This is a genomic window from Pseudomonas sp. CAM1A, from assembly GCF_047501685.1.
In the GTDB taxonomy this organism is placed as follows: Bacteria; Pseudomonadota; Gammaproteobacteria; order Pseudomonadales; family Pseudomonadaceae; genus Aquipseudomonas.
This window is the reverse complement of sequence record NZ_JBFNXP010000013.1, coordinates 1-112,603: the sequence shown is the minus strand read 5'-3', so window position 1 is coordinate 112,603 and position 112,603 is coordinate 1. Positions and strand designations below refer to the sequence as shown.

Annotated in this window: 103 protein-coding genes, 6 pseudogenes and 2 riboswitches (1 of these 111 cut by a window edge); of the genes and pseudogenes, 61 read left to right on the top strand and 48 right to left on the bottom strand. The window is 63.9% G+C overall.

Annotated elements, in window-relative coordinates; genetic code table 11:
• The 9 genes from ABZO33_RS23765 to ABZO33_RS23725 all read left to right on the top strand — a co-directional run.
• Positions 1-1,035, top strand: partial view of a phage tail protein gene (locus ABZO33_RS23765; protein WP_414538032.1) — the 3' portion only. It extends 501 nt beyond the left edge of the window; the window shows 1,035 of its 1,536 coding nt (coding positions 502-1,536); its start codon lies beyond the left edge, outside the window; the stop codon is at positions 1,033-1,035.
• Positions 1,036-1,056: 21 nt separating this feature from the next.
• On the top strand, positions 1,057-1,467 hold the full coding sequence (locus tag ABZO33_RS23760; protein WP_414538031.1) for a phage tail protein: 411 nt from the start codon (positions 1,057-1,059) through the stop codon (positions 1,465-1,467).
• Positions 1,468-1,508: 41 nt separating this feature from the next.
• Positions 1,509-1,931, top strand: a complete 423-nt coding sequence (locus tag ABZO33_RS23755) for a structural protein (protein WP_414538030.1) — start codon at positions 1,509-1,511, stop codon at positions 1,929-1,931.
• On the top strand, positions 1,928-2,434 hold the full coding sequence (locus ABZO33_RS23750) for a DUF2514 domain-containing protein (protein ID WP_414538029.1): 507 nt from the start codon (positions 1,928-1,930) through the stop codon (positions 2,432-2,434). The genes ABZO33_RS23755 and ABZO33_RS23750 overlap by 4 nt, the downstream gene beginning before the upstream one ends.
• A gap of 25 nt (positions 2,435-2,459) precedes the next feature.
• Positions 2,460-2,648: a hypothetical protein gene (locus ABZO33_RS23745; RefSeq protein ID WP_414538096.1), complete on the top strand. Its 189-nt coding sequence runs from the start codon at positions 2,460-2,462 to the stop codon at positions 2,646-2,648.
• Positions 2,649-2,722: 74 nt separating this feature from the next.
• Positions 2,723-3,016, top strand: coding sequence for a hypothetical protein (locus tag ABZO33_RS23740; RefSeq protein WP_414538028.1), 294 nt, complete (start codon positions 2,723-2,725; stop codon positions 3,014-3,016).
• Positions 3,009-3,320: a hypothetical protein gene (locus ABZO33_RS23735; protein ID WP_414538027.1), complete on the top strand. Its 312-nt coding sequence runs from the start codon at positions 3,009-3,011 to the stop codon at positions 3,318-3,320. Before ABZO33_RS23740 ends, ABZO33_RS23735 begins: the two co-directional genes overlap by 8 nt.
• A 286-nt stretch (positions 3,321-3,606) precedes the next feature.
• Positions 3,607-4,044: a hypothetical protein gene (locus ABZO33_RS23730; protein WP_414538026.1), complete on the top strand. Its 438-nt coding sequence runs from the start codon at positions 3,607-3,609 to the stop codon at positions 4,042-4,044.
• A gap of 59 nt (positions 4,045-4,103) precedes the next feature.
• On the top strand, positions 4,104-4,544 hold the full coding sequence (locus ABZO33_RS23725) for a GNAT family N-acetyltransferase (RefSeq protein ID WP_414538025.1): 441 nt from the start codon (positions 4,104-4,106) through the stop codon (positions 4,542-4,544).
• Here the strand turns inward: ABZO33_RS23725 and ABZO33_RS23720 are convergent.
• From ABZO33_RS23720 to ABZO33_RS23710, 3 genes are all read right to left on the bottom strand, one after another.
• The gene (locus tag ABZO33_RS23720) at positions 4,541-5,356 is read right to left on the bottom strand and encodes a protein phosphatase 2C domain-containing protein (protein ID WP_414538024.1); all 816 of its coding nucleotides are present in this window, start codon (positions 5,354-5,356) and stop codon (positions 4,541-4,543) included. The genes ABZO33_RS23725 and ABZO33_RS23720 overlap by 4 nt on opposite strands.
• Positions 5,357-5,417: 61 nt before the next feature.
• On the bottom strand, positions 5,418-6,026 hold the full coding sequence (locus ABZO33_RS23715) for a hypothetical protein (RefSeq protein ID WP_414538023.1): 609 nt from the start codon (positions 6,024-6,026) through the stop codon (positions 5,418-5,420).
• A gap of 81 nt (positions 6,027-6,107) precedes the next feature.
• Positions 6,108-6,599 (bottom strand): GNAT family N-acetyltransferase, encoded by a 492-nt coding sequence (locus ABZO33_RS23710; RefSeq protein WP_414538022.1) that lies wholly within the window; start codon positions 6,597-6,599, stop codon positions 6,108-6,110.
• 153 nt (positions 6,600-6,752) lie between these two features.
• On the opposite strand from ABZO33_RS23710, the gene ABZO33_RS23705 reads away from it, so the two are divergent.
• Both ABZO33_RS23705 and ABZO33_RS23700 read left to right on the top strand, forming a co-directional pair.
• Positions 6,753-7,124: a VOC family protein gene (locus ABZO33_RS23705; protein WP_414538021.1), complete on the top strand. Its 372-nt coding sequence runs from the start codon at positions 6,753-6,755 to the stop codon at positions 7,122-7,124.
• 101 nt (positions 7,125-7,225) lie between these two features.
• Positions 7,226-7,705, top strand: a complete 480-nt coding sequence (locus ABZO33_RS23700; RefSeq protein ID WP_414538020.1) for a VOC family protein — start codon at positions 7,226-7,228, stop codon at positions 7,703-7,705.
• Between the two features lie 5 nt (positions 7,706-7,710).
• Here the strand turns inward: ABZO33_RS23700 and ABZO33_RS23695 are convergent, their stop codons facing one another.
• Both ABZO33_RS23695 and argC read right to left on the bottom strand, forming a co-directional pair.
• On the bottom strand, positions 7,711-8,397 hold the full coding sequence (locus ABZO33_RS23695) for a GNAT family N-acetyltransferase (RefSeq protein ID WP_414538019.1): 687 nt from the start codon (positions 8,395-8,397) through the stop codon (positions 7,711-7,713).
• A 72-nt stretch (positions 8,398-8,469) separates the two neighbouring features.
• The gene (gene argC, locus ABZO33_RS23690; protein ID WP_414538018.1) at positions 8,470-9,399 is read right to left on the bottom strand and encodes an N-acetyl-gamma-glutamyl-phosphate reductase; all 930 of its coding nucleotides are present in this window, start codon (positions 9,397-9,399) and stop codon (positions 8,470-8,472) included.
• 128 nt (positions 9,400-9,527) lie between these two features.
• Here argC and ABZO33_RS23685 point away from each other — a divergent pair, with 128 nt between their 5' ends.
• Positions 9,528-10,409 (top strand): LysR family transcriptional regulator, encoded by an 882-nt coding sequence (locus ABZO33_RS23685; RefSeq protein WP_414538017.1) that lies wholly within the window; start codon positions 9,528-9,530, stop codon positions 10,407-10,409.
• Positions 10,410-10,414: 5 nt separating this feature from the next.
• Here ABZO33_RS23685 and ABZO33_RS23680 read toward each other — a convergent pair whose 3' ends face one another.
• Positions 10,415-11,212 carry a helix-turn-helix transcriptional regulator gene (locus tag ABZO33_RS23680; RefSeq protein WP_414538016.1) on the bottom strand — a complete coding sequence of 266 codons (798 nt, stop codon included), beginning with the start codon at positions 11,210-11,212 and terminating at the stop codon, positions 10,415-10,417.
• A gap of 313 nt (positions 11,213-11,525) precedes the next feature.
• Between ABZO33_RS23680 and ABZO33_RS23675 the strand changes: the two genes are divergently transcribed.
• Together ABZO33_RS23675 and ABZO33_RS23670 are read left to right on the top strand one after the other, a co-directional pair.
• Positions 11,526-12,890: an APC family permease gene (locus ABZO33_RS23675; RefSeq protein ID WP_414538015.1), complete on the top strand. Its 1,365-nt coding sequence runs from the start codon at positions 11,526-11,528 to the stop codon at positions 12,888-12,890.
• A 17-nt stretch (positions 12,891-12,907) separates the two neighbouring features.
• Positions 12,908-14,017: a P1 family peptidase gene (locus ABZO33_RS23670; protein ID WP_414538014.1), complete on the top strand. Its 1,110-nt coding sequence runs from the start codon at positions 12,908-12,910 to the stop codon at positions 14,015-14,017.
• 85 nt (positions 14,018-14,102) lie between these two features.
• On the opposite strand, the gene ABZO33_RS23665 is transcribed toward ABZO33_RS23670, so the two are convergent.
• The gene (locus ABZO33_RS23665; RefSeq protein WP_414538013.1) at positions 14,103-15,431 is read right to left on the bottom strand and encodes an MFS transporter; all 1,329 of its coding nucleotides are present in this window, start codon (positions 15,429-15,431) and stop codon (positions 14,103-14,105) included.
• 163 nt (positions 15,432-15,594) lie between these two features.
• On the opposite strand from ABZO33_RS23665, the gene ABZO33_RS23660 reads away from it, so the two are divergent.
• From ABZO33_RS23660 to ABZO33_RS23635, 6 genes are all read left to right on the top strand, one after another.
• On the top strand, positions 15,595-16,692 hold the full coding sequence (locus ABZO33_RS23660; protein ID WP_414538012.1) for a sugar diacid recognition domain-containing protein: 1,098 nt from the start codon (positions 15,595-15,597) through the stop codon (positions 16,690-16,692).
• A 111-nt stretch (positions 16,693-16,803) separates the two neighbouring features.
• Entirely contained in the window at positions 16,804-17,943 is a 1,140-nt protein-coding gene (locus ABZO33_RS23655) for a glycerate kinase (protein WP_414538011.1), read from the top strand.
• Positions 17,944-18,244: 301 nt separating this feature from the next.
• The gene (locus ABZO33_RS23650) at positions 18,245-18,718 is read left to right on the top strand and encodes a MarR family winged helix-turn-helix transcriptional regulator (protein ID WP_038706300.1); all 474 of its coding nucleotides are present in this window, start codon (positions 18,245-18,247) and stop codon (positions 18,716-18,718) included.
• Between the two features lie 30 nt (positions 18,719-18,748).
• Complete coding sequence (locus ABZO33_RS23645; RefSeq protein WP_414538010.1) at positions 18,749-19,942, top strand: HlyD family efflux transporter periplasmic adaptor subunit; 1,194 nt, start codon at positions 18,749-18,751, stop codon at positions 19,940-19,942.
• Positions 19,939-21,474 (top strand): DHA2 family efflux MFS transporter permease subunit, encoded by a 1,536-nt coding sequence (locus tag ABZO33_RS23640; RefSeq protein WP_414538009.1) that lies wholly within the window; start codon positions 19,939-19,941, stop codon positions 21,472-21,474. The genes ABZO33_RS23645 and ABZO33_RS23640 overlap by 4 nt, the downstream gene beginning before the upstream one ends.
• 95 nt (positions 21,475-21,569) lie before the next feature.
• Complete coding sequence (locus tag ABZO33_RS23635) at positions 21,570-22,316, top strand: SDR family oxidoreductase (RefSeq protein WP_414538008.1); 747 nt, start codon at positions 21,570-21,572, stop codon at positions 22,314-22,316.
• A 7-nt stretch (positions 22,317-22,323) separates the two neighbouring features.
• Here ABZO33_RS23635 and ABZO33_RS23630 read toward each other — a convergent pair.
• The 6 genes and pseudogenes from ABZO33_RS23630 to ABZO33_RS23605 form a co-directional block, all read right to left on the bottom strand.
• A pseudogene (locus ABZO33_RS23630) lies at positions 22,324-23,382 on the bottom strand (response regulator).
• Positions 23,351-25,447, bottom strand: a complete 2,097-nt coding sequence (locus ABZO33_RS23625; RefSeq protein WP_414538007.1) for a PAS domain-containing protein — start codon at positions 25,445-25,447, stop codon at positions 23,351-23,353. The pseudogene ABZO33_RS23630 and the gene ABZO33_RS23625 overlap by 32 nt, the downstream one beginning before the upstream one ends.
• A gap of 44 nt (positions 25,448-25,491) precedes the next feature.
• Positions 25,492-27,150: pseudogene (locus tag ABZO33_RS23620) on the bottom strand (ATP-binding protein).
• 62 nt (positions 27,151-27,212) lie between these two features.
• Complete coding sequence (gene mapR / locus ABZO33_RS23615; protein WP_110699617.1) at positions 27,213-28,622, bottom strand: GntR family transcriptional regulator MpaR; 1,410 nt, start codon at positions 28,620-28,622, stop codon at positions 27,213-27,215.
• A gap of 39 nt (positions 28,623-28,661) precedes the next feature.
• The gene (gene ccoG / locus ABZO33_RS23610) at positions 28,662-30,068 is read right to left on the bottom strand and encodes a cytochrome c oxidase accessory protein CcoG (RefSeq protein WP_414538006.1); all 1,407 of its coding nucleotides are present in this window, start codon (positions 30,066-30,068) and stop codon (positions 28,662-28,664) included.
• Positions 30,069-30,283: 215 nt separating this feature from the next.
• Positions 30,284-30,604, bottom strand: a complete 321-nt coding sequence (locus tag ABZO33_RS23605) for a response regulator (protein ID WP_414538095.1) — start codon at positions 30,602-30,604, stop codon at positions 30,284-30,286.
• A 196-nt stretch (positions 30,605-30,800) separates the two neighbouring features.
• On the opposite strand from ABZO33_RS23605, the gene ABZO33_RS23600 reads away from it, so the two are divergent.
• Both ABZO33_RS23600 and ABZO33_RS23595 read left to right on the top strand, forming a co-directional pair.
• Positions 30,801-31,949 carry a sensor histidine kinase gene (locus tag ABZO33_RS23600; RefSeq protein WP_414538005.1) on the top strand — a complete coding sequence of 383 codons (1,149 nt, stop codon included), beginning with the start codon at positions 30,801-30,803 and terminating at the stop codon, positions 31,947-31,949.
• Positions 31,950-32,074: 125 nt separating this feature from the next.
• Positions 32,075-32,617 (top strand): AAA family ATPase, encoded by a 543-nt coding sequence (locus tag ABZO33_RS23595; protein WP_414538004.1) that lies wholly within the window; start codon positions 32,075-32,077, stop codon positions 32,615-32,617.
• A 178-nt stretch (positions 32,618-32,795) separates the two neighbouring features.
• On the opposite strand, the gene ABZO33_RS23590 is transcribed toward ABZO33_RS23595, so the two are convergent.
• The gene (locus tag ABZO33_RS23590) at positions 32,796-33,713 is read right to left on the bottom strand and encodes a LysR substrate-binding domain-containing protein (RefSeq protein ID WP_414538003.1); all 918 of its coding nucleotides are present in this window, start codon (positions 33,711-33,713) and stop codon (positions 32,796-32,798) included.
• Positions 33,714-33,839: 126 nt separating this feature from the next.
• On the opposite strand from ABZO33_RS23590, the gene ABZO33_RS23585 reads away from it, so the two are divergent.
• The 5 genes from ABZO33_RS23585 (at position 33,840) to ABZO33_RS23565 (ending at position 40,311) form a co-directional block, all read left to right on the top strand.
• On the top strand, positions 33,840-34,991 hold the full coding sequence (locus tag ABZO33_RS23585; RefSeq protein ID WP_414538002.1) for an efflux RND transporter periplasmic adaptor subunit: 1,152 nt from the start codon (positions 33,840-33,842) through the stop codon (positions 34,989-34,991).
• A gap of 18 nt (positions 34,992-35,009) precedes the next feature.
• A complete protein-coding gene (locus ABZO33_RS23580; protein WP_414538001.1) occupies positions 35,010-38,192 on the top strand; it encodes an efflux RND transporter permease subunit in 3,183 nt (1,060 codons plus the stop codon).
• 273 nt (positions 38,193-38,465) lie between these two features.
• Entirely contained in the window at positions 38,466-38,993 is a 528-nt protein-coding gene (locus ABZO33_RS23575) for a DUF3455 domain-containing protein (RefSeq protein WP_414538000.1), read from the top strand.
• A gap of 74 nt (positions 38,994-39,067) precedes the next feature.
• Positions 39,068-39,616, top strand: coding sequence for a sigma-70 family RNA polymerase sigma factor (locus ABZO33_RS23570; RefSeq protein ID WP_414537999.1), 549 nt, complete (start codon positions 39,068-39,070; stop codon positions 39,614-39,616).
• A complete protein-coding gene (locus ABZO33_RS23565) occupies positions 39,613-40,311 on the top strand; it encodes an anti-sigma factor domain-containing protein (RefSeq protein ID WP_414537998.1) in 699 nt (232 codons plus the stop codon). Before ABZO33_RS23570 ends, ABZO33_RS23565 begins: the two co-directional genes overlap by 4 nt.
• Positions 40,312-40,321: 10 nt before the next feature.
• On the opposite strand, the gene ABZO33_RS23560 is transcribed toward ABZO33_RS23565, so the two are convergent.
• The 5 genes from ABZO33_RS23560 to ABZO33_RS23540 all read right to left on the bottom strand — a co-directional run bounded on the left by ABZO33_RS23560 (position 40,322) and on the right by ABZO33_RS23540 (position 45,678).
• On the bottom strand, positions 40,322-40,555 hold the full coding sequence (locus ABZO33_RS23560) for a hypothetical protein (RefSeq protein ID WP_414537997.1): 234 nt from the start codon (positions 40,553-40,555) through the stop codon (positions 40,322-40,324).
• Between the two features lie 13 nt (positions 40,556-40,568).
• On the bottom strand, positions 40,569-40,793 hold the full coding sequence (locus tag ABZO33_RS23555; RefSeq protein ID WP_414537996.1) for a hypothetical protein: 225 nt from the start codon (positions 40,791-40,793) through the stop codon (positions 40,569-40,571).
• Positions 40,794-41,034: 241 nt separating this feature from the next.
• Positions 41,035-43,452, bottom strand: a complete 2,418-nt coding sequence (locus ABZO33_RS23550) for an ATP-binding protein (RefSeq protein WP_414538094.1) — start codon at positions 43,450-43,452, stop codon at positions 41,035-41,037.
• Positions 43,453-43,454: 2 nt separating this feature from the next.
• Positions 43,455-44,144 carry a response regulator gene (locus ABZO33_RS23545; protein ID WP_414537995.1) on the bottom strand — a complete coding sequence of 230 codons (690 nt, stop codon included), beginning with the start codon at positions 44,142-44,144 and terminating at the stop codon, positions 43,455-43,457.
• A gap of 220 nt (positions 44,145-44,364) precedes the next feature.
• Complete coding sequence (locus ABZO33_RS23540) at positions 44,365-45,678, bottom strand: EAL domain-containing protein (protein ID WP_414537994.1); 1,314 nt, start codon at positions 45,676-45,678, stop codon at positions 44,365-44,367.
• 299 nt (positions 45,679-45,977) lie between these two features.
• Between ABZO33_RS23540 and ABZO33_RS23535 the strand changes: the two genes are divergently transcribed.
• Both ABZO33_RS23535 and ABZO33_RS23530 read left to right on the top strand, forming a co-directional pair.
• Positions 45,978-51,047: a YadA-like family protein gene (locus ABZO33_RS23535; protein ID WP_414537993.1), complete on the top strand. Its 5,070-nt coding sequence runs from the start codon at positions 45,978-45,980 to the stop codon at positions 51,045-51,047.
• A gap of 259 nt (positions 51,048-51,306) precedes the next feature.
• Positions 51,307-56,436 carry a YadA-like family protein gene (locus ABZO33_RS23530; protein WP_414537992.1) on the top strand — a complete coding sequence of 1,710 codons (5,130 nt, stop codon included), beginning with the start codon at positions 51,307-51,309 and terminating at the stop codon, positions 56,434-56,436.
• A 25-nt stretch (positions 56,437-56,461) separates the two neighbouring features.
• Here ABZO33_RS23530 and ABZO33_RS23525 read toward each other — a convergent pair.
• Positions 56,462-56,563 (bottom strand): annotated as a pseudogene (locus ABZO33_RS23525) (LysR family transcriptional regulator); the annotation flags it as partial.
• On the opposite strand from ABZO33_RS23525, the gene ABZO33_RS23520 reads away from it, so the two are divergent.
• The 3 genes from ABZO33_RS23520 to ABZO33_RS23510 all read left to right on the top strand — a co-directional run bounded on the left by ABZO33_RS23520 (position 56,537) and on the right by ABZO33_RS23510 (position 57,970).
• Positions 56,537-56,932 (top strand): RidA family protein, encoded by a 396-nt coding sequence (locus ABZO33_RS23520; RefSeq protein WP_414537991.1) that lies wholly within the window; start codon positions 56,537-56,539, stop codon positions 56,930-56,932. The pseudogene ABZO33_RS23525 and the gene ABZO33_RS23520 overlap by 27 nt on opposite strands.
• Before the next feature lie 282 nt (positions 56,933-57,214).
• Positions 57,215-57,715: a hypothetical protein gene (locus ABZO33_RS23515; protein WP_414537990.1), complete on the top strand. Its 501-nt coding sequence runs from the start codon at positions 57,215-57,217 to the stop codon at positions 57,713-57,715.
• Positions 57,716-57,727: 12 nt separating this feature from the next.
• Positions 57,728-57,970, top strand: coding sequence for a hypothetical protein (locus ABZO33_RS23510; protein WP_414537989.1), 243 nt, complete (start codon positions 57,728-57,730; stop codon positions 57,968-57,970).
• A 135-nt stretch (positions 57,971-58,105) separates the two neighbouring features.
• Here ABZO33_RS23510 and ABZO33_RS23505 read toward each other — a convergent pair whose 3' ends face one another.
• Positions 58,106-59,023 carry a LysR family transcriptional regulator gene (locus ABZO33_RS23505; protein WP_414537988.1) on the bottom strand — a complete coding sequence of 306 codons (918 nt, stop codon included), beginning with the start codon at positions 59,021-59,023 and terminating at the stop codon, positions 58,106-58,108.
• Positions 59,024-59,148: 125 nt separating this feature from the next.
• On the opposite strand from ABZO33_RS23505, the gene ABZO33_RS23500 reads away from it, so the two are divergent.
• From ABZO33_RS23500 to ABZO33_RS23480, 5 genes are all read left to right on the top strand, one after another.
• A complete protein-coding gene (locus tag ABZO33_RS23500; protein WP_414537987.1) occupies positions 59,149-59,907 on the top strand; it encodes a 5-oxoprolinase subunit PxpA in 759 nt (252 codons plus the stop codon).
• Between the two features lie 93 nt (positions 59,908-60,000).
• Positions 60,001-60,246, top strand: coding sequence for an acetyl-CoA carboxylase (locus ABZO33_RS23495; RefSeq protein ID WP_414537986.1), 246 nt, complete (start codon positions 60,001-60,003; stop codon positions 60,244-60,246).
• A 10-nt stretch (positions 60,247-60,256) separates the two neighbouring features.
• Positions 60,257-61,630 (top strand): acetyl-CoA carboxylase biotin carboxylase subunit, encoded by a 1,374-nt coding sequence (locus tag ABZO33_RS23490; protein ID WP_414537985.1) that lies wholly within the window; start codon positions 60,257-60,259, stop codon positions 61,628-61,630.
• Positions 61,627-62,499 (top strand): 5-oxoprolinase subunit B family protein, encoded by an 873-nt coding sequence (locus ABZO33_RS23485; RefSeq protein WP_414537984.1) that lies wholly within the window; start codon positions 61,627-61,629, stop codon positions 62,497-62,499. The genes ABZO33_RS23490 and ABZO33_RS23485 overlap by 4 nt, the downstream gene beginning before the upstream one ends.
• On the top strand, positions 62,496-63,470 hold the full coding sequence (locus tag ABZO33_RS23480) for a biotin-dependent carboxyltransferase family protein (RefSeq protein ID WP_414537983.1): 975 nt from the start codon (positions 62,496-62,498) through the stop codon (positions 63,468-63,470). The genes ABZO33_RS23485 and ABZO33_RS23480 overlap by 4 nt, the downstream gene beginning before the upstream one ends.
• A gap of 99 nt (positions 63,471-63,569) precedes the next feature.
• Here ABZO33_RS23480 and ABZO33_RS23475 read toward each other — a convergent pair whose 3' ends face one another.
• Entirely contained in the window at positions 63,570-64,127 is a 558-nt protein-coding gene (locus ABZO33_RS23475; RefSeq protein ID WP_414537982.1) for a GNAT family N-acetyltransferase, read from the bottom strand.
• 447 nt (positions 64,128-64,574) lie between these two features.
• Between ABZO33_RS23475 and ABZO33_RS23470 the strand changes: the two genes are divergently transcribed.
• The 4 genes from ABZO33_RS23470 to ABZO33_RS23455 all read left to right on the top strand — a co-directional run bounded on the left by ABZO33_RS23470 (position 64,575) and on the right by ABZO33_RS23455 (position 67,750).
• The gene (locus ABZO33_RS23470; protein WP_414537981.1) at positions 64,575-64,901 is read left to right on the top strand and encodes a low molecular weight protein tyrosine phosphatase family protein; all 327 of its coding nucleotides are present in this window, start codon (positions 64,575-64,577) and stop codon (positions 64,899-64,901) included.
• 72 nt (positions 64,902-64,973) lie between these two features.
• Entirely contained in the window at positions 64,974-65,366 is a 393-nt protein-coding gene (locus ABZO33_RS23465; protein ID WP_414537980.1) for a hypothetical protein, read from the top strand.
• A 375-nt stretch (positions 65,367-65,741) separates the two neighbouring features.
• Entirely contained in the window at positions 65,742-67,142 is a 1,401-nt protein-coding gene (locus ABZO33_RS23460) for an MATE family efflux transporter (RefSeq protein WP_414537979.1), read from the top strand.
• Between the two features lie 293 nt (positions 67,143-67,435).
• Positions 67,436-67,750: a hypothetical protein gene (locus ABZO33_RS23455; RefSeq protein WP_414537978.1), complete on the top strand. Its 315-nt coding sequence runs from the start codon at positions 67,436-67,438 to the stop codon at positions 67,748-67,750.
• A 242-nt stretch (positions 67,751-67,992) separates the two neighbouring features.
• On the opposite strand, the gene ABZO33_RS23450 is transcribed toward ABZO33_RS23455, so the two are convergent.
• Entirely contained in the window at positions 67,993-68,907 is a 915-nt protein-coding gene (locus ABZO33_RS23450; RefSeq protein ID WP_414537977.1) for a LysR substrate-binding domain-containing protein, read from the bottom strand.
• A 141-nt stretch (positions 68,908-69,048) separates the two neighbouring features.
• Between ABZO33_RS23450 and ABZO33_RS23445 the strand changes: the two genes are divergently transcribed.
• The 3 genes from ABZO33_RS23445 to ABZO33_RS23435 all read left to right on the top strand — a co-directional run bounded on the left by ABZO33_RS23445 (position 69,049) and on the right by ABZO33_RS23435 (position 70,547).
• Entirely contained in the window at positions 69,049-69,444 is a 396-nt protein-coding gene (locus ABZO33_RS23445; protein WP_414537976.1) for a RidA family protein, read from the top strand.
• A gap of 372 nt (positions 69,445-69,816) precedes the next feature.
• Positions 69,817-70,074: a hypothetical protein gene (locus tag ABZO33_RS23440; RefSeq protein WP_414537975.1), complete on the top strand. Its 258-nt coding sequence runs from the start codon at positions 69,817-69,819 to the stop codon at positions 70,072-70,074.
• Between the two features lie 185 nt (positions 70,075-70,259).
• Positions 70,260-70,547 (top strand): DUF3077 domain-containing protein, encoded by a 288-nt coding sequence (locus ABZO33_RS23435; protein ID WP_110702238.1) that lies wholly within the window; start codon positions 70,260-70,262, stop codon positions 70,545-70,547.
• A 36-nt stretch (positions 70,548-70,583) separates the two neighbouring features.
• Here the strand turns inward: ABZO33_RS23435 and ABZO33_RS23430 are convergent.
• From ABZO33_RS23430 to ABZO33_RS23420, 3 genes and pseudogenes are all read right to left on the bottom strand, one after another.
• Positions 70,584-70,715 (bottom strand): annotated as a pseudogene (locus ABZO33_RS23430) (RNA polymerase subunit sigma); the annotation flags it as partial.
• A gap of 31 nt (positions 70,716-70,746) precedes the next feature.
• The gene (locus ABZO33_RS23425; RefSeq protein WP_414537974.1) at positions 70,747-71,325 is read right to left on the bottom strand and encodes a hypothetical protein; all 579 of its coding nucleotides are present in this window, start codon (positions 71,323-71,325) and stop codon (positions 70,747-70,749) included.
• A 62-nt stretch (positions 71,326-71,387) separates the two neighbouring features.
• Positions 71,388-71,960 (bottom strand): LuxR C-terminal-related transcriptional regulator, encoded by a 573-nt coding sequence (locus ABZO33_RS23420; RefSeq protein ID WP_414537973.1) that lies wholly within the window; start codon positions 71,958-71,960, stop codon positions 71,388-71,390.
• Between the two features lie 140 nt (positions 71,961-72,100).
• On the opposite strand from ABZO33_RS23420, the gene ABZO33_RS23415 reads away from it, so the two are divergent.
• The 7 genes from ABZO33_RS23415 to ABZO33_RS23385 all read left to right on the top strand — a co-directional run bounded on the left by ABZO33_RS23415 (position 72,101) and on the right by ABZO33_RS23385 (position 79,206).
• Complete coding sequence (locus tag ABZO33_RS23415; protein ID WP_414537972.1) at positions 72,101-73,279, top strand: acetyl-CoA acetyltransferase; 1,179 nt, start codon at positions 72,101-72,103, stop codon at positions 73,277-73,279.
• A 3-nt stretch (positions 73,280-73,282) separates the two neighbouring features.
• On the top strand, positions 73,283-74,824 hold the full coding sequence (locus ABZO33_RS23410; RefSeq protein ID WP_414537971.1) for a class I adenylate-forming enzyme family protein: 1,542 nt from the start codon (positions 73,283-73,285) through the stop codon (positions 74,822-74,824).
• 43 nt (positions 74,825-74,867) lie between these two features.
• Positions 74,868-76,205: an MFS transporter gene (locus ABZO33_RS23405; RefSeq protein WP_414537970.1), complete on the top strand. Its 1,338-nt coding sequence runs from the start codon at positions 74,868-74,870 to the stop codon at positions 76,203-76,205.
• A gap of 97 nt (positions 76,206-76,302) precedes the next feature.
• Complete coding sequence (locus ABZO33_RS23400; protein ID WP_414537969.1) at positions 76,303-76,938, top strand: LysE family translocator; 636 nt, start codon at positions 76,303-76,305, stop codon at positions 76,936-76,938.
• Positions 76,939-76,967: 29 nt separating this feature from the next.
• The gene (locus tag ABZO33_RS23395; protein WP_102682437.1) at positions 76,968-77,264 is read left to right on the top strand and encodes a DUF3144 domain-containing protein; all 297 of its coding nucleotides are present in this window, start codon (positions 76,968-76,970) and stop codon (positions 77,262-77,264) included.
• 139 nt (positions 77,265-77,403) lie between these two features.
• Positions 77,404-78,225: a DNA-binding protein gene (locus ABZO33_RS23390; protein ID WP_414537968.1), complete on the top strand. Its 822-nt coding sequence runs from the start codon at positions 77,404-77,406 to the stop codon at positions 78,223-78,225.
• A gap of 90 nt (positions 78,226-78,315) precedes the next feature.
• Entirely contained in the window at positions 78,316-79,206 is an 891-nt protein-coding gene (locus ABZO33_RS23385; RefSeq protein ID WP_414537967.1) for a sterol desaturase family protein, read from the top strand.
• On the opposite strand, the gene ABZO33_RS23380 is transcribed toward ABZO33_RS23385, so the two are convergent.
• Entirely contained in the window at positions 79,192-79,875 is a 684-nt protein-coding gene (locus ABZO33_RS23380; RefSeq protein WP_414537966.1) for a helix-turn-helix domain-containing protein, read from the bottom strand. The two genes, ABZO33_RS23385 and ABZO33_RS23380, sit on opposite strands and share 15 nt — an antisense overlap.
• A gap of 205 nt (positions 79,876-80,080) precedes the next feature.
• Between ABZO33_RS23380 and ABZO33_RS23375 the strand changes: the two genes are divergently transcribed.
• Positions 80,081-81,760 carry an MFS transporter gene (locus tag ABZO33_RS23375; protein ID WP_414537965.1) on the top strand — a complete coding sequence of 560 codons (1,680 nt, stop codon included), beginning with the start codon at positions 80,081-80,083 and terminating at the stop codon, positions 81,758-81,760.
• A gap of 56 nt (positions 81,761-81,816) precedes the next feature.
• Here the strand turns inward: ABZO33_RS23375 and ABZO33_RS23370 are convergent, their stop codons facing one another.
• Both ABZO33_RS23370 and ABZO33_RS23365 read right to left on the bottom strand, forming a co-directional pair.
• Positions 81,817-82,386, bottom strand: coding sequence for a hypothetical protein (locus tag ABZO33_RS23370; RefSeq protein WP_414537964.1), 570 nt, complete (start codon positions 82,384-82,386; stop codon positions 81,817-81,819).
• Positions 82,387-82,470: 84 nt separating this feature from the next.
• Complete coding sequence (locus tag ABZO33_RS23365; protein ID WP_414537963.1) at positions 82,471-82,857, bottom strand: VOC family protein; 387 nt, start codon at positions 82,855-82,857, stop codon at positions 82,471-82,473.
• Positions 82,858-83,085: 228 nt separating this feature from the next.
• Here ABZO33_RS23365 and ABZO33_RS23360 point away from each other — a divergent pair.
• Both ABZO33_RS23360 and ABZO33_RS23355 read left to right on the top strand, forming a co-directional pair.
• Positions 83,086-83,868: pseudogene (locus tag ABZO33_RS23360) on the top strand (PAS domain-containing protein); the annotation flags it as partial.
• Positions 83,869-83,910: 42 nt separating this feature from the next.
• Complete coding sequence (locus ABZO33_RS23355) at positions 83,911-84,405, top strand: methyl-accepting chemotaxis protein (protein WP_231867507.1); 495 nt, start codon at positions 83,911-83,913, stop codon at positions 84,403-84,405.
• On the opposite strand, the gene ABZO33_RS23350 is transcribed toward ABZO33_RS23355, so the two are convergent.
• From ABZO33_RS23350 to ABZO33_RS23320, 7 genes are all read right to left on the bottom strand, one after another.
• Complete coding sequence (locus ABZO33_RS23350; protein ID WP_414538093.1) at positions 84,380-87,634, bottom strand: transporter substrate-binding domain-containing protein; 3,255 nt, start codon at positions 87,632-87,634, stop codon at positions 84,380-84,382. The two genes, ABZO33_RS23355 and ABZO33_RS23350, sit on opposite strands and share 26 nt — an antisense overlap.
• Positions 87,635-87,640: 6 nt before the next feature.
• Positions 87,641-88,255, bottom strand: a complete 615-nt coding sequence (locus ABZO33_RS23345; RefSeq protein WP_028690792.1) for a response regulator transcription factor — start codon at positions 88,253-88,255, stop codon at positions 87,641-87,643.
• A gap of 186 nt (positions 88,256-88,441) precedes the next feature.
• Positions 88,442-88,684 (bottom strand): DUF1272 domain-containing protein, encoded by a 243-nt coding sequence (locus ABZO33_RS23340; protein ID WP_414538092.1) that lies wholly within the window; start codon positions 88,682-88,684, stop codon positions 88,442-88,444.
• Positions 88,685-88,748: 64 nt separating this feature from the next.
• Positions 88,749-89,501 (bottom strand): precorrin-4 C(11)-methyltransferase, encoded by a 753-nt coding sequence (gene cobM / locus ABZO33_RS23335; protein ID WP_414537962.1) that lies wholly within the window; start codon positions 89,499-89,501, stop codon positions 88,749-88,751.
• A 29-nt stretch (positions 89,502-89,530) separates the two neighbouring features.
• On the bottom strand, positions 89,531-89,941 hold the full coding sequence (locus ABZO33_RS23330; RefSeq protein WP_414537961.1) for a cobalamin biosynthesis protein: 411 nt from the start codon (positions 89,939-89,941) through the stop codon (positions 89,531-89,533).
• A complete protein-coding gene (locus tag ABZO33_RS23325) occupies positions 89,941-90,630 on the bottom strand; it encodes a CbtA family protein (protein ID WP_414537960.1) in 690 nt (229 codons plus the stop codon). Before ABZO33_RS23325 ends, ABZO33_RS23330 begins: the two co-directional genes overlap by 1 nt.
• A gap of 10 nt (positions 90,631-90,640) precedes the next feature.
• Positions 90,641-90,826, bottom strand: coding sequence for a CbtB domain-containing protein (locus tag ABZO33_RS23320; RefSeq protein ID WP_046855330.1), 186 nt, complete (start codon positions 90,824-90,826; stop codon positions 90,641-90,643).
• Between the two features lie 99 nt (positions 90,827-90,925).
• Positions 90,926-91,151: riboswitch (cobalamin riboswitch) on the bottom strand.
• Positions 91,152-91,211: 60 nt separating this feature from the next.
• A riboswitch (cobalamin riboswitch) is annotated at positions 91,212-91,409 on the top strand.
• 100 nt (positions 91,410-91,509) lie between these two features.
• Here ABZO33_RS23320 and cobW point away from each other — a divergent pair.
• Genes cobW through ABZO33_RS23300 form a run of 4 tightly spaced genes read left to right on the top strand, consistent with a single transcriptional unit; the run spans position 91,510 to position 98,011 of the window.
• A complete protein-coding gene (gene cobW, locus ABZO33_RS23315) occupies positions 91,510-92,577 on the top strand; it encodes a cobalamin biosynthesis protein CobW (protein ID WP_414537959.1) in 1,068 nt (355 codons plus the stop codon).
• Between the two features lie 3 nt (positions 92,578-92,580).
• Positions 92,581-96,342, top strand: a complete 3,762-nt coding sequence (gene cobN / locus ABZO33_RS23310; RefSeq protein WP_414537958.1) for a cobaltochelatase subunit CobN — start codon at positions 92,581-92,583, stop codon at positions 96,340-96,342.
• Between the two features lie 2 nt (positions 96,343-96,344).
• Positions 96,345-97,343: an ATP-binding protein gene (locus ABZO33_RS23305; RefSeq protein ID WP_414537957.1), complete on the top strand. Its 999-nt coding sequence runs from the start codon at positions 96,345-96,347 to the stop codon at positions 97,341-97,343.
• Positions 97,344-97,396: 53 nt separating this feature from the next.
• Complete coding sequence (locus tag ABZO33_RS23300; RefSeq protein ID WP_414537956.1) at positions 97,397-98,011, top strand: vWA domain-containing protein; 615 nt, start codon at positions 97,397-97,399, stop codon at positions 98,009-98,011.
• Positions 98,012-98,115: 104 nt separating this feature from the next.
• Here ABZO33_RS23300 and ABZO33_RS23295 read toward each other — a convergent pair whose 3' ends face one another.
• Positions 98,116-98,382, bottom strand: coding sequence for a hypothetical protein (locus ABZO33_RS23295; RefSeq protein WP_028690802.1), 267 nt, complete (start codon positions 98,380-98,382; stop codon positions 98,116-98,118).
• A gap of 333 nt (positions 98,383-98,715) precedes the next feature.
• On the opposite strand from ABZO33_RS23295, the gene ABZO33_RS23290 reads away from it, so the two are divergent.
• Entirely contained in the window at positions 98,716-100,041 is a 1,326-nt protein-coding gene (locus ABZO33_RS23290; RefSeq protein WP_367858654.1) for a sigma-54 dependent transcriptional regulator, read from the top strand.
• Between the two features lie 26 nt (positions 100,042-100,067).
• Here the strand turns inward: ABZO33_RS23290 and ABZO33_RS23285 are convergent, their stop codons facing one another.
• From ABZO33_RS23285 to ABZO33_RS23235, 11 genes and pseudogenes are all read right to left on the bottom strand, one after another.
• Entirely contained in the window at positions 100,068-102,263 is a 2,196-nt protein-coding gene (locus ABZO33_RS23285) for an LTA synthase family protein (protein ID WP_414537955.1), read from the bottom strand.
• 126 nt (positions 102,264-102,389) lie between these two features.
• Complete coding sequence (locus ABZO33_RS23280) at positions 102,390-103,670, bottom strand: hypothetical protein (RefSeq protein WP_414537954.1); 1,281 nt, start codon at positions 103,668-103,670, stop codon at positions 102,390-102,392.
• Positions 103,671-103,716: 46 nt separating this feature from the next.
• Entirely contained in the window at positions 103,717-104,457 is a 741-nt protein-coding gene (locus tag ABZO33_RS23275) for a hypothetical protein (protein WP_023630127.1), read from the bottom strand.
• Between the two features lie 33 nt (positions 104,458-104,490).
• Positions 104,491-105,171: a C39 family peptidase gene (locus ABZO33_RS23270; RefSeq protein WP_414537953.1), complete on the bottom strand. Its 681-nt coding sequence runs from the start codon at positions 105,169-105,171 to the stop codon at positions 104,491-104,493.
• A gap of 62 nt (positions 105,172-105,233) precedes the next feature.
• Entirely contained in the window at positions 105,234-106,550 is a 1,317-nt protein-coding gene (locus ABZO33_RS23265; protein ID WP_414537952.1) for a heme utilization protein, read from the bottom strand.
• A 52-nt stretch (positions 106,551-106,602) separates the two neighbouring features.
• Positions 106,603-107,175 (bottom strand): adhesin, encoded by a 573-nt coding sequence (locus ABZO33_RS23260; protein WP_414537951.1) that lies wholly within the window; start codon positions 107,173-107,175, stop codon positions 106,603-106,605.
• A gap of 1 nt (position 107,176) precedes the next feature.
• Entirely contained in the window at positions 107,177-107,620 is a 444-nt protein-coding gene (locus ABZO33_RS23255) for a hypothetical protein (protein ID WP_414537950.1), read from the bottom strand.
• 298 nt (positions 107,621-107,918) lie between these two features.
• Entirely contained in the window at positions 107,919-108,470 is a 552-nt protein-coding gene (locus ABZO33_RS23250; protein ID WP_414537949.1) for an AAA family ATPase, read from the bottom strand.
• Positions 108,467-109,033, bottom strand: coding sequence for a nicotinamide riboside transporter PnuC (gene pnuC, locus ABZO33_RS23245; RefSeq protein WP_414537948.1), 567 nt, complete (start codon positions 109,031-109,033; stop codon positions 108,467-108,469). Before pnuC ends, ABZO33_RS23250 begins: the two co-directional genes overlap by 4 nt.
• A gap of 94 nt (positions 109,034-109,127) precedes the next feature.
• Positions 109,128-109,862 (bottom strand): methyl-accepting chemotaxis protein, encoded by a 735-nt coding sequence (locus tag ABZO33_RS23240; protein WP_414538091.1) that lies wholly within the window; start codon positions 109,860-109,862, stop codon positions 109,128-109,130.
• A 138-nt stretch (positions 109,863-110,000) separates the two neighbouring features.
• A pseudogene (locus tag ABZO33_RS23235) lies at positions 110,001-110,672 on the bottom strand (cache domain-containing protein); the annotation flags it as partial.
• Between the two features lie 391 nt (positions 110,673-111,063).
• Here ABZO33_RS23235 and ABZO33_RS23230 point away from each other — a divergent pair.
• Together ABZO33_RS23230 and ABZO33_RS23225 are read left to right on the top strand one after the other, a co-directional pair.
• Positions 111,064-111,894 (top strand): undecaprenyl-diphosphate phosphatase, encoded by an 831-nt coding sequence (locus ABZO33_RS23230; protein WP_046855342.1) that lies wholly within the window; start codon positions 111,064-111,066, stop codon positions 111,892-111,894.
• Positions 111,887-112,312 carry a DUF1294 domain-containing protein gene (locus ABZO33_RS23225; protein ID WP_414537947.1) on the top strand — a complete coding sequence of 142 codons (426 nt, stop codon included), beginning with the start codon at positions 111,887-111,889 and terminating at the stop codon, positions 112,310-112,312. Before ABZO33_RS23230 ends, ABZO33_RS23225 begins: the two co-directional genes overlap by 8 nt.
• Positions 112,313-112,603 lie beyond the last annotated feature (291 nt).

Genomic DNA, 112,603 nt, shown 5'->3' with positions numbered 1-112,603 from the left:
GGGACCACGCAGCTGACCTTCGGCATGCTGTTCGGCAAAACCGGCGTTGCGGCCGGTAGCTACCGGCAGGTGACAGTCGATACGATGGGCCGGGTAACCGGTGGTACGAACCCCACAACGCTGGGTGGCTATGGCATCAATGACGCCTACACCAAAACTTTCATTGATAACGCGCTCTCGGGTAAAGCCAACAATCAGGACGTTTATTCAAAGACGTACATCGATAGCGCGTTATCCGGCAAGGCCAACAAATCCACCACACTTGCCGGTTACGGCATTACTGATGCCATTCCAAATGTGAACCCGCTGCCCTACGGTAGCTACGATCTTCACGGAACCAACTATGCGTTTGTCAGTTCTCAGCTTGAGTCAAGCGTTTGTCAGAATGCTTATTGGGACGGGGTTGACTGGAAAAAGCACAATGCCTCTAAAGAGGCAGTGGCGCTTAGTGTTCAAGATGGTAAAGCATATGTACGGACCTGGGCTGTTGGAACCCCTGCTTACACAGCGTCGCGTATCATCGACTCCAGCATGGAGGCTACGGTTCCTGAACTTGATGCAGGCGTAACGCCCGCGAAGTGGGTAAGCGTCGCTGGCCTTGCTTACTATGTTGCTGCAAAGCTAAAGGCTGCAAGCGAAACGGTTGCTGGTTTTTGTCGCTTCGCCACGTTGAATGAGGTGGTGACCGGGGCTTCAGGCTATCTTGCTGTGGCCCCTGCGTACCTCGTCGCCGGATTCTCTTACACGTTTGGCTCGAATGGTTTTGTCAAGTTGCCGACCTGGCTTGGCGGTTTTATGTTTCAGTGGGCTTACAGTGATGAGTCCAATTCTGCCACTGACTATCGATACTTTCCCGTGCCTTTCCCGAACGTCGCGTTCGGTGGGTGGTTGCAACTTGAGGTTGGAACCATTAATGGCTTTGCCGGAAGCTACGGAACCATTGTTCAGGTGGTCGACAACACCCGTTACGTCTGGACGGCTGGCGGAACGTTCGGCGGTGGTGGCAAGGGCTGGATTTTAGCAGTTGGAAGGTAGGGTGATGCAATGAAGCAAAGTATGAAGTTTAGTATTTCTACAGGCTGTTTCTACAGTTCTCGTATTCACAAAGATATTCCGCCAGATGCTATTGAGGTGGCGGATGATGAATATCAGTTGCTTGTGGCTGGCCGTAACTCAGGTCAAGAAATCAAGCTGGAAGACGGCCAGTTGACGTTGGAGTATACGGAGGAATTCAAAGAGGCACGTGAGCGTGGTTGGCGAGTTAACACCCTTTTGGGTATCCAGTGGATCAGGGACCGGCATCGTGACCAGGTAGACCTGGGTGTTACCCCGACCCTCACTAGTGAACAGTTCAATGAGCTACTGGCGTACCTGCAGGCGCTGCGCGACTGGCCCCAATCGGAACACTTCCCCGAGGTAGAGCGCCGACCCGCCGCACCGCCCTGGATCGCCGAACAAACCCAATAAAGCCCCACACTGACGGGGCTTTTTCTTGCCTGGAGAAAACCATGACTCAATTGCTCCCTCGCGGCGTGCGCAATTGCAACCCGGGAAACATCGATTTCAACTCCACCAACAACTGGGTTGGCCAGATCGGTAAAGAGCCCGGCGGCCGATTCTGCATCTTTGATACGCCGGAAAATGGGATTCGTGCGCTCGGCAAGCTGTTGCAGACCTACTACAACAAGCACCGCCTGCGCACTGTTGCGGCGATCATCAAACGCTGGGCGCCGGAGGTGGAGAACGACACCGATGCCTACATCCGCACCGTGGCGCAGCGCTGTGGCCTTGCCCCGAGCGACCCGATCAAGGACATCAAGAACCAGCAGGTCCTTGGCGGCCTGGTGCACGCGATCATCAAGCACGAGAACGCGAACTACGAGTACCCAACGGCCGTATTCGCGGAAGGCCTTCGGAGGGCGTTAGCGTGAAGAGCTGGGGCGTGCGGGTGGCCGTACTACTAGCAGTGGTCGGGTCGTATTGGCTCGTCTACCAGCACGGTCGATCTGTGGAGCGGGCCGAGGCCACCGCAGTCTCAGCGCTGCGGGACAGCGGCGATCGCCTGGCCGAGGTGTTGGGCGAGCGCGGAGAGCGGACAAAGGAGCAACGGCGCGCCGACGCGCAGGAGGAGGTGAGGGCGCATGCTCAGGAACAACGAACGATTGCCGACAGCTCTGCTGCTGGGGCTGATGCTGCTGGCGAGCGGCTGCGCGATGAAGCCGGCAAGCTCGCTGCCACCGTCGGTTGTTCCGGCGAGGATCCCGCAATTGCCGCTCGAGGCAAGGCAGCCCGCCGCGCCGCCATGGTGCTCTCCGACCTGCTCGCACGGGCTGATGCGCGAGCGGGAGAGTTGGCGGCAGCGTATGACCGCGCCCGAGTAGCTGGCCTGGCTTGCGAAGCGTCGTATAATTCCTTGGTCAAGCCACCAGGATAGAGCAGTGAAGCGAACCATAGAGGGAATGGTAGAAGCGGGTGAGCCGCTGATTAGCGAGGCTACTGAAGCATTGCGCCTCTATCACAACGCCCAGGCCGCAGGTGTTTCGCCAGAAGAGGTTGAGCGCCTTCGTGTAATCGCCGAGTCCGCTTACCAGGCTGTGACCGACTACCAGCTCTACGCGCTCGGGCATCAGCCGTTGGTCCGCCACTGAAGCGCCGGGCGGTACTGGCCTGACCCTCCGTTTGGATGGTCAAATACTGTATCGATATACAGTATTGGTGCCGTATGTACTTCCTCCTTGTCCGCCGCCGAGAGCGCGGCGTCGCCATTCCTAACGATCAGCTCGCGAAGATCAAGCCGCTGCGCGCAGACGTGCACATCGAATACGGCCACAGCAAGGTGCTCGGCCGGCCATGCATAGAGGCCTGGGTGTTCAACCCAACGCCCAGCGGCGACATCATCCCGCGCCTGCACGACGCGTGCGTCAACGGGATGGCTCAGCAGGGCATGAACATCACCGGCTTCGAAGAGATCGAAGGCGTGCTGTACTCGCAGTCGTGGTGGTGCCGTGTTGAGTAGGCCAGCCGGCATTCCGCAGCCGTGGCTCGACGAGCTATACGACGGCCCCGCCCTGGTCACAGACCCGGACGGGCGCGCCGCAGTGCTTAACGAAATGGCCTATGCCGCCAGCCGCCGACGAGAGATAGATGCCGGCGTGCTTTCCGACATGTTGGAGCTGACCGAAGCAGCCAGGACCTGGGCGCTACTTGAGCATGAAGAGGCCTGGGCCATCAGCCTGCTCAGGTATGAATCTGCAGAGGAGTGGGAGAGGGACGAGCCAGGACGGATCGTGGTCCGCATGTCGCCGCGGGAGGGGATGTAACTCGTACCAATTTTTGTACCAATGATCGTGTTTTTGCGTGTGGCGCAGAGTTTTTCAGCGGGGCGAAACCCCTGATTTCATTGGGTTTCGCCACTTTCTGAAACTCACCAAAACGCGGAAAACATCTCTGGAGTATGGTCGAACGGCTGTCGAATGCCTTATATCCAAAGGGCGTAACGTGAAGGAAATTTAATCCTGTATCGCTCGGATAACTTCGCGTAGTGCGTTGAGGCCTGCAATTGCCTTAGAATGCCCGGCTTTCACCCCTCAAAGGAATGATTACGTGGTGAGCAACAACGCCATCTGCTGCCCGCACTGCCAAGGCCAAAATGTCCAGCTGCTCTCGGTGATTCACGCCGCGGGTACAACCCGCATTCAAGCAACCCACCAGACCACCTCCGGCTATGGCCCTGTCACGGTCGAAACGACTGGTCGGCAGCAGACCGATCTGGCTGCCAGCGTAGGTCCGCCCCCGGGCAAACGCCTATTGGGGCCTGTGATCATGACCGGAGTAGGTGTCATCATCCTCTACGATGGCCTCAAGCTGATTAATACCTACTGGGGCGTCGATTGGACGAGGTTCTTCATCGGGGCCACACTCGCCACTGTCGGCGTGATCGGATTTGTGCGTCACTGGAAGTTCAACGTCGCTCAGTACGACAAGCTGGAAGAATGGCGCCGCACCTGGCTATGCCACGCGTGCGGCACGCGCTTCCAGCCGTGAGGTAAGTAGACAGGCACCTTCGGGTGCCTTTTCTTTCGTGGTCAACCGGACGACCTGCCATGACGCTGACGATCGATTTCACCGACCAGGCCACCCACCTGCATCACGATGCGATTCTCAAACCCTTGCGCGCCTTCAACGATGCGGTGATCGGTTCCCCCGGCGCGGCTACCGTCGCCTGGACGCTGCGCGATCCCGACAGCGATGAAATCGTCGGTGGCCTCTACGCAAGGCTCGGCGGGGGCTGGTTGTTCGTCGAGCTACTGGTGGTGCCCGAGCGGATGCGCGGGCAGGGCACCGGGCGCGAACTGATGGCCCAGGCCGAGGCGCTGGCCAGGGAGAAGGGTTGTTGCGGAATCTGGCTGGATACCTTCAGCTTCCAGGCGCCGGACTTCTACCGCAAGTTGGGGTTCGAGGTGTTCGGCGAGCTGGCCGACTTCCCGCCCGGGCATAGTCGCTATTTTCTGCACAAACGCTTGGCCTGGCTCGCGGGGACTTAACCAACCCGCAACCAGATCGCCGAGGCGTCGTCCCCCATCTTGAACCGCGGGTAGCGCAGGCACGCGGCATCGTCCTGCTCGATACCGCGCAGTGTCCGTGCCAGGTCATCGAGACCGTGGCTTTGCAGGCGCTCGAAGAAGCCTGCCGGGTCATAGGCCCGGTAGGTGTCGAACAGCGCCGCGAAACCGTCGCTCAGCAGCAGGACATCGTCACCCAAGGCCACCGGTGCACGGCTGTAGAGGGTGCCCTCGCGGGACAGCTCGGCATCGACGCCGAGCACGGCCCGGGGGCGCTCGCGAGCGACACGGCGATCGGACAGCACGGCCGGGGTGCGCACGCCGTGGGCGCCGGTGCCGGGACCCAGCGCCGCGGCTTCTGCGCGTTCGGCCTCGCGGTCGGGCTCCGGGGTGAGGAAGTGAATGCCGCGCACGCTGCGGTGCAGCACCACGCAATCGGCCAGGTGCGCACAGACCAGCTCTTCGCCTTCCAGCGCCACGGCGGCAAAGGCGGCACGTGGCAACTCCCAGGCGGCCACGGGCTCGCGTTGACGGTCTTGCAGATAGGCTTGGCCGATCGAGTCGAAGACTGACTCGCAGACCTTGCGCAGCGGCCCCGACGCCATGGCGAAGGCGCGTTGGGCCGTGGCCGAAAGCCAGGCCGCGCCACCGCGCTCACCCAGCAGGCCGGGGGCGCCGAGGTCGGTGGCGCCGTCGATCACCCAGGCATGACGGTCGGCACTGCCGACGCGGTCGTCATTGGGCACATCGGTCTTGCCGGCCAGGCTCAGGGACTGGATCAGGTCGAAATGCATGTAGAACTCCGGATCGATGGGGAGCAACAACCTTGGACGCTGGGCCGCCCAGCGTCAAATATCACGGCGTGGGTGTGCGGTCCCAGCAGTCGCTGTCCTGGGCGCAGACACCGTACTGCCGGTCCATCAGCGCCATGCGCCGCAGGTGGGCGTCGATGATGTCGCGGGTCACTTCGCTATCGATGATGTAGCGGCTGTAGCGGTCGATCAGGCGGACCTTCCAGGCCTCGCGGCTGGCCGCGTCCAGGCTGTCGGGGGCATTGGCCAGGCGTTGCAGGGTGAGGTCGTCGGCGCGCTTGAGCTGGTCGGTGAAGGTGGCGATGTAGAGGGCGCGCTGCGTTTCCTTGTGGCGCGCGGTGTCGGCATCGAAGGTATCGAGGTTGTGCTGCCATTGGCTCCAGTAGGCGTCCGGCAGCTGAATATCGCGTTTCTGGCGCAGCTTGGCGACGATCTGCGCGTTGCTCTGGCGCGGTGGCGGTTGGCGGTCCTGGCTGGCTAGCGGGTCCAGGGCGAGGGCCTGGGTGATCCAGGTAGTGCGCGTTTCGCTGTCCGGCAGCACCGGGCCCAGTGGTGGGGCGTTGTCGGTGGTGGAGCGGGGCAGGCCATTGCAGCCGGCAAGCGACAGGAACATTGACAGTACCAGCAGCGCTGGCAGGTTGTGACGCGACATGAATCTTCCTTGAGTAACTGCACAATCATGCATCCGGGCGGATGCACGAGAGGTATCGGCGCTTGCGCGGATGACTTGAGCTCAGCCGAGGTGCTTGGCCATTTCCGCGGTCGGCGCCCAGCCCAGGCCGGCATAGACCGGGCGGCCCACCTCGGTGGCATGCAGGACGGCAAAATCCAGGCCGCGCCGGGTGAACTCGGCCTCGGCCAGACGCATCAGTTGCGAAGCCAGTCCCCGGCGGCGATGGGAAGGCTCCACGTAGACATTGAGCACATAGCCGCGCTGGTCGTGACAGGGATGCGCCGGGTGCGGCGGCCAGTCGATCGACATCAGGCCGATGGCCGCCACCGGCTGCTCGTCATCCAGCAGCACGAAACCGTAGTAGCGACCATCGGCCAGGCGCGGTTGCAGCCAGGGCCGGAAGTGTTCGGTCATGGTCTGCAGGCTCAGAGTGTCGCCACCGGCCTCCAGGAACATGGCCTCGCGATGGGCGCAGACCATGGCTAGGTCGCTTGGCAGCAAGCGGCGCAGGACCAGCCCGGGAAAGTCGCCGGTGGTTGGCAGTTCGTTCATGGTAGCTCCTTGGTTGCAGGCCTCGATCCTAGGCGTGGCGGACAATTGCCGTTAGACACAGATGGCGAGCAATCCGGGGATACAGCACCTTGCCGCTGCCGGTGTTTACGGCGATGATCCGCGGCAACGCGAACACCCGCCGAAGAGGCCCGTATGCCTGTTGCCCCGCTTTTGCGTTGCACCGACCTCGAAGCTACCCGCCGTCACTATCGTGACGTGCTGCAGTTCACGGTCACCGACACCGCGCAGTCGACCCTCACCGTGCAGTTGCATGACTGCAGCCTGCTCTTCACCGAGCAGGACCTGTGGCGGCAATCGCCAGGTTGCGCCGGCACCTTCTACCTGGTGATCGAGGACGTCGAGGGCTACTACGCCAAAGTCCGTGAGCAGGCCGACATCGCCTGGCCATTGCAGGACACGCCCTATGGCTCTCGCGAGTTCGGCCTTCGCGACTGCAACGGTTACTACCTGGCGTTCAGCCAGCGCCACGCTGAGGCCGTGCAAGCCGAACGTGTCGCCTCCTGAGCCAGCAGAGCTGACTGCCCAGCCGTTGATCGCGCTTGCCCGGGGCGGGTGGATCCGGGGGCTAGACTCGTGGGCAGTGAGACCCGCCCAGGAGAGTGCCCATGACCGCCAAGAACACTGTTTGCCTGTGGTACGACAACGACGCCGAGGACGCGGCGAACTTCTATGCCAGTACCTTTCCCGACAGCCGCGTGACCGCGGTGCACAAGGCTCCCGCCGATTACCCCTCGGGCAAGGCGAGCGATGTGCTCACGGTGGAGTTCACCGTGATGGGCGTGCCCTGCATTGGCTTGAACGGCGGCAAGGCGTTCAGTCACAGCGAGGCGTTCTCGTTCCAGGTGGCGACCGACAGCCAGGAAGAGACCGACCGCTACTGGAACGCCATCGTCGGCAATGGTGGCAGTGAAAGTGTCTGTGGCTGGTGCAAAGACAAATGGGGCCTGTCCTGGCAGATCAGTCCACGGATACTCACTGACGCCGTTGCCAGCGCCGATCGCGCCGTGGCGAAGCGGGCGTTCGAGGCGATGCTGCAGATGGGCAGGATCGATATCGCCGCCATCGAGAAAGCCATCAAGGGCTGAACCCTTCAGTGCACGCGCTTGCGTTCGCTGACGCATGCCCTAGCTTGTTCGGCCAGCGTATCCAGCCGTACGTCGCGCAGCCGTTCGGCCTCGACCATCGCTGCTTCGCCCTGCTGCTTGAGCAGGTAGGCATGGATCTGCCGCACCTCGACGGTCTGGTAGATCGGCGCGATGTCCAGCCGCCCGATCAGTGCGTCGCTGGCTTTGCCGGTGCTGCTCATCAATACCTGCGGCCCGGCGCTGGCGACTACCTGCAGGCCCATGTTCTCGAACCACGGCACTTGCTGGGCGAAGGCGCTCAGCTCGACACAGGCATAGCGGCCACGCACGGCATCCAGCAGGCCACGGGCGATGCCTTGGCGGCGGTGGCTGGCGTCCACGGCGAGGTAGGCCAGGGCGCAGGCTTGCGGGTTGTCCTGGGCCGGCAGTACCAGGGCAAAGCCGAGCAACTGGTCCGGCGCGTCGGCATCCAGGGCGAGGGTGAGTTCGACCCGCAGGCCGCGGGTGCCGTCCAGGGCCATCAGGTACTGGTGCACCTCCAGGCCGACACCGTACTGGTACAGCGGGTACAGCGGGTTGTCCGGGCTGATGGCGACGCTGCTGAGCTGACCGACATGGTCGATCACCAACTGGCGGATCTGGTTCTGGAAGGATTCGGGCGGCACGCCGTCGAGGCGGCGGAGGATGAACATCGCGGGTGGAACTCCGGCAAGGTGTGAAACACCCGCCCCGGACGAGGCGGGTGTCCATTCTACCCGCAGATGCTAGCGCAGCCCAGCCAGCATCAGGTCGAGGTTCTGCACGGCGGCGCCCGACGCGCCCTTGCCCAGGTTGTCGAACACTGCGGTCAGCAGCACCTGGCCGTGCTCGGGGTTGGCGTACAGGGCCAGGCGCAGGTCATTGCTGTCGTTCAGCGCCTGCGGGTCGAGCGCCGCGGCTGCGTCGTGCTGGTGCAGGGGCATGACCTGCACGTGCCGGGCACCCTGGTAGTGCTGTTCCAGGCAGGCCTGCAGCTGCTCGGCGCTGACCCCGGGCAGCAGGCGCAGCTGCAGAGGGATGCTCAGCACGATGCCCTGGCGATAGTCGCCATAGCCCGGGACGAACAGCGGCCTGGCGCTGAGCCCGGCGTGTCGCTGGATCTCCGGTACATGCTTGTGGGCCAGTTCCAGGCCGTACAACTGCAGCGTCGGCAGGTAATCATCGCTGCGTTGTTCATGGCGCTCGACCGCAGCACGGCCACCGCCGGAGTAGCCGGAAATGGCATGGATGCTCAGCGGGTAGTCGGCGGGCAGCAGCCCGGCCTTGACCAGCGGATGCAGCAGGGCGATGGCGCCGGTAGGGTAGCAACCGGGGTTGCTGACCCGGCTGGCCGTGGCGATGCGTTCGGCCTGCTCGGCGTTCAACTCTGGCAGGCCGTAGACCCAGCCCGGCGCGGTACGGTGCGCGGAGCTGGCGTCGATCACCCGCACCGCCGGGTTGCGCAGGGTGGCCACGGCCTCGCGGGCGGCTTCGTCGGGCAGGCAGAGCAGGGCAATGTCGGCGCTGTTGATCGCCTCGCTGCGGCGAGCCGGGTCTTTGCGCTCGGCCTCGGGCAGGGTCAGCAGGCGCAGGTCATCGCGGCCGTGCAGGCGGGCGTGGATCTGCAGGCCGGTGGTGCCTTGGTCGCCATCGATGAAGACGAGGGGGTGGTGCATGTCGAATGTCCGGTGAAGAGAGTGATGGCTAATCCTCGCCGCTCACTGGACGAAAGAAAATTTGAATATCATGATGGTCACGTTCAGTAATTCTGAATTGATAGCCGCTCCTGCCCTTGAGAAGCCTCATGCGAGAAATCAGCCTCGACCGCCTGCGCACCCTGGTGGTGATCGCCGACCGCGCGTCCTTTGCCGATGCCGCCCGCCAGCTCAACCTGGCGCCCCCGACCATCAGCCTGCATGTGGCCGAACTGGAGGCGCGCATCGGTGCCCCATTGCTCACCCGCACGCGCGGCCAGGTTCGCCCCACGACCATCGGCGCGACGCTGCTGGCCCGCGCCCGGCGTCTGCTGGCCGATGCCGACCAGGCGCTGGACGAGGTGCGCCGGCAGGTCGAGGGCCTGACCGGCCGGGTGCGCCTCGGCGCCTCGACCGGCGCCATCGCCCACCTGTTACCCCAGGCCCTGGAAACCCTGCGGGTGGATCATCCGGGGATCGACGTGCAGGTGCAGGTGCTCACCTCCCAGGCCTCCCTGGCGCGTCTGCGCGAAGGCACCCTGGACATCGGCCTGGTAGCGCTGCCGCAAGTGGCGGGCAAGGGCTTGAGGATCACGCCCTGGCGGCGCGACCCGATCATGGCCTATGTGCCCGCCGACTGGCAGCCTCCGGCGCGGGTCACCCCGGCCTGGCTGGCCGGCAGGGCGCTGATTCTCAACGACAGCACCACCCAGCTGTCGCGAGTCACCTCGGAGTGGTTCGCCACGGCGGGGCTGTACCCCGAACCGCGGATCGAGCTGAACTACAACGATGCGATCAAGAGCCTGGTGGCTGCCGGCTACGGCGCCACCTTGCTGCCGCAGGAAGGTGAGGTGCGCCAGCCGCAGGCGCGTATCGCCCAACGGCCGTTGCGACCTGGCTTGTGGCGCCAGCTGGGCATTGCCTGCCGTGAAGGTGAGGTGGAGCGGGCGACCGGGCATGTGCTGGAGGCCCTGGGGCGGTTGCGCCAGTGACAGGCTCAAGGGTCCTGCGGATCGTGCCCCAGCGACTGCAGGAACAATGAGAACAGCTCCGGTTGCGACGAGATGTCCAGCTTGGCGTACAGGTGCCGGCGGTGCACCTTGATGGTCTCCGGTGAAATGGCCAGCCGCTCGGCCATGGCTTTCGATGAATAACCGCGCAGGACAAGCCGGGCGATCTCCAGCTCGCGCTCCGACAGCACCTTGGCGCCGAACAGGCTCATGGCGTCGCGCACTTGATGGGCCATGCCGGCCACGGGGGCGGCGCGCAGGCTGTGCTGCTGCCAGTGCTGGGCCATCAGCGCGACCACCCACGGACAGACCAGCGCCAGCAGGCCGTGGCTGGCGCTGTCGAAGCGTTCGCGCCGGCCCAGCGACAGGGACAGGGCGCCGCTGTCGCCGAGCTGGACGATGAACTGCACCTCGTCCTCCAGGACATGGTCGTGGAAGTACTTGAGGTAGTACTCGCTCTGGCGGAACTGGTCCGGCGCCACTTCTTCCAGGCGATGCAGGCCATCGCCGATACGCTCCTGGCAGGCCTGGTAGAACGGGTCGAGCTGGTACAGGCCGCTCAGGTACAGGGCCATGGCCTCGGGGTTGCCTTCACCCCGCGCGTCGAAAATTTCCAGGGCCCGGGGCAGCCCGGTACGGGGGTAGAACATCGCCAGGGCGTTGTCGAATGCCAGCCATTGCTGCAGCAGCAGGATCAACTGGCGCCAGAAGCGCGGCTGGCCGATCTGCTCGACGGTGCGGGCAAGGCCGGCGTGGGCGCTGGCTTCGGTGAACAGGTTGTGCATGGGACCCCGTGGCTGACGACAGTTGCAGGTCAGGTATATCGCAGATTTCACGATCGCAATGGGAGCGTGGGAGCGGGCTTGCCCCGCGATGGCGTCGGATCAGGCAACCCTGAGCCATCGCGGGGCAAGCCCGCTCCCACAAGTTTTGACCTGCGATTGCGCAGTCTCGGGAGGTTTCCCGCTTCCCGTCAAGGGGCGTACCCCCTAAGGGTAATTGGCCAAAGCCTTACCCGGGCCTACAGTCCAACCCAGGTCCAGCGGCCGCGTGACCGGTTTTCCCCTCACAACCAATAACAATCAGAGGAAAAACGCCATGAGCTCCAGCGAAGAGCCCGCAAGCGCGCTCAAGCAGCGCCTGGGTGTGTTCGACGTGGTCGCCATCACCGTTTCCGCAGTGACCCCGGCCAGCTCCGTGTTCGTCATCGCCCCGTTCGCTATCCAGCAGGCCGGCAGTGGTGCGTTTCTGTCGTTCATCATGGCCGGTGCGCTGGCGTTGATGTTCGCCTGGTGCTACGCCGAACTGGGGCGCGCCCACAGCTCCGCCGGCGGCGAGTATGTGTACGCCAAGCGCGTGTTCGGCGGGCTGGCAGGCTATGCCACCTTCCTTACCGTGCTGGCCTCGATGCTGTTCATTCCGCCGGTGCTTGCAGGTGGCGCCGCCACCTACCTGAACAATGCCCTGGGCACGCGTTTCGATACCCAGACCGTGGCCTTGGTGATCGTGGTGTCGAGCTATGCCCTGGGTATCCTCAATATCCGCCTGAATGCCTGGATCACCGGGGTGTTCCTGTTCTGCGAGGTCGCCGCGCTGCTGGTGATCGTGATCCTGGGGTTCGGCAATGCCAGCCAGCCGGCGGCGAGCCTGTTGCAGCCGCAGATGCTCGAGCAAGGGGCGCTGACGGCGGCACCCTGGGCCCTGGTGCTGGGCGCGGTGGGCATGGCGCTGTTCGCCTTCAATGGCTATGGTGGCGCGGTATTGCTGGCCGAAGACATGAAGGACCGTGGCCGCACCGTGCACCGGGCGGTGCTGTGGTCGCTGGCGGTGGTGGTGGCCATCGAGGTGATCCCACTGGCCGCGCTGTTGATCGGCGCGCCGTCGTTGCAGGCAATGCTGGCCAGCGGCGATCCAATCGGCTACCTGCTGACTGCCCATGGCAACGAGACCCTGGCGCGGCTGGTCAGCGCGGGGATCTTCCTCTCGGTGTTCAACGCCATCGTAGCCATCGTCATCCAGGTCGGCCGGGTGGTGTACAGCAGCGGGCGCGACGCGATCTGGACGCCCACGCTCAACCGTGCCTTCACCCTGATCCATCCGCGCTGGGAGTCGCCCTGGCTGGCCACGCTGTTCCTCGCCGTGCCGTCGGCCTTGCTGAGCCTGTCCGGCAGCCTGGAGGAGCTGACCTCGTTCACCGTGCTGCTGTTGCTGCTGATCTACCTGGTGGTGGCCGCATGCGCGCTGTGCAGCCGGGTGCTGCGCCGTGACCGCGAGCATCCGTACCGCATGCCGCTGTGGCCAATGCCTGCGCTGCTGGCGGTCAGCGGTGCCGGCTGGCTGCTGGCGACCCTGCTGCGCGAGGCGTCCCTGCGCGACCTGTTGATCATCCTCGGGCTGCTGGCCGTGTCGGTGACGCTGTACAGCACCCACGGCCGGCTCAGCCCGACCTTCCAGAAATTGTGAGTTTCCAAGGAGTACACATGCGTGCGCGTCAACTGGGCATCACCCTCGGCCACGGCACCCCGGGCCCGTTCAATGCCATCACCGACGTCCCGGGAGTGCGAGTCGGCCACAGCACCCTGATCGACGAACAACGCCCGGCGCCGATCCGCACCGGGGTGACCTTGATCGAGCCCCGTGCGGGCGCGGCCCGCCAGCAACCGTGCTTCGCCGGCTGCCACGTGCTCAACGGCAACGGCGACGCCACGGGCCTGGAGTGGATCCGCGAGGCCGGCCTCTTGACCACGCCGATCGCCATCACCAACACCCACAGTGTCGGCGTGGTGCGCGATGCGTTGATCGCCGCCGAACGCGAGCGCCTGCCGGACGAGGCGGTGTACTGGTGCATGCCGGTGGTGATGGAAACCTACGATGGGTTGCTCAACGATATCTGGGGCCAGCACGTGACCCCGGCGCAGGTGCGTCAGGCACAGGAGGCGGCCATCTCGGGACCGGTGCAGGAAGGGCCGGTGGGCGGTGGCACGGGGATGATCTGCCACGAGTTCAAGGGCGGCATCGGCACTGCCTCGCGGCGCCTGGCGGACGAGCAGGGCGGCTGGACCGTCGGCGCGCTGGTCCAGGCCAACCACGGCCAGCGGCGCGAGTTGCGGGTGGACGGCTATCCGGTGGGGCGCCAGCTGGGGCATTTGCCGTCGCCTTTCGCCGAACCTGTGACCGGCACCCCGGGCATGGGCTCGATCGTGGTGGTGATCGCCACCGACGCGCCACTGCTGCCACACCAGTGCCAGCGCCTGGCCCAGCGCGCGTCGATCGGCATCGCCCGCACCGGTGGCGGCACCGAGGACTCCAGCGGCGATATCTTCCTGGCGTTCTCCACCGGTAACCAGAATCTGCCGCCGGCGGACTATGCCCGCAAGGGGCTGGAGCAATGCACCGAGTTGCGCATGCTCAACAACGACCATATCTCGGCGTTGTTCATGGCAGCGGCGGAAGCGGTGGAGGAGGCGATCGTCAATGCCTTGCTGGCGGGACGCACGATGCAGGGCAAGGGTGGGGTGGTGGTGCCGGCGCTGGATGGGGATACCTTGCTGACGGCACTGCATGAAGCCGGGTGGAAACCTCGCGACTAGCGTGGTGGCCATCGCGGGGCAAGCCCGCTCCCACAAAGTTGGACTGGCTCTGTGGGAGCGGGCTTGCCCCGCGATACGGTCAACTTTAGCGGGCGTCTGCCAACGCAGTGCTACCACCTCGCGAAACGCGCAAGGCCACCAGGCTACCGACCACGATCAACCCGGCCAGCGCATACAGCGCCGCATCGGTCGAGCCGGTCTGGTCCTTGATGAAGCCCACCAGGTAGGGGCTGAGGAAGCCCGCCATCTGCCCCACCGAGTTGATGATCGCCAGGCCCGCCACGGCGGTGCCGGCGGTGAGCAGCGCGGTTGGCATAGGCCAGAACATCGGCAGGCCGGTCAGCGCGCCCATGGTGGCGATGGACAGGCCAAGAATGGCGATGGGCGGGTTACCGGCGAAGTTCACCGCGATCAGCAGGCCCAGCGCCCCCATCAGCATCGGCACCACGAGGTGCCAGCGGCGCTCGTTGCGCAGGTCGGCCGAGCGCCCGACGACAATCATGAACACCCCGGCCAGCAGGTACGGGATGGCGCTCAGCCAACCGATCAGCAGGGGGCTGTCGAAGCCCATGTTCTTGATGATCGACGGCAGCCAGAAGTTGATGGCATAGACGCCGCTCTGGATGCAGAAGTAGACGAAGCCGAAGGTCCAGATCAGCGGGTTGGTCAGCACCGACAGCACGCTGTCGCCGCGGGTGGCCGGCTTGCCGGCGGCGTCGGCCGAAAGGTCCGCCTCGATCAGCTGGCGTTCGGCCGGGCTCAGCCAGCGGGCGCTCTGGTAGCCGTCGCTGAGCAGGACGATGGCCAGCGCGCCCAGCGCGACGGTGGGCAAGCCCTGGATCAGGAACATCCACTGCCAGCCGGCCAGGCCATGCTGGCCTGCGGCGAAGTGGTCGAGGATCCAGCCGGAGAACGGCCCGCCCAGCAGCCCGGACACCGGGATCGCCGACATGAACAAGGCCATGATGCGGCCGCGACGGTCCGCCGGGAACCAGCGCGAGAGGTACAGCACCACGCCGGGGAAGAAACCCGCCTCGGCGGCACCGGTCAACAGGCGCAGGGTGTAGAACTCGGTGGGGGTGGTGACGAACAGCAGACAGGTGGACAGGCTGCCCCAGGCGATCATCATCAGCGCGATCCAGCGCCGCGGCCCGAAGCGGTTGAGCGCCAGGTTGCTGGGCAGGCCGCAGAGCACGTAGCCGATGAAGAAGATGCCGGCGCCGAGGCCGTACACGGTTTCGCTGAATTTCAGTGCGTCGAGCATCTGCAGCTTGGCGAAGCCGACGTTGACGCGGTCGAGGTAGTTGAACAGGTAGCAGATGAAAATGAACGGGATCAGCCGCAGGGTGATGCGCCGGTAGAGCGCGTTGCGGGTGATCTCGTTGCCTTGGTCAGGGGCGGGGCTGTGTGCCATGATCGGGTTCTCTGTTGTTATGGTTGTCACCGCGTCGCCTGTGCCGGCGCTCGCCTGGAAAAGTCTCGGGCAGTGTAGCGCGGCTGTCTTTGTGCTTTTGCACAGCTTCAGGTGTGGGCTGCTGTGCCGCCGACCAAAGCCCCGAAGACCCAAGGACCCTTACATGTTCGAGCTGGACCACGACCTGGCCCAGGACATCGTCGACCGGGCGATGGCCATCCTGCCGTGCAACGTCAATGTGATGGACAGCCAGGGGCTGATCCTGGGCAGTGGCGAGGCCGAGCGTATCAACACCCGCCACGAAGGCGCGCAGCTGGTGCTGGCCAATGGGCGCATCGTCGAGCTGGACGTGGAAGCGGCCAAGTGCCTCAAGGGCGTGCAGCCCGGCGTCAATCTGCCATTGATGCTCGATGGCCGGCTGATCGGCGTGCTCGGCCTGACCGGCGATCCTCGGCAACTGCGCACCTACGGAGAGCTGGTGCGCATGACCGCCGAAATGCTCCTGGCCCAGCGCCACCTGCAGGTGGAGCAGCAGTGGCGCCGCCAGCGCTGCGACGACCTGCTGGCGCTGTTGCTGGGCGGCAGCGGCGACTCGCCGCGGCTGGTCGATGAAGCCCGGCAACTGGGGCTCAAACCGAACCTGCCACGCATTGCCTGCCTGTTCGAGTTGCGTGGCGGCCCGCCTGCCGAGGCGCTCTCGGCCTGGCTGATGAGCCGCTACCCGGATAGCTGGTGTGTCAGCCCTGCGCGCCAGTCGCTACTGTGGTGCCGGCCGGCCGGGGTGCCGCTGGACGAGCCGCGCTTGCTCGAACGCTTGCAGCGCCACGGCTGGGACGTCGAGCGCCTGGCCTTGGGCAGCCCGGCGCAGAGCCTGGAGCAACTGCGCCGCAGTTACCGGCGGGTGCGCGACCTGCTGGCCTACGGCCGTGAGGTGCTGCCCGACGAGCGCCTGCTGAGCCTGGCCCGCTACCGCCTGCCAGCGCTGCTCTGGCGGCATCGCAACGACGATGCGCTGGACGAGCTACTCGAACCTTTGCAGCGCATTCGCGCCAAGGACGCCAGTGGCCAGTTGCTGCTTACCCTGCGCGCCTGGTGCGCCCATGACGGGCAGAGCCAGGCCTGCGCCGAGGCGCTGGGTATCCACCGCAACAGTTTGCGCTACCGGCTGGAGCGCATTGCCGAGCTGGGGGAGGTGGATCCGTTGCGCATGGAGGGGATGCTGAGCTTGTACCTGGGGTTGCAGCTGTTGCCGGTGGAGTGACGGCTGGCAAAGGCATCCGCCCAAACAATCGCCCCTGGGTTTTGTGCATCCGACCGAGGCCGCCGCACCGTACACCTGTCAGCATGCGCGGAACAGGACAGGAGAATCCCCATGAAAATCGTCATCGCCCCCGATTCGTTCAAGGACAGCCTCGACGCCGCCGGTGTCGCCCGCGCCATCGCCAGTGGCCTTGCCGAAGTGTGGCCGGCTTGCGAGCGTATCGAATGCCCGATGGCCGATGGCGGTGAAGGCACCATGGAGGCGATCGTCGCCGCCAGTCAGGGCGAGCTGCGCCGCCAGGTGGTGCGCGGCCCGTTGGGCGAGCCTGTCGAGGCCGCCTGGGGCTGGCTGGCCGAGAGCCACACGGCGGTGATCGAAATGGCCCAGGCCAGTGGCATCCAGCTGGTGCCCAATGGGCGGCGCGACGCGTGCCGTAGCAGCACCTGGGGCACCGGCGAGCTGATCGCCGCGGCGCTGGCGGCCGGCGCCTCGCGCATTGTCCTGGCTATCGGCGGCAGCGCCACCAACGACGGCGGCAGCGGCATGCTGCGCGCGTTGGGCCTGCGCTTGCTGGATACTCGGGGCGAGCCGTTGGCAGAGGGCGGGCTGGCCCTGGCGCAACTGGCGCGCATCGACGCCAGCGGCCTGGACCCGCGCCTGGTGCAGGTGCGGGTGGACGTTGCCGCCGATGTCGATAATCCGCTGTGCGGCGCCAATGGCGCCTCGGCGATCTTCGGCCCGCAGAAGGGGGCCAACCCCGAGCAGGTGCAGGCCCTGGACCAGGCCCTGGCGCACTTCGCCGATCATTGTGCGGGTGTGCTGGGCAAGGATGTGCGTGACGAGCCTGGCAGTGGCGCGGCCGGGGGCATGGGCTTCGCAGCCAAGGCGTTCATGGGCGCGCAGTTCCGCCCAGGGGTCGAGGTGGTCGCCGAGCTGGCCGGGCTCGATGCCCTGGTGCAGGGCGCGGATCTGGTGATTACCGGCGAAGGGCGTTTTGATGCCCAGACCCTGCGCGGCAAGACGCCCCTCGGGGTGGCGCGGGTGGCCAAGCGCCACGGCGTGCCGGTGGTGGTGCTGGCAGGCACGCTCGGTGCAGGTTATGAGCAACTGTATGGGCACGGCATCGATGCGGCCTTCGCCCTGGCCAGCGGGCCAATGAGCCTGGAGCAGGCCTGTGCCGAGGCGGGGGCGTTGCTCAAGGCGCGGGCTGCGGATGTGGCGCGCTTGTGGCAGTTGGCACGCCAAGGCTGACGGCCTCGCAAGACCATCAGGATCCAGGGGCTGACCCGCCCCCTGTAGACGCAACAGTCTTGTGTTGTGCGCAAGGGCCTTATCGCTGGCAAGCCAGCTCCCACAGGGATGGTGCAATCCATCTCGATGCGCCGCCTCAGGTGGCGCTTCTTTCGTGACTGCGCAACAGCCCGTCCCCACCCAGCGAGGCGCTGGCGCCTTTACCCCTCTCGATGAATATTTATTTAGCCTCCTAATCAAGGCTTTGACATTCACTGCCTAAGCAGTAATATTTTCACACAATTACCCGAGCAGACCGCCGATGTCCCATTTCACCCCGGAAAACTTCCAGACCTGCGCCATCGGCATGCTGCTCGGCCGCGCCGCGCTGCTCAAGGACCGCATCCTCGACTGGCACCTCGAAGCCGACGGCGTCACGGCCGCCCAGTTCAAGGTGCTGATCATCGTCACCCAGTACCAGGTCGATACCCCGGCCGAACTGTGCCGCTACCTGGGCCTGGATAGCGGTTCGATGACCCGCATGCTCGACCGTCTTGAGCAGAAGGGCCTGATTTTGCGCAACCGCTGCCCCGACGACCGCCGCCAGGTGCGCTTGGCCCTGACCGCTGACGGCCAGCGCTTGGCCGACCGTCTGCCCCAGGTCGGCGCGGCGGCAATGAACGAACTGGTCGGCGTGCTGCAGCCCGAAGAACTCAAGACCCTCGAGCAACTGCTCGCCAAAGTCCTGCTCAGCGCCGGCGACCCCCTGACGATCCGCCGTTTCGGCGACCGTTGATCCCAGTCACGCATTTTCCAAGGTATTGTCATGGCCACTCCCGTTGACACCTCCACCCCGGCCCCTGAGCCTGACAACTCGGGCAAGCGCAAGGCCTGGCTGCTGGCCCTGTTGCTGATCCTGATCCTCGCAGGAGCCGGCACCTGGGCCTGGTACAGCCTGGTCGGGCGCTGGCACGAAAGCACCGATGACGCCTACGTCAATGGCAACGTCGTGGAAATCACCCCGCTGGTCAGTGGCACCGTCACCAGCATCGGCGCCGACGACGGCGACCTGGTGCATGCCGGCCAGGTGCTGCTGCGCTTCGACCCGGCCGACAGCGAGGTTGCCCTGCAGGCCGCCGAGGCCAAGCTGGCGCGCACCGTGCGCCAGGTGCGCGGGCTGTACAGCAATGTCGATTCGCTCAAGGCGCAATTGCAGACCCGTCAGGCCGAGCTGCAGAAGGCCCAGCAGGACTACAACCGGCGCAAGGTGCTGGCCGACAGCGGTGCCATCGCCGCCGAGGAAGTCGCCCACTCCCGCGATGACCTGACCGTGGCCCAGGCCGCCGTCAACAGTGCCCGCCAGCAACTCAACACCAGCACCGCGCTGGTCGACGACACGGTGGTCTCGTCGCACCCGGAAGTGATGGCCGCCGCCGCCGACCTGCGCCAGGCCTACCTGGACCATGCCCGCACCACACTGGTGGCGCCGGTCACCGGCTATGTCGCCAAGCGCACCGTGCAACTGGGCCAGCGCCTGCAACCTGGCACCGCGACCATGGCGGTGATCCCCCTGGACGAGGTGTGGGTCGATGCCAACTTCAAGGAAACCCAACTGCGCGACATGCGCATCGGCCAGCCGGTGGAAATCACCGCCGACCTGTATGGCAGCGAAGTGACCTATTCCGGCACCGTCGACAGCCTCGGCGCCGGCACCGGCAGCGCCTTTGCCCTGTTGCCGGCGCAGAACGCCACCGGCAACTGGATCAAGATCGTCCAGCGAGTACCGGTACGCATCCATCTGGCCCCTGAACAGTTGACGACCCACCCGCTGCGCATCGGCCTGTCCACCGTCGCCGAAGTCGACCTGCACGACCAGAGTGGTCCGGCCCTGGCCCAGCAACCACCGCAGCAGGCCAGCTATACCACCCAGGTGTACGACCGCCAACTGGTCGAGGCCGATGACCTGATCGCCCGGCTGATCCACGAGAACAGCGCCACCGGCAAGACGGCCCAGCGATGAGCCAGGCGGCCCCCGCGCAGTTCACCCCGCCGAGCCTGCTGCTGACCACGATCGGGCTGTCCCTGGCGACGTTCATGCAGGTGCTCGACACCACCATCGCCAACGTGGCGTTGCCGACCATTTCCGGCAACCTCGGGGTGAGCTCGGAGCAGGGCACCTGGGTGATCACCTCGTTCGCGGTGAGCAACGCCATCGCCCTGCCGCTGACCGGCTGGCTGAGCCGGCGCTTCGGCGAAGTGAAGCTGTTCATCTGGGCCACGCTGCTGTTCGTGCTGGCGTCGTTCCTGTGCGGTATCGCCCAGTCGATGCCCGAGCTGGTGTTCTTCCGGGTGCTGCAGGGCGTGGTGGCCGGCCCGCTGTACCCGATGACCCAGACCCTGCTGATTGCCGTGTACCCGCCGGCGAAACGGGGGATGGCCCTGGCGTTGCTGGCGATGGTCACGGTGGTCGCGCCGATTGCCGGGCCGATCCTTGGCGGCTGGATCACCGACAGCTACAGCTGGCCGTGGATCTTCTTCATCAACGTGCCGATCGGCCTGTTCGCCGCCGCCGTGGTGCGCCAGCAGATGCGCACGCGCCCGGTGGTCACCAGCCGCCAGCCCATGGACTACATCGGCCTGCTGACCCTGATCGTCGGCGTCGGCGCCTTGCAGGTGGTGCTGGACAAGGGCAACGACCTGGACTGGTTCGAGTCGTCGTTCATCGTCATCGGCACGCTGATCTCGGTGGTGTTCCTGGCGGTGTTCGTCATCTGGGAGCTGACCGACCGCCACCCGGTGGTCAACCTGCGCCTGTTCGTGCACCGCAACTTCCGCATCGGCACCCTGGTGCTGGTGGGCGGCTACGCGGGGTTCTTCGGGATCAACCTGATCCTGCCGCAATGGCTGCAGACCCAGATGGGCTACACCGCCACCTGGGCGGGCCTGGCGGTGGCGCCAATCGGCCTGTTGCCGGTGCTGATGTCGCCGTTCGTGGGCAAGTACGCGCACCGTTTCGACCTGCGCCTGCTGGCCGGTATCGCCTTCCTGGCAATCGGCACCAGCTGCTACATGCGCGCCGGTTTCACCAACGAGGTGGATTTCCTGCACATCGCCCTGGTGCAGCTGTTCATGGGCATCGGCGTGGCGCTGTTCTTCATGCCGACCTTGAGCATCCTGCTGTCGGACCTGCCGCCGCACCAGATCGCTGACGGTTCGGGGCTGGCGACGTTCCTGCGCACCCTGGGCGGCAGCTTCGCCGCGTCGCTGACCACCTGGATCTGGATCCGTCGGGCCGACCAGCACCATGCCTACCTCAGCGAGCACATCAGCGCCTTCGAGCCGGCCACCCGCCAGACCCTGGAGCAGCTGGGCGGGGCCAGCCCGCAGAACTACGCGAAGCTGGAGCAGATCCTCAACAGCCAGGCGTACATGATGTCGACGGTGGACTACTTCACCTTGCTGACCTGGGTGTTCGCCGGGTTGATCCTGCTGGTGTGGCTGGCCAAGCCACCGTTCACGGCCAAGGCCGCGCCGGCGTCGGCAGGGCATTGAGTCCAACCTGTGGAGAGATCCGATAAGCCTGCCGTTTTCAAATGATGGCATTTCCCCTAATCTTGTAGGTCTTTTCCGGACTACTTGGCAGGCTCATGGACAAGGTCATCGTCATCACCGGCGCCAGCCGGGGCATCGGCGCCGCCACCGCGTTGCTGGCGGCGCAACAGGGTTACCGCATCTGCATCAACTACCACGCCGATGACCAGGCCGCCGAGGCGATGCTGGCGCAGGTCCGCGCGCTGGGCGCAGAGGCCATCGCGGTGCGCGCCGACGCCAGCGTCGAGGACGAAGTGGTGCGCATGTTCCAGTGCGTCGACCAGGAGCTTGGGCCGGTCACTGCGCTGGTCAACAATGCCGGGACCATCGGCCAGCAGAGCCGGGTCGAGGACATGTCCGAGTTTCGCTTGCTCAAGGTGATGAAGACCAATGTGGTCGGCCCGATGCTATGCGCCAAGCATGCCTTGCTGCGCATGGCCCGGCGGCATGGCGGGCAGGGCGGGGCGATCGTCAATGTGTCGTCGGTGGCTGCGCGCCTGGGCTCGCCCAACGAGTATGTCGACTACGCCGCGTCCAAGGGCGCGCTGGATACCTTCACCCTCGGCCTGGCCAAGGAAGTGGCGGGTGAGGGGGTGCGGGTCAACGGCGTGCGCCCGGGGTATATCCACACGGGCTTCCATGCCCTGAGCGGCGACCCGGATCGGGTCGCCAAGCTTGAACCCGGCCTGCCGATGGGCCGTGGCGGCACGCCCGAGGAGGTGGCCGAGGCGATTCTGTGGTTGCTGTCGGACAAGGCCTCCTATTCGACCGGCAGCTTCATCGACCTGGGCGGCGGACGTTAGGCGGGCCTCACCGCAGCAGCAGGCGCTCGGCCCGCTCCGCCAGTTGCTGCAAGGAAAACGGCTTGGTCAGCACGCTCATGCCTTCCTCCAGAACGCCATCGCGCAGTGCGGCCGTTTCGTCATAGCCGGTGACGAACAGTACTTTCAAACCTGGGTAGCGCAGGCGCAATGCGCTGGCCACCTGCCAGCCGTTGAGGCCGGCAGGCAAGCCAACGTCGCTGATCAGCAGGTCTGGTGCGTTGCGCGTCGTTCTGGCAATGCAGTTCGATATGTGGCCCGACGCTGCGGGTAATCAGATCATGCATGCCGTCGACCAACGCGGCCACAGCCGTTGGCTCGGGCTGCAAGGTCTGCTGGCGGGAGAATGCCAGCAGCCGGTGAACCAGCGAGGCGGCCCGTGGTGCCGCGTCCCTGGCGTTGTCCAGCAGCGGGGCAAGGCATCGTGACGTTGCTGATCAAGGCGCTGGCCGGCCAGTTCCAGTGCACCCAGTATGCCGCCGAGCAGGTTGTTGAAATCATGGGCTACACCGCCAGTGAGCTGGCCAACAGCTCCATTTTCTGTGCTTGGCGCACCGCGTGTTCGGTGTGTGCCAGGCGCTGCTGCTCCTCGATCCGCTCGCTGATGGCGCTCGGCGGGCTCGACCCGAATTGCCGCCAGCCCCAGGCAGCGGTCGGTGGCATGCAGTTCGTGCTCGAAGTAGATCGGTTCGCCGGTGCGCGCCACCTGGCCGAAGCGTTCCAGCCAGATCTCGGCCTCATCAGGAATGACTTCGCGCAAGGTCCGTCCGACGACATTGGGCAGGCCGGCATGACGGCAATAGGCGGGATTGGCCATCAGGTGCAGGTAGTCGACCCACTGGCCATTGGTGCCAGCGATGAACTGGATGATGCAGAAACCTTCCTCCATGGTCTCGAACAGAAACCGGTAGCGTTCGGCCTCCTGCACGCGCACCTGCAGCTGCTCCAGTTCCTGGGCCATGCGTATGTTGCGCTGACGCTCTTCGCTGAGTGCCTGTCGCAGGCTGTGCAGCTCCTCAGGATTCTCGCTTCGCGGGAACACGGACATCGACTGGACTCCTTGTCATCGTCAGCAATTGTTCCACCTGTTCGACCAACGCTTCGAGCGTGAAGGGTTTGGTCAGCACAGAGGCCCCAGGTGGCAGGGGGCGGTCGTGCAACACGGCCTTTGCGTCGTAACCAGTGATGAATAGCACAGGCACTTCGGGCAGGCGCAGGCGAAACGCTTCGGCCACCTGCCGTCCATCAAGCCCGCCGGGTAGGCCGATATCGGTGATCAACAGCTCAGGTTGGCCTGGCGCCTCAAGGGCCGCAGGACCGCTAGCGTAGCTGTCGATGCAATGGCCGAGGTCTTCGAGTACTTCGGTGATTATCACGCGCAGCGGCGCATGGTCCTCAACCAAGGTGATGCGCCGTCCAGTGACGAGAGTACGGGCAGCAGGCTCGGTCGCCGCAAGGGCATGCTGTTCGTTCCCGGGTGTCCAGGGCAGGTAAAGGCGCATGCATGTCCCTTCACCCGGCGTCGAGCAGATCTGCAATTGGCCGCCGGATTGGCGGACGAAACCGTAGACCATGGACAACCCCAGCCCAGAGTTGCGCCCTGACGGTTTGGTCGTGAAAAACGGCTCGACCGCGCGTGCCGCCACCTCGGCGGACATGCCCTGACCATTGTCCCTCACGTCCAGGCATACATAATGGCCTGCTGGCAGGTTCAACGTTTCTTCAGAATCTTCCGCAACTTGCACCTGGCGGCAGTCGACATCGATGCGCCCCCCACTGGGCATGGCATCGCGGGCATTGATGCACAGGTTGAGCAGCGCGCTCTCCAACTGTGGTGGATCAACGAAGGCCATGCCGTTTTCATGCTCGAAATGGAATTTGACTTCAATCGCCGGTCCAACGCTGCGGCTGATCAGCTCCTGCATCCCTTCGACAAGGGTACGGAGCCGGATCATCTGGGGCTGCAGGGTCTGTTGTCGGGAAAAAGCCAGCAGGCGCTGAACCAGCGTTGCGGCCCGTTGGGCCGAACTGCAGGCGCTGTCGAGCAAGGCCGGGATATCACCATGGCGTGCTTGCTGCATGCGTTGGCGCATCAGCTCCTGGGCGCCGAGTATCCCCGCCAGCAGGTTGTTGAAGTCATGGGCGATGCCGCCGGTAAGCTGGCCGACTGCCTCCATCTTTTGCGCCTGGCGCAAGGCCTTTTCAGCCTCGAGCAGTTTTTGCTGTTCATTGACCCTACGTGTGATGTCGTAGACGAACAGGTAAGCGCCGACTATTGCTCCGGCGGCATTGCGCAGGGGGGTGAAATGCGACTCGAAGTGGCGAAGGCGGTCGTTTTTACCGTAGGCAATTACTTCGGTAAAGCTTTCACCGGACAATGTCCTGCGCCAGAGCGCCATGGAGCCTTCAAGCTCGGCGGGGAAATTCGCAAGGCACTCGATCAGGCTATCGCCTGGCTGGAGCCTGTGGTTGAACAGATACTCGAAATCCTTGACCGCGCGTTTGTTTACCGCAAGGAATGTCATCGAGGTGTCCACCACCTGAACCCGCGCGACGCTGTTCTCCACCAATTCGGCGAGCAAACCGCGCTCTGCCAGGGCAGCGGCCACCCGTTGTTCGAGTTGCTCGTTGAGTTGTTGCAGGGCAGCTTCGGCGCGGTATCGCTCGGTGACGTCCTTGAACAGTACCGCCACCTGCCGTCGCTCGACCGGCTCGATGCGGAAGGTGGTTACCGACAGCACACGCCCTGTCGCCACCAACTCCTGTTCGAACTGCAAGGGTTTCCCGGTGCGCAGTACCTCGCCATAGCGGGCGATCCAGTCATCGGCCTCATCCGGCACCATTTCCCGCAGTTTCTGCCCCGTCACGTCGGCGATGCCAGCGTGGCGGGCATAGGCCGCGTTCGCCAGCACATGCACGTAATCGCTGAGTGGGCCGTGGGGGCCATCGAAGAACTCGATGACACAGAAGCCTTCGTCCATCGTATCGAACAGAAAGCGGAACAGGCCCTGATCAGACTGTTGATGGTGGGCCCATTGCGCTTCCAGCTGGGCATTGCGCTGACGAAGGGCTTGAACCTGTTGGCGAAGGGACTGCAGTTCGCGCGACGACATGCGGGCGTCCATTGAAGAAGGGAGGGCACTGTAGCTGTTTTGCGCTAAGGCCTGCCAGACTCGTGTCTGGCGATATCGAGCAACTGGTCGATCCGTGCCATCAGCAAAGCCAGCTCAAAAGGTTTGTGCAGCAAAGCGGTCAGGTTCGAGTTCGTCAGCCTGTTGTTTTCCATGCCACCGTTGTAGCCGGTGATGAACAGCACAGGGACGCGCTCATAGCATCCCCGAAAAGCGTTGGCGACCTGGTAACCATCGATTATGCCTGGCAATCCGATATCGACAATCAGCAATGCCGGGCGGTGGCCTTGGTCGAGGGCCTGCAAGGCAGCAGTACCTTCACCGAAGACCAGAACCCGATGGCCGCGCTCTTCCAGTATCTCGCGAATGACCAGGCGCAGGGTCGGATCGTCTTCGACCAGCAGAACATCGAGACCGGTGGGGCGTGGATAGCGGGCTTCGGATGGGTAGCTGGAGAAGTCGAGCGGGTTGTCGTCGTTCAGGTCGCGTGGCAGGTGAAGATGGATGCGCGTGCCGCCTTGCGGTGTGCTGTCGATGCACAGATGCCCACCGGACTGGCGCATCAGTCCATAAGCCATGGACAAGCCAAGACCTGTGCCCTGGCCGAGGGGTTTGGTGGTGAAAAATGGCTCAAGGGCGCGGTTGGCGATGTCCTTGGGCATGCCGCAGCCGGTATCCTCCACTACGATCCTCAGGTAGTCGCCGGGGTCCAGTTGCAAGGCGCTGGCCTGGCGCGTATCGAGCGGGTGATCCTGGCAGCTGATACGCAGTGTGCCACCCCTGGGCATGGCATCCCGGGCATTGATGCACAGGTTCAGCAGAGCGCTTTCCAGTTGCGGTGGGTCGACCCGCACCATCCATTGTCCGGCCAGCGTCGCATCGACAAAATTGATGCTGCCATCGAGGGAACTGTGGATCAGGTCATGCATGCCGGCGACCAGATGATGCACGTCCACGGCCTGTGGAGTGAGTGCCTGCTGACGTGCAAATGCCAACAAACGCTGGACCAGCGCGCTGGCGCGAGAGGCGTTCTGCTGGACGATGCCCAGCATGTGTCGGCAGTCCAGGCTGCGCCCTTGGTCCAGCCGCTTTTCGGCAAGCTCCAGAGCACCGAGGATGCCGCCCAGGAGATTGTTGAAATCATGGGCGATGCCCCCGGTCAGCTGGCCTATCGCTTCCATTTTCTGCGATTGACGCAAGGCTTCTTCGGTCTGGCGCAGGCGTTCCTATTCGTGCATCCGCTCGGTGATGTCGTAGGCAAACAGGTAACCACCCTGGATTTTCCCGTGGGCATCGCGCAACGGGTTGTAGCGGATATCGTAATGACGCTGTGCCTCAGGGGAGCCAAGGCTAATGGTCTGGGTGAATGGCTCGCCCACCAGCACCCGTGGCCAAACCGGTTCGAGGCTGCGCATGAGGTCCGGCTTGCCGGCCAGGATTTTCGCAATGGAGTCGCCGACCTTGGGTGTATAGCCGTGCAGGCGTTCGAAGGTATCGCAGGCTGTTCGGTTGATGGCGATCAGGCGCAGGCTGCAATCGGCGGCGAACACATTGGCCAGGCTATGGTCGACCAGCTCACCCAGCAGTTTGCTATTGGTTGTCGCTTGCGCAATGGCAAGCTGCGTCTCGAGCTCGGCGATGCGTGCGTTCAAATGTTCGCGGGAGGGAACAGGATCGTTGGGCATGGGCAGGAACCGGGCGGCGCGTCGCGCAACTATAGCCGCGCCGGCCGGTCGCCGCCATGACCTCAGAACGAGCGCACGATCCTGCCAAGGGTCTCCATGGCCTGCTCCGCGCCATCGCCCCAGGGGCTGCCGTAGTTCAGGCGGATGCAGTTGCCGAAGCGTCGGGTCGGCGAGAAGATCGGCCCCGGCGCGATGCTGATGCCCTGGGCCAGCGCCATGTGGAACAACTTCAGCGCGTCCATCTGCTCGGGCAGTTCCAGCCACAGAAAATAGCCGCCGGAAGGCTGGCTGACGCGGGTCTGCGCGGGGAAGTGGCGAGCGATGGCGGCGAGCATGTTGGCCTGCTGGCCCTCCAGCGCGTAGCGCAGCTTGCGCAAGTGCCGATCGTAGCCGCCGTGTTGCAGGTAGTCGGCGATCGCCGCCTGGGCCGGCATCGAGGCGCACAGCGAGGTCATCAGCTTGAGCCGCTCGATCTTCTGCGCGAAGCGCCCGGCGGCGACCCAGCCGATGCGATAACCGGGGGCCAGGCTCTTGGCGAACGAGCCGCAATGCATCACCAGCCCTTCGGTGTCGAAGGCCTTGGCCGGTTTCGGCGCCTGCTGCGAGTAGTACAACTCGGCGTAGACGTCGTCCTCGATCAGCGGCACCTGGTGGCGGCGCAGCAGCTCGACCAGCTCCTGCTTCTTGGCCTCCGGCATGCTCGCGCCCACCGGGTTCTGGAAGTTGGTCATGCACCACACGGCCTTGACCGGGTGTTTGTCCAGGGTCTGGGCCAGCACGCCAAGGTCCATGCCCTCGCGCGGATGCACCGGGATTTCCACCGCCTTGAGCTTGAGGCGCTCGAGCACCTGCAGGCAGGCATAGAAGGCTGGTGCCTCGATGGCCACCAGGTCGCCGGGTTGGGTCACCGCCTGCAGGCACAGGTTGAGTGCTTCCAGCGCGCCGTTGGTGATCAACAGCTCTTCCATCGGCAGCATCAGCCCGCCGACCATGTAGCGCAGGGCGATCTGCCGGCGCAGTTGCGGGTTGCCCGGCGACAGGTCGGTAACCACCATGCGTGGGTCCATGGCCCGGCTGGCGCTGGCCAACGAACGGGACAGGCGCTGCAGCGGGAACAGGCTCGGGCTGGGGAAGGCCGAGCCGAACGGCACGGTGTGCGGGTCCTTGATCGAGTCGAGGATCGAGAACACCAGGCCGCTCACATCGACATCGGTGGACTCGCTGGCCGGCGCCTGGGGCTGCGGCTCGCAGAACGGCCGCGGCGCGTGGGCGTTGACGAAGTAGCCTGAGCGCGGCCGCGCGCGGATCAGGCCGCGGCGCTCCAGCAGGTAATAGGCCTGGAACACGGTGGACGGGCTGACCCCGTGGGTCTGGCTGGCGTAGCGCACCGAAGGCACCCGCTGGCCGGGGCCTAGTACCCCGGAGCGGATCAGTTCGGCAATGTCGTCGGCGAATCGTTCGTAGCGTTTCATTATGGTTTTGGCAGGCAAGGTGAGGGTCAGTGTAAGGGATCAGCGATTCATCGGCGCGACGAAACGGCTGTGCGCGGTGCTGCGGATTCCCGGCTGGTCGCTGTCCTGGATCTCGAAGGTCAGTTCCTGGGAGCTGCTGGTCGGGCGATCGGCAAGCATCGCCACCGACACCGGCAGCTCGCTCATCTCGCCGGAGGCCAGGGTGAACTCGGTGCGGCCATGCAGCTCGAAGCCGTCGGCGTCCACCAGGCGCAGGCGATAGTGCTGCGATTCCTGGGTCTTGTTGATGATCTTGAGCAGGTAGATGTTCTCGATCTGGCCCAAGGCGTTCTCGCGGAACAGGCCACGGTCCTTGATCACGTCCATCGACACCATCGGGCGCATCTGCAGGGCCAACACCAGGGCGCCGATCATCACCGTCAGCGCGGCGGCGTAGCCAAGCAGGCGAGGGCGCAGCCAGTGGGTCTTGCCGCCTTGCAGGTTGTGTTCGGACTTGTAGCCGATCAGGCCACGGGCATAGCCCATCTTGTCCATTACCCCGTCGCAAGCGTCGATGCAGGCGGCGCAGCCAATGCAGGCCATCTGCAGGCCTTCGCGGATATCGATACCGGTGGGGCACACCTGTACACACAGGGTGCAGTCGATGCAGTCGCCCAGGCCCTGGCTGCGCGCGTCGCTGCCTTTCTTGCGTGGGCCACGGGCTTCGCCGCGGCTGGGGTCGTAGGCCACCGCCAGGGTGTCCTTGTCGAACATCACGCTCTGGAACCGGGCATAGGGGCACATGTGCATGCACACCGCCTCGCGCAGCCAACCGGCGTTGAGGTAGGTGGCGGCGGTGAAGAACAGCACCCAGAACAAGGCCACGCCACCCAGCTCGAAGGTGAACAGTTCGGCGGCCAGCGGGCGGATCGGCGTGAAGTAGCCGACGAAGGTCAACCCGGTGAGCACGCCAATGGCCAGCCACAGGCCGTGCTTGAGGCTGCGGCGGGCGATCTTTTCCACCCCCCAGGGCGCGGCGGCCAGCTTGATTCGCTGGTTGCGATCACCCTCGGCGATCTTCTCGCACCACATGAACAGCCAGGTCCAGGTGCTTTGCGGGCAGCTGTAGCCGCACCACACGCGCCCGGCGAATACGGTGATGGCGAACAGGCCGAAGGCGCAGATGATCAGCAGCGCCGACAGCAGGATGAAGTCCTGCGGCCAGAAGGTCGCGCCGAAGATATGGAACTTGCTGTCAGCCAGGTCCCAGAGCACGGCCTGGCGGTCGCCCCATTGCAACCAGGCGGTGCCGAAGAACAGCACGAACAGCAATCCGGCGAAGGCGATCCGCAGGTTGCGGTAGAAGCCGGTGAAACTGCGTGTATGAATGCCACCGGCCACCTGGCTTTTGCTCTTGTGGGTGGTGGGGGCAATCTCGATGACTCGGAAGGGGATTCTGTCGCTCATGGTTCGTCGCTCATCAGGCCTCGATCAGGCCAGGGCACTATGGCCCTCGATCTGTTTTCAGCACAGGCCCAGATATTGAGATAAAAACCATATCAGATTAGGAGTTGGTTTGTTGAAGCCTTGTATTTAGGTGCTTGGAGTGCTGGATTGCAGATGCCTGCGGCTATCTACCGCACCTTTGTCCGGTGGATGCGCGGAGCTTCGCAAGGCTGCCTTTATCCAGATTGCTGGATGTGAAGCAGCTCATTTATTGTTCGGCCGAGTTTATCCAGCGTGCAGGGTTTTCTGATAAAGCGGGCGTTCTCTGGGAGGAAACCAGGCGCCGGCACCGTATGGCCGGAGACTACGATGACCGGGAGCTGTGGATAGCCTGCCCAGATGGCTTTGGCCAGGTCGATTCCATCCATGTGGCCGGGCATTCGCACATCGGTAATCACCAAGGCAAGCCGGTGGTGGCCTTGAAGTTCTTGCAAAGCGTCGTCCGCATTGGCGCACTCAATGACCTCATGCCCAAGGTGGGCCACCGCTTCTGTCATCAACCATCTGAGGATGTCGTCATCCTCAACCACCAATACCCTGCCTCGCATACCGATTACTCCGCATTTCCTCGTTAGTCAGTGCTTATAACAAAGCGTTTCCAAAGGCTGACCAAAGGTAGGGAACCCGTTGTTATCCAGTATTGGCTTGTTGGACTAGGCTGCATGAACGTCGGAAGCACAGTTGAGGAACGTAATGAGACTGTACGACTTCATCGAAAGCCGCATGGAGGAAATCCTCCAGGCGTGGGAGAACTTCGCGCGCTCTGTCCCGACGGAGCAGCCGAAACAGGACGTCGCGGGTTTGAGGAATCATGGTGAAAGGATTCTGCGCACCGCTGCCACGGATATGCGCACGGCTCAAACCGCACTTCAACAGTCCGAAAAAGCTCAGGGCCGAGGCCCGCAAATGTCGAGCGAGACTGCCGCCCAGACCCATGCAATGACCCGTCTGATCGCGGGCTTCTCGATGGATCAGATGGTTTCCGAGTACCGCGCACTGCGCTCCAGTGTGCTGTCGCTATGGCTTGCTCGGGAAGGTGCCACCGTGAAGGATCATGTCCAGGACATGATTCGTTTCAACGAGGCAATAGACCAGGCGCTGGTCGAGTCGATTGCCGCCTATGGTGCAGCGGTTGAGTCAACTCGCCAAATGGTTCTCGCGGTGCTTGGCCATGATCTACGTTCCCCCTTGGGGGCAATGCTGATGGCCGGCGATCTGTTGTTGCATCAGGACAGGGTGGATGAGAAAGGCAGAGTGTTGGCAACCCAGGTGTGTGCCAGCGCACGCCGCGCCACTGGCATCGTCAACGATCTGCTCGACCTGGCGCGTTGCAACCTTGGAACAGGTATTCCCGTGTACCCTGAACAGCTTGAGCTGAATCCCCTCTGTCGCGCGGTGATCGAAGAGTTGCAAACGGCGTACCCCGAGGCAACCATCGTCCTCAAGGAAAAAGGGCAGGTGGCGGGGCAATTCGACGCGGCCCGCATGGCTCAGGTTTTCTCCAATCTGATTGGCAACGCCATACGTCATGGAGATACAGCTTCTCCCATCACAGTCACCTTGGCGAACAAGGCTGCCGGGCCAAGTGTGGCCGTTCACAACGCGGGTGAGCCCATTCCAGTGGAAGCAATGCCTTATCTCTTTAACCCGCAGGGACGTTATTCAAGCTACGCCTCTGGTGAAAGGGGATCGGCTGCAGGACTCGGGCTTGGGCTGTTTATTGCCTCGGAGATCGTCGCCGGTCACGGTGGGCAAATTGAGGTCGAGTCAACGGTTGAAAAGGGGACGACGTTTGAAGTGATACTGCCTGTATCTTCTGTGAGCTCGCCTTGCAGGTCATAGGCCCTGTACGAAAAGCCTTGAGACTTGGTCATGCAGAGCACGATAGCGCTTGCAGTTGACCAACCCCGCCATTGCCGTACAATCGCGCCCCCAAAAATCAGCAGGCATGGCGAGAGGGAGCTTCAATGCAACGGGTGATGATCGTTGGCCAGCCTGGGTCTGGGAAGAGTACCCTGGCGCGCAAGCTTGGCGAGCGCACGGGCTTGCCGGTCGTGCATATCGATACGATTCACTGGCAGCCAGGGTGGGTCGAGCGCAGCCGTGACGAGAAGACGCGTCTTTGCCATGAGGTCGAGGCCCGTGAGCGTTGGATCTTCGAAGGCGGGCACTCGACCACATGGAACAACCGTATGGCCCGCGCGGATCTGTTGATATGGATCGATCGGTCGGCGGCGCTTCGATTCTGGCGCGTGTTCATGAGGACGATGTTGAACCGCGGTCGTTCACGGCCTGACTTGCCGGACGACTGCCCGGAACTGCTGGCCAACCTGCCCGAGTTTTTCAGGTTCATGTGGCGGACGAAAAACTCGTCTCGAGAGGTGACGAAGCGATTCGTGGCGACGGCCCCGTCCGGTTGTCGCGTGGTCTGCCTGCGGTCCAATCGAGATACCGAAGTTTTTCTCGCGAACCTGGGAACATTGCCTGGGCAGGTGGCGCAAGGTCATTAAAGGCCGTATGAAAAGCCTTGCTACTCGGTAATGCTGCGTTGAAAACAGCCCGGTGCGCCAGCCCGGTCGGAATGCTCATTTACAACCCGTAAAGTCGAGCGCGACTCCGACCGTTCCTCGGCTGTTTTCGCCTTGCCTGACCTTCGTCTCAAGACTTTTCATACAGAGCCTAGGCTTTCTAAGGCTGCGACCACAGGGGATCGCTTGCCATCAACGCCGTCACCCAGTCGGCGAACGCTCTTACTCTCGCCGACAAATGCCGCGTGTAGGGATAGACGATGGACAGGGGCATGCTCGCCATCTGCCAGTGCGGCAGGACCTCGACCAGGGCGCCACTTCTGAAGTGAGGCTCGGCCTCCGCTCTGGGCAGGAATGCGACGCCCAGGCCGGCGACCGCGGCGGCGGCCGTGGCGCTGCCGTTGTTGAAGTACATGCTTGGCGGATGATCCAGGGTGAAGTGCTCGGTTCCGTGGGTAAGGGTCGGCACATATCGCCTGTCCGTGGCGGGGAACTTGAAGCCCAGGTGCTTGTGTCGTGGCAAGTCCGCAGGCGTGTGGATCGGCTCTGCCGACGCCAGGTAGGTGGGGGAGGCGCAAAAGCACAAGCGCATCTGGCCTATCGTGCGGCAGACCAGGTCCTGGTCTGCGACCACGCCGCCACGAATCGCGCAGTCGACGCCTTCCTGGACAAGGTCGACGACGCGCTCGCTGCAGCCGATGTCGAGATGAATCTCCGGGAACCTGGCGGTGAAATCGGGCAGTGCCGGCACGATGAACAGAATCCCGACCGGTGACGGCATCTCGATGCGCACCCGCCCGCGCACGACGTTGCGGCTCTGCGATACCGAGGCCTCCAGTTCGTCCACATCGTCGATGACCGCACGTGCCCGAGCGTAGTACGCGGCGCCTTCTGTAGTGGGGGAGACCTTGCGGGTGGTGCGGTGCAGCAGCTTGATCCCCAGCAGCGCCTCCAGCGCCTGCAGCTGGCCCGAGATCGTCGTCTTGGCCAACCCCAGCGACTCTGCCGCGCCGCTGAAACTGCCCACCTCGACGATACGGCAGAACGCGCGCATGGCCTCCAAGCGGTCCAAAGCCATTGTCCGGATTTCCGTAAAAACAAAACGATTAGACCCAGTTTATCCGAGTATTTGCTTTTCCTACAGTACGAGCCATGCAACGACTGCAGATTCCTAGTCACTCATCGAAATAGATAGGACAGCCCCGTGCGTGCCCCTTCCGTCAGCGTTACCACAATCATCATCGCTGCCTTGCTTGCCAGCGGTTGCAGCAAAGAACCCGAGTCGATCGCCTCCAGCCCTGCCGCTGTCGATGTCGTGAGCGCGAAGCTCCAAAACGTCAGATATTGGGACAGCTTCAATGGCCGCGTGGCTGCCATGGAGTCGGTGGCAATCCTTCCCCGGGTGGGCGGATACATCACCAAGGTGGCCTATGGTGAAGGCCGCGAGGTCCGCAAGGGCGATCTGCTTTTTGTCATCGATCAGCGTCCCTACCGCGCCGCGTTGGACAGCTCGCGCGCCCAGCTGGAGCGCGCGCGTGTTTCGCTGGCGTTTGCCAGGCAGCAAGACCTGCGCGCGCAAAAACTCATCAGTGCCAATGCCGTTTCGAAGGAACTCGCCGAGCAGCGGCGCACGGCCTACGAGCAGGGTGTTGCCGAGGTGCACGCCGCCGAATCTGCGGTCGCCACCGCGGCATTGAACCTTGAGTTCACCGAGGTTCGATCGCCAATCGACGGTCGTACCAGCCGCGCTCGGCTGACCGTTGGCAACCTCGCGGTGGCGGATCAGTCTGTGCTGACATCGGTCGTGTCGCAGGATCCGGTCCATGTCTACTTCGACCCCGATGAACACAGTTACCTGAACTACCGTAAAACCCTCGCGACTTCGGCGAAGGCCGAGGTGCGCATTGGCCTGGCGACTGACGACGGCTTTGCGTACGAAGGTGAGCTGACGTTCGTGGACAACGAAGTGGACGCCGCGACCGGCACGATCCGCGCGCGCGCCACCCTGCGTAACCCGGACAGGCACTTGACCCCAGGCCTGTTCGCCAAGGTCCAGTTCTCACCCGGCGAGGTGGTGCAAGTTGTCGTGGTACCTGACCGGGCCATCCTGACCGATCAGGACAAGCAGTATGTCTATGTGCTCAGCGACGCGAAGACGGCCGAAAAGCGTTACGTCGAAACGGGCAGGCTGCTTGGCCAGCAACGTGTCATCTCGGCAGGCCTGGCCTCGGACGAGCAGGTCATCGTTTCCGGACTGCAGCAGATCTATGCCTCGGGGACCCCGGTCCTGGCCACTGTGCTCGCGCCTGAAAACGATGAACTGAAAGTTTCCAGCACCCGTCATGACGGACGATGATCCGCAAAGGCTCCCACCATGGATTTCTCTAGATTCTTCATCGACAGGCCGATCTTCGCCATCGTCCTGTCGGTCGTTATTTTCGTCGCGGGCCTGATCGCCATTCCACTGTTGCCGGTCGGTGAGTACCCGGAAGTGGTGCCACCCACCGTGGTGGTGAAAGCGACCTACCCCGGCGCCAACCCCAAGGAAATTGCCGAGTCGGTCGCCGTTACGCTGGAGGAGGCGATCACCGGCGTCGAGGACATGGTGTACATGAAGTCCGTGGCCAGCTCCGATGGCACACTGCAGGTGGTCGCCACCTTCAATTCGAAGGTCGACCCCGACACCGCTGCCGTACGCGTACAGAACCGTGTCAGCCAAGCCCTTTCGCGTTTGCCGGAGTCGGTGCGCCAATATGGCATCACCACCCAGAAGCAGTCGCCGACGCCGCTGATGTATGTGGACATGTATTCCGACAACGATGAGTTCGATGCGCTCTACCTGCGCAACTATCTGCGCTTGCACGTGAAGGATGAGCTGGCGCGCATCCAAGGCATCGGCGACGTCGTGCTCTATGGCTCGGGTGATTACGCCATGCGTATCTGGCTCGATCCGGACAAGTTGGCCGCGCGTGGCATCACCGCTCAGGATGCGATCGGCGCGATCCGCCAGCAGAACGTGCAGGTTTCTGCAGGCCAACTGGGGGCCGAGCCTGCCCCGCGGGATACGGAGTTCCTGGTCTCGATCAACGTCCAGGGCCGCCTGAAAACCGAACAGGAGTTCGCCGATGTCATCCTCAAGAGCGGGAGCGACGGACAAGTCACCCGCCTTGCCGATGTGGCCCGTGTGCAACTGGACTCGGGTGACTATACGATGCGCGTGTTTCGCGGCAAGAACCAGGAAGTCGCCATCGGGATCTTCCTGACGCCCGGGGCCAACGCCATCGATGTCGCCAACACGGTGTATGCCAAGCTCGACGCGTTGGCCAAGGATTTCCCCGAGGGGGTGCGCTACACCCCGGTCTGGGACCCGACAGTATTCGTTCGTGAGTCAATCAGCGCTGTCCAGCACACCCTGTTCGAAGCGATGCTGCTGATCGTGCTGGTGGTCGTGCTGTTCCTGCAGACCTGGCGCGCCTCGATCATCCCGTTGATCGCCGTGCCGGTCTCGATCGTCGGCACGTTCGCGTTTCTCTACCTGCTTGGCTATTCGATCAATACCCTCACCTTGTTCGGCATGGTATTGGCCATCGGTATCGTGGTGGACGATGCGATTGTCGTGGTGGAAAACGTCGAGCGCAACATCGCGCTTGGTCTGGTGCCGCACCAGGCGGCGCACCAGGCCATGCGCGAAGTGTCAGGCCCCATTCTCGCGATCGGCCTGGTGCTGTGCGCCGTGTTCATCCCAATGGCATTCATGAGCGGTGTCACGGGGCAGTTCTACAAGCAGTTCGCGGTCACGATCGCCATTGCCACGGTGATTTCGACGATCAACTCGCTGACCCTGTCGCCCGCCCTCGCGGCCAAGCTGCTGCGTCATCACGACAGCCCCAGGGATCGGCTGACCCGTGGCATGGATTACACCCTGGGCTGGCTGTTGCGCCCGTTCAATCGATTCTTCAATCGCAGCTCGGCACGTTACGAAGGCAGCGTTGCGCGGTTGCTGCCGCGCAAAGGGTTGGTGTTCGTGGTCTATGCAGCATTACTGGGAGTTACCGGAGTGCTGTTCAAGACCATCCCGGGTGGCTTCATCCCCAATCAGGACAAGCTGTATCTGTTTGCCGGGGCCACACTGCCGCCCGGTGCGTCGCTGTCCCGCTCCGAGGCCGTCGCCCGGCAGATGTCGGTCATCGCCTCAAGCGTGGAGGGCGTCGATTACGCCAACGCCTATGTCGGCATGAATGCGCTGCAGAGTACCACCACGCCGAACCTGGTGACCGCGTATGTCCTGCTCAAGCCCTTTGGCGAACGCACGCGCAGCGCAGCGGACATCAACACCGAGCTGAACGCCAGGTTCGCGGCGATCAAGGACGGTGCCGCCTACGCGCTGCTGCCGCCGCCGATCCAGGGGTTGGGCAACGGCTCCGGCTACTCGCTGTTTCTCACCGACCGGGACGGGCTGGGCTATGCCGCGTTACAGCAGGCGCTCACCCGGTTCCAGGGCGAGGTTGCCAGCACTGCAGGCATGACTTTCCCGGTCAGTTCCTACCAGTCCAACATTCCGCAACTTGACGTCAAGGTCGACCGTACCAAGGCGCAAGCTCAAGGCGTGGAGCTGACGGCCATCTTCGAGACCCTGCAGACGTACCTCGGGTCGGTCTACGTGAACGACTTCAACCTGTTTGGCCGGGTGTATCGAGTGGTCGCCCAGGCCGATTCGAGCTTCCGCCAGACGGCGCAGGATATCGGTAGCCTGCGTGTGCGAAACAGCCGGGGCGACATGGTCCCCATCGCTGCGCTCGTCGATATCGTGCCGACCTTCGGCCCGGATCCGGTGATGCGCTACAACGGCTATCCCGCCGCAGACCTGATCGGCGACGCCGATCCGACGGTGATGTCGTCGGGTGAGGTCATCGCCAAGCTGCAAGCGATCGCGGCCCGCACGCTGCCACGGGGCATCGAGCTGGAGTGGACGGACCTGAGCTATCAGCAGGTCACCCAGGCCAATACCGCAGCGATCGTGTTTCCACTTGCAGTGATGCTCGCCTTCCTGGTGCTGGCGGCACTGTACGAAAGCTGGACCTTGCCGCTGGCGGTCATCCTGATCGTGCCCATCTGCATGTTCGCGGCGCTGAGCGGCGTCTGGCTGGTCGGTGGGGACAACAACGTGTTCGTCCAGGTCGGTCTGGTGGTGCTCATGGGGCTGGCCTGCAAGAACGCGATCCTGATCGTCGAGTTTGCCCGGGAGCTGGAACTACAGGGGCGAGGCACGGTGGATGCCGCTTTGCAGGCCTGTCGGTTGCGGCTGCGGCCGATCGTGATGACCTCGGTGGCATTCATTGCCGGCGCCGTACCGCTTCTGCTCGGCAGCGGTGCGGGTAGCGAGGTGCGCCATGTCACGGGCGTCACGGTGTTCTGCGGAATGCTTGGCGTGACGTTGTTCGGCTTGTTCCTGACGCCGGTGTTCTATGTCGCGCTGAGAAAATTCGGCGCAGGCATTCCTGTACATCCTTCCGGCATGGTGCAGGACAACCGGCTGAACCAACTGCCGCAGAACTGAGTGTCGAGCCCGGAGCCATTGATTCCACTCGTGCAAATGCCCTTGGTTTTGCGGCCGTTAATACTGGGTCGAAACCGACAGCCCCGGTTCAGTACGGAGCGTGCGAACGTCAGAAGTTGTATTTGACACCCGTCATGATGTTTCTTGGAGCACCGTACGGGTGATCAAGGCGCCGATTTTTTTGATCCAGTGCATCCATTACGCCCCTTGGCGGGTATTGCTATTGGGCGGCCTGTGTCTGCCCAGCCCAAATACCTGTCAGGAGCACTGCCCATGAACCTCAAATCCACCGCCTGCCTGCTCGCCTGTAGCCTCGCCCTGGCGCTGCAGCCAGCCCACGCCCAGTCCGCGCTGCCAGATGCAGTCAAGGTCCCCGACGGCCATCGCGTCATGCTCGAAACCGTCGGCGTCGGCGAGATCACCTACGAGTGCCGCGACAAGGCCAACACCCCCGGCCAGACCGAATGGACCTTCGTTGGCCCCAAGGCAGTGCTCAATGACCGCGCCGGCAAACAGGTGGGTGACTACTTCGGCCCACCCGCCACCTGGCAGGCCAAGGATGGCTCGAAAGTCACCGGCACCCAGTTGGCGGTAGCCCAGGCGGACAAAGGCGCCATACCCTATCAGCTGGTCAAGGCCAACCCGGCTGAAGGCAAAGGCGCCATGGAAGGGGTCAGCTATATCCAGCGCTTGGCCACCCGCGGCGGTGTGGCGCCGGCGAGCGCCTGCACAGCACAGAACAAAGGCACCAGGCAGGTCGTCCAGTACCAGGCCGACTATGTGTTCTGGACAGCCAAGTGACGCGCACTTGACCGACACCCTGCATTTGATGATCTACGCTCGATGACAAGCCTCACACAAGGGAGCCGCACACGTTGAACTCGCCTGTGACTCCCTTCGACTTCCACCGCTGCCTGGAGGCCTGTGCGCAGGGCGACCGGCGAGCCCTGCAGGCGCTCTACGATCAGGAAGGTGCGCGCCTGCTGGGCGTTGCCCGGCGCATCGTGCGTGACGACGCCACCGCTGAAGACATCGTCCATGATGCGATCATTCGTATCTGGTCCCGCGCTGCCAGCTTCGACCCGGCGCGAGGCTCGGCTCGGGGCTGGATCTACAGCATCACTCGCCACCTGGCGCTGAATGCAATCCGCGATACTCGCCGTGAAACCGTGCTGGACGACGCCGACATCGACACTTCAGCAGGATTGCACGGGTGGACCGAAGACATTGACCTCTGGTCAGGCTCGGGGAAAATCTACCGCTGCCTCGAACAATTGCAGCCCGCACCACAGCGTTGCATCCTGCACGCCTATGTGGACGGCTGCAGCCACGCCGAAATCGCCGGGCTGTTGGGTGCACCATTGGGCACCGTCAAGGCCTGGATCAAGCGCAGCCTGAAGGCGCTGCGGGAGTGCCTGGAATGAGGCCGGATACTGCCGAAGCACTGGATACCCTCGCCGGCGAGTTCGTGCTGGGGACATTGTCGGCGGAGCAACATGCCGCAATGACCGAGCGCCTGGGCTCCGATCCGTCCCTGCGCGCCGCGGTGGATGCCTGGGAAGTACGCCTGCTGGAACTGACCGCGCTGGCGCCGCCGCAGCCCCCGAGCGCCCGTCTATGGGGCCGTATCCAGCGCAGCCTGAATGAACTGGCCATCCCCCCCACACAACAACGCGCCAAGTGGTGGCAACGCCTCGGCCTGTGGCAGGCACTGAGTGCTGCGGGGCTGGCTGCAAGCGTGTTGCTGGCGTTTACCATGCTTGCGACGCCCCCGCCCACCACACAATTCGTGGTGGTGCTCGTGGCACCGAGCAGTCAGGCCCCCGGCTGGGTGGTGCAGACCAGCGACAGCCGCATGATCGAGCTGATACCGCTTGGCAAGGATGTGGTCCCTGACGGCATGGCCCTGCAGTTCTGGACCAAGGGCGCGGCGTGGCGCGCACCGGTCTCGCTGGGCCTGGTCAAACCTGGTGAACCCTATCGTGTTCCGCTACAGAGCCTGCCACCGCTGGAGGCCAACCAGTTGTTCGAGCTGACATTGGAGAGATCCGGCGGTTCGCCTACCGGGTTGCCGACGGGGCCGGTGAAGTTCATTGGCCGCGCAGTAAAAGTGATATGAGCCGATACGCTCAGTACTCAAAGAACAGGCACCTACTGCGCACCAGCACTTTAGAAAGTTCGTTGAGCCGCTGCGCTTCCTCGCGCAACAAGTCGACCACATAACGGATGGTCTCGGCGTATTCCTCGGGCAGTCCGGCCAGGTACTCATCGAGGTCGACGACACAGCTTTCGTTGATAAAGGCTGCCCGCGATATCCGCTCGTGCAGCAGGTGGGCCAGGTGAAGACTGTCAATGGAGTTCATTGGCGGTTCACTGTCAGCAGTTCAGCACTGATGCGTAGCGCTGGGTGATGTCCCTCGACAGGCACCTCAGGGCGTCGGCCTCGCTGTGCAGTAGCATGATGATGGCGATGACACTGTTGGCCTCGGCACTTGTGAGTTTGCGCAGGATCAACAGCAGATCGGTGGCGCAGCTTTCGTTTACCGACGCCGACTCGATCAGGCGCAGTTGCAGGTGCTGGATGCTGTGAATGGAGTCCATGAGTAGCCTTTCGTTGCGCATGACAGAGGGGGCAGCCAGATTGCTCGAGGCTGTTTGAGGGTCTGTACGAAATGTGTCTACGCGAAGGCCAGACACGGCGAAACGGGGGGGAGCAAGGGCAGTGTACTGGCGTACATGAGCATGCCGAGCCCCGTTTCAACGCAGTATGGGCGGGTGCAGATACATGTCGTGCAGAGCCTAGCCTTGGGCGGCAGGCGACCCAATAGGACTGGTCCGAATTTCAGCTGGCAGGATGACCTTGGGCAGCAGCGGGTGACTGCGTTGGGCTGGTGGTGCTGCGCAGCGCCAGTATCAGGGCGCGCAATATCGAGCGGTAAGCGGGGTCGTGCCAGGGCCTGGACGCCTTGAGCAGGGCTTCAAGTTCAGCGGCCTCGCGCGCCACGGCGGGCCACTCCATGCTCAGCGCGGCGCCATGCAGCCGATGAGCGGCATGTCTGGCGGGCTCCAGTTGGCAAAGCGTAATGGCTTCAAGCAGGGCGAGCAGGTCCTGCTCGAGGGCTTCGCGGATGCGCACGTCGCTCATCCTGTCGGCATCCGAGAAGGGATGAGGGATCAACATCAGTTCGACGCCACACCACAATTCGATGGCGTCCTGCAGTTTGCCCAGGCTGATCGGCTTGCCCAGGATGCCATCCATGCCGGCGTCAAAGCAGCGGCTGACATGTTCGTTGTCGGTGGACGCGGAAATGGCGATGATCGGGCAGCGTGCCTGGGCGGCGTCGTGCTCGATCATGCGGAACATCTGGGTCAGCGAATAGCCATCCTGATCGGGCAGGTCGCAGTCCATCAGGATCAAGTCGTAGGTACCTTGTTCGAAGCAATCCATGGCCTGTGCGCCATCCTTGGCAATCACCGCGGTACAGCCGAATCCCTCGATCTGGGCCTGTAGCACTGCCTGGTTGGCCACGGTGTCCTCCACCACCAGGATGCGCAGATTGTGTGTGGCGGGTAGCGGGCCACGGACAGGCACGGTCTCCAGATGGTTTTCCAATGCGCTTGCAGGGGCCAGCTCGGCTGCCAGTGACAACTCCATTCGTGTGCCTTGGCCCGGCGTACTGTCGAGGGTGATGCCGCCTCCCATCAAGTGCAGCAAATCGCGACAGATGGCGAGCCCCAGGCCGGTGCCACCCGAGCGCCGGTGCGCACGCGCCGCCTGACTGTATGGCTGAAATAGCCGCTGCTGGGCTTCGGCGCTGATACCAATGCCGGTATCCGTCACGGTCAAGCGGATGTGCTTGAGTGAAGGGGTATCTGTATCGGCGATCTGGTAGGCCACCTCGATACCACCCTGTTCGGTGAACTTGATCGCGTTGGACAGCAAATTGTGCAGCACCTGCGCCAGGCGGGTGTCATCGAGCATCAGCAGGGGCGGATCAACGACCCCTACAACGCTGATCGACAGATGCCGTTCACGGGCACGCAAACTGTGCAGGTCGACCACGTTCCTGACTAGGTTGTTGAGGTTCACCGGTACTGGCTCCAGTTTCACCTGGCCGGCCTCAAGTCGTGAGATGTCGAGCACATCGTCGAGTAACGTCAGCAGTGACTGCGCGCCGGTACTGGCCAGTTGCACGAAGTGCTGCTGCGTGCGGTCCAGCGGCGTGTTGTGCAACAGTTCTACAGACGCTAGGACCGCGTTCATCGGTGAGCGAATTTCGTGGCTCATTACGGCCAGGAACATGGCCTTTTCCCGTTCGTTGTTCACGGCCCGCTGGCGCTGGCGATGGGTCTGATAGGCCAGTCCCACCAATAACAGCACCACCAGTGCAGTCAGGGCGACTTCATGAGGGTAGTGATCGGTCAGCTCGCGCAGCCCCATGTGTGGCGTAGCATGTCCTTCGATCCAGCTTGCATGCAGCTCGCGGACTTCCTCGCGGCTCAACGAGTCCAGTACCTGCTGGATGATCCCGAACAGCATTGTGTCATCGGCACGCGTGCTCATGCCGAGCTTCGAGCCCATATCGCTCACGACGCCACCAATCTGTAGCTGACCCTGAAACTGCCGGTACAGGAAGGGTACGAGGTAGGCCTCTGTGGCTATCGCGGCGTCTGCGGTGCCATCGGCCACTTGTTGCAGCATGTTCAGCGCGCTGCCTCCAATGATGGTGCGGGCTTTCGGTGCCTTGATATCGAGTACCTCGCGGTAGCGATCGGAGAAGGGCAGGGTCACGGTCAGTCCATTGAGTTGGTCGAGACCGATAATGGGCGGATGAGTGGCGCGAATGACCACTACTGCGGTGGTGTTCAGGTAGAAACTGGTATGACGCAAGCGCGGATCGTGGCCACTGGGGCCATTCAGGCGCACGGCTGAGATCAGGTCGGCCTTGCCGCTCGCCAGCAGTTCGGCACGGTCCTGTAGCGAATGGGCCGGGATGTATTCCAGGCGCATGCCCGTCTTGCTTGCGATCAATTGCAAGTATTCTGCGGAAAGACCTCGCAGGTGGCCGTTTTCCATGTATTCGATGGGCATCAAGTCTTCGACCACGGCAACGCGCAATACCGGATGCTCTGCGATCCACGCGCTTTGCTCAGTGGTGAGCGCGAACGGCACCGGTGGATCGTTCTCCAGTGCCCAGGCATTGGGGGTGCATAACAGGGCAAGCAGAAGCGAGGTGCGCAGGTGGCAATGGAAGCGCATCGTCACTCCAGGGTCTTCATGATCTTGAACAGGCCATTGTTGGAGGTCACCCCCAGCTTGCGGAAGGCTGTCGCTTTCTGGGCGCTGATGGTCTTGATGCTGCGGTTGAACTTGTCAGCTATCTCGGTCACCGTCATGCCTTCCAGGTAACAGCGGATCACTTCCTGCTCGCGTGCCGACAATCCGGCGCGGCCGAGCGCATTGTCGCTCGTCGGTTGCTGGGCCGGGTCAACCGGGCGGATGGCGTCGGCAACCTGGTAGGACATGTCGGCGCTGAGGTAGATCGCACCAGAGGCGACGGTGCGAATGGCCTTGACCAAGCCCGAGAGGTCTTCGTCTTTTCCGACGAAGCCACGGGCACCGACTCGCAATGCCAGTGAAACGGTGGCCGATTCGTGGTGGGTCGACAGCATCAGGATCCGGCAGTCAGGGAAGCGCGCACGTAGGGCGCGTATCAGCGAAACACCATCGAGTTCGTCGCGTCCCAAGGCAAAATCCAGCAACAGTACCTGCGCCGGGGCGCCAGCCATGCCTCGTAGCAGTTCGCGGCTGTTTTCATAGACTCCGACGATTTCAATGCCGGGCTCCTCGCCAAGGTGACTGACAAGGCCGTGCCGAACGATGGCATGATCGTCAAGCAGTGCTACACGTAGAGGTTTCATAGATGCCAATGAACACTCGATGAAGGTCAAGCGACTGTAAGATTAAAGACCATGAACACGGCCGATACCAGTGCCTGACCAAGCAGATAAATGAACACAGGCTCCCAAATAACGACCATAACTCGCGGCGCTTTTTGCGCTCATGCGGCGTTGTCGCTCCTCGCCGTAGCTGGGCTACGACTCGTCGCGACGCCTTGCCTGAGCGCAAAAATCGCTCGCGATTTATTGGTCGTATTTGCAAAACACCACACTAGGGCAGAAGCATATCGAAGAACGCGTCTCGCTCCAGCGGGCATGCCAGGGCGAACCCTTGTCCGGTTCGGCACCCCAGGCGGCTGAGTAATTCGATGCTGGCGGCGTCTTCTATGCCCTCGGTGACCAGGTTCAGATTGAACAATCGCGCCAGGCCGACGATGCCGGAAATGATCTCGCTTGATTGCGACGACTGCCCCACGGCCCGGACCAGCGATCCGTCGATCTTCATTTCATCAAAAGGTATGCGTGCCAACAGGGCGAGGGTCGCGGCGCCGGCCCCAAAATCATCCAGCGAGACCTTGAAGCCCTTCGCACGCAAGGCTGTGATCGAGGCTGACAGTGCCAGTTCGTTGTCCGCTGCCATCTCTTCGGTCAGTTCGATTTTCAGGCGCCGGGTGGGCAGTCCTGCCTTGAGCATCTTGTCCGCTAGCCGCGTGGCCAGCCCCGCAGCGCAGAGTGTGCGGGCCGATGCATTGATGGCGATGGGGATATCCAGCCCAAGACGATCAAGGGTGCCCAGGATTTCGATCACCGACTTTTCGATGTAGCTGAACAGTAACAGGTCGAGTCCCAACTGATTGACCAGTGGAATCAGAATGGATGGCGGCACCTCACCGTATCGCGGATGCTGCCAACGGACCAATGCTTCGGCGCCTACCACTCGCCGGCTGGTCAGGTCGTATTGGGGCTGCAAAACCACCCGCAGTCCCTCGCCTGTGGCCAGTACAGTGACAACATCATCTTCGCCGATCAGGTTTTCCAGCTTTTCCGGCTTGGCGCTTTGCGGCCGGGGATGTTCAGTGCCTACGAGCTTCTCGAGTACCTGCGGCAGTTGCATGGGATCACTCTCGCCGACGATCTCGACGTGAATGCCTGCGGCTTTGGCCAGGCGGGCATGGGAGGCCAGCGCGATGGTGGATATGCCATTGAGCGACTCTTGCCAGTCGTGCTCGTTACTTGTGTCTGGCTCGGTCGTACGGGGGTGCGGGACGCTCTGTGCGGTCCAGACGATATGCGGAATGCTGCACAGGCGACCGGACGAATTCATCTCACTGACCCAGCACGGGAGCATGAGGCTGTCGACTTGGTTGGCATGGATCTCGGCCATGATGATGTCCACCGACTGCTTGCGCAGTCGGGTCATCAGGCTGTTCAGCGAGTCGAGATGCTCGATGTGGAACAGCTCGCTGTCACCCAGGCGGGCAATCATGCGCAGTGCGTAGTGTTCATCGTTGCTGAGTATGACCAGACGGGGCCGGCAAGCGGGCGCGGTGGCGATGACGGACTTTGCCATCTTAAAGGTGCTCATTGGTTGACCTGCCGGCATTTGAGCAATTGGCCATTAGCCGCTCCATAAGACTGGGCCTAAAACGCCTGTGCCGGGTGAAGTCGCTGCAGAGTTGCCGGCAGGCGACACGGATCATTTTTAGGAGCAGTCCGATGGTTGCCGGGGCACGTGCTGCGCAGAATCCGCCGCCAACAGGGTCCGCCGCGATTGATCGCCAGCGTGGCGCACCTGGCCTGCATGGCGTGTGAGCGTCATATGAACGAGCTACAGGGTGAGCCATCGTGAAAGTCCCATCGTGTCGTCGCGTACCGAGCGTTGCCATGCGCGACGCGCTGTTGAGTCCCATCTGCCTGCTGGTGCGCATGCGCTACACCGCCCCGCGCGAGCGCCGACTTGCAGCTTTAGGCCTGATGACCGTGACCGGCATCAGCGCCTGGCTCGGGCTGGCCGACGCCCATGCCGGAAATGGCGTGCACATCAATTCTGCCAGCTCGGGCGAGTGCGCCAGCTTCAACGACCCGCAGAACAATGACGGTACGGCTGCCTCTTACCTGGCGGAAAACGTCAAGTTCAAGGACGCAGCGTCCGGCAAGTGCGACCCGGCCAGGAAAGCCACGCAAACCGATTCGGTACTGTTCTATCGCCCCGGCAGCGGAGAGGGGGCGACATCCCTCAGCCTGGGCGGCGAGTTGTACGTCAATGGCGGGCGTTTGCTGCTGGGCCAATCGGCGAGTGCTGCCCGGATGGTGATTGGTAATGACGCGACCCAGGCCATTGTCAATGGCTTTGCCATCGGGCACGGTGCCCAAGGCAACGGCGGTTGGGGCATGGCTGTCGGCTTCGAGGCCAAGAGTCTCAACCAATACGCCCACGCCTTTGGTTACCAGGCCGAGGCGGGTCACCAGTACGCCACGGCCGTCGGCCCGCAGACCAAGGCCAGCGGCGAACGCGCCACCGCGATCGGGGCAAGTGCCGAGGCCAGTGGTGCTGGTTCCCTGGCTGCGGCCCACGGCGCCAAAGCCCAGGCCTTGCACTCGGTGGCCGCCGGTGCCAATGCCTCGGTCAGTGCAGACAGCAGCGAAGGGGTCGCCCTGGGTGCCGGTGCCACGGTTACGCACGCCAAGAGTGTGGCCCTGGGCAGCGCCTCGACCACCGAGGCGCGGCGAACCGTTGCCCCGGTGACGCTCAATGGCACCACCTACACCGTCGACAGCAGCAAGACCGAGGGCGTGGTCAGTATCGGCAATGCCAATCAGAGCCGGCAGCTGATCAACCTGGCGCCGGGTGCGGTCAATGCCACGAGCACCGACGGGGTCAATGGCGCGCAATTGCATGCAGCCTATGACGCGATCCAGAAGCTGGGCGAGCGCGAACTGGCCGCCAGTCAATCGGTCGCCAGCGCCCTGGGCGAAGGCACGCAGTTCAAGGACGGCAAGCTGGTGCTGGCGCCGTTGACGCTTTCCAGCCTGGGGCAGGGCATTGCGCAACCGACCACCGTGGTGGGCGCGATCAAGGCTCTGGACCGGGTTCAGCAGAGCACCCAGGGTGCGCTGGATACCGTCGACGCGTTGGCCAAGTCGACTGCCGAGAAGGTGCGACTGGCTGCGTTGCAGAAATACCTGGGCTGGAGTGATGAACAACAGGTCTTTACCGCGAGCCAGGGCGATCGCCCACAAAACCGCATCAGCCATGTCGAGGCCGGCGTGGCTGCCACCGATGCGGTGAACAAGAGCCAGCTCGATACCGTGCAGGGTGTCGCCAGCAGCGCGCGCGACCTGGCCACAACCGCCAAGGCCGACGCTGCGGTGGCCCAGGGCAGTGCGGATAACGCCAGGAGTCTCGCCAATGCCGCCCAAAGCAGTGCCGAACAGGCGCTGCAAGCTGCTGCCGGTGCACGCTCGGTCGCTGAACAGGCGCAAGGCAGTGCCAACGATGCGCTAACCGTCGCTGGCAACGCCCAGCGCAGTGCCGACGCCGCGCAACAAAGCGCGACCCGCGCACAAGGTGCGGCCAGCGATGTTCAGCAGCTGGCCGGGCGTGTGCAGGAGGCGGCTGGCCAGGCCCTGGGCACCGCCAATACGGCGCAGGCCACGGCGGCTGGCGCCCAGGCCGGTGCCGATGGCGCATTGGCCGTGGCCCAGGAGGCGCGCCAAGGTGCCCAGGCCGCACAGGACACCGCGAGCAAGGCGCAGGACAGCGCGGCCGGCGCACAACGTATCGCCAGCGCCGCCCAGGGTTCTGCCGACACCGCTACGGCGTCAGCCAGCGCCGCGCAGCAGAGCGCGGCGGCGGCACAGGGCAGCGCCAGTGAAGCGCTTCAAGCTGCCCGTGATGCCGGGCAAACCGCAGCCTCTGCCCAAGATACCGCCACTGCCGCATTGGGTTCGGCGGCCAGCGCAGAGCGCGCCGCACAAACGGCGCAAGGCACCGCCGACGGCGCGCAAGGCGCAGCAACCGCCGCCCGACAAGCCGCCACCACCGCCCAGGCCAGTGCCGACAACGCGCTGGGGGTGGCGAACACGGCGCAAGCGAGCGCCGTGCAGGCCGGCCAGCGTGCGGACACCGCCCTTACGGCCGCCAGCGCTGCCGGCAAGGCCGCCGAAGGCGCGCAAGGCACCGCCGATGCAGCACAGGCCTCGGCCAACCGCGCGCAACAGACCGCCGATACGGCCCAGGCCACTGCGCAAGGTGCCCGCGCAACGGCTGACAGTGCGCAACAGGGTGCCGGCCAGTCCCAAGCGACGGCCGACAATGCGCTGGCGATCGCCAATGCCGCGCGCCAGGGGGCCGAGCGCGCCCAGGCCGATGCATCGGACGCGCGTAACCTCAATGAAAGCGTCCGTCAGGTCGCCCAGCAGGCGGCGGCCACCGCTGATTCGGCGCAGGCTTCTGCCACCGGCGCGGCACAAGCCGCCGGAGCGGCGCAGCGTAGCGCCGACTCTGCCTTGAGCGAAGCCGGCCAGGCGCGTGCGGCAGCCGATGGCGCGCAAACCACTGCCAACACCGCGCTGACCACGGCGACCAGCGCCCGTGACGGTGCCAGCGCTGCGCAACAGGCTGCCAACACGGCATTGGGCAGCGCCAGTTCGGCCCAGGCCAGCGCCGACAAGGCCCAGGTCAGTGCCGACAGCGCCTTCGCTACGGCGGATGATGCCGGCAAGGCGGCCGCGCGTGCCCAAGGCGTAGCCGATTCGGCCTTGGGCGCTGCGGCCCAGGCCCAGCAGACCGCCGACAGTGCCAGGGGCATTGCCACCAGCGCCCATGACCTGGCCAGCACGGCAGGGCAGGCGGCGACAGCTGCCCAGGGCACTGCCGATAGCGCCCTGGGGGCGGCGGCCAACGCACAGCGTACCGCCGACCTGGCACAGACCACCGCGGGCACTGCCCAGGGCGTGGCCAGCCAGGCACTGCAAGCTGCGGCGGGCGCCCAAGGCAGCGCCGACCAGGCCCTGGGTGTCGCCAGTACTGCCAGGACCACCGCTGAAAGCGCACGCGAAACCGCCGAGGGTGCCAAGGCCCGTGCGGATGTTGCAACGGGCCAGTTGCAGGGGCTGGAGGCAGGCGAAACGGTGGTCGCCCGTATCGACAAGGCGGTGCGAGATGCTGCGGATACAGCCAGTGGCTTCCTCGCCCAGGTATTGGGTGGCGGCGCCAGCGTCGACAGCGATGGCCAGCCAACGGCTCCGGCCTATGCCATTGGCCAGATAGCGGCAGATGGCAGCGTGACGCCGTCATCGCACGCCAATGTGGGCGACGCGTTGGCCACGCTCAACGGCAACCTGGGTACCCTCAATGGCGCCGTGCAAGCGCAGGGCCAGGCCATCGGCGGGCTCGGCGAACGGGTTCGGCAACTGCGTGATGACAGCTTGCTCTGGGACCCGGCACAGGGTCAGTACAGTGCCGGCCGCGGCGAGCAGCGCAACACACCGGCGCGTATCGGCAACCTGGCCGAGGGGGTGGCCCCGACCGATGCCATCAACATGAGCCAGCTCGACAGCGTCCGGGGTGTTGCGACCGCTGCCCGGGAGGCTGCAAGCCAGGCCGGGCAGGCCGCCGACCAGGCCCAGGCTACGGCTGCCGATGCCACCCTCAGCGCCGAGGCGGCGCAGCAGGCGGCAGGCAAGGCACAAATCACCGCCGACAGCGCGTTGCAGACAGCCGACGGTGCGCAGCGCGCGGTGGCGTTGGCGCAAGGTGCGGCTGACAGTGCGAAGGTCCGTGCCGACAGCGCCGCTGCGTTCTTGCACGGCTTTGGCGAGGGGGAAACGGTTGCGGGCCGTCTGCAACAGGCCGTTCGTTCGGGTAGTCAGGCCCTGGCCGATGCCTTGGGCGGTGGCGCCGTGGTCCGGGCGGATGGCAGCCTGCAGGGGCCGACCTATCACCTGGCCGACCCGCGCGATCCTGCCGCTACGGTTCAGGCAGGCTCGGTGGGCGATGCGCTCAAGACGCTCGACGACACACTGGCTGCAACCCGCACCCAGGCCGCCCAGGCGGGCGAGCGCGTCGACAAGCTGCGCGGCCAGATCGACAAGGGCGAAGTCGGGCTGGTACGGCAGGCGCCCGACAGCCGCGACATTCAGGTCGCACGGGACACCGACGGCACCCGGGTTGACCTGGCCGGCAACCAGGGGCCGCGGACCTTGAGCGGCATTCGTGATGGCGCGGTGAACCCCGACAGCGGTGATGCCGTCACCGGCCGCCAGTTGAATGCGGTGAGCGAACAAGTGCAGCGCCTCGATCGCCAGGGCAATGGCATCTCGGTCGATGCCGAGGCTGATGGCAGTGATCGGGCCCAGGCCATGCCGGATGGACGAGGGGTGGCCGTGGGCAGCAATGCCCGAGCCACCGGCGAGCGTGCGGTTGCGCTGGGCGCCGGGGCCAGTGCCCAGGGTTCACGCAGCACGGCGCTGGGCACTGATGCGCGGGCCGATGCGCCCAACAGCGTGGCGCTTGGCGCCGGTTCTCGCGCCGATCGCGCCGATACGGTATCAGTGGGCAGCGCAGGCCGCGAGCGGCAGATCACCCATGTGGCAGAGGCCACCGAGGCCACCGATGCGGTGAATCTCAACCAGGCCACGCGTTTGTTCAGCGAGGCTGTCGAGCAGTCGCGTGAGCAGGCCAACGCCTACACCGACCGGCAGGTTGGCGCGTTGCGCCAGGAAGCGTTCGCCGGCATCGCGTCGGCCATGGCCATGGCTGCGCTGCCTTCCACCTCATCGGAGGGCAAGGCAATGGTGGCCATGGGCACGTCCTACTATGAGGGGCAGTCCGCCGTGGCCGTCGGGCTGTCCGGGCGCAGCGAAAATGGCACCTGGGCCTACAAGGCCAACGGTTCAGGCAACGCCCGCGGCAGTGTCGGGCTGGCGGTCGGGGTGGGCTACGAGTGGTAGCGCGATCCTAGGCGGCCACCAGGGACTGCGTCGCAGTCCTATGGGGCCCGATGCCAGGCAGCATCGGGCCTCGGCCGATTTTTAGGAGCAGTCCGATGTTCCACAGGCCGCCTGCCTACGCACAATCAGCACGTCACAAAGCAATGCCCGCCGCACGGCGGGCCCGTCGGTTCCCCCTCGCTTGACCGCGGCGCCCTGAATGCAGGCGCGGTATTGAAGTGGTCAGTGCCTGGCGGCCATCGTTACAGGGTCAGTCATCGTGAAAGTCACCTCGCGTACCGCTTCGCAGGCCGTGGGCCTGTGCACCTTGCCGCTCAATCCGCTGCGCATGTTGCTGCGTGCGCTCTACCAGAGTGCGCCGCGGGACTGGCAAGGGCTGGGCCTGCTCACGCTCGCCAGCATTCCGTCGTTGCTGTACAGCGCCACGGCCGAAGGCGGCAACGGTGTGCATATCAATGCCAACAACGACCTCGAGTGCGTGAGCCTGAACGATCCGCCATCGACGTTCAGTTCCGGTGACGCCGCTACCGTCAACCGGTTGTTGATGGCGGAAACCATCAAGTACAAGGACACTGAAGCGGGCAAATGCAACCCTGCGAACAAGTCCTCGCAAAGCAATGCGGTGCTGTTCTACCGGCCTGTGGAAGTGGCGGGCATTGGCGCTACGTCCTTGTCGCTGGGCGACGAGCTGTATATCAACAGTGGCCGGCTGATGCTCGGTGGCCAGGACGGCAGTATGGCAATCGGGCAGCTTGGGGACGCGAAGGAGACGGCGCGCTGGGAGCTGATCGCGACCAATGGCGGCATCGCCGTCAGCCGTTCGGCCCAGGCAACGGGGCTCCACAGCATGGCCTGGGGTGTGCAATCCATTACGCGCAATCCATATGCGATTGCCCTTGGTAACATGACGTCAGCCAATGGGCCAAACACGGTGGCATTGGGTTCGGCCTCTACAGCGGCTGGTGAGTCAGCCGTGACCTTGGGTGCCTCGGCCCAGGCCGGTGGTGCGTCGTCCTTTGCCGCCGGGCGTTTTGCCCAGACGTCTGGCGCTCAAGGGCTGGCGCTGGGGCGTGATGCATCCGCCGCACTAAGCAACAGTGTTGCACTGGGCTATACGGCCAAATCGCGCGAAGTGGCAGGCATTACCTTAGGCAGCAACAGCGAGACCAGCGCGCTGCATGAAGTTTCGCCAGTCAATCTGAACGGACAAACCTACGAATTCGACAGTTCCAGCGCCATAGCGCCAATCAGTTTTGGCAAAAACCTGTCCACCTACCGCCAGTTGCTCAACCTGGGCCCAGGATCGATCAGCTCAAGCAGCTTCGACGCCGTCAACGGCGCGCAGTTGCAGGTGGGTTATACGGCGATCCAGCAACTGGGCGATCGTGAATCGCTGGGCAGCCAGTCCCTGGCCGAAGCCCTGGGCCTGCCCAAGCCGGGCGCAGACGGCCAGATGGTGCTGCCGTCGTTGTCACTGGCAAGCCTGGGGCCGAACATTGCGCAGCCCACCACGCTGCTGGGGGCGGTCAAGGCGCTGGACCAGCGTTCTGCGCAGACCGACGAGCGCATGGGCGCGGTGTTCGATGATGCCGTCACCACGGCGCTGGCGTTCGATGCGCTGAACAACGTTGGGCGCCTGCGTTGGGATGCCGAGGCCGGCACCTACGATGCGAGCCACGGCGAACGTGCGGTCAATCGGATTACCGATCTCGCGGCGGGCGTGGCCGGCACCGACGCGGTCAACAAAGGCCAGCTGGATGTGGTCGAGGGCAGTGCCCGTGAAGCCCTGGACAGCGCCAACGAAGCAGCCGTGCAAGCTCGTCAGGTCCGTGAAGCAGCGGCCTCGGTCGAGGCCGCCGCGCAACGCGCGCAAACAACTGCGGCCCAGGCTGGGCGTGACGCGGCCGAATCGCGCACGTTGGCAGAGGCGGCGCAGGCAACGGCCCATGCGGCCCAGACCGCCGCGGCAGGTGCGCAAGTCACCGCCGCTACCGCGCAACGTGATGCCGACAGTGCCGGCGACACCGTGGCCAAGGCCCGGAGCACCACTGAACTGGCCCAACGTGACGCTGACCAGGCCGGGCAACGCGCCGCACAGGCCAGTCAGTCTGCGCTCGCCGCACAGCAGGACGTCGCCCGTGCGAGCAGCGCCGCCGACGCAGCGCGCAACGACGTGCAGTCTGCCCAACGTGAAGCCGAAACAGCGCGTGATACCGCCAGTCAGGCGCTGGCCGGGGCCGAGCAGGCCCAACGCAGCGCCGGCGCCGCCGAACAGGTGACAGCCGCCGCCCGCAGCGCCGCCGATGCCGCCCGCGTTAGCGCCGCCGATGCTGCACAGCTCGCCCATGAGCAGCAAGCCGCAGCCCAGGCGGCTCAAGCTCGTGCGGACGCTGCCCGGGATGCGGGGCTGGCGGCGCAGGCCTCCGCGCAGGCGGCCCAGGACACTGCCCGAGGTGCCCATGCCATGGCGACGGATGCCCAGGCGGTCGCAGGCACGGCTCAGCGTACTGCCGATACCGCGGCAGCCAATGCCACCCAGGCCGGGCAAGCGGCGCAGGCGGCGCAAGACACGAGCGACGCAGCGCACAGCCAGGCGACCACGGCGCAGGCCAATGCACACGGCGCGCAGGCCAGCGGTGAGCACGCAGCCGCGTCCGCCGCAGCGGCCCAAAGCAGTGCCGAGACGGCACAGACGTCAGCGGACGCGGCGCAGGTTCTCGCTGCCGACGCCCTCGGTGTGGTCCAGGCTTCGGCTCGTCATGCCGATGATGCCTTGGGCGTGGCCCAGGCCGCGCGGCAGGCGGTGGGCCAGGCCCAGGACGCTGCCACCCAGGCGCTGGACCAGGCGCAAACGACTCGACAAGTGACTCAAGAGGCCCAGGTGCGCGCTGACCAGTCAGCGGCGTCTGCTACCGCCGCCGGCAGGGCTGCAGACGCCGCCCAAACTGCCGCCACCGCTGCCAGCACTGCCGCCCTCGAAGCGGCGCAAGTCGCGTCCAGCGCCCAACGCAGTTCCGCGCAAGCGAGTGAAACGGCGCAGGCTGCACAAGGCATTGTGGATCAGGCCCGAGAAACCAGCGCCAGGGCGTCCGACATCGGGCGTAGCGCCCAACAGACTGCCGAGCGTGCCGAGCTGCGTGCCGGCGCTGCGGTCGACGCGGCGATAACCGCGCAACAGGCCGCAGATGCCGCCCTGGCCACAGGTGAAACCGCGCAAACCCAGGCGACCCAGGCCGGGCAGGCAGCCGAGGCCGGTCATGCGTTGGCGAGCGCTGCACTGGGCGATGCCCAGCAGGCGTCGCAGGCAGCCGTGCTTGCCCAGGCACGGGCAGCCGAGGCCGCCAGCGCTTCAGCGGCTGCACAGCGTACCGGCGATGCGGCGCAAGGCCATGCCGATACAGCCATGGCCACGGCCACTGCCGCAGGCGATCGTGCACAGGTAGCCCGGCAGACGGCCAGCCAGGCGACAGCGGCGGCCGACACGGCCCAGCACACGGCGGCCCAGGCCCAGTCGTCCGCGCAGGTTGCCAAGGCCAGCGCCGATGGCGTTGCTGATCGTCTACAGGGCGTGGCCAGTGATGAAACCGTGGTCCAGCGTATCGACAAGGCGATCCGCCAAACGACCGCTAAAGCGGCTGACTATCTTGTCCAAGTGCTCGGCGGCGATGCCAGGGTCGCTGCAGGCGTTCAGCCTGTGGCGCCGTCCTACGGCATCGACCGCCTGTCTGCCGATGGCAGCACTGCACCCACAGTGCATGGCAACGTCGGTTCGGCGCTGAACGCGGTGGATGGCAGCGCGATGAGCCTCAACAGTACGGTACAGGGGCTAGGCGCCGCGCTCGACGGGCTCGGTGGTCAGGTCCGTCAGTTGCACGACGATAGCGTGTTGTGGGTGCCTTCGCAGGGGCACTACAACGCCGGCCGCGGCGAGCAGGATAACCCGGCCCGTATCGGCGACCTGGCGGACGGCGCGCAATCGAACGACGCAGTGAACAAACGCCAGCTCGACACCGTGGAGCAAGGCGCCCACGCTACCCGCGAAGTTGCCGTGACCAGCCACCAGCGCGCTGAGCACGCCCGGCTGGCTGGCCTGGCGGCAGTCACGGCTGCGGCCACGGCTCAACAGGACGCCGAGCGCGCCAGCCGCGGCGCTGAGCAGGCTGTCGGGCGGGCTGATGATGTGCAGCGCAGCGCCCAAAGCATCCAGCGCGACGCGCAGCAAGCCGGTCGCGATGCCGATCAGGCGCTTGCGAAGCTGCAAGGCCTGAATGAGGGCGAAACCGTTATCGAGCAGATTCACAACGTCGAGAATTCCGCCCGCCGAATGATGACCGCCGCGTTGGCGGAGCAGGCGAGTGCGGGCGCAGAGGGACCCGTGCAAGCGCCGCGCTTCTCCCTGAACACGCAGGGGGGCACCGCCGGCTCTGTCGGCCAGGCGCTGGATATGCTCGACGACGCGGCTGCTCAAGCCAATAGTCAAGTGGAGCAGGCCGCCACTGCCCAGCGTGAACTGGGCCGGCAACTGGCCAAAGGTGAAGTGGGGATGGCGCGCCAGGACCCGGTCAGCCGTGACATCCAGCTCGCCCAGGACAACGATGGAAACCGCATCGACGTTGAGGGGCGCGAAGGTGCTCGAACCGTCGGGGGGCTGCAAGATGGAGCAGTACACGCCACCAGTCATGATGCGGTGACGGGCCGTCAGTTGCATTCAGTCAACGAGCAGGTCAATCAACTCGGCCAACAGCGTTCCTCCATCGCTGTGGACAGCCGCGACGATGGTAGCGACCGGGCTGTAGCTGCAGCCGCGAGTCATGCAGTGGCGGTTGGGTCCAAGGCGAAGGCCGAGGGGCAGGGTAGTGTTGCCGTGGGTGCCCATGCGCAAGTGCGCGCTGAGCGAAGCGTTGCCGTGGGAGCCGACGCCGAAGCCGACGGGGTCAACAGCATTGCGCTTGGCTCCGGCTCACAAGCCCGCCGCGCTGACAGCGTGGCAGTGGGAACTGTGGGGCGCGAGCGGCAGATTTCGCAAGTGGCTGCTGCGACCCAGGGCACAGATGCCGTCAACTTGCGCCAGACAAGCCAGCTCTCCAGCCACGCTGGCCAGCAGTCGTTGCGTCAGGCCAATGCCTATACCGAACAACAGGTTGGCCAACTGAGACAGGATATCAATGCGGGTATCGCTGCGGCGATGGCCACGGCGAGCCTCCCAACGGCCTCTTCTTCAGGGAAGTCGATGTTTGCGGTGGCTACCGCGGTTTATGAGAACCAGCCGGCAGTGTCGCTCGGATTGAGCGCAAGGTCGCGCAACGGGCGTTGGACGTATAGCGCGACCGGTACGGGCACGGCAAGGGGGGACTATGGTGTGAATTTGGGTTTGGGTTACCACTGGTAAAGTGGGACACGGGGCTACACCTGCCTCATCCAACCACCGGCGCGTGCTCGGCCATCAATTGGATTATCCAGTCGATAAACACCCGCACCTTGGCGCTGACATGGCGATTCGGCGGGAAGGCCAGATACCGCCAGATCGCCATGCTTTGTACGAGTTACGCCGCTACTCGCCGGCGATTCGCTCAAACGGTTTTCTGTTCGTATCCGGTCAGGTCGGCAGCCGCAAGGATGGTTCGGCCGAGCCGGACCTCGCGGCGCAGGTTCGCTTGGCCTTCGCCAATCTCAACGCAATCCTGGCCGAGGCCGGCGGTAGTTTCGAGGATGTGGTTGATACCACCATCTCCATGGTCGACCCCGACTCGACATTCGAAACTATCTGTGAGGTGGCGGCCGAGTATTGGGGCGAAGCGCCTTATCCCACGGTGACCGCTATCGGCGTGACCTGGTTGTCCGGCTTCGACTTCGAGATCAAGGTGATTGCGAAACTACCGCGATAGAGGCGGTGTAACTGCTGCTTCTGGATCATATTGAATAACTTCTGTACTGCGTGGTTCTCTCGAATTGGGGTAGATGCAGACTGTCTTCCGGATAGCTGGGTAGTGGGGCAGGGGAGCACGTTCATAGCGCGTCCTACAGGCATGAATAAGATTTTCCCTATTTCGAGTAGTCCGATTCCGAAGCATGCTTTACCCGCTTTTACGCCATCCAACCGAGGTCTAGCCTTGCCTTGCTGGGTCGCTACAAAAAAGTAGCGACCGGTATTTTTTAAGGATGCGTTAATGAACTTTGAAGGGACACACCAGTACATGGGCAACCACGGGATCGTATTCAAAATTTCGCAGATCACCCTCACCGACAGTGACCGCGGTCGCTTGCGCGAGCTGCATTTTGGCGAAGCAAAGCACGCCCATTACCAAGTCACTAGCAAAGTCGTAGAGGTATACGACAAGATGCAGGCCAAAAACCTGCCCTGCGTGATGATGGTAGGTATTTCCAAACCGCTGACCCGTCAACAAGCAGACACCCTCAATACCCAGCGCACCAGCATTGCTAACCTGGCGCTCTCCGCCTTCGGTGGGGCTGCCCGTGCTGTGGGCAATCTGGCCGGGCCAGCAGCAGGGCTTGCCGCCGGTACTGCTGTAGGTATGGGCGTGCGCTCTTACGTTAATGGCGTCTTACCCACCTACCATGCTGGTGACGTAATCGTGAGCATTCAGGCTCAGGTGAGTGGTGGGATTGGCCCGCAGCGTACTGCCGAATCACTTATCATCAGGGCTTGAGCGGAGGTGCACATGTCCGAACTTACCCAGGCAGTCATCTTCGTTGCGCTGGCTTTTCTGTTTGAACGGTTGATGAAACCGTACCTGCTACGTAAGTGGCTAGGCGTTGCGTTGGTCATTGCTGGGCTGATTGGCTGCATTGCGCTGAGCCAGGCCCGTTTGCACGGCTTTGACTTGGGGTTGATGTCTGCCCTTGCAGTGCCAGTCGGTATAGGGTTGTTCCTGAGCAGACGACGATTTGAGAGGCGAGAGTAGGGCGCTTGTCGGGGCGCCCTAGGTTCGTTCAGCTACACCCCTTCCTGCGACACGATCATTGCCATTTCACAACCACCGAAAGTGGTCGTTTGCAACGTCACGTCTGCCCATCACTCGGGTAGGCTTTGGTTGCTTTCAACGCCGTGCGGAGAGTTGCTGCGGCGCCAGGAATGCGTCGTGGAAGTAATTGTGGAACGCGTGCATCGCCGGGCTGAATTCCCGCTCGCGATGCCAGGCCAGGCCGACGCTCATGGGGGTGACCTTGTCGGTGATGGTCACCGTTTCGATGCGTTTACCCTCCAGCGACCAGGGGCGATGTACCAGGTCGGAGAGGATCGCCACGCCGCTGCCGTTGGCCACCATGCTGCGCACCGCTTCCACAGAGCTGGTGCGGATTCGCACGTTGGGCTGTTGGTGGGCATGTTCCCAGTAGCGCATGGCGCTTTGTTCGGCTTCGTCGACGGTAAGCAGGATGAAGGGCTCTTGTGTGACGTCGGCAAGGCTCACGGCCGAGCGTTCGCACAGCGGGTGATGGCTGGGTAGCCACAGCCGGCGCTCGGAATTGAACAGGGTTTTCGAGACGATGTCCGGGTGGGTCAGGTTCGAGGTCAGCACCACCGCCATGTCGAATTCGCCTTTCAGCAGGCCTTGCTCGATGGCCTGGCGCTCCCGTTCGTGCACTTCGATGGCCACGTCCGGGTGCCAGTGTTCCAGGCGTTGCAGGTGATGCGGCAGGAAGTAGCCGATCACCGTGTAACTGGCCGCTACCCGCAACAGGCCGGTGGCGCGAACGTCCGGCAATGGGCTGTTAAGGGCGTCGTCGACGCTACGCAGGATCACGTAGGCCCGATTGAGAAAGTGCCGTCCGGCATCGGTCAGGCTCATGCCCTGGGCCGAGCGCTGGAACAGTAGCGTGCCGAGCATGCCCTCCAGCTCCTTGATCGCTGTGGTCACCGCCGACTGGGAAATATTCAAATGAAGCGCAGCTTGGGAGATTTGCCCGATCTCGGCCGTGGCGACGAAATAGCGAACCTGGCGCAGGGTCAGTGACATGTACACTCCGCTTGATGAGGTATCTGATTTTCAGAAGATGCCCCCTCTGATAATAGATCTTCCCAAGGGGGTGGCTGGAATTTAACGTGCTCTGCATGAAGTCACAAGCGTCAGGAGCAAGTGTCATGCAGGCAGTAGATTTCAATTCGGACATGGGCGAAGGCTTCGGGCCGTGGACCATCGGCGACGGCGTCGACAACGAACTGATGGGCTTCATCAGCTCGGCCAATATCGCCACCGGTTTCCACGCCGGCGACCCAGGCACCATGCGTCGCACGGTCGAGCAGGCCAAGCGCCTGGGCGTAGCCGTCGGTGCCCATCCGGGCTTTCGCGACCTGGTCGGTTTCGGCCGTCGCCACATCAATGCACCGGCCCAGGAGCTGGTGGACGACATGCTCTATCAGCTGGGCGCCCTGCGTGAACTCGCCAAGGTTCAAGGCGTAGCCCTGCAACACATCAAACCCCACGGCGCGCTCTACATGCACCTGGCCCGGGACGAGGAAGCGGCGCGTTTGCTGGTGGAAAACCTGCAGCGCCTGGCGCCCGAGCTGCTGCTGTATTGCATGCCCGACTCGGCGATCTGGCGCATCGCCACGGAACTGGGCCAACCGGTGATCCGCGAGTTCTACGCCGACCGCGAATACGACCTCAGCGGCTCCATCGTCTTCACCCGCAACGTGCGTGCCTACGACCCGGCGCAAGTAGCGGCGCGGGTACTGCGTGCCTGTCAGGAGGGTGTGGTGCGCACGGTGGAGGGCGAAGACCTGGCGATCGAATTCGACTCCATTTGCTTGCACAGCGATACACCCGGTGCCCTGGCACTGGTCGAGGCCACCCGCAAAGCGCTCGACGGCGCGGGGATCAAGGTGCGCGCACCGCGATAGCCAACAAGAGCCACCTGGCACGCAGATGCCAGGAATTGCTTATCACATAGATTTTTTGCCTGCCTTTCTACAACTATTCCAAGAGGAACAGACATGGCGCAGCACACAGTCATCACCCCGTTGCCGGGTACCTTCTACCGCAAAGCCACCCCGGACTCGCCGAACTACGTCGAGGCCGGTGCCCAGGTCAGCGCCGACACGGTGATCGGCCTGATCGAGGTCATGAAGCAGTTTTCCGAACTGACCGCCGGTACGGCAGGGCGCCTGGGCGCGTTTCTGGTCGAAGACGGTGATCCGGTGGAACCGGGTCAGGTCATCGCCACACTCGAAGACGCGTGAGGGCACGATCATGACTCAAGGCATACGTAAATTGCTGATCGCCAACCGCGGCGAGATTGCCGTGCGGATCATCCGCGCAGCGAAAGCGCTGGGGATTCCCACTGTGGCGGCGTGCAGCGAAGCAGACGTCGATTCCCAGGCCGCGCGCATGGCCGACGAGGTGCACATCCTCGGCCCGGCCCGCGCCGACAAGAGCTACCTCAATGTCGAGGCGTTGCTCGGCGCCCTGAAGGCTACCGGCGCCAATGCGGTGCACCCCGGCTACGGCTTTCTTTCGGAGAACGCCGAATTCGCCGAAGCGGTGCAAGCCGCCGGGGCGATTTTCGTCGGCCCAAGCCCGGAGACCATCCGCCGCATGGGCGACAAGGCCGAAGCCCGGCGCACTGCGCAAGCGGCGGGCGTGCCGGTGGTGCCGGGTTCCCCGGATGAACTGTTCGATGTGGAATCGGCGCTCAAGGCCGCAGAATCCGTTGGCTTCCCGCTGCTGATCAAGGCATCGGCCGGAGGTGGCGGACGCGGCATTCGACTGGCGGAAAACCTGCAACAGTTGAGCGAGGAATTCCCCCGTTCCCAGCGCGAAGCCCAGGCCGCCTTTGGCAATGGCGCGGTGTATCTGGAGCGCTTCATCGGCAAGGCCCGGCATATCGAAGTGCAGGTACTGGGCGACGGCAAGCATGCGGTGCACCTGTTCGAGCGCGAGTGTTCGCTGCAACGCCGTCGGCAGAAGATCTTCGAAGAAGCGCCGTCGCCGGTCCTCGACGCGCAGCAGCGCGAGACCCTTTGCGCGAGTGCCGTGCGCCTGACCGAGGCCCTGGGTTATCAGGGCGCCGGCACCCTTGAATATCTGTACGACGACGCCACCGGCGAGTTTTTCTTCATCGAGATGAACACAAGGATCCAGGTGGAGCATCCGGTCAGCGAGCTGATCACCGGCATCGATCTGGTCCAGGCCATGTTGTGCATCGCCGGTGGCGAACCGCTGGGCCTCAAGCAAAGCGATATCCGACTCAATGGCGCGGCTCTGCAGATGCGCCTGAACGCCGAAGACCCGGCGCGGGATTTCTTCCCCAGCCCGGGTCTTGTGCAAGCGCTGAGCTGGCCACAAGGCGAGGGCGTGCGCGTCGACAGCCATCTGTATGAAGGCTATCGGGTGCCGCCATACTATGACTCGCTGCTGGCCAAGCTGATTGTCCACGGCAGCGATCGCGCCGAGGCCCTGGCCCGCGCGCGACTGGCCGTGGAGCAGACCACGCTCACCGGCATGGCCAGTACCTTGGCTCTGCACGGCGAGCTGCTGGAGCAGCCCTGGCTGCACACCGCCGACTTCCACACCGGCACTTTGGAAACCTGGCTGGCCGAGCGCCGCAGCGGAGGTGCAGCATGAGCAGTCCGATTCGCTACAGCTTTGGCGCCGATGAACATCTGTTTGCCGAAGTCAGCGACAGCATGTCCCTTGAAGCCTTCTTCAAGGGCATGGCGGTAACCCGTGCGGTGGAGCGTCTGGCCCTCGATGGCGTGCTCGACGTGTGCCTGGCCAACGCCTCGTTCCAGATCCGTTTCGACCCGGACCGCATCGCCCCGGCCGATCTGCTCGAAGCGGTGAAGGGCGCCGAAGCCGAGGCCGTGGCTGAGCGCACCCTGCACACCCGGATCATCGAAATCCCGGTGCTCTACAACGATCCGTGGACCCACGAAACCCTGATGCGCTTTCGCGACCGCCACCAGGACCCGAACGCCACGGACCTGGAGTACGCCGCGCGCATCAACGGCTTGGCCGACGTCGAGGCGTTCATCGCCGCCCACAGTGGCGCGCCGTGGTTCGTTTCGATGGTGGGCTTCGTGGCGGGCCTGCCGTTCATGTTCCAGATGGTCGAGCGCGAACGCCAGTTGCAGGTGCCCAAGTACCTGCGACCCCGTACCGACACGCCGAAACTGACCCTGGGCCATGGCGGCTGCTTCGGTTGCATCTACTCGGTACGCGGCGCCGGTGGCTACCAGATGTTTGGCGTCACTCCGGCACCGATCTACGACCCGCAGCAGAACCTGGCGTACCTGAAGGAACACATGGTGTTCTTCCGTCCCGGCGACATCGTGCAGTTCAAGCCGATGGACCGCGATGCCTATGACCACGCCGTGGCCGAGGTCGAAGCCGGATGCTTCGATCTGCGCATCCGCCCCGTGGAGTTCTCGCTCGATGCGTTCCTCGCCGACCCGATCGGCTATCCCAAGTCGCTGCAGGAGGTGCTGGCATGATCAAGGTACTCAAACCCGGTCTGGCCACCTCGGTGCAGGACCTCGGCCGCGAAGGCTACTACCACCTGGGGATACCACCTTCCGGGGCGCTGGACCAGTACGCCCTGAGCGCGGCCAACCAGTTGGTGGGTAACCCGGCCAATTCGGCGGCGCTGGAGTGCACGTTGCTGGGGCCGGAGCTGGAGTTTCAACAGGACGCCCTGGTGGCGGTCTGTGGTGCGCAGATGACGCCGAAAGTCGATGGCGTGGACATGCACCTGGACACCGCCTTCGAAGTGAAGGCCGGACAAGTGCTGCGTTTCGATTTTCCCAAGGCTGGCGCGCGGGCTTATCTGGCGGTGGCCGGCGGTATCGATGTACCGGTGGTGCTCGGCAGTCGTTCCACCTACGCGCTGGGGGCGCTGGGTGGTTTTCAGGGGCGCAGGCTGGTGATTGGCGATGAACTGCCGGTAGGCATAGCCAGCGGCAAGGGGCGTGTCGGGGCGAGCCTGCCCATGGCGTTGCGACAGTCGCTGGGAGGGGAGATCACCCTGCGGGTGGTGCCGGGGCTGTACTACGATCGCTTGACCCCGGCGGCGGCGGACAGCTTTTTCGCCGAAGCCTGGACCGTCGGCTCGGAGGCAGATCGCATCGGCTATCGCTTCAAGGGTGGCAGCCCGCTGAGCTTCCAGCCTCGCGAGCAGCCGTTCGGCGCCGGCTCCGATCCATCGAATATCGTCGACAGCTGCTACCCGATCGGCTCTATCCAGGTGCCGGCAGGGCTCGAGCCGATCATTCTGCACCGCGATGCAGTGTCCGGTGGCGGCTACGCGATGATCGGCACGGTGATCAGCGCCGACCTCGATCTGGTCGGCCAGATGCAACCCAACCAGAAGGCCCGCTTCGTCGCGGTGACACTGGAAGAGGCGCTGCAAGCCCGACGTTCCTACAAGAAAAAACTCAGCTGTCTGAGCAAGCTGTTCCCTTCCTGATCTGCCCGCCGCACTGCGCGGGTAAAGCCAAAAAGGCAAGCCAACGCCGCACTTCGGTGCGGGGGCGGCTGCCTGCGCTTCAACCGCTGACGTAAAGAACTAGCGACTGGCAGTCGACCTTTCTAACCAGTCAGCGCGAGTCATCTCCCATATTTCGACCTCCATCCGTCCAGATACAAAATCGCCTGCCCGCACGTCTACCAAGCGCATACCCTCATGTTCCGAGACCCTGCGAGATGCGTCGTTGGCAACAGCTTTGGGAACCTGCATGACCGGGCGCGACAGTGTTTCGAACCAATAGGCATTGATAATCCGGCATGCCTCGCGCATGTAGCCCTTTCCCCACCACTGTGGGGCGAGCCAGAAGCCTCTGTTGTTTCCAGGCTGATCATACAAACTGATGCTACCCAGGGTGCAGCCAGCATCGTCGCGCATGCGGATCATCCAGTGCCATTCACGACCTGCTGCAATGGCAGGCAGGGCGATATCTCGGACATAGACCAGCGCCCCGTCTTCTGGATACGGCCATGGGACACGACGATCCAGGTAGCGAACCACCTCCCAGCAGGGGAACAGCTCCTGGATGATGGGCGAATCCTCTAACTGGAGGGGGGTGAGAACCAGCCGATCAGTGATAAGCGTCGGAAGACAGTCCATGACATTCGTTCCCGGGCATCCCTGTGAGACGTTGATTATCTGTACCGGGCTGGTTTGTGTCGACCGCTTCTGGCTGTTATCTGTTCTCCGGCAAGGGCAGCTATGGGGCGTAAGCGGCCGGTCGCGAAGGGCCGCTCTGGGTCGAAATTATGCCGATCAACTCTGATAGGGCTCGTAACATCGCCCAAACCCTTCTATCCTGTGCCCGACTCGTATTACCGCGGCTGCTGAACCCGGTACTCACGAGGACGCCAATATGCAAAGAACCCGAGCCTGGAGACGCCAGCAGGGCCGTAAACACGGCAAGATCAACACAGTACAACCACCTGTGTTCAAGCCGGAAAAGAACTGGAAGTTGCTGTACGGGCGCGCCGAGAAGCTGAAGAGGGCGTGCCAGCTCGGCATGAGTTACCCCGTTCGCTCCACCCGCCAATTGCTGGATCAAGGATGACCAACCTTCTGTTCATTTGCAGCCGCAACCAATGGCGCAGCCCCACTGCGGAAAATCTGTGGCGCCGCCGCGCAGGCTTTGAAGCCCGCTCGGCAGGCACCAGCCCGAATGCACGCAGGCCCATCGGCCCGGCGGATATCCGCTGGGCCGATGTCATTTTCGTCATGGAGATCAAACACCGGCAGCGGCTGCAGGCGGAGTATTCACGTTTGCTTGAACACAAGCGGTTGCACGTCCTGGATATTCCCGATGACTACCGCTACATGGACCCTGAGTTGATCTCCATCTTGGAAGACAGCGTGGCGGCCTGCCTTGAGAGTTAGCCCTCAGATTGGGTTCCGCGTGTAACGCGTGGGCGCCTCGCCAGCAATCAACCGCCCAGTGCCAGGATGCCAATGATCAAAGCGCTCCCCGACACCAAGATCGAGACCCTGCTGAGCACGGCGCAACGGGCCGAGCTGAAACTGACCGATTTATTGTCTTACTCCAGGCAATTGGGCCTGCGCCCTGCGGAGCTGCTGAATACTCTGTCGATTGAAGCTGCTCGACGATTCATCTTGGGTGAAATGTCGTTCGAGATGGGCGATGACATCATGAACGGTCTGTTCACGGTCATTCTTGACCTGGGTATGGATGAGCAGATGCCGCAGCCAGCGTTCAACATCTATCTGGCTTTCGACGAGGGGGAATATCAACACTCGGGGGACTCGGAACACATCAAGCCGTCTGAGTGCTACACCCGGCTACAGCTTTTGGAGTTACTACGAGAATTGCCCGACAGCGATTGACCGCTTTGGGTCGTAAGCAGCCGTTCGCGAGTGGCTGCTTCGACCCATTACAGCCGGTGGGCACTCGCTAAGCACCAACCGACTAAGGAGCCAGTTATTGTTAGTTGTGAAATGATTGCGCCAGAAATTCGATGATCATTGGGGCAATCTTCGCCTGGATCAGGCACCAGCACTCGGTTGATCTGAAGCAATGGCAGATTCGAACTCGATAACACCGATCGTGTCCCAAGAAGTGATATAACTAGCGATGGGCGCCAAGGAAGCGGATGCGCTTGTTGCTCTTGCCGTAGTTTTTAAGTCCCGACAGACTGCTGGCTCTTTTACGCGATGTATTGAACGATCACCGCGGCGGCTGTGAAACAAAGGAATGTGAATATGCGGCACCGGTTTGACGCAGGGGTGGCGAAAAGAATCGTAATTGTCTCGTTTCCGTTGATGGGGACGATGGTCGGCAATTTACTGATGATGCTTGTCGACAGGCTATGCCTCGCACACTACTCACAAGATACACTGGCCGCCTCTGGACCCGCTGTATTCACGAGCATGGCAATTATCGCTTTCTTCTGTAGCACCGTGGGGGTGTCCCGTTCATTTATTGCACAGGCGAATGGCCGATCGGGGCTCAGCGAAGCGTCGAATGAAGCCGCACTGGGGTTGTTCCTTGGTATCGTCTGCGCTGCCCTGTTGTTGATCACCGCCCCACTGATCGCGATGATCCCACATCTCAGCTCGCGTCTACCGCAGATTGTCAGCCTCGAATCGCAGTACATGTTCTGGGCGGCGATCTTCGGTGGCGTCATGACGATCGATACCGCATTGTCCTCGTTTTTCAACGGTGTGGGTCGAACCCGCGAAACGCTCATGGTCGGGATCATGGGTCAAGTAGTCGACTCAATCTTCACCGTCGGCCTGGTCTTTGGAAAGTTCGGGTTGCCCGAAATGGGAATGGCCGGAGCCGCCATCGGTACTTTGATCGGCACGCTCTCAATGCTGACATGCTACGCCGTCATGCTGCCGCGAGAAATCTGGCTTGAGTTGATGAACATCTTCATTGCCCGTAGCAATCGCCTGTTGTCCAGACTGTTATTCCGGCTACGTCGAGGTTTGCCCTGTGGTTTATCCGCAGGGGTGGATCAGCTCGGCAACACTGCCTTCATCTGGATAGTCGCAGTGTTGGGCGCTAGTGCGCTAGCGGCAAACAACGTCAATCTGACGATCAATTACCTGGGCATCATCCCGATCATCGGTTTGGGTATGGGTTGCAGTATTCTGTGCGCCACTGCCGTGGGCAAGGGGCAATACATGGAGTTGGTAATGATCCTGCGGGTGACCGTAATCATTGAGTTGCTCTACGTGCTGCTGGTTTCCACCGTTCAAATCACGTTGCCACAGGTCTTGCTCAGGGCTTTCGGCGACCTGGGACACAACCCGGAGACCGTCGCTGTGGCCATCGATACACAACGTGTACTGTGGACATTCTCTGCCGCCTTTGTCTTCTCTATGACGGGGGCAGCCGTCTTGGAAAGTCTTGGCATGGCCAGATTTTCGCTGCTCGTGCGCCTGGTTCTGATGTGGTTTATAAGCATTCCGTTGATCTACTACGTCGCAATGAGCAATCGCGACACCCCGTCGTCGCTGGTGACATGCTGGGTTGTCGGATCGGTGTTCGAACTTTTGATTGGCGCAATTTATTTCTGGCGAATCGCCAAAGCCATCCGGGGGGCCGAAAACCGTCTTCACATCGACCCTCATCCAACCAACGAGAACGCCACGTGAAGCGGAATATAGTCAATCGTTTCGCACCTTTAACGATCAATTGAATCACCCAGGTTTCAAAGTCGCTTACGGTCAACGTCCTCGAGCCGATCCTTGCCGTTGCTCACCGTCCGACATGGGTCGAAAGCAGCCAGTCGCGAGTGACCGCTATCGACCCATAGCTGACGTTGGTGGAGGGCAGCTTTCGGCCAGAATCAGCCGCTTCAACCCAAGTACCAAGAAACAATTACAATCCCGAGCTGTCAACTTCCTTGCCAGAGTGCTGCGTTATGAAACTTGAGAGAGTTAGGTACTTGCTCGATCCCTACCGTGGCGACCCTTCTCCGATGGAGTTGCTGGCGTTGATTCTGGAGGCGTCTATCGAGCTGGTGTCGATTCCAGGTAACGACTTTTGCTGGTCGTATTGGGCAGACGAAAGCGAAGCAATACAAGAGCTTCAAAGCTTGCTTGACTTGCTGAAGGCCGGCACCTTACCCGAACGATTGAAACTCACCGTAATCTTTGCACCCACTGGGCCGCTGCAAGAAACGAGTATGAGTAGCGGTTGGGCAGAAACCTATTTGAAGATTGCAGACCGATTTGATCAAGTTGAAGCATTGTTGTGGTGATGTCAGAAGATGTCCAAACACTCGCGCGCCCCCCACACAGAGACAGGCATCTTGACCTTGCCAGATAGCACTAGATTGACCGCTATGGGTCGTTAGCAGTCCTCCACGAAGGGCAGCTATGGGTCAAGCGGCCAGTCACGAAATGCCGCTAACGACCCATAGTCGGCCTCCACCGCACTGTCAGAAAACGGGCAAAAGCGGAAATTCGGAGTGCCTGGTCCTGGAGCGGCCTTGCACTTGTATCAGCCAACCACGGGCGCATGCTCGGCCATCAATTCGGTTATCCAGTCGATAAACACCCGCACCTTGGCGCTGACATGGCGATTCGGCGGGAAGGCCAGGTACATCGGCATTGGCGCCATGTGCCAGTCTTCAAACAGCGGCAGCAGCTCGCCGCTGATCAGGTGCGGTATGGCCATGTACTGCGGCAGCCAGAGCATCCCGAGGCCAGCCAGGCCGGCGGCAAGGTACGCATTGCCGTCATCGACTGTCAGTTGCGGGCGCGCCTGGACCTCCAAGCGTTCATCACCTCGGTGCATTGCATAGGGCAAGGTTTTGCCTGTACGAAACCAGAGAAAGCCGACGGTTTTGTGCGGGCCTTCCTCCAACTCAAGGGGGTGAACCGGCGTCCCGAAGCGCTGCAGATAACCGGGCGTGGCGTAGATGCCGAGTTTCAGATCGCCCACATGCCTTGCCACCAGGGACTGGTCGGTGATCTCGCCACCACGCACCACGCAGTCGATGTTTCCACCAATGATGTCGACGATGCGATCGCTCACGCCCACGGTCAGCTGGATTTCTGGATAACGTGCAAAAAACTCTGGCAAGGCGGGTATGAGCAGCATTCGCGCCAGCGGGCTGGGTACATCCACCCGCAGCCGACCGCGCGGTGCCATCGAGGCGCTGGACAAGCTGGTCTCGGCGTCGTCCATGTCTGCCAGTAACCGGACCACGCGTTCGTAGTAGGCCGCGCCGTCAGCGGTGACATGGACCTTGCGTGTGGTGCGGTTGAGCAGGCGCACGCGCAGCCTCGCTTCCAGCTGCTGGATGAGCTGCGTCACGGTGGTCTTGCTCATGTGCAGGGTGGCGGCGGCCTTGGTGAAACTGCCGGTTTCCACCACCCGGGCAAACGCCTGCATTGCATCGAATCGGTCCATTCCACGCCTCGTTCGCACCTGGATTGTTTGGAGTATACAAACAGTCCTGGCCAGAACTGCCCGTTTATCCAGGGTAGAGGGCCTTCTTATAGTGGCCTCACCGTAGACACCGGGCTTTGATGGCCCAGAACGAGGTAGGTAATGTCCAGCAAACGTGATGTCGTTTTCCCGCCAGATCGCCATGCTTTGTACGAGTTGCACCGCTACTCGCCGGCGATTCGCTCCAATGGTTTTCTGTTCGTATCCGGTCAGGTCGGCAGCCGCAAGGATGGTTCGGCCGAGCCGGACCTCGCGGCTCAGGTTCGCCTGGCCTTTGCCAACCTCAACGCGATCCTGGCCGAGGCCGGCGGTAGTTTCGAGGATGTAGTTGATACCACCATCTTCATGGTCGACCCCGACTCGACATTCGAAACCATCTGGGAGGTGGCGGCCGAGTATTGGGGCGAGGCGCCTTATCCCACGGTGACCGCTCTCGGCGTGACCTGGTTGTCCGGTTTCGATTTCGAGATCAAGGTGATTGCGAAGCTACCGCGATAGTAATGGGGTAGGGGAGCACGTTCATAGCGCGTCCTACAGGCATGAATAAGATTTTCCCTATTTCGGGTAGTCCGTTTCCGAAGCATGCTTTACCCGCTTTTACGCCATCCAACCGAGGTCTAGTCTCGCTGGGTCGCTACAAAAAAGTAGCGGCCGGGTCTGCAAGCCTGAGCGGGACAACTAGATCAGCACCACTCATTGCCATTGGTCTCAAGCCATTGGCCGTGCGTCATGGTGGCTGCGTACGGGTGGCCTTCGGGTCAGCCGGGCTTACTCTAGTTGCCCCGGTCTTGCAGGCCCGTACGTAGCCGCCACCCCTTCGCCTGCAAGCGATGGGGTGCGGTCCGATCAGCGCAACTAGAGAGTTTCATCATGCTCAAGATCGTCCCCGATCCACCACCGTTCACTGAATCCCCCCATCTACTTGAAGACACTCTGGTCCAGGCCACCGAGTACGTCATGTGCGCGCTGGCCGTCGCCCATCAATCGTTCAATCACCTGCCCAAATCACCAGCCACCCTGGTGATGTTGACGATGATGCACGAGCTTGACGCCACCCGCACATTGCTGGAGTCGGCGCTTGCCCAGCTCCACATGAGTACACGACCGCCGTCATACACGCTGCACTGACAGAGCCGCCACGGACTGGTGAGAGTGGGCGCCCGGATCAGTGAAACTGCCGATGCCATTCCCGTCATTACCAGGGCTTGCCTCATCGCGGGGCAAGCCCGCTCCCACGCATTTGATGCATAACCGGTCGGCGCGCAACCCAGTCTTCGAACCCGCTACATCAAAAACACCCGAGGATTTCGCAAATGGACAACGAAACCCCTGCAGACCATGGCCAACTTGGCTGGACCGTGGGCACCTGCACTTGCCTGGAAGGTGCCACCAAAGGTACGCGGCTGTTCCGCGTAGAGCCCGGCAACTGCGCGAACCACGCCATGGAGCAGGCTTCCGTATTGCTCGACAGCGCCCGCCGGGCTTCCTTCATTGGTGTGATGGACAACGAACCGGTACTGGTCTGGGCCTCGCACTACCTGAGCGATATGGCCAAGGCATTGATGGACGATGCGCATATGGGGATGGTGAAGAAGGTGTGAAACAGACAGGGGCGGCGCACGCAGGGCTGCCCCGTCTTGCAGGAAGGTGTCGTGGGCCAAGTCGGACGCATCGGCGGCATTGCCCAGGCGTGCGCGCAGCCAGCTTTTCAGCCAGCTGTCGTTTGCGCAGTACAGCTGGTGAAGCGCCGAGCGGTCGAGCGTCGAAATTAGGTGCAGTTCACCCGGGATGTGCTGGCGACTAACTTATAGGCTGGTGAAGGAATGCATACTCCGAAACAGTCAGTAAGTTTTGAATGATCACCCAGGCCATGAAGAAAAACGCTAAATAGGTAAAGCCAACAGCCATTTTTCTGGATTTTGGTGTCTGCCACTCGCCGAGGTTGTGGAAGGCCCAGAACTGGTCTTGCAGTAACCCGCCAGGACTGCGAGTGGGCTCCACTTGCCAAGCTTCATCTTTTGCCTGTGCCGAAACGTCTAGGTTGTCAACATAATTTGAAAGGTGCTCCATGCCCTTTCCGTGCTCGGCAAAGCTTCTCCAAGAGCTGTGGTCTTTCACCAGTTGAGGGCACCTAAAGTTGAAAATCAGGTTTGATAGTACAAAAAAGAAGGCGCTTAGATAAAAGCAGAAAAATGAAAAGGGAAGCTCCATTTTAATCGGAATCGCTTGTCCTGCGATGTGAAAATTTAGGTCTGAAGGGACTTCGCTAAGTGCCTTTACCAGTATAGGGACGATGAACAGCCATATATAAATTGACTTGACTATTTGCGTGTTGTGGATGTGGCTTATTTGACTCCACTTTTTGTCTAGCAGTTTCAAGGTGACTCCGGTCCTATCTGGTTTGTATGGTTTGGTTGGCGTTTTTGCTACTGGTGTAGCGATCAGCTAATGAAAATTATTCTCGATACGAGCTCCGCGCTGTTCTTCGCTTGCAACTTCTTCATCAACCGCGCCCGATGCACTTCCACCGTCCGATGCGATATCCCCAGCTGCCGCGCCACTTCCTTGCATGTCAGCCCGTTGACGATATGCGACGAAATCTGCCGTTCACGCGGCGTCAGTTGCACTGCCGGCGCCGGCTGCCGGTCGAGCCGTTCGAAATGCCAGATCATCAACTTGAAGGGGTCTTGCGCCGTCAGCGTAAAGCCCTGGGCTCGGGCCCAGAACACCTCGCCGTTGCGGTGCTGCATGAAGCGCTCGTCCGAATAGAAGGCGCCCAGACCGTTGCGCAGCCAGTGCTCGCTGCGCTCGCCAATGCTCTGGTAGTCGGCTTGGGAAGGGTAGAGCAGCAGGGTCAGGTGCCCGCGCAGTTCCTCGCGGGTGTAGCCGAACAGCCGGGCGAAGGCCTCGTTGCAGTCGAGCATGCGCCGATGCCCGGTGATCAATTGCGGCGCGGGTGACACCTGGAACGCCAGGCGCTCGAGGTCCGGGGAGGCGTGGGTGGGTACGGTCATCAGGCTTCCTGCCTCGGTGCTTGGGGTCATGCCCGGTAAAGATCACTACTTACTCGTGTACGTAGTTGCCCCAACTAGCGTGGGATTCGGGTGCTGCCACATTGTATGCAATACCCGCTTCAAGGACAGAAGAAAACACCATGTTCCACGATTCCATCGCCATCGTCGCCGCCGCGCACAGCCCTTTCGGTCGCCTGGATGGCCTGAACCTCGAAGACCTGATCGTCCAGGTCACCCGTGATGCCTTGCAGGATGCAGGCATCGACGCCGCCGAGATCGACGCGCTGTTCCTAGGCCACTTCAACTCGGGCCTGGTGGCCGACGGCTTCCCCGCCTCGCTGATGCTGCAGGCCGACCCGCAACTGCGCTTCAAGCCCGCCACCCGTTGCGAGAACGCCTGCGCCTCGGGCTCGGCGGCAATCCAGGCCGGTATCAATGCCATCCGCAGCGGCGCGGCCGAGCTGGTGCTGGTGGTCGGCGCGGAGAAGATGACCGGCAACAGCACCGTCGAGGTCACCCGGGCGTTGGCCGGCGCCGGTTACCAGAACGCCTTGCAGGAGGCCGGCCTGAGCTTCGCCCAGCTGTTCGGCCAGGTGGCGCAGCAGTACACCGAGCGCTACCACAGCCCGCTGGCGTCGATGGCGGCGATCGCGGTGAAGAACCATGCCAATGCCATGGCCAACCCGCTGGCGCAGATGCACCGGGTGATGGACTTCGAGCACTGCAACCAGGTGTCGCCGAGCAACCCGCTGATCGCGGCGCCCCTGCGCCTGACCGACTGCTCGCTGATCAGCGACGGCGCGGCGGCGATCATCCTGGCTTCGCCCGCGCGCGCCCGCTCGATGCGGCGCCAGGTGGCGATCCGCTCGATGGTCCAGGTCAATGACTTCCTGCCGCTGTCGCGCCGCGACATGCTGGCCTTCGAGGGGCCGCAGCGGGCCATCCACGGGGCGCTGCGCGAGGCGGGGGTAACCTTGAACGACCTGAGTTTCGCCGAGGTGCACGACTGCTTCACCATCGCCGAACTGCTGATCTACGAAGCCATGGGCCTGGCGCCGCGGGGCGAGGGGCACCGTGCCCTGGACGACGGCATCGTGCGCCAGGGTGGGCGCTTGCCGGTGAACCTGTCCGGCGGGCTCAAGGCCAAGGGGCATCCGGTGGGGGCCACCGGGGTGTCGATGCATGCCCTGGGCTTCGCCCAGTTGACCGGCAAACCCATCGGCCTGGGCGTGCCCAATGCCGAGTTCGGCCTGCTGTTCAACATGGGCGGCATGGCGGTGGCCAACTACGCCAGCGTGCTGCAAGCCGTCAGGGTCTGAGGCATGAACATCGGCCATTGGTTGCAGGATGCGGCCCAGCGTTGGCCTGAGCGGCCGGCGTTGTTCGAGGGCCCGCGGCAGATCGCCGACTACCGGATATTTGCCACCCAGGTGCGGGCACGGGCGCTGGAGCTGCGTCACGTGCACGGCATCGAGCCGGGCGCGCGGGTAGCGCTGCTGATGAAGAACAGCTGCGACTACCTGCAACTGCTCTACGCGATCTGGTGGTGCGGGGCGGTGGCGGTACCGATCAATCACAAGCTGCACGCCCTGGAGGCCGCGTGGATCGCCGGCAATGCCGGGGCGCGGCTGATTTTCACCGACGAGGGCCAGCTGTTCGCTGACCTGGCATTGCCGAACGGTTGCCGCGAGCTGGCCGCGCCTGTCCAGCGCATGCCGGGAGTACCGGCCAGCGATGAGCTGCAGGCGCCGCACCCATGCCTGGACAGCGACCTGGCCTGGCTGTTCTACACCTCCGGCACCACCGGGCGTTCCAAGGGCGTGATGCTGTCCCATGGCAACCTGATCGCCATGTCGCTGTGCTATCCGCTGGACGTCGACCCGGTAGCCGCCGATGACGCCGTGGTGTATGCCGCGCCGATGTCCCACGGCGCGGGGCTATACAACTTCATCCACGTACGTTGCGGCGCCCGGCACGTGGTGCCCCTGTCCCGTGGCTTCCAGGCAGCGGAGCTGTTCACCCTGGCGCGATCGCTGGGGCAGGTCAGCCTGTTCGCCGCGCCGACCATGGTCAAACGCATGGTCGAGCAGGCGCGGCAACTGGGCTATGCTGGCGAAGGCATCAAGACTATCGTCTATGGCGGCGGCCCGATGTACCTGGCGGACCTGGTCGATGCCCTGGATACCTTCGGCCCGCGCCTGGTGCAGATCTACGGCCAGGGCGAATGCCCGATGACCATCAGCGCGTTGTCCCGCGAGGCCATCGCCGACCGTGACAACCCGGGCTGGCCGGGCATCGCCGCTTCCGTTGGCCGGGCCCAGGCCTGCGTGGAGGTGCGCGTGGTCGATGGCGCGGGCCGCGTGACGGCGGCTGGCGAGGTAGGGGAGATCGTCGTGCGTGGCCCGGTGGTGATGCAGGGTTACTGGGACAATCCCCAGGCCACTGCGGCGGCCCTGGTGGACGGCTGGCTGCACACCGGCGATATCGGTTTTCTCGACGGCCAAGGCTACCTGTCGCTGACCGACCGCAGCAAGGACGTGATCATTTCCGGGGGCAGCAACATCTACCCCCGCGAGGTCGAGGAAGTGCTGATCCAGCACCCCGAAGTGTTCGAAGCCTGCGTGGTGGGCGAAACCGACGCCGAGTGGGGCGAGTCGGTGGTGGCTTTCGTCGTGCCGCGCACGGCAGGCGGCCTCGATGCGCGGACGCTCAATGAGTGGTTCCTGGCGCGCATGGCCTCGTTCAAGAAACCAAAAAAGTACCTGTTCTGCGCCGAGCTGCCGAAAAACAGCTATGGCAAGATTCTCAAGACCCAGTTGCGCCAATGGCTGCAGGACCCGGACGGGTCGCTCGGCAGTGCTTGAGCCGCGACATTTCATGGAAAGCGACACGACAGGAGTTACCCGCATGGGCATGTCACCCGCCAACACCCAGCGCCAGCGGCGCCGGGCTTTCATCGGCGCCACCACCGGCCACCTGATCGAGTGGTACGACTACGGCGTCTACGGCTTCCTGGCCTTGTATATCGGCAAGGCCTTCTTCGTTTCCGACGACCCTACCAGCAGCCTGCTGGCGAGCTTCGCGGCCTTCGCCCTGAGCTTCTTCATCCGCCCTCTGGGCGGGCTGTTCTTCGGCCCGCTGGCGGACAAGATCGGCCGCCGCCGCACGCTGATCACGGTGCTGGTGATGATGGCCGGCTCCACCTTCCTGCTCGGCCTGCTGCCGACCTACGCCAGCATCGGCATCGCCGCGCCGGTGCTGCTGGTGCTGATCCGCTGTGTGCAGGGCTTCTCCGCCGGGGGTGAGATCGGCACCATCACCAGCTTCATCTCCGAATACGCCGGCCCCGGCCGTCGGGGCTTCGCCACCTGCTGGCTGATGGTCACGGCGGTGCTCGGGKTGCTGTTGGGCGGCGCGGTGGCCAATGGCATGACCTGGGCCCTGGGCGCCGAGCTGATGCAGGACTGGGGCTGGCGGATCCCGTTCCTGATCGCCGGGCCCCTGGGCTTCATCTCGCTGTATATCCGCCTGAAGCTCGAGGACAGCCCGGAGTTCCTCGCCCTGGTGGAGGCCGGGCAGACCTCCAAGGCGCCGCTGCGCGAAGTGTGGCAGTGGAAGCGCGCGATTGCCCTGGTGTTCTTCATCATCACCCTGCACAGCTCGATCTTCTACCTGGTGCTGACCTTCGCCTCGACCTACATGTCCAACACGCTGAAGTTCGACAGCGGCACCACCTTGCTCTATGTGTTCGTTGCCAGCCTGTCGGCGGCGCTGGTGATGCCGTTTGGCGGCGCCTTCACTGATCGCTACGGGCGCAAACCGTTCCTGATGGTGATCGGTACATTGGCGACCCTGGCCATGTACTGGTTCTTCAAGACCGCGCCGGGCGCCACACCAGCGACCCTGTTCTGGCCGCTGATGGCGGTGGCGATCCTGTTCGGGCTGTATGCCTCGTCGACCTACGCGTTGATGAGCGAGCTGCTGCCCACGCGCATCCGCTCCACCGGCATCGCCATGGCCTACAACATCCCGGTGGCGGTGTTCGGCGGCAGCGCGCCGCTGATCTCGACCTGGCTGATCAAGGTGACCGGGGATATCACCGCGCCGTGGTACTTCTACGTGGGCACCGGGGTGGCTTCGCTGCTGGCGCTGGTGGTGCTGCGCCAGGACGATTTCGTGGCCTGCAACCGTGCGCCGCAGCAAGCGCGGCCGGTGGCGACGGGACTGGCGGATTCTCAGGCTTGATGTAGCAGAGGGCTATCAGGCGCAGCGCCAATTCCGGAGCGGGGCGGCATTCTGTTACAGTCGCCGCCTCATGTAATCGGCCCGAGGATGTACAAGGATGTCGCTGCACGATTGGTTCGGATTTGTCGTTGTCTCGATGGTGGTGACCTTGTCGCCAGGCCCGGGTGTCATCATGGCGTTGTCCAACTCGCTGTCGCACGGGCCGAGGCGGGCGATGCTCGGTTCGCTGGGCAACGCCCTCGGGCTGCTGGTGGTGTCCACCGCCACCAGTGCGGGCCTCGGGGTATTGCTGCAGACCTCGGCCAGCGCCTTCCTGCTGCTCAAGGTGGTGGGCGCGAGCTACCTGATCTACCTCGGCGTCAAGCAGTGGAAAAGCCGCAGCAGCGCCTTTGACCAGCTGGAGCAACCGGTCAAGGCCCTGGTCAGCAACCGCCGGCTGATGCTCAACGGCGTGACGGTGGCGTTGACCAACCCGAAAGCCATCCTGTTCTTCGCCGCCTTCCTGCCGCAGTTCATGGCCACGGGCAACGGCGCCGATAGTCAGCTCGGATTGCTGGTGGGCACCTTCGCCCTGTGCTCGATCCTGGCCCATGCTTTCTATGTCCTCCTGGCCCAAGCCTTGAAGCGCAAACTGGCGGCACCGAACCGCGCTCGCCTGATGAACCGCCTGTTCGGCGTGTCGTTCATGACGCTCGGCGCCAGCCTGTTCACCGTTCAGGCCAAGACCGCCTGAGTCCAACGTTTTCCGATAGGTAGATTCCCATGGCACAAGCCACCGACCAGGCCTTCTACGACCGCGCCGATGCGCATGTGGAGCTGGCCAACCAGCAGATCGAGAAGCTCGAGGACCTCGGCAAGGTCAGCGCTTCGATGACCTTCGCCGCCAGCCGCTTCAATGCCTGGATGGCGGCGCGCAGTTTCAAGTCCGCGGCGGAAATGGCCGCGGCGCGCGAGGAGTTGCTGAAGTACTTCAGCGAGCAGTACCGGATGATGCTCGAGGACAACCTCGACGAACATATCCAGCACTTCGACCGCTACGTGCTGGGCAAGGACAGCTGAGTTCGCACGAACAGGCCCGGCGCCTGGCAACGTCGATAAAAAAACATTTCACCCGCACGCTTGAACCGAGGGTCAGGGCCGTGCAGTATTGCGCCGAATTACATGGTACATGCCATGGTACGAATAGGTGGATTGAGCAATGGCCCGCAATGGTATCGACAAGGCCTCCGTGCAGCAGGCGCGGCAGGCGCTGATGGCCCGGGGTGAAAACCCCAGTATCGATGCGGTACGTATCGAGTTGGGCAATACCGGCTCGAAAACCACCATCCATCGCTACCTCAAGGAGCTCGACCGGCAACCGCTGGAGATGCTGGGTAACCAGGGGGCCTTGAGCGAACCGTTGGCGCGATTGGTCGAGCAACTGGCGGCCCAGTTGCAGGAGGAAGGGCAGGCCCGGATCGCGGCCGCCGAGCAGGCGGCGCAGGCGCGTTGTGCGGCGATGCAGGCCGAGTTGCAACTGGCCCAGCGCGACCTGGCCGGCGCACTGCGCCAGGTCGAGGCCCTGACCGCTGCGCTGCACGCTGAAACCCAGCGGCTCACGACAGCCCAGGCCAGCCTGCAGGCCGAGCAGTTGCGCAGCGCCAGCCTCAGCCAGTCACAGGGTGAGTTGCAGGCGCGCCTGGCTGACAAGGACGGGCAACTGCGCACCAGCCTCGAGCAGCGCCAGCAGGATCAACGCCGCAACGAGACCCAGGTGCGCCAGTTGCAAGGCCAGTTGCAGACCTTGCAGCAGGGCGCCCTGGCGCGTCAGGACGAGCTGACGCGTCTGCACCGCGACAATGAGCGCCTGCTCGCCGAACATCGCCAGGCCACGGCCCAGGGCACGTTGCTGGATGAGCAACTGCAGCAGCGGGACGCGCAGGTGCAGGGGCTGCGCGCCATCCTGGCCCAGGCCCAGGGTGCCAACGACGAGATGCGTAGACAGCTGGCCGCCCGAGCGGCGGACACACCGGCCCTGTAGTACATCGCTGCGACAGATGCGCCGTTCGTTCAATCGCTCCAGGCAAGCACCAGGCAACACTGCTGGCTCCAACCATGACTGGAGCCATCCATGCGTATCCTCTATGCCCCGTGTTTCTTCTTCGGTTTCATTGCCACCGCGGTGTGGCTGATCGATCTTGGCGCCGATATCCTCTGGCTGCTGCCCCTGCTTGGCGTGGCGATCCTGCTGTCGTTCACCTGCGAAGCGCTGTGCCCCTACAAATCTGCCTGGAGCGAGGCAACAGGCGAGGGCGGGCGCGATGCACTGCACGCAATGGTCAACGAAACACTCAATATCGCCAGCATCGCCGCCATCCCGCTGTTCGCCGGCTGGCTGCCGGCCTCAAGCCTGTGGCCCAGCCACTGGCCCGTGCTCGGGCAACTGTTGCTGGCGCTGCCCCTGGCCGACCTGGGCATCACCCTGGTGCATTACGCCAGCCATCGCAGCGCGTTGCTCTGGCGCCTGCACGCGGTGCATCACAGCGTGACCCGGCTGTACGGTTTCAATGGCTTGATGAAGCACCCGCTGCACCAGATGGCCGAGGGGCTGGGTGGCGTGCTGCCTTTGCTGCTGCTGGGGTTGCCGCAGGATGTGGCGGCGCTGCTGGCGTTCTGCATCGCAGTCCAGCTGCTGTTGCAACACAGCAATGTCGACATGCGTATCGGCGTGCTGCGCCACTTTTTCGCCTGGGCCCCTGTGCACCGGCTGCACCATCTGAAGTACGGCACCCTGGGCGACGTCAACTTCGCACTGTTCTTTCCCGTCTGGGATCGCCTGCTCGGCACTGCCCTTCACCTGCCGGGCTACGGGTTGGCCGATGACGACATGGGTATCGGCGACCGTCCGGACTATCCCAAAACGTACCTTGCGCAACTGCGAGAGCCGTTCCGCCCAGTGGCCACGGCGCAGCCGCCGGCACCCTTGCCGAACAGCTTGCGTCAGGCGCTAGAGCACGTCTGAGCGCAGGTGGCGCAGGGCTTCGCTGGCGCGGATGCCGAATTGCTGGCGCAGGCTGCGGCTCAGGTGCGCCGAATCGGCGAAGCCGGCAGCCATCGCCGCTTCGGTCAGGCTGGCGCCAGACAGCGCCTCGCCCAAGGCCACGCGCAGGCGTTGCCACAGCACCATGCGCCGTACCGACAGGCCCAGACGGCCGCTGAACAGGCGCTCGAGCTGGCTGACCGATAGCGCCGCTGCCTGTGCCAGCTCGGTGGCCGGCAGGCGCTGCTCGTCCACCGCGCGAATCCGTGCCAGGGCCCGCGCCAGGCGCGGATCCAACGGGCGGCGCGGTGCCTGGCGCAACGCCTGGGCCAGGCTGGGGATATCGCGGGGGGCTTGCTGGCAGACGTCGAGCAAGGTCTCCAGGGAAAACGCCAGGGGCTCGGCGAACAGGGTGATGCAGGCGGTGCTGGGCGCGAGAATGGCGTGGGGCTGCAACGAGGCGATGGCCAGCATGGCGCCACGGTGCTGTGCGCCGTTGACCTGCAGGCAGGCTTGGCCCTCAAGGGCGAGCACTACCTGGTGGGCATAGTGGGCATGGACACCGGTGTGGCCCGCCGTGCCGAGCAGCAGGCCGTGGTCATCGGCCAGCCAGAGCCGACCTCGCCAGGCGCTGTGCCGTGGTTCGCTCATTGCGGGTTCCCTATCCGTTTCGGCGCTCGATCACTCAGGCGAGTGGCTATCGTGCAAAGGCCGATTATGCTTGAAGTGACTTGCCGCGATTCGAGGCCGATGCCTCGTCGTGCTTCGCGCAGCCTGCAATGCCTTTGGGCCTGGGTGCGTGCTTTGGCTACCTGATGGAGCACTCCGGTCTACCACAACCAGACGGAGGCGACCCATGGCGGTCCTTGACAGCGAATCCACGGGCAGTAGCGCGCCCCAACGTGGCATCACCCGGGAGGAGCGCAAGGTCATCTTCGCCTCTTCGCTGGGCACCGTGTTCGAATGGTACGACTTCTACCTGTACGGCTCGCTGGCGGCAATCATCGCCAAGCATTTTTTTGCCGGGGTCAACGAAACCACTTCGTTCATCTTTGCCTTGCTGGCGTTCGCCGCCGGCTTTGCCGTGCGGCCGTTCGGCGCCATCGTGTTCGGCCGCCTGGGCGACATGATCGGGCGCAAACACACCTTCCTCATCACCATCGTGATCATGGGCGTATCCACCGCGGTGGTCGGATTGCTGCCCAGCTATGCGACGATCGGCGTGGCCGCGCCGGTGATCCTCATCACCCTGCGGCTGTTGCAGGGGCTGGCATTGGGCGGGGAGTACGGCGGGGCCGCCACCTATGTGGCCGAGCATGCGCCCAAGGGCAAGCGCGGGTTCTTCACCGCGTGGATCCAGACCACCGCCACCCTCGGGCTGTTCCTGTCGTTGCTGGTGATCCTGGCCTGCCGTACGGCCATGGGCACCGAGGCGTTCGAGGATTGGGGCTGGCGGATACCGTTCCTGCTGTCGATCCTGCTGCTGGCGATTTCGGTGTACATCCGCCTGCAGCTCAACGAGTCGCCGGTGTTCATGAAGATGAAGGCCGAGGGCAAGGCGTCGAAGGCGCCGCTGACCGAATCGTTCGCCCGTTGGGACAACCTCAAGGTGGTGATCATGGCGCTGCTCGGCGGCACCGCCGGCCAGGCGGTGGTGTGGTACACCGGGCAGTTCTACGCGTTGTTCTTCCTGCTGCAGACACTGAAGATCGACCCGCAGACCGCCAACCTGCTGATCGCCGGCTCGTTGCTGATCGGCACGCCGTTCTTCATCGTCTTCGGCAGCCTGTCCGACCGCATCGGGCGCAAGAAGATCATCATGGCCGGTTGCATCATTGCCGCGTTGACCTACTTCCCGATCTTCAAGGCGCTGACCGAGTACGGCAATCCGGATGTATTTGTCGCCCAGGAGCAGAACCCGGTCGTGGTGGTGGCTGACCCCGGGCAGTGCGCTTTCCAGTTCGACCCGGTGGGCAAGGCCCGCTTCACCAGTTCCTGCGACATCGCCAAGAGCCTGCTGGCCAAGCGGGCGATCCCGTACGAGAACGAAAAGGCCGAGCCTGGCAGCGTGGCGCAGATCCGTATCGGCGAGCGGGTGATCCCGAGTTTCGAGGGGACCGGCCTGGCCGCGGCTGAACTGAAGACTCAGTCCGACGCCTTCACCGCCACCCTGACCGGTGCCCTGAAAGAGGCCGGTTATCCCGAGAAGGCCGACCCTGCGAAGATCCATTACCCGATAGTGTTGTTGCTGCTGACCATCCTGGTGATCTACGTGACCATGGTCTACGGGCCAATCGCCGCCTGGCTGGTGGAGCTGTTCCCGGCGCGGATCCGCTACACCTCGATGTCGCTGCCGTACCACATCGGCAACGGCTGGTTCGGTGGCTTCCTGCCAACGGTGGCCTTTGCCATGGTGGCGGCGACCGGGGACATCTACTACGGGCTGTGGTATCCGATCGTCATTGCGGTGATGACCGCGGTGCTGGGCATCTTCTTCATGCCGGAAACCAAGGATCGGGATATCAATCACAGCTGAGGGATGAGGGGTCGCTCCTGCCTAGGTTCACGCCGTCACTGCAGGAGCGACCCTGTTCAGTCGAAATAACCGCGCAAGGTGTACCGGTAGCCGACATCCACCTCCAAGGCCTGTGGGCGCGCATAGGCCTTTTTCATGACGAATTCGAACGCCGGCTCGTACAGACCGTCGCGCACCACGGCGCCCGCCAGCACTTCCACCGAATACCAGCCGTTGTCCAGCTCGATCATCGGCCGCCCCGGCTCCTGGTAGCGCGCCAGTAGATCACCCAGGGTCTTGTTGGTGAAGTGCTGCAGGATGCGCCAGGTGAAGAGCATCACGGCGCCGTGCTCGACCCGCAGCACATGGCCCGCACGACGGTGCTTGAGGCGGCTGCCGGGCTCAAGCAGTGCCGGGGTGCGTTCGTCGAGGGTGAACAGGATGCGGTAGGGCAGGTTGTCGACACCGGCCAGCGGCAGGATCACCCCTTGCTGCACCGCCAGGTCGCCGCTGTCGCCGCGGGTGAAGGCGCGCGCCAGGTCGTCGGGCAGGTCTTGGTCTTCCTTGAACTGTTCCAGCAGCTGGATATCACCCAGCAGGAAATAGTCGACCAGGTCGTTGAGCACTTCGCTGAATTCGTAGCGCATGGGGTGTCCTTGTTCTGGCTGCGCTGGAGGAAGTCAGCAATGTAGCAGCCCGCGAGGAAAACCTCGCGGGCTGCACGAAGGCGGCTAATGGCGCTGGGCGATCTGGATCAGATTGCCGCAGGTATCATCGAACACGGCCACGGTAACCGGGCCCATGGCGGTGGGTGGCTGGGTGAAGTGCACGCCCGCCTTGCACAGTCGTTCATACTCGGCCTGGATATCGCGCACGCCGAACGAGGTGGCGGGAATGCCGTCCTGCTTGAGCGCGGCCTTGTAGGTCTTCGCCGCGGGATGGGCGTCGGGCTCGAGTAGCAACTCGACACCGTTTGGATCGTTGGGGGAGGTGAGGGTGAGCCAGCGGTACTTGCCCAGGGGAATGTCGTCCTTGGGCTCGAAGCCCAGGACCTGGTGGTAGAACGCGTGGGCCTTGGCCTGATTGTCGACGAGAATGCTGGTGACTACGATTTTCATGTGTATCCCTCTTGTGGGGCATCGTGCACCGGGTAGCTGTGGAGTATAGGAGAGGCGCTTAGGGTTACGGCAATTTCGCGCAAGGCTGCGCGGCCTGCTCAACGCACCTTCGCAGCGTGACCGGACAGACGGCACAAATGCCTAATGCGAAAGTGATATCAGAACGCTTGCACGGTGGTAACGCCGATCTATGCTCAGGACATTCCGTGAGCACAGGAGGCCCGGTCCATGTTCGAGTACCATCGCAAGTCCGACTTGATCGAGATACAGCGCAGCCGGCAGGCCTTGGCGGGCATGGAGGCGAAGCTGGCAGCGATCAGCCGTTCCATGGCGATGATCGAGTTCGCGCCCGATGGCACGATCCTCGAGGCGAACGAGAGTTTCTGCAAGACCATGGGCTACAGCGCCGACGAGATCCGCGGCAAGCACCACCGGCTGTTCTGCGACCCGGCCTACGCCAAGAGCGCCGAGTACCAGCAGCTCTGGCGCGAACTCGGTGAGGGCAAGGCCATAAGCGGTACGTTCGAGCGCCTGGACAAGGCGGGCCGTGAGGTGTGGCTGGAGGCCAGCTACATGCCGGTGATCGACGAGCGCCAGCAGGTGACCAGCGTGATCAAGGTGGCCTCCGACATCACCCGCCATGTCATCGAGGAGCACGAGAGCGAAAGCCTGCTCAAGGCAATCGGCCGTTCGATGGCGGTAATCGAGTTCACCCCGGCCGGGCGCGTGATCAAGGCCAACCAGAACTTCCTCGACACCATGGGCTATCGCCTTGACGAGGTGGTGGGGCGCCATCATGGGCTGTTCTGCCTGCCGCACGAGCGCGAGTCGGCCCAATACCGCGATTTCTGGGCCTCGCTCAACCGCGGCGAGTACCACTCCCATCGCTTCGAACGGGTCAACAAGCAAGGCCAGACCGTGTACCTCGAGGCGTCCTACAACCCGATCTTCGACAACAAGGGCCGCCTGTACAAGGTGGTCAAGTTCGCCAGCGATATCACCCGCCAGGTCAGCACCCAGCAGACTGCCGCCGACGCTGCCCATGCCAGCTCGATGCAGACTGACGCCTGCGCGCGCAAGGGCACCCAGGTGGTGCAGCAGGCGGTGGAGGTGATCGAGCAGATCTCATGCGAGCTCAACGACGCCGCCCGCACCATCGACGCGGTGAGCAAGCAGTCCGAGGTGATCGGCCAGATCGTCCTGACCATCCGCGGCATTGCCGACCAGACCAACCTGCTGGCCCTCAATGCCGCCATCGAGGCGGCCCGGGCCGGCGAGCATGGCCGTGGCTTTGCGGTGGTCGCCGACGAGGTGCGCAACCTGGCGGCGCGGACCAGCAAGGCGACCCTGGAGATCGTCGAAGTGGTGCGGCAGAACCATGACCTGTCGTTGACCGCGGTGGCCAGCATGCAGTCGAGCCTGACCCGTACCGGCCTGGGCGTGGAACTGGCCAATGAGGCCGGTACGGTGATCATGGAGATCCAGCAGGGTTCGCGGCACGTGGTGGACGCCATCAGCCAGATCAATTCGACCCTTCAATTGCACTGAGGCTCTGGCGCAGTTCGAGCTCCAGGGTGTGCAGGCTCGAGCGTAGTTGGGCGAGCCGTTGTTCAACCGGCTGCCCCAGGGCTATGGCCTGCTCCAGCGCTTCGCAATCCTGCCTCACGCCCCTGACCTTGAGCATCCGCGCGCCGCCCTTGACCCGATGGACCACTGGGGCGAGGGCTTCGGCTGCCGGGTTGGCGCCCAGTGCGTGTAGTGCCTGCAGGTCTTCGGCGCTGCTTTGCGCCAGTTGCTCCAGCAGGCGCTTGACCAGCCGATCGTCGTCCTGGGTGAGGTGGCGCAGTTGCGCCAGGTCGAAGCCGCTGGGACGTGGCGCTTCAGCGGCCAGCGGCAGGCAGGCCTTGAGTGCCTGCAGGCCGATGGGCTTGAACAGGCATTCGTCCATGCCGTTGTCCAGGCAGCGCTGGCGTTCCTCGGCCTGGGCGTTGGCAGTGACGCCGATGATTCGAACGGCGGGCAGGTTTTCTTCGCGCTCCCGTGCACGAATCTGGCGGGCCAACTCATGGCCGTCCATTACCGGCATGCTGCAGTCGGTGATGACCACATCGAAATGGCCGTCCAGCCAGAGCGACAACGCGGCCATGCCCTGGTCGGCGAGGGTCACCTGGTGGCCCAGCGAACGCAGTTGCTTGTCGAGCAGCAACAGGTTGGCGGGGTAGTCATCGACGACCAGGACTTGCAGCGGGCCTGCATCGGCTTCGATCAAGACATTGCCGGCAGGCTGGGTGGCAGGAGGCTCGGCGCCCGGCAGGCGCAGATGCACTTCGACCTGGGTGCCCAGGCCCTCGATGCTGTTCAGATGCAGCTCGCCCCCCATCAGCTCGCACAGCTCGCGGCTGATCACCAGACCCAGGCCCGCCCCCTGGCGTGCCTGTCGTCCATCGACCTGGGAAAAACTGGTGAACAGACGTGCCTGGTCGCTACTGCTGATACCCACGCCGCTGTCCTTGATGTGCAACCTGACCTCAAGCAGGCCGGCATTGATCGGGGCGACAGCCAGCGACACGTCGATCCGGCCCTGATCGGTGAATTTGATCGCGTTGCTCAGCAGGTTCGACAGCACCTGCTTGAAACGTAGCGGATCGACCAGCAGCCACGCGGGCGAGGCGGGCAGCAGAGCACCCAGCGCAAGCCCTTTGAGACGTGCGCTGCCTTCGAAAACCCGCAGGGTCGAGCGGACCAGCTCGACCAGGTCGCAAGCCACTGGTTGCAGCGTCATGTGGCCGGACTCGATGCGCGAGATGTCCAGCACATCGCCAATCAGGTCGAGCAGGCCGATCGCCGAGCCGTGGGCCGCCTCCAGCGCCTGGGTATCGCTATGGCCGTGCTGGCTGTCCTCCAGGGCCATCTCGAGCAGACCGATGACGGCGTTCATCGGTGTGCGGATCTCGTGGCTCATGACTGCCAGGAAGGTGCTTTTCGCCCGACTGGCCTGTTCGGCATCGTCCTTGGCCTGGCGCAGCTGTTCGAGCAGTCCGCGGCTGAGCGCCAGCTGTTCCTGCAGCGCGCGCTGGGCTTCGCTGCGCTGGTGGATCAGTTTGCGCAGGTAGGTGTTCCAGAACGCCACGCCGGCCAGCAGCAGGGCGGCCAGCACCAGCACCTGCAGCGCCAGCGTGCGGTAGTTGCGCCAGGGGCTGTCGCTGACCGCGGTGTTGGTCCGCCACTGGTTGACCAGCTGTTCCAGCTCGTCGGGTGGAATGCTCAGCAGGGCCTTGTTGAGGATCGCCTGCAACTGCGGCTGCGCGGGGCCTACGGCAAAGGTCGCCAGGGCCGGCTCGTCACCGTGCAGGCCGGCAATGCGCAGACGGTCCTTGAATACCTGGTTGATGAAGTAGCTGGCATTGATGTGCGAGCCGAGGGCGACATCGGCATTACCGTTGGCCACGGCCTCCATCAGTTGCAGAGGGTTCTCCACGTCCACGATGCGCAGTTTGCCATACTGCCGTTCGAGGCCTTCACGCAGCGGCGAACCTCGCAGCAGCGCCACCCGCAGTCCTTTCAAGGGTTGCTGCGGGTCGAGGGGCGCCGCATCCCGTCGTGTGACCAGTACCCGTGGGCTGATCATGTAGGGGCGGGTGTAGCGCAGGCGTTGGGCGCGGTGCTCGCCGTAACCGATGGCGCCGATCATGTCCGCCTTGCCCTGGGCGACCTGCTCGACCATGCTTTCGAACGAATCCGACTCGACCAGCTTGAAGCGCAAACCGGTACGCAGGCCGATACGCTCCAGTAGATTCAGGGCAATGCCCCGGGGCTGCTGCTGGGCGTCGGTGAAGCTCAGGGGCGCCAGCGTGGTGTTGATCATCACGCTGACCTGCCGGTGTTGCGCTATCCAGTCGCGCTCCTCCTGGGTCAGGGCATCGAGGCGGCGGTCCAGCAGCAGGCTGGTGCCGCCGCCGGTCCAGCGGCGCAGGATATTCAGCCGTTCGCTGTCGGCGATGCGGCCCAGGGCCAGGTCGACCAGTTGCAGCAGGCGCTGGTTGTCCTGGGGCAGGGCAAAGGCAAAGCTGCTGGCCGGAGCCTTGACGAAGTGATCGACCTTGACCGTTTCCTGGAAACCCTTGGCGATCGCATAGTCCGTACTGATGGCGTCACCCAGATAGGCGTCGGCCTGCCCCAGGGCAACTGCGGCGACCCCGGCGAGGGTCGAACGATAGAGGTCCAGTTGTGCGTGGGGATAGAGGCGTCGCACTGCCTGCATGGGCAGGTAATGATCCACCATCGCAAGGCGCAGGCCAGCGAGGTCGTCACCGTCGCGCAAGGCCTGGTCCTTGCGCGATACGATGACCGGCAGGTCGTCGGCGTAGGGCAGGCTGAGGGCCAGTTGCGCGTCATTGGCCTCGAAGGCGTTGGAGCTGCCCAGCAGATCGACCTCGCCAGCGCGCAGCGCTTCCAGGGCCAGCTCGCGGCTCGGATAGCGGCGCACCTCGACCGGCACGCCCAGCTGCTCGCCGATCAGGCCGGCGTAGTCCGCGCTCAGGCCTTCGTAGTCGGACTGGCTGTTGTTGATGTCGAAAGGGGGATAGTCGGGACGCGAACTGCCCAGCACCAGGCGGCCGCGACTGGTTAGCCACTGACGGTCGGGTGCGGCCAGTGCCAGGGGAGGCGCCGCGCTCAGGGCGCGGGCCAGGAGATGGCGGGATTCGCTGTGCGCTTCGCTGTGAGCGGGCAATACCGGCAGCATGGCCAGCAGCAGGCACAGCAGGGTGCCCTTGATCATGATTCAGGCCACGTTGTTGCGTTTGGCCAGGTCGACCATTTCCACCAGTGACTCGACCTTGAGTTTTTCCATGATCCGGCCGCGGTAGGTGCTGATGGTCTTGGCGCTGAGGTTCATCTGCTCGCCGATCAGTTTGTTGCTCTGACCGGCACTGAGCCGGCGCAGCACTTCCATTTCGCGGTTGGACAGCAGTGCCAGGCGTTCGGTCTCGCTTTCCAGGGTGTTGCTGTTGACCGCCATCTGCGGAAAGGTCGAGTAGCCCTTGACCAGGGCCTTGAGGGCGAAGACCAGGGCATCGAGGTCCTCGTCCTTGTTGACGAAGGCCGAGATGCCGGCGTCCATGCAGCGGCGCACATAGAGGTCGGCGGGCTGGCCGGTCAGGGCCATGATCCGTGGGGGCGGGTCGATCAGCTTGAGGCGCTTGATCACTTCCATGCCGTCGAGGTCCGGCAGGCCGATGTCGAGGATGACCACGTCGGCCTTGGTCTGCTCGGCCAGGCGGGCAGCCTCTTTGCCTTTGCCGGTTTCACCCACGACGGTGAAGCGTTCGCGTTCAAGCAGCATGCGTACGGCGAGTCGCACAATGTGGTGGTCATCGACCAACAGCACGGATGTCATTCAGGTCACTCCTGTCAAAGTGCAGCCCGCTTCCTGCGTTGAATTTCAGGCGCGGGCCGCGGACTTGCTGGGCAGCGCGCACCTTACGGACATTCAGGACCCTTGGTAATAGGCGAGTATAGGTGTGTTGAAAATCCCGCACCAAGCTGTAGAAAATTCCTACAAACAAGGTTCAGGCGCAAGCGCTCAGGCGCAGGGAACCTTGGGCTTGAGTACACGCTGGGTGGAGGCGGGATTGTTAGCCAGCACCTTGCCGACGCGCGTGGGGCGCGTCACCAGTTGGCCGCCGCAGTTCGGGCAGCGGTCGTGGAAGTGCTGCTCGTTGCAGGCGCGGCAGAAGGTGCACTCGAATGAGCAGATCAGCGCATCCGGGCTTTCGGCTGGCAGGTCGGTGTCGCAGCATTCGCAGTTGGGGCGCAGGTCGAGCATGGTCAGGGCTTCCATCCAGTTGGAAAGCCCAGTGTGCGCCGCCGTCGCCCGCTCGGCAATCGCTTCACGAGCCGGGGCGATAGAGGTGGGCATGGCCGGCGCGGTATAGCGCCGAGTCGGCGAAGGGGGCATCGCCCAGAACATGCCCGACCAGGATCAGCGCGGTACGCCGGAAACCCTTGGCGGCGACACGCTCGGCGATATCCGCCAGGGTGCCCTTGACCCAGTCCTGGTCGGGCCAGGTGGCGCGATGGACCACGGCGATGGGGCAGTCGGCGCCATAGTGTGGCAGCAACTGCTCGACGATACGCTCCAGGTGGCGCACACCCAGGTGGATGGCCAGGGTGCTGCCATGGCGGGCCAGGTCGGCCAACTGTTCACCGGCCGGCATTGGCGAGCTGTCGCCGTAGCGGGTGAGGATCACCGTCTGCGCCACGTCGGGCAGTGTCAGCTCGCAGCCCAGCAGCGCGGCGCTGGCGGCGGTGGCGGTGACGCCGGGGACGATCTGGTAGTCGATGCCCAGCTCACGCAGGTGGCGGATCTGTTCGCCGATGGCGCCATACAGGCTGGGGTCGCCGCTGTGCACGCGGGCTACATCCTGACCGTTGGCATGAGCCTGACTCATTGCCTGGATGATCTGCTCCAGATGCAGTTCGGCGCTGTTGAGCACCGTGTGCGCCTGATGCCCCTCGAGCACCGCAGCCGGTACCAGGGAGCCTGCGTAGATGATCACGGGGCATTGGCGGATCAGGCGCTGACCCTTGACCGTGATCAGCTCGGGATCGCCGGGGCCGGCGCCGATGAAATAGACCGTCATGGGAGTTCCTTGCAGGTAAAAGGGGCGGATTATCCGCCGATGGCCAGGGCCAGGGTAGCGCCGCCGAGCCCTTGCCTTGGCACATGCAGGCGCGGCGCGGCACCTGTGCGCCCGGCCAGGGCCAGGGCTGCGCTTTCGGCGACACCCCAGCAGCCGGTCTGGGCGTACACCGTTGTCGAGCGCTGACTGAGCAGCGCTTCGAAGGTCGACAAGTGGCTGCTGTCGAAGCAGATGAACGGCAACCCGAGCCGCTCGGCCAGTGCCAGCAGCCCGGGCTCGCGCGCCTTGGGTTCGATGCTGGCGATTGCCTTCAGCGCCGACAGGGGCAGGGCGTGGCTGGTCAGGGTCTGGCGCAGCAGCACCGCGAGCGTTTCGACCGGGCAGCCACGGCGGCAACCAAAGCCGGCATACAGCGCCGGCTGGGGCACAAGGTCGCGCATCAGTGCTGGCTGGAGCGGCGGAACAACCAGGCGCTGAGCAGGCCCAGGGCCACCCAGAACGCGGCGTTGGTCAGCCACGAAGCGATTTTGAACTGGGTCTCCAGCGCCTCGGGCGCCAGGCTTTCATGAACCGCTGGCTGTGGCGCGCCGATCAGGTGCGGGATCACCAGCAGGGCGACTCCGAGCACCTTGAACAGCCAGTGCTGGGCGAACACCAGCAACGCCAGGCCGGCGGCAGTGGCGGCGGCGGTGCCGATCCACCAGGTCTGGCGCTGGCCAAGGTCGGCGGCGGCGGTGCCTGGCAGTTCCGGTGGCAGGCCCAGGGTCGGCGCCAGGCAGAACACGGCGAAGCCCGCCAGGCCCCACAGCGCGCCGGTGGCCACACGGCCCGGGGCACGCAGGCTGTACAGGGCGGCGAGGATCAGGGCGAAGCCGACGGCGACCACCAGGTTGCCGCCTGTGGTAGACAGGATCCGTTGCCAGCCATCTTCGGGTGCCCAGGCCTCGGCACTGTGCTCATGAGGCGCGGCGGCTTCGCCATGCTCATGCTGTTCGACGGCGGGGGCGGCGGTTTCATAGGTTTCCGCCTGGAGAATCAGCGGGGCGACCCAGAAGCTTTGCAACAGGGTCAGCAGCAGGGCGGCGAGCAGGCCGCTGAAGCCCGCGGTACGGGCGATGCGCGTGATCATGCGGGCGTACTCAGTGGCAAGGGAAGGCGGCGCTGTGGCGGGTGTCGTGGGCGGCGTTGTGCACCGCCTCGATGTGCGAGAAACCGGCGAAGTACACCAGGCACAGGCCCAGCAGGCTGGCGCCGACCGCGACGATCAGGCGCTGGCTGAGGCTCACGGGGGTGGCGATACTGGGTTTGGCGTGGGTGATGGGCATGACGCGTTCCTCTGCTGCTTTTGTTGTGGCAACGGGCAGGCGCGACGCCCCCGGGCACGGTTGGCCCAGGTGATACGACAGCGCCCGCCCACCGCGGGGTGTTCTGCAAGCATGTCAGGCCGGTCTCCGGGCTGGCGAGGTGGAGCTGGGCTCCATTGATCAAACGCCACCTTCCCATGCCGCACGATGGGCACAGTGGTCTGGACGCTTCTCTCGCTTACCGTTGCGGGGGCAGCACCGGCCTTGTCGGCCCTCTGCAAGGAGGCGCGACGCACCGGTTTCCCGTTTCACCCCCGTTGGGGGCACCTGAACGCAATGCGCTAGCAAATCACGGGGCCGGGCCTGCGTCAATCGCCGCGGCGGTTGACCGCCAGGCAGGCACTGCGTAGCCTTGCCGGTTCGAGGTTCCCGGGCGTTGTCCCGGGCTAAGACGGGAACGCGGTACAAGCCGCGGCTGCCCCCGCAACTGTAGGCACTGAAGGGTTCGGCACAGCCACTGCGCACGCGCGGGAAGGCGCCATCCCACCGGCTTTGATGGCCGGCGGTGCAAGCCAGGAGACCTGCCTCGCAACGTTTTCGACTTTCAACCGGGCGGGGTGATCCGGTGGCGAAACAGCCAGGCCGACACGGGCCGTGGCTGTCGTCCTGCATGCCCGCGCCATTGCTGCCAAGGGCATCGCGACATGAAAACACTGGCCAAGCTTCCCGTCACCATCGTTACCGGCTTCCTCGGCTCGGGCAAGACCACCTTGCTGCGCCACATGCTCGACAACGCCCAGGGCCGCCGCATCGCGGTGATCGTCAACGAGTTCGGCGAGCTGGGCATCGATGGCGAGATCCTCAAGCAGTGCAGCATCGGCTGCTCCGAGGAAGAGGCCAACGGCCGCGTCTACGAGTTGGCCAACGGCTGCCTGTGCTGCACCGTGCAGGAGGAGTTCTTCCCGGTAATGCGCGAGCTGGTGGCGCGCCGCGGCGATCTTGACCATATCCTTATTGAAACCAGCGGCCTGGCCCTGCCCAAACCGCTGGTGCAGGCCTTCCAGTGGCCGGAGATCCGCAACGCCTGCACGGTCGATGCGGTGATCACCGTGGTCGACAGCCCGGCCGTGGCCGCCGGCACCTTTGCCGCCTACCCGGACCAGGTCGATGCCCAGCGCAAGCTTGATCCCAACCTCGATCATGAGTCGCCGCTGCACGAACTGTTCGCCGACCAGCTGGCCAGCGCCGACCTGGTGGTACTGAACAAGGCCGACCTGATCGATGCCGAGGGCCTGACCAAGGTCCGTGCCGAAGTCGCCGAGGAGCTGCCGCCGGCGGTCAAGGTGATCGAGGCCAGCAGTGGTCGCCTGCCGCTGGAGGTGCTGCTGGGTGTGGGCGCCGAGTCCGAGGCGCACATCGACGGCCGCCGCACCCATCACGACTCGCATCACGACGGCGATGACCATGACGACCATGACCACGACGCCTTCGATTCGATCTCCATCGACCTGCCCGAGGCCGACGAAAGCCTGCTGCTCGATGCCTTGACGCAACTGGTCACCGAGTTCGGCATCCTGCGCGCCAAGGGCTTCGCCGCCATTCCCGGCAAGCCGATGCGCCTGCTGATCCAGGGTGTGGGTACCCGCTTCGACAAGCATTTCGACCGTGCATGGCGCAGCGAGGAGCCACGGATCACGCGCCTGGTGCTGATCGGCCAGGACCTGGACGCGGCCCAGCTGGAAGCGCGCCTGCGCCAGGCCCTGGGCGCCTGACCCATGCACCTGCTGCGGACCCAGCCCGGCGGCTTTGTGCCGGACGACAGCATCGCCGACCTCGGCCAGACCCCCGCCGAACTGGTGATCCTCTGCAGCGGTGACTCACACCTGGCGCTGCTTGCCGAAACCGCCGAGCAGTTGCCGGCGGATTTCCCCAGCGTGCGCCTGGCCAACCCGATGCAGGTGCAGAACCACGCCTCGGTCGACCTGTATGTCGACCAGGTGCTGCGCCATGCCAAGGTGATCCTGGTGTCGCTGCATGGCGGCGTCGGTTACTGGCGCTACGGTGTCGAACAACTGGTCGAGTTGGCGGCCCGGGGCGTGCAGCTGATCCTGGTGCCCGGCGACGACCGCCCCGACCCGGAGCTGACCGGCCTGGGCACGGTACGTGGCGAACAGGCCGAGCGCCTCTGGCATTACCTGCGCCAGGGCGGCAAGGCCAATGCACTGAACCTGTTCAACTGCCTGGCCAGCCACTGGCTGGGGCGCGCCTACCCCTGGGACGAGCCGCAGCCATTGCCGCGCACGGTGGTCTATCATCCGGCCAAGGCCAGCGCACGGCTCGAGGACTGGTACGCCGAATGGCACCCGGAGCACCCGGTGGCGCCGCTGCTGTTCTACCGCTCCCACCTGCAGGCAGCCAACACCGCGTTCATCGATGTGTTCTGCCAGCGCCTGCAGGCTTGCGGCTTGAATCCGCTACCGATCGCCGTGGCCAGCCTCAAGGAGCGCGCTTGCCTGGATCAGGTCGAGGCCTGGCTCGACGAAGTGCAGGCCGAGGTGGTCATCAACACCACCGGCTTTGCTCTGTCCAGCCCCGAACAGCCCAATCTGCGCCCGCTGCGTCGCGACGTGCCGGTGTTGCAGGCGATCTGCGCCCAGGACAACCAGCCTGGCTGGGAGCAGAGCGAGCAGGGCCTCGGCGCCCGCGACCTGGCGATGCACATCGCCTTGCCCGAGCTGGACGGGCGCATCATCACCCGGCCGGTGAGCTTCAAGGACCTGGCCTGGCGCAGCGAGCGCAGCCAGTCCGACGTGGTCTGCTACCGCGCCCACCCCGAACGCATGGATTTCGTCGCCGAACTGGCGCGGCGCTGGGTGACACTGGCGCGCCTGGACAACCAGGAAAAGCGCGTGGCGCTGGTGCTGGCCAACTACCCGACCCGCGACGGGCGCATCGGCAACGGTGTCGGCCTCGACACCCCAGGTGCGGCGTTGAATATCCTCCAGGCCCTGCAGGCGCAGGGCTATCCGGTAGCCGGCCTGCCCGACAGCGGCACCGAGTTGATCCACCAGTTGCTCGGCGGTGTCACCAACGATCTCGATCACCTTGACCAGCGCCCTTGCGCCCAGAGCCTGGCCCTGGCCGACTACCACAGGGCCTTCGCCGCGTTGCCCGAGGCCAACCAGCGCGCCGTGCTGGAGCGCTGGGGGCCGCCCGAGCAGGACCCGATGTTCCGCAGCGGGCGCATGATGGTCGCTGGCCTGCGCTACGGCCTGACCTTCGTCGGCATCCAGCCGGCGCGGGGCTACCAGGTGGACCACAGCGCCGTGTACCACGACCCGGACCTGGTGCCGCCGCACGGCTACCTGGCGTTTCACTTCTGGTTGCGCAACGGCTACGCCGCCGATGCGCTGATCCATGTCGGTAAGCACGGCAACCTGGAATGGCTGCCGGGCAAGGGCGTGGGGCTGTCCGCCGAATGCTGGCCGGATGCGTTGCTCGGGCCGTTGCCCAACATCTATCCATTTATCGTCAACGATCCGGGCGAGGGCGCCCAGGCCAAGCGCCGTACCCAGGCGGTGATTATCGATCACCTGATGCCGCCACTGACCCGTGCCGAGACCTACGGCCCGCTGCGCCATCTGGAACAGCTGGCCGACGAGTACTACGAAGCGCAGCTGCTCGATCCACGTCGCGCCAACGAGTTGCAGCGCGACATCCTGGCACTGGTCAAGGCCAACCACATCGACCGCGAACTGCAGCTTGAAGGGCAGATGGAAGATGCTGCGGTGTGGTTGCCGCGCCTGGATACCTACCTGTGCGACCTCAAGGAGTCGCAGATTCGCGATGGCTTGCATGTGTTCGGCCAGTCACCCCAGGGGCGCCTGCGCAGCGACACGCTGCTGGCCCTGGTGCGGGTGGCGCGGGGAGATGGCAAGGGCGGCAATGCCAGCCTGATTCGCGTGTTGGCCAAGGCCTTGGGGTTGGGCTTCGATCCGTTGGACTGCGACCTGGGGCAGGCCTGGGATGGGCCGCGCCCAGTCCTGCTGCTGCAACTCGACAACAGCGCATGGCGCACCTGTGGTGATACCCGTGAGCGTCTGGAGTGCCTCGCGCTGACCTTGATCGAGCAGGCATTGCAAGGGGCTGCGGCGTTGCCGGATGAAGACGGCTGGGCACCGGTGCGCGAGGTCTTGCAGGCGCTGGTCGAACGGATCGCGCCGGATCTGGACGCTTGTGGCGCCGCCGAGCTCGACGGCCTGCTGGCCGCGCTGGCCGGGCGTTTCGTCCCGGCCGGGCCCAGTGGCGCGCCCAGCCGTGGCCGCCTGGACGTGCTGCCCACCGGGCGCAACTTCTACACCGTCGATGTGCGCAACCTGCCGACCACCACGGCGTGGCGCCTGGGGTTTGCCTCGGCCAACCTGATCCTCGAGCGCCATCTGCAGGATCACGGCGACCACTTGCGCCAGCTGGGCCTGTCGGTGTGGGGCACGGCGACCATGCGCACCGGCGGCGACGATATCGCCCAGGCCATGGCGCTGATGGGCGTGCGTCCGGTCTGGGCCACCGGCAGCCAGCGGGTCGACGACTTCGAGATCCTGCCGTTGAGCCTGCTCGACCGGCCGCGGGTGGATGTGACGCTGCGAGTGTCGGGCTTCTTCCGCGACGCCTTCGGCAACCTGATTCGCCTGTTCGACGCCGCCGTGCAGGCAGTGGCCGCGCTGGACGAGCCGGACGACCTGAACCCCCTGGCCGCCCGGGTGCGCGCCGAGCGTGAAGCGTTGCTCGGCGCCGGCATGGAGCTGGAGCAGGCGGCACGGCAGGCCGGCTGGCGGGTGTTCGGAGCCAAGCCGGGGGCGTACGGAGCCGGCGTGCAGAACGCCATCGACGGGCGCCTGTGGCACAGCCGTGACGACCTGGCCGAGGTCTACCTCAACCATGGTGGCTACGCTTACGGCGCCAGCGACGAGGGCACGCCGGCCCGCGCCGCGTTCGCCCAGCGCCTGGCGCAGGTGCAGGCCGTGCTGCAGAACCAGGACAACCACGAGCACGACCTGCTCGACTCCAACGACTACTACCAGTTCCAGGGCGGCATGCTGGCAGCCGCCGAAACCCTGGCCGGCACCTCGCGGGCCAGCTACCACGGTGATCACAGCCAGGCCGACCGGCCGCGGGTGCGCACCCTGAAGGAAGAGCTCAACCGCGTGATCCGTGCCCGCGCGCTCAATCCGAAATGGATCGACGGCGCCAAACGTCATGGCTATAAAGGTGCATTCGAGCTGGCGGCGACGGTCGACAACCTGTTTGCCTTCGACGCCACCACCCACCTGATCGACGACCATCATTACCAGGGCCTGGCCGACGCCTACGTGCTCGACCCGGCCACCCGTGATTTCATGCGCGAGCACAACCCCGAAGCCCTGCGCGACCTCACCGAGCGTTTGCTGGAAGCCCAGCAGCGCGGGTTGTGGCAGGAACCGGGCGACTATCGCGAGAGCCTCGAGCAGCAGTTGCTCGCCGGCGAGGAAGACAGCTGAACATGAGCGAACCCGTACAATTCCCCCTGGCCGCCGTGGTCGGCGCCGACGACCTCAAGCTGGCCCTGTGCCTGACGGCGATCGACCCGAAGATCGGTGGCGTGCTGATCGAAGGCCCCCGCGGCATGGCCAAGAGCACCCTGGCACGGGGGCTGGCCGATTTGCTGGGCGACGGCCCGTTCGTGACCCTGCCGCTGGGGGCGACCGAAGAGCGGCTGGTGGGCACCCTTGACCTCGATGCCGCCTTGAGCCAGGGCCAGGCGCGGTTCTCGCCGGGTGTGCTGGCCCATGCCGACGGTGGCGTACTGTACGTCGACGAAGTCAACCTGCTGCCCGACCCTTTGGTGGATCTGCTGCTGGATGTGGCGGCCAGCGGTACCAACCGCATCGAGCGCGATGGCATCTCCCATCGGCACGCCGCCCGGTTCGTGCTGATCGGCACCATGAACCCGGAGGAGGGCGAACTGCGGCCGCAACTGCTCGACCGGTTCGGCCTGGACGTGGCTCTGGAGGGCCTGCCCGCGCCCGAAGCACGGCAGCAGATTATCCGCCGTCGGCTGGCCTTCGACAGCGACCCGCAGGCGTTCTGTGCCCAGTGGGCGCCCCAGCAGACCGCGCTGCGCCAGCGTTGCCAGGCCGCGCGCGAGCAATTGGCTTCGATCGCCCTGGACGACCAGGCCCTGGCCTGGATCACCGAGCGCTGCTTTGCCGCCGGGGTGGACGGCATGCGCGCCGACCTGGTCTGGCTGCGTGCGGCACGGGCCCATGCCGCCTGGCGTGGCAATACAGTGATCGAGGAAGCGGATGTGGAAGCGGTTGCCGAGTTTGCCTTGCGCCATCGCCGTCGCGCCCACGCACCGCAAGCGCAGGCCGCCACGGCGGGCGAGCCACCTAGGCCGCAGCAAGCGCAAGGCGAGCAGGGCGACTGGGGCGCGTTGCCGCCCCAGCCGGTGGCGACGGGCGTACGCCGCGAGGTACCGAACTGGGCAAAAAAGCCCTGAGCATCCGCTCGCGCCATGCCCAGGCGGCGGATGCCAAGCCCCGTGTCGGCAATTTGACAGGTAGCGCCCGGGGCCGCTCGCGTACGGCCGAAACTGGCCGCATCGCCTGGCTGACGACCTTGCTCAAGGGGCGCCCGCGCCTGCGTCGCGACCTGTGCTGGCAACAGCGCCAGGCCCAGGCGCCGGAGCTCTGGCTGGTGATCGTCGATGCATCGGCTTCCACCCGCCGCAACCAGGCACTGACCCAGGCCAAAGGCCTGCTGGCCGGATTGTTCGATGAGGCCTATCGGCAACGGGCACGCCTGGCGTTGCTCACAGCCAGTGGCGACAAGCCGCAATGGCAACGGCATGGCCTGAAGGCCTCGGCTGCCTTGCAGCCTTGGTTGCAGGCGCTGGGGGCTGGCGGCGGCACGCCGTTGCCGGCGGCGCTGGAAGAGGCGCGCCGTTGGTTGTTGGCGCGGAGCAAGCGCCTGCCCCTGGAGACCCAGCGTTGCCTGGTGCTGACCGATGGTCGCCTGCAACAGGAAGCACAATTGCAGCCGTTACCGTGCAGCACGTTGCTGGTGGATATGGAAATGGCGGCGGTGCGTGTGGGCCGCGCACGACAACTTGCCGAACAACTGCAGGCCGAATATCGGCATATCGAGCAGTTCAGCGTGATCAAGTAAGCAGGCAGCTGCGACAGAATGCCGCAATTGAAAAAGTTATCCCCGTATTTGGGGAAAGTTGCCAAAGTGCGTGGCTGCCACGCACTTTGTAACAGGCAGCCTTGTTACTTTGGCATCGACCAGGGTTGCAGGTCGTAACCTTTGCCGGACAGCTCGGCACGCACTTCCTCGATCAGGCTGGCCCACTGCGCAGGGTCGGAATAGACGCGCGAGGACACTTGCTTGCTGCCGATGCGGGTGCTGGTCCGGTCGATCACTGCCAGGCTCAGTTCACCAGTACCGTTGGGTGCATCCCAGGCTACGCACTGGAAGGGTTCGAAGGCGTGGTCGGCGATCAGCAGTGCTTCGTTGACACGGAGCGGGGCGTTCATGGTTCGGTCTCTCTCATGGTCCCAAACAGCGAAATATTGTTCCGCGGTGTTATTCCTGAATACTTTACAGCGCGGGGTTATTTGTACTGATGCTCCAGGTCAGGGTTCAAGTCACAAGGTTTTTAAATTTTTTATTGACGATTCATACGTTCGTGCTTGTCGCTCCCGCCTCAGACGCGCAAGGGTTGAGATAATTCCCGAGTGTGCCGGGCACACGGCTGGCGGGCTGACCAACGGTAGTGGGGAGCGTCAAGTTCATTGCTACTGTTAATTCGGGCGTCGCAACTGTCTGTTTATAGGTAAAAAACCAATAACTGGCGCCAAGGAAAGGTCATGCTTGAACCTGCATCCCACCGCCGCCTGCTGATCGTCGACCCCTGTGACGATTGCCACCGCCTGTTGCCGGGCTTGCGCAGTGTCGGCTGGGATGTCCGAAGTTGCACGCTCGAGGCCGCCCTGGAGCAACCCTGCGATGTCGGCCTGGTGCGCTTGCAAGCCTCGCACCTGCTGCACCCCGAAGCGCTCAAGGACCTGATCAAACGCAGCAATACCGAGTGGATCGCCGTGCTCAGCGCAGAGGAGCTGCGCCTGCAGAATGTCGGTGATTTTGTCTGCGAGTGGTTTTTTGACTTCCATACGCTGCCGTTCGATGTCTCCCGGGTGCAGGTCACCCTGGGCCGTGCCTTTGGCATGGCACGCCTGCGCGGCAAGGGCGCGGTGCGGGTGGATGAGCCCGAGCACGAACTGCTGGGCGAAAGCCGGCCGATCCGCGAATTGCGCAAGTTGCTCGGCAAGCTGGCGCCGACCGAGTCGCCGGTGCTGATCCGTGGTGAAAGCGGTACTGGCAAGGAACTGGTGGCGCGCACCCTGCACCGGCAATCACAACGTCGGGACAAACCTTTTATTGCCATCAATTGCGGGGCGATCCCGGAACACTTGATCCAATCCGAGCTGTTCGGCCATGAAAAGGGCGCCTTCACCGGGGCCCACCAGCGCAAGGTGGGGCGCATCGAAGCGGCCAATGGCGGCACCCTGTTTCTCGACGAGATCGGTGACCTGCCGTTGGAGCTGCAGGCCAATCTGCTGCGTTTTCTTCAGGAAAAGCACATTGAGCGGGTGGGCGGCAATCAGCCCATCGCGGTCGACGTCAGGGTTCTGGCGGCCACCCATGTGGACCTGGAGAAAGCCATCGCCTTGGCGCGATTTCGCGAAGACCTGTACTACCGCCTGAATGTTCTGCAAGTGGTGACCGCGCCGCTGCGTGACCGGCATGGCGACCTGTCGATGCTGGCCAGCCATTTCTCGCAGTTCTACAGCGCCGAGACGGGCAGGCGGCCACGTTCGTTCAGCGACGGTGCCTTGGCGGCCATGGGCCGGCACGAGTGGCCGGGCAATGTGCGCGAGTTGGCCAACCGGGTTCGGCGTGGCCTGGTGCTGGCCGAGGGCCGGCAGATCGAGGCCCAGGACCTGGGTTTGCAGGACCTGCAGGAGCAGGACCAGCCGCTGGGCACGCTCGAGGATTACAAGCACCGCGCCGAGCGGCAGGCGTTGTGCGATGTGCTGAACCGGCACAGCGACAACCTGAGTATCGCGGCCAAGGTGCTGGGGGTGTCGCGGCCTACGTTCTACCGGTTGTTGCACAAGCACCAGATTCGTTGATCAACCACGCTTCCGGTCACGGGACCTCAGCTCGACTGGGCAAGATGGCCGTCCGCCAGTTCCTCCACCGTCTCCGGCTCATCGGGCAGCGCGGTGATCACGCTGAAGTCGCTAATCTCCACCTCGCCGCCACCATACCCCAGTAAATGGAAGGAAAACGCCTTGCGCACGGTGGGGTTGTCGAAGTCGAACTGCATTTCCAGCGGCTCATCGGCCGTTACCCGAATCTCGTCGGGCAAGCCAAGCTGCACGTCTTGCTCAAGTTCCTTGGCCTTGAGCCGGATGTACGCGGCGTGGCGCGGGTCCAGCGCCCGCACCTTGAGGCGCACCCGGGTGCGGGTGCCTTCGGGCATCTCCAGGTATTGCGCGCCGATCAGGTTGTCCGCCCAATCGTCGTGGATGCGTTCAGCCAGGGCGATGGGCGCGGGCCCGCCGAACTGGTAGCGCAGGTTGAGCGGCGTCTGCAGCAGCGATTGGTCGAGGTTCGCGGCCAGCAGGTTGAGCTGCGGCCCTAGCGTATCTTCGCCGCGGCCGAGGAACCTGGCCTGGTCGGCAATGAAACCGGCGCTGGCATAGCGCCGGCAGCGTTGCTGGAAATCGCACTCGCTCAGGGTGCCCTGGCCGTCGTGGTAGCGCAGCATGCCATTGGTATAGGAGATCATCTCGCGGCCACTGTCATAGTCGCGGTACAGCGAGCGGCCGGCCAGGGCCGCCGGGATCGGCAGTGCAAAGTAGTCGAGCAGCGAGGTGCTCAGGTCGACGTGGCCGTAGGTGCCCTGATTGAGCCTGGGCATCTGGGCCTGCTCTGGGGCCAGGGTGAGGTTGAAGCCCCAGGCCGAGGCCAGGCGCACACCATCGATGCCATGGGATTCGTCGGAGGTGACGATCACCAGGGTGTCTTCCAGCACGCCCTGGCGCTCGAGACCGTCGAGGAAATTGCCTAGGGCATCGTCGAGGTAGGCCACCGCGGCCTGCTTGGGCGTATCGAAGCGTTGCAGGTAGGTCTCGGGCGCGGAATAGGGCTGGTGAGTCCCGACCGTAAGCAGGGTGAGCATCCAGGGCTGAGGTTGCTTGCGCAGCTCGCCGACGTAGTCGAGCGCACCCTCGAAGAACGCGCGGTCGTCCTTGCCCCAGGGGAATTCCAGGTAGTTGTCGTTGGCGAACCACTCCAGCCCATGCACCGAGTCGAAGCCGATGTGCGGCATGATCCGGTCCTTGGCCATGAAGCGCAGCCCGGCACCTTGCAGGTAATGGGTGACGAAGCCGGCCTCGCGCAGCTGGGCCGGCAGGCAGGCCTGGTTGCGTTGCTGCTGGGTCAGCAGCTCGACCCCCTTGGGGGTGCCGTTGGCCAGCTTGTCGTAATCGCCGCAGAGCATCGCGTACAGGCCGCGAATGGTCTGGTGGGTGTGCAATACATAGTCGGGGGTGTTCATGCCGCGCTCGGCCCACTGGCTGAGACGGGGCATCAGGTCCTGCTCGAAGCGGCTGCCCAGTGCCTCACGGTTGGGGCGCAGGTAAGCGCCGGGGATGCCCTCGACGGTGATGATCAGCAGGTTGCGCGCCTTGCCAGGGGCGTCGAGCAGCTTGACGCCATTGAGGTCGGACTGGGTCAGGCCAGCGCTGGGCAGCGCCGTGACCGCCGGTACCCGGCCCATTCGGCTCAAGGCCTGATGCTGGACCTTGCCCACCGCCGTCGACAGCGCTTGATGGGTGAGGCCGTACTGGCGCCATTGGTCGGCGTCCGAGGGGGCCAGTTGCTGGCCGCCCCAATGCAGGCCGAACAGTGCCAGGGGCATGGCCCAGAGTCGCCGTGGCAATGGCGCGCTGGCGGGCGATCGCCATACGCTCGCCAGCCAGGCGCCGAGACCTGCGACCAGCAGGGCGGGGAGCCAGGCATGGGCCAGTCCGCCGCCAGTGGAGTTCTCCATGAACTGCGGGTCGACCAAGTAGCTCAGGTCGTCGACCGTGGGCAGCCTGCCGACGGCGCTGACCAGCTCGGCGGATGCCACCCACAGGCCGCCCCAGGCCAACAGCAGCGGCAGGGCCAGCCACCAGGGGCGCCGCTGCAGGAGCAAGACCAGCAAGCTACCGACGGCAAGATCGGACAGGTAGCCGAAGGGATTGGACCAGCCCAGCAGCGCGCGCGCGGTCAGGGGTATCACCAGCACCAGGATTGCCAGGGCGGCAAGGCGGGCGCGAGGGTGACCGAGCAGGTTGTTCACGAAACTTTCCTTAATGCCATTAAACCGTCACAAAATTGTGCCGGATGATAACAGGCTGGTGTCGGGAAAGTCGGGCGCTACAAAACCGGTAACCAAATGCCGGGCCCGCGCGCGGGCCCGGTGTGGTCAGAAGTAGTAAGGGAATTTCAGGCTGAACGAGAAGTCTGGCGAGTCTTCGGTCAAGCCGATGGAGAGGTTGGGGACGATGGTCAAGTTGTCGGTGGCGGCGAACGTCAGGCCGACGTTGAAGTTGGCGGCGTTGTAGTCGCTGTTGGTGATCGACTGCCAGTCGCCGCCGTCGGGCTTGATCTTGCTTTTGCTGGCGAACTGGTCGGTGACCGAGAACGACATGCTCATCCGCTCGTTCAGGGCGAAGGCAATGCCGCCGCCAATCTGCCAGGAGTCGCCCAGCTTGACGTCCCCCTTCACCTTGGAGTTGACCTGCGGGCTGATGTCGCTGAACGAGTCCTGCATGTTGTAGGTATAGGACAGGCTGGCGAACAGCACGGCAGGGTCGAACGTCTTGACCAGCGAGATGCCCGGCGTGATCGCCCAGACACCGTTGCCGGTGGGGAGGCTCTCGGGTACCGAAAGGTTGTTGTTCGTCGGGTCCTCGACCAGCTTGATGCCGTAGGGATCCTTGCCGGTGGGGGCTTTCACCCGCAGGGTGAGCACGGCGTCGGGAAGGTTCTCCGATTCGTCGAGGAATTTGTAGGCGATCCCGACGTTGACATCGCCGATGGCGGGGTCACGGGTGACGGTGGCGTCGGAGGTGACCGGCCCGGCACCGCCCGCACCACCGGAAGAATAGGTCGATTCGCGATAAACGATTGGCACATTTATATCGAACTGCCAACGTTGGTCCATGTTGTAACGGGCGGTCAGGTCCAAGGTCCAGTTGTCCGCCTTGATACGGTCCAGGTTGATATTGCCGAGGAAGATCGAATCGAGCGCGAGGAAGCCGTTGAGGGTCAGCGCACGGGTATCGTAGTGCGTATAGGTGAGGCCGGTTTCGACGCTGAACTTGCCGCCACCGAAGAAGCCGCTGGCTTCGTCGTACAGGTTGGAAACGCTTTGCGCCGGCTCCGAATCGTCCTTGAGCGACTGGCCGTAGGAGCTGCCACTGCTGCCCGGGGCGCCGGAGGCCACGGTCTGTGCGCCCTTGGCCGGTGTCGAAGGGGACTTGGTCAGCCGTTTGGGCGGCGGCGCGGCAGGGGTTTCCTCGACTTGACGCACACGCTGCTCGAGCACCATCAAGGCGTTCTGCTGGGCTTCATAGCGTTGTTTCAGCTCCCGCAGCTCCTGCTTCAGCGCCTCGACCTGAGGGTCCGGAGCTGCATACAGCATGGTGGCCGGGGTCAAGGTACTCAGACAGACTACTGCTTTGAGCGTCAACGATCGTTGCATGAGTTAGCCGTCCCTTCAGACTACATACGATGAGAGTCAGCGTAGATCAGTATCCGAGCGCGCGAAGACCTTTGAGCTGGTCAAGATTGCCGTTAAGGGCCGCAGCAGGCACGTTGTCGCGCAGCACGACGTTGAGGGAGGTAAGGTTGCTGACCTGGTTGCCGTTGCCCAGCAAGGTGGCGTTCTGCATCAGCCCGCCCTGGGCGATCTGCTGCAGGGTACTGCCCTGGTTGTTGTTGGCCATGACATTGAGTTGCACGCCCGTACCATTGGCGGAAACGCTCATGGACCCCGCGGCGTTGCTGCCGACCAGTGTCGAGCCTGTGGCGAGTGCCTGGCCCTGCTGCGGTACGTCGGGCGCCTGGTTGGCCTTGGTGACGTTGATGTCGACGTTGTTGTAGGCGGTGTTGTTGTCGCCAGCGGCACGCACGACCTGAGTGACGCCGACAGTGCTGTCCAGGCCACCACCCCCGGTGACGGTGCCCGTCCCACCCTTGGCGCCGCTCGAGCCCGTGCCTTTCTCGTCGATCATGGAGACATAGAACTGCGGCTTGATGGTCGACTGCTGAACCTGCATCGACGTCTTGGCCCCGATCACATCGCCGTTGGCGTTCTGCCAGGTGCTGGTCATGACCACGCCGAAACTGATGATCCGCCCCGGCAGCACATAGCGGCCGCGCAAGTTCGCCAACTCCTGGTCCTTCAGTTCAATGGGTTTGAACGTCTCTGCCTGGGCCGGCAGTGCGGCGGCGAGGCAGATCAGGGTGAGCCATGCTGGGGTCTTCATGGGATGCTCCCGGAGCGTCTTGCGCAATTGTCATTAGAAGAAGTCGCTGCGGATGAAACCGAAGTCCATCAGTTCGGCGTCTTTGACCGGGGTGAAATTGTTGATGCGGCCTTTGGCGCTCAGCGGCAGAGGCGGGTCGAGCAAGGCATTGTCCTTGTCGTAACCCTGGCCGATCACGGCGAAGATGATGCCGTTCCAGCCTTTGAGGAAATCTTCGACTTTGTAGCGTTTGTGGCCGAGCACCGGATCGCCGATGTACACCCAGCCCTTGTCGACGCGCTGCATGACCACGAAGTGCTTGTAGCCACGGATGTCCATCAGCACCACCACGGGGATGCGCACGCTGTTCAGGGTGTCGGCGGCGACTCGATAGCCGCGGGCACGCATGCCCAGGCTTTCCACGTAGCGTTTCATGTCGAGCATGGAGAAGCCCTGTACCCGTACCAGGTCCTGGTCGGCGTGGGCCAGCATGCCTTCGATGATGTGTTGTTCGTCCACGTCCAGCCAGTAGGCCTGGCGCAGGATGGTTGCCAGCGCCGCGGCGCCGCAACTGAAATCGGTCTTCTGTTGCACCAGGTCGGCGAACTTGCGCTCGCGGATGCTCTGGATGGGCTTGTAGATCACCGCGCCCCCCGGCAAAACCGAAAGCGGCATCTGCGCCGCTTCGCTGTAACTGGCCATGCACAGCAAAAACGCCAAGGCGATCATCCGCATGGTCTTGCCCCCTGGTCCTGTTGAAGAAAGGCCCCCCGAAGGGGGCCTTACGGTTACAGCGCTCAGAACGAGGTGTTGGAGATGGCCAGCGAGTTGCTCTGCTGGTTGCCTACACCGGCTGCGACGTTGACGCCGAGGTTGCCGCTGCCACCGTTCACCGAGCCACTCAGGGTTGCGGTGTTGGTCACAGGGTTGGCCCAACCGGTAGGGGTCAGCACCTGGAACGACACGGTGTTGCTCAGGTCGTACGAGCTGGACTCGCTGTAGCTCTTCGAGCCGGACTTCGACGATTCGTTGGAGGCGCTGCCCGACTTCTCATAGGAGGAGTCGTAGGCTTTCTCGAACGCAGAGTCGCGTGCTTTTTCGTACGAGGAGCTGGAAGACTTCTCGTGCGATTTGTCATACGACGCGTCGATCGAGGCGGTCAGCGATGCATCGAACGAGTCGGTGCGGCTGCGCTCGTGGCGGCCGAAGTCCTGGGTCTGGGTCACGCTGCCGCTTGCCGAGGCATCCAGCGAAGCGTTCAGAGAGCCGCTTGCCGAAGAGCTCGAGTCATGGCTACGCGAACCACTGGCGCTGGAGCTGTTGGAGCCATTGGCGCTCCAGCTGTTGGAGCCGGCGGCGTCCCAGCTCGACGAGGCGCTGCTGTCCTTGCTGTAGCTGGAGTCTTTGTCGTACGAGGCGCTGCCGCTTCTGGTCGTGGTGAAGGTCAGCGTATCGACCGAATAGGTGCGGTCGGCGCTGTTGTTCACGACCAGGCCTGGGCCGTTCTGGTCGGCAGAGGCGGTGGCGGTGGCGTTACCCAATGGCGCATTGGAGTTGGCAATGGCCATGGTGTTTTTCTGCTGGTTCAGGTCGCCACCGGCAATGTTGATGCCCATGTTGCCGCTGCCGTTGTTGCCCGAGCCGCTCATGACGCCGGAGTTGGTGACACCGTAGTTGTTGACGCGGTTGTTGTTGCTGTACTGGCGGACGTCGGCGGTGGCCGAGGCGGAGCCGAACACGAAGCTGTTGTCCAGGCTCGAATCAGCGCCGGCATTGGCGATGGCGGCGGCGTTGTCCTGCTGGTTGCCGGCGCCGGCCGCGACGTTGACACCCACGTTGCCGCTGGTGCCGGAGGCCGAGCTGCTCATTTCGGCTTCGTTCACCGTACCTTCATTGCTGATGCGGTTGCCGGTGCTGCTTTGCTTGTCCCAGGCATTGGCGGTGGCATACACCGGGATCTTGGTAGGAGGAGGGGTGTGATGACCGTTGTTGTGGCCATTGTTATGGCCATTGTTGTGGCCGCCACGTGGATCATTCTGCCCAGCTTGTACAGCCACAGCCATGATCGCAGCAATTGCGAAAACCAGAGGCTTGAGTGCCATCGAGGGTTTCATGGTGGTTCTCCGTACTTTGTTTTAGGTTAAGTGTTGTTGTTACCTGTTTGGGTCAATCTGCGACCCGGATGCTCAGGGTGTTGGCCGTTCGGTTTCCCACCCCTGCACTCTGATTCAACTGCACCACGCCACGGCTACCGGTGAATGCCTGGTCGCTGGTGCTGACCTGGCGATGGCCGGGTGTCTGGGCAGTTGGATCCGAGTTGTTGACCAGCGCCACGTTCTGTTGCAGAAGGACGCTGTCGTCGATGCTTTGCGGTTGGGCACTGACACTGATGCGAAGTGCGTTGGCTTGCTGGTTGCTGGCGCCGGCGCTCTGGTTGACCCCGAGGATGCCGTTGCCGTGGCTGAAGGCTGCGCCCTGGATGTTGGCCTGGGCATCGATCGCTGGGTCGGAGCCGGTGCGCAGCCGCTGGCGGATCTGGGTGCTGGCGTTGGCATCATGGCCGATGGCGATGGCGCGAGCATTGACCTGTTGCTGTTGATCGCCGGCCGCCTGATTGACGCCCAGGTTGCCCTGGTATTGCGCACCCGAGCTGTCAATGGTGGCGTTGTTAATCACGGGGGATTGGGCGAAGGCCGGCGCACTGCACAACGTGGCCAGGAGCAGCAGCGTGTGCCTCATGTCACTGACCTCCACTGAGGATCTTCAGCGCGCCCAGGCCTTGCTGGACGTTCGAGTTGACCATGTTGGCGATGCCATTGCCGCCCGAACCCGAGCCACGTCCACCTGCGATATTGGGCAACTGTGTCTGGTTGCCAATGTTGCTGCCGATGGTGTTGGTCTGCTGGGTAATCAGCGAGTTGATACCGGCGCCGCTGGTGATGTTGGCGAAGTCGCCATCGCTAAGCTCACTGGTCTGCCTGAGGATGTGGGCGGACGGGTTGGTATTGACGGTGACCGGACTGGGGTCAGGGATGATCGGCGCACGTATGGCGCTGCGGGTCTGCACGTCGCGGGTGATGACGACAATGCCGTTGTCTGCCTGGGCAGGCAGGCTGAAACTGGACCCCAAGGCGCAACCGAGCAGCAGGAGGTGACAGATCTTGCCTTTTTCTGGTTTCCCCACGATGGCAATTCCTTCTTCGGCGTATTGGGCCTGGGCCGCGTTGCCAGAAGGAGAGCAGAAGCTGTGCCGGTTTTTGTTATTGCTTTCGAATCAGGTAGTTGTGGGGCTAATGCCGGCGCGTCAAAGGATCGTTGTATCAGCGCTGAGACAGAAGGCCGGCCCAGCGGCTGCCGGACCCCGTGATGGCGGGCGCTGACGGGTTTTCGTCGAGGGTGTTTCATGGCTGTGACACTACCCCCGGATCTGGCGCAATACGCGCAAATCCGGGGGCCATGGCCCCACAGGGTGTATCAGCGGCTTAACATTCGGTGGGGCAGGTGGGGGATTTGCCGTCCAGCAGGCGCTGTACAACGCTCAATACCTTGGCGCTGCGTTGCGACCAGTCGCCGTCAATCACCTGCACGTTCTGCCGGTGGCGTTGCAACCAGGCCAGGCTGTCGTCGAAGAACACCTGGCGCTCTTCCAGCCGGGGCTGGCAGCGCAGCCCGTCCCCGACCCATTCGACGCCCTCGGGGCGCAGCAGCAGGTGCAGGTCGTAATGGCGCGCCTGGATGGCCTGTTCCAGCCACCCGGGGCAATCGCCGAACAGTGCCCGGCTCCACAGGATATTGCTGAGCAGGTGGGTGTCGAGGATCAGCAGCTCCGGTGCCTGCGCCCGGCCCTGGTCTTCCCAGGCCAACTGGCCACGCGCAATGGCAGGGATATCGGCGTAGCAGGTGTCGCGTTGCTCGCGCTCCATGAAATGACGAACGTACTCACCGACCAGCACGCCCCCGAAATGCGCCTGGATCTCACCGCTCAGCCAGCTCTTGCCACTGGACTCCGGGCCGCACAGCACCAGGACCTTCATGCGCTGGCCAGCGCCGGGTCACGGCGCCACTCCAGCCAGCCGCGCATCGCGATCAGGGTGAACAGGGCATACAACGCGGCGGTGAGGTAGAGGCCCTTGTAGAGGAACAGGCCGACGAAGACCACATCCACCACCACCCACAGCGCCCAGCACTGCAGGCGCTTCTGCGCCATCCACAGCTGGGCCACCAGGCTGAAGCCGGTAAGCGCGGCGTCCAGCCAGGGTTGGGCAGCGTCGGTCCAGTGGGCCATGGCGGCGCCCAGCAACAGGCTGGCCAGCAGGCCGATCGCCAGGCCCTTGAGCATGGTCGCGGGTGCCAGGCTGGTCACCTGGCGGGCGTCCTCGACACGGTCAGGCCGGGTCCATTGCCACCAGCCATATAGCTGCAGCACCGCGTAGACCAGTTGCAGGAGCATGTCCGAGTACAGCTTCACCTCGTAGAAGATCCAGCTGTACAGCACCACCATCACCAGGCCGATCGGCCAGCACCAGGGGTTCTGCTTGACGGTGAGCCAGACGGCGATGACGCCGAGCGCGGCGGCGAAGAGTTCGAGGCCGGACATCGGCGATCCTTGGACGGGGAAAGGCGCGATGCTAACCGCTTCGAGCGGCACGCTTCAAGCTGCGGGCAGGTGGATCTACCCGCAGCTTGTGCCGCTAGACCCTGAACTGGCGCAACAGTTGCTCCAGGTCTTCGCTCAGCCGCGCCAGGGCTACCCCTGCGTCGCTGGACTGGCGCGCGGCCTCGGCGGTTTGTTGCGACAGGTCGGCGGTTTCGGTGACGTTGCGGTTGATCTCCTCGACCACATGCGACTGCTGCAGGGTGGCGCTGGCGATCGAGGCATTCAACGCACCGAGGTTGCCCAGCGCCAGGCTGATGGCATCCAGGCTGCTGCCGGCCTCGCGGGCCTGCTCGACGGTCTGGCGCGAGGCTTCGCTGCTGGTGTCGATGGCCCGTACCGCGGCTTCGGACTGGCCCTGCAGGTGCTCGATCATGGTCTGGATCTCGGCGGTCGACTGGGCGGTGCGCTGAGCCAGCAGGCGTACCTCGTCGGCGACCACGGCAAAACCGCGGCCTTGCTCGCCGGCGCGGGCGGCCTCGATGGCGGCGTTGAGGGCGAGCAGGTTGGTCTGCTCGGCGATCGAGCGGATCACCTCGAGCACGCCGCCGATCTTCGTGCTGTGGCTGGCCAGTTCACGGATTACCTGCACCGCCTGCTCGATTGTGGCCGAGAGCCGGTCGATCTGCTGCAGGCTGCCGTGGATCGCCTGCTGGCCGTGGCCTACCTGGGTCTGGGCGTTGCGCATCTCGCTGGAGGCCTGCTCGGCGTGCTTGGCCACGTCGTGCACGGCGTAGGAAACCTCGTTGATGGCGGTGGCCACCTGGTCCATCTGCAGCGATTGCTGGGTGCTGCGGGCCTGGGCCGCGCCTGCGTTGTCGCCGACATGGCCGGCCGACTCGGCCAGGGCATGGGCGGCGCCCTGCAGCTGGCCGATCACGCCCTGCAACTTGCCGTTGAAGCGGTTGAAGTGTTCGCCCAGGTGGGTGATTTCATCCCGCCCATGGGTATCAAGGCGCCGGGTCAGGTCGCTTTCGCCGCTGGCGATGGTGCCCATGGCCTGCACCGCTTCCTGCAGCGGGCGGGCGATGCTGCGGGCGATCAGCATCACCAGCAGGGCCATCAGCAGGGCGATACCCAGGCCCAGCAGCGAGGCGTCACGCAGTTGGCGGGCGAACTCGGCTTGCACGTCGTCGATGTACACGCCCGAACCGATGATCCAGCCCCAAGGCTTGAACAGCTGGATATAGGAGGTTTTTGCCACCGGTTCGCTGGCGCCGGGCTTGGGCCAGCGATAGTCGACCGGCCCCGCGCCCTGGCTGCGGGCCAGGGCGACCATCTCATTGAAGACGGCGAAGCCATCCGGGTCGCGGATGGCGGAGAGGTCCTGGCCATCGAGCTTGGGGTTGGCCGGGTGCATGACCATCTTCGGTTGCAGGTCGTTGATCCAGAAATAGTCGTTCTGGTCATATCGCAGCCCGCGCACTACTTGCAGGGCTTGCTGCTGCGCAGCCTCGCGGGTGAGCGTGCCGGCGGCCTCCAGGCCTTGGTAATAGGCCAGCACGCCGGCGGCGGTTTGTACCACGTGGCGGGTCTTTTCGGCCTTGGCCTGGTACAGGTCGCCATGGAGCTGGCGCAGCATCAGCAGGCCCAGCACCAGCAGCATGGCCACGGCCACCAGCAGGATCAGCCACAGACGGCGGCTGATCGACATCGACCTCAGGGTCTTCATGATGCGTTACTCCAGTCTTTATTCTTTTTATCCAGGGCATCCAAGCATGCTTTGCCGCGGGTCCCCACTCGACCAACGGCTAATGCGTCGTTCTTGACATCCTCAGTTGCAGGTAACGCAAGCCTTGAAACAAAGGCTCTGCTAGGATTTCGGCCGCGCCAGATGAAACCTTTAGGCGGCTGGACATTTCAGCTGGCTTTGGGGGCCTCTGTCGCTGTAAAAAGCACGCGCCGCGAGCGGTATCAATTGTGTCAATCAAAACAAGCGGCCTGCCACGCGCAGCGCCGCACTTGGGGGAAAGATGGATTTGTGGAGTGCCTTGCAGGCGATCATCCTGGGCGTGATCGAGGGGCTGACGGAGTTCCTGCCCATTTCGAGCACCGGGCACCAGATCATCGTCGCCGACCTGATCAACTTCGGCGGCGAACGCGCCATGGCGTTCAACATCATCATCCAGCTGGGTGCCATCCTGGCGGTGGTGTGGGAGTTCCGGCGCAAGATCTTCGACGTGGTACTGGGCTTGCCCACGCAGGTGCCGGCACGGCGTTTCACCGCCAACCTGCTGATCGCCTTCATTCCCGCGGTGATCCTGGGCGTGCTGTTTGCCGACCTGATCCATGAGTACCTGTTCAACCCCATTACCGTTGCCGCCGCGCTGGTGGTGGGAGGGGTGATCATGCTGTGGGCCGAGCGTCGCCAGCACCGGGTGGAAGTCGACCATGTCGACGACATGCGCTGGACTCATGCGTTGAAGATCGGCCTGGTGCAGTGCCTGGCGATGATTCCGGGCACCTCGCGCTCGGGCTCGACCATTATCGGTGGCTTGCTGTTCGGCCTCTCGCGCAAGGCGGCGACCGAGTTTTCGTTCTTCCTCGCCATGCCTACCATGGTCGGAGCGGCGGTGTATTCGGGGTACAAGTACCGTGATCTGTTCCAGCCGGGCGATTTGCCGGTGTTCGCCATCGGCTTCGTGGTGTCGTTCATCTTTGCCATGATTGCCGTGCGCGGGCTGCTCAAGTTCATCGCCAACCACAGCTATGCGGTGTTTGCCTGGTACCGGATCGCCTTTGGCCTGCTGATCCTGGCGACCTGGGAGTTTGGCTGGGTCGATTGGTCGACGGCGCATGGTTGAGAGGGCTCGTACGCAGCGTGCGCCCAGGCGCGAGGACGGCGTGCGCAATGCACGCCTGAAGGGGCTGGTACTTGCGGTGCTGTGCCTGTTGCCGGTGCTCGGCGGCCTGCGGATGGGGTTGAGTGGCGGGAGCTGGTTGCCGTTGGCGATGTATCCGCTGGTGAGTCTGGTCAGCTTGTTGTTGTACTGGCAGGACAAGCAGCAGGCGCGGACTCAGGCCTGGCGTACGCCGGAAAAGGTGCTGCATGCCAGTGAGCTGCTGGGGGGCTGGCCGGGGGCTTTGCTGGCGCAGCAGGTGTTTCGGCACAAGACCCGGAAGGTTTCCTATCAGGTTGTGTGTTGGGGGATTGTTCTGGTGCATCAGGTGTTCTGGGTTGATTATTTGTTTTTGGCGGGGCGGTGGGGTGATTTGATCTGAGGGGTGTGGTTGTAGTTGTAGTTTGGTTTTTGTTTTGAAAGTTGTATGCGCATTCATTTGTGATGTCGACGCTTATTCACCTTTCCGCCCTTACGGCGGGTCCCTTTTTGAAGGATCAAAAAGGGACCAAAAAATCCTCGCGGGGTATGACTCACCCACATGGGTTACAAATCAGTTCACGCACATAGGTAACAGTCTTTAACTGGCAGGGTCGGTTTTCGAGGATCTGACCATGCCTTGGCGAGAGCTGAAACCTATGGACCTTAAAATGCTTTTCATCGCGGATTACCT

Excerpts from the sequence above, each read along its gene's own strand:
- ABZO33_RS23760 (WP_414538031.1), top strand. The coding sequence starts at position 1,057 with ATGAAGTTTAGTATTTCTACAGGCTGTTTCTACAGTTCTCGTATTCAC.
- ABZO33_RS23755 (WP_414538030.1), top strand. The coding sequence starts at position 1,509 with ATGACTCAATTGCTCCCTCGCGGCGTGCGCAATTGCAACCCGGGAAAC.
- ABZO33_RS23745 (WP_414538096.1), top strand. The coding sequence starts at position 2,460 with ATGGTAGAAGCGGGTGAGCCGCTGATTAGCGAGGCTACTGAAGCATTG.
- ABZO33_RS23740 (WP_414538028.1), top strand. The coding sequence starts at position 2,723 with ATGTACTTCCTCCTTGTCCGCCGCCGAGAGCGCGGCGTCGCCATTCCT.
- ABZO33_RS23725 (WP_414538025.1), top strand. The coding sequence starts at position 4,104 with ATGACGCTGACGATCGATTTCACCGACCAGGCCACCCACCTGCATCAC.
- ABZO33_RS23720 (WP_414538024.1), bottom strand. The coding sequence starts at position 5,356 with ATGCATTTCGACCTGATCCAGTCCCTGAGCCTGGCCGGCAAGACCGAT.
- ABZO33_RS23715 (WP_414538023.1), bottom strand. The coding sequence starts at position 6,026 with ATGTCGCGTCACAACCTGCCAGCGCTGCTGGTACTGTCAATGTTCCTG.
- ABZO33_RS23710 (WP_414538022.1), bottom strand. The coding sequence starts at position 6,599 with ATGAACGAACTGCCAACCACCGGCGACTTTCCCGGGCTGGTCCTGCGC.
- ABZO33_RS23705 (WP_414538021.1), top strand. The coding sequence starts at position 6,753 with ATGCCTGTTGCCCCGCTTTTGCGTTGCACCGACCTCGAAGCTACCCGC.
- ABZO33_RS23700 (WP_414538020.1), top strand. The coding sequence starts at position 7,226 with ATGACCGCCAAGAACACTGTTTGCCTGTGGTACGACAACGACGCCGAG.
- ABZO33_RS23695 (WP_414538019.1), bottom strand. The coding sequence starts at position 8,397 with ATGTTCATCCTCCGCCGCCTCGACGGCGTGCCGCCCGAATCCTTCCAG.
- argC (WP_414538018.1), bottom strand. The coding sequence starts at position 9,399 with ATGCACCACCCCCTCGTCTTCATCGATGGCGACCAAGGCACCACCGGC.
- ABZO33_RS23685 (WP_414538017.1), top strand. The coding sequence starts at position 9,528 with ATGCGAGAAATCAGCCTCGACCGCCTGCGCACCCTGGTGGTGATCGCC.
- ABZO33_RS23680 (WP_414538016.1), bottom strand. The coding sequence starts at position 11,212 with ATGCACAACCTGTTCACCGAAGCCAGCGCCCACGCCGGCCTTGCCCGC.
- ABZO33_RS23675 (WP_414538015.1), top strand. The coding sequence starts at position 11,526 with ATGAGCTCCAGCGAAGAGCCCGCAAGCGCGCTCAAGCAGCGCCTGGGT.
- ABZO33_RS23670 (WP_414538014.1), top strand. The coding sequence starts at position 12,908 with ATGCGTGCGCGTCAACTGGGCATCACCCTCGGCCACGGCACCCCGGGC.
- ABZO33_RS23665 (WP_414538013.1), bottom strand. The coding sequence starts at position 15,431 with ATGGCACACAGCCCCGCCCCTGACCAAGGCAACGAGATCACCCGCAAC.
- ABZO33_RS23660 (WP_414538012.1), top strand. The coding sequence starts at position 15,595 with ATGTTCGAGCTGGACCACGACCTGGCCCAGGACATCGTCGACCGGGCG.
- ABZO33_RS23655 (WP_414538011.1), top strand. The coding sequence starts at position 16,804 with ATGAAAATCGTCATCGCCCCCGATTCGTTCAAGGACAGCCTCGACGCC.
- ABZO33_RS23650 (WP_038706300.1), top strand. The coding sequence starts at position 18,245 with ATGTCCCATTTCACCCCGGAAAACTTCCAGACCTGCGCCATCGGCATG.
- ABZO33_RS23645 (WP_414538010.1), top strand. The coding sequence starts at position 18,749 with ATGGCCACTCCCGTTGACACCTCCACCCCGGCCCCTGAGCCTGACAAC.
- ABZO33_RS23640 (WP_414538009.1), top strand. The coding sequence starts at position 19,939 with ATGAGCCAGGCGGCCCCCGCGCAGTTCACCCCGCCGAGCCTGCTGCTG.
- ABZO33_RS23635 (WP_414538008.1), top strand. The coding sequence starts at position 21,570 with ATGGACAAGGTCATCGTCATCACCGGCGCCAGCCGGGGCATCGGCGCC.
- ABZO33_RS23625 (WP_414538007.1), bottom strand. The coding sequence starts at position 25,447 with ATGTCGTCGCGCGAACTGCAGTCCCTTCGCCAACAGGTTCAAGCCCTT.
- mapR (WP_110699617.1), bottom strand. The coding sequence starts at position 28,622 with ATGAAACGCTACGAACGATTCGCCGACGACATTGCCGAACTGATCCGC.
- ccoG (WP_414538006.1), bottom strand. The coding sequence starts at position 30,068 with ATGAGCGACAGAATCCCCTTCCGAGTCATCGAGATTGCCCCCACCACC.
- ABZO33_RS23605 (WP_414538095.1), bottom strand. The coding sequence starts at position 30,604 with ATGACAGAAGCGGTGGCCCACCTTGGGCATGAGGTCATTGAGTGCGCC.
- ABZO33_RS23600 (WP_414538005.1), top strand. The coding sequence starts at position 30,801 with ATGAGACTGTACGACTTCATCGAAAGCCGCATGGAGGAAATCCTCCAG.
- ABZO33_RS23595 (WP_414538004.1), top strand. The coding sequence starts at position 32,075 with ATGCAACGGGTGATGATCGTTGGCCAGCCTGGGTCTGGGAAGAGTACC.
- ABZO33_RS23590 (WP_414538003.1), bottom strand. The coding sequence starts at position 33,713 with ATGGCTTTGGACCGCTTGGAGGCCATGCGCGCGTTCTGCCGTATCGTC.
- ABZO33_RS23580 (WP_414538001.1), top strand. The coding sequence starts at position 35,010 with ATGGATTTCTCTAGATTCTTCATCGACAGGCCGATCTTCGCCATCGTC.
- ABZO33_RS23575 (WP_414538000.1), top strand. The coding sequence starts at position 38,466 with ATGAACCTCAAATCCACCGCCTGCCTGCTCGCCTGTAGCCTCGCCCTG.
- ABZO33_RS23565 (WP_414537998.1), top strand. The coding sequence starts at position 39,613 with ATGAGGCCGGATACTGCCGAAGCACTGGATACCCTCGCCGGCGAGTTC.
- ABZO33_RS23560 (WP_414537997.1), bottom strand. The coding sequence starts at position 40,555 with ATGAACTCCATTGACAGTCTTCACCTGGCCCACCTGCTGCACGAGCGG.
- ABZO33_RS23555 (WP_414537996.1), bottom strand. The coding sequence starts at position 40,793 with ATGGACTCCATTCACAGCATCCAGCACCTGCAACTGCGCCTGATCGAG.
- ABZO33_RS23550 (WP_414538094.1), bottom strand. The coding sequence starts at position 43,452 with ATGCGCTTCCATTGCCACCTGCGCACCTCGCTTCTGCTTGCCCTGTTA.
- ABZO33_RS23540 (WP_414537994.1), bottom strand. The coding sequence starts at position 45,678 with ATGAGCACCTTTAAGATGGCAAAGTCCGTCATCGCCACCGCGCCCGCT.
- ABZO33_RS23535 (WP_414537993.1), top strand. The coding sequence starts at position 45,978 with ATGCGCGACGCGCTGTTGAGTCCCATCTGCCTGCTGGTGCGCATGCGC.
- ABZO33_RS23520 (WP_414537991.1), top strand. The coding sequence starts at position 56,537 with ATGGCGATTCGGCGGGAAGGCCAGATACCGCCAGATCGCCATGCTTTG.
- ABZO33_RS23515 (WP_414537990.1), top strand. The coding sequence starts at position 57,215 with ATGAACTTTGAAGGGACACACCAGTACATGGGCAACCACGGGATCGTA.
- ABZO33_RS23510 (WP_414537989.1), top strand. The coding sequence starts at position 57,728 with ATGTCCGAACTTACCCAGGCAGTCATCTTCGTTGCGCTGGCTTTTCTG.
- ABZO33_RS23505 (WP_414537988.1), bottom strand. The coding sequence starts at position 59,023 with ATGTCACTGACCCTGCGCCAGGTTCGCTATTTCGTCGCCACGGCCGAG.
- ABZO33_RS23500 (WP_414537987.1), top strand. The coding sequence starts at position 59,149 with ATGCAGGCAGTAGATTTCAATTCGGACATGGGCGAAGGCTTCGGGCCG.
- ABZO33_RS23495 (WP_414537986.1), top strand. The coding sequence starts at position 60,001 with ATGGCGCAGCACACAGTCATCACCCCGTTGCCGGGTACCTTCTACCGC.
- ABZO33_RS23490 (WP_414537985.1), top strand. The coding sequence starts at position 60,257 with ATGACTCAAGGCATACGTAAATTGCTGATCGCCAACCGCGGCGAGATT.
- ABZO33_RS23485 (WP_414537984.1), top strand. The coding sequence starts at position 61,627 with ATGAGCAGTCCGATTCGCTACAGCTTTGGCGCCGATGAACATCTGTTT.
- ABZO33_RS23480 (WP_414537983.1), top strand. The coding sequence starts at position 62,496 with ATGATCAAGGTACTCAAACCCGGTCTGGCCACCTCGGTGCAGGACCTC.
- ABZO33_RS23475 (WP_414537982.1), bottom strand. The coding sequence starts at position 64,127 with ATGGACTGTCTTCCGACGCTTATCACTGATCGGCTGGTTCTCACCCCC.
- ABZO33_RS23470 (WP_414537981.1), top strand. The coding sequence starts at position 64,575 with ATGACCAACCTTCTGTTCATTTGCAGCCGCAACCAATGGCGCAGCCCC.
- ABZO33_RS23465 (WP_414537980.1), top strand. The coding sequence starts at position 64,974 with ATGATCAAAGCGCTCCCCGACACCAAGATCGAGACCCTGCTGAGCACG.
- ABZO33_RS23460 (WP_414537979.1), top strand. The coding sequence starts at position 65,742 with ATGCGGCACCGGTTTGACGCAGGGGTGGCGAAAAGAATCGTAATTGTC.
- ABZO33_RS23450 (WP_414537977.1), bottom strand. The coding sequence starts at position 68,907 with ATGGACCGATTCGATGCAATGCAGGCGTTTGCCCGGGTGGTGGAAACC.
- ABZO33_RS23445 (WP_414537976.1), top strand. The coding sequence starts at position 69,049 with ATGTCCAGCAAACGTGATGTCGTTTTCCCGCCAGATCGCCATGCTTTG.
- ABZO33_RS23440 (WP_414537975.1), top strand. The coding sequence starts at position 69,817 with ATGCTCAAGATCGTCCCCGATCCACCACCGTTCACTGAATCCCCCCAT.
- ABZO33_RS23435 (WP_110702238.1), top strand. The coding sequence starts at position 70,260 with ATGGACAACGAAACCCCTGCAGACCATGGCCAACTTGGCTGGACCGTG.
- ABZO33_RS23420 (WP_414537973.1), bottom strand. The coding sequence starts at position 71,960 with ATGACCGTACCCACCCACGCCTCCCCGGACCTCGAGCGCCTGGCGTTC.
- ABZO33_RS23415 (WP_414537972.1), top strand. The coding sequence starts at position 72,101 with ATGTTCCACGATTCCATCGCCATCGTCGCCGCCGCGCACAGCCCTTTC.
- ABZO33_RS23410 (WP_414537971.1), top strand. The coding sequence starts at position 73,283 with ATGAACATCGGCCATTGGTTGCAGGATGCGGCCCAGCGTTGGCCTGAG.
- ABZO33_RS23400 (WP_414537969.1), top strand. The coding sequence starts at position 76,303 with ATGTCGCTGCACGATTGGTTCGGATTTGTCGTTGTCTCGATGGTGGTG.
- ABZO33_RS23395 (WP_102682437.1), top strand. The coding sequence starts at position 76,968 with ATGGCACAAGCCACCGACCAGGCCTTCTACGACCGCGCCGATGCGCAT.
- ABZO33_RS23390 (WP_414537968.1), top strand. The coding sequence starts at position 77,404 with ATGGCCCGCAATGGTATCGACAAGGCCTCCGTGCAGCAGGCGCGGCAG.
- ABZO33_RS23385 (WP_414537967.1), top strand. The coding sequence starts at position 78,316 with ATGCGTATCCTCTATGCCCCGTGTTTCTTCTTCGGTTTCATTGCCACC.
- ABZO33_RS23380 (WP_414537966.1), bottom strand. The coding sequence starts at position 79,875 with ATGAGCGAACCACGGCACAGCGCCTGGCGAGGTCGGCTCTGGCTGGCC.
- ABZO33_RS23375 (WP_414537965.1), top strand. The coding sequence starts at position 80,081 with ATGGCGGTCCTTGACAGCGAATCCACGGGCAGTAGCGCGCCCCAACGT.
- ABZO33_RS23370 (WP_414537964.1), bottom strand. The coding sequence starts at position 82,386 with ATGCGCTACGAATTCAGCGAAGTGCTCAACGACCTGGTCGACTATTTC.
- ABZO33_RS23365 (WP_414537963.1), bottom strand. The coding sequence starts at position 82,857 with ATGAAAATCGTAGTCACCAGCATTCTCGTCGACAATCAGGCCAAGGCC.
- ABZO33_RS23355 (WP_231867507.1), top strand. The coding sequence starts at position 83,911 with ATGCAGACTGACGCCTGCGCGCGCAAGGGCACCCAGGTGGTGCAGCAG.
- ABZO33_RS23345 (WP_028690792.1), bottom strand. The coding sequence starts at position 88,255 with ATGACATCCGTGCTGTTGGTCGATGACCACCACATTGTGCGACTCGCC.
- ABZO33_RS23340 (WP_414538092.1), bottom strand. The coding sequence starts at position 88,684 with ATGCTCGACCTGCGCCCCAACTGCGAATGCTGCGACACCGACCTGCCA.
- cobM (WP_414537962.1), bottom strand. The coding sequence starts at position 89,501 with ATGACGGTCTATTTCATCGGCGCCGGCCCCGGCGATCCCGAGCTGATC.
- ABZO33_RS23330 (WP_414537961.1), bottom strand. The coding sequence starts at position 89,941 with ATGCGCGACCTTGTGCCCCAGCCGGCGCTGTATGCCGGCTTTGGTTGC.
- ABZO33_RS23325 (WP_414537960.1), bottom strand. The coding sequence starts at position 90,630 with ATGATCACGCGCATCGCCCGTACCGCGGGCTTCAGCGGCCTGCTCGCC.
- ABZO33_RS23320 (WP_046855330.1), bottom strand. The coding sequence starts at position 90,826 with ATGCCCATCACCCACGCCAAACCCAGTATCGCCACCCCCGTGAGCCTC.
- cobW (WP_414537959.1), top strand. The coding sequence starts at position 91,510 with ATGAAAACACTGGCCAAGCTTCCCGTCACCATCGTTACCGGCTTCCTC.
- cobN (WP_414537958.1), top strand. The coding sequence starts at position 92,581 with ATGCACCTGCTGCGGACCCAGCCCGGCGGCTTTGTGCCGGACGACAGC.
- ABZO33_RS23305 (WP_414537957.1), top strand. The coding sequence starts at position 96,345 with ATGAGCGAACCCGTACAATTCCCCCTGGCCGCCGTGGTCGGCGCCGAC.
- ABZO33_RS23295 (WP_028690802.1), bottom strand. The coding sequence starts at position 98,382 with ATGAACGCCCCGCTCCGTGTCAACGAAGCACTGCTGATCGCCGACCAC.
- ABZO33_RS23290 (WP_367858654.1), top strand. The coding sequence starts at position 98,716 with ATGCTTGAACCTGCATCCCACCGCCGCCTGCTGATCGTCGACCCCTGT.
- ABZO33_RS23280 (WP_414537954.1), bottom strand. The coding sequence starts at position 103,670 with ATGCAACGATCGTTGACGCTCAAAGCAGTAGTCTGTCTGAGTACCTTG.
- ABZO33_RS23275 (WP_023630127.1), bottom strand. The coding sequence starts at position 104,457 with ATGAAGACCCCAGCATGGCTCACCCTGATCTGCCTCGCCGCCGCACTG.
- ABZO33_RS23270 (WP_414537953.1), bottom strand. The coding sequence starts at position 105,171 with ATGCGGATGATCGCCTTGGCGTTTTTGCTGTGCATGGCCAGTTACAGC.
- ABZO33_RS23265 (WP_414537952.1), bottom strand. The coding sequence starts at position 106,550 with ATGAAACCCTCGATGGCACTCAAGCCTCTGGTTTTCGCAATTGCTGCG.
- ABZO33_RS23260 (WP_414537951.1), bottom strand. The coding sequence starts at position 107,175 with ATGAGGCACACGCTGCTGCTCCTGGCCACGTTGTGCAGTGCGCCGGCC.
- ABZO33_RS23250 (WP_414537949.1), bottom strand. The coding sequence starts at position 108,470 with ATGAAGGTCCTGGTGCTGTGCGGCCCGGAGTCCAGTGGCAAGAGCTGG.
- pnuC (WP_414537948.1), bottom strand. The coding sequence starts at position 109,033 with ATGTCCGGCCTCGAACTCTTCGCCGCCGCGCTCGGCGTCATCGCCGTC.
- ABZO33_RS23240 (WP_414538091.1), bottom strand. The coding sequence starts at position 109,862 with ATGGACCAGGTGGCCACCGCCATCAACGAGGTTTCCTACGCCGTGCAC.
- ABZO33_RS23230 (WP_046855342.1), top strand. The coding sequence starts at position 111,064 with ATGGATTTGTGGAGTGCCTTGCAGGCGATCATCCTGGGCGTGATCGAG.
- ABZO33_RS23225 (WP_414537947.1), top strand. The coding sequence starts at position 111,887 with ATGGTTGAGAGGGCTCGTACGCAGCGTGCGCCCAGGCGCGAGGACGGC.